The sequence below is a fragment of the Pantoea coffeiphila genome (assembly GCF_016909495.1).
GTDB classification, from domain to species: Bacteria; Pseudomonadota; Gammaproteobacteria; order Enterobacterales; family Enterobacteriaceae; genus Erwinia; species Erwinia coffeiphila.
The window spans coordinates 631976-745723 of record NZ_JAFBFW010000002.1 but is presented as its reverse complement, the minus strand read 5'-3'; the positions used below and the strand labels follow the sequence as shown (position 1 = coordinate 745723).

106 protein-coding genes, 1 other RNA gene and 1 other annotated feature (2 of these 108 only partly in view) are annotated in these 113748 nt (G+C 55.0%); of the genes, 54 read left to right on the top strand and 53 right to left on the bottom strand.

The genetic code is table 11. The features are described from left to right. The 3 genes in view from dxs to xseB are tightly spaced (at most 16 nt apart) and all read right to left on the bottom strand, a layout consistent with a single transcriptional unit that may run on beyond the window. Positions 1-4, bottom strand: partial view of a 1-deoxy-D-xylulose-5-phosphate synthase gene (gene dxs / locus JOE09_RS09155; protein WP_205065541.1) — the beginning only. 1862 nt of this gene lie to the left of the window's left edge; the window shows 4 of its 1866 coding nt (coding positions 1-4); it begins with the start codon at positions 2-4; its stop codon lies beyond the left edge, outside the window. Positions 5-20: 16 nt separating this feature from the next. Beyond that, positions 21-920 (bottom strand): (2E,6E)-farnesyl diphosphate synthase, encoded by a 900-nt coding sequence (ispA, locus tag JOE09_RS09150; RefSeq protein ID WP_205065540.1) that lies wholly within the window; start codon positions 918-920, stop codon positions 21-23. Then, entirely contained in the window at positions 920-1162 is a 243-nt protein-coding gene (gene xseB / locus JOE09_RS09145; protein WP_105590784.1) for an exodeoxyribonuclease VII small subunit, read from the bottom strand. The genes ispA and xseB overlap by 1 nt, the downstream gene beginning before the upstream one ends. 299 nt (positions 1163-1461) lie before the next feature. Here xseB and thiI point away from each other — a divergent pair, with 299 nt between their 5' ends. Continuing rightward, positions 1462-2910, top strand: a complete 1449-nt coding sequence (gene thiI, locus JOE09_RS09140) for a tRNA uracil 4-sulfurtransferase ThiI (RefSeq protein WP_205065539.1) — start codon at positions 1462-1464, stop codon at positions 2908-2910. A gap of 184 nt (positions 2911-3094) precedes the next feature. Here thiI and yajL read toward each other — a convergent pair whose 3' ends face one another. Both yajL and panE read right to left on the bottom strand, forming a co-directional pair. Continuing rightward, positions 3095-3691, bottom strand: coding sequence for a protein deglycase YajL (gene yajL / locus JOE09_RS09135; RefSeq protein ID WP_205065538.1), 597 nt, complete (start codon positions 3689-3691; stop codon positions 3095-3097). Further along, complete coding sequence (gene panE / locus JOE09_RS09130) at positions 3645-4565, bottom strand: 2-dehydropantoate 2-reductase (protein ID WP_200560028.1); 921 nt, start codon at positions 4563-4565, stop codon at positions 3645-3647. Before panE ends, yajL begins: the two co-directional genes overlap by 47 nt. Before the next feature lie 138 nt (positions 4566-4703). Here panE and JOE09_RS09125 point away from each other — a divergent pair, with 138 nt between their 5' ends. Next, entirely contained in the window at positions 4704-5195 is a 492-nt protein-coding gene (locus JOE09_RS09125; RefSeq protein WP_105590788.1) for a YajQ family cyclic di-GMP-binding protein, read from the top strand. A gap of 212 nt (positions 5196-5407) precedes the next feature. Here JOE09_RS09125 and JOE09_RS09120 read toward each other — a convergent pair whose 3' ends face one another. The 8 genes from JOE09_RS09120 to JOE09_RS09085 form a co-directional block, all read right to left on the bottom strand. Further along, complete coding sequence (locus JOE09_RS09120) at positions 5408-6775, bottom strand: MFS transporter (RefSeq protein ID WP_205065537.1); 1368 nt, start codon at positions 6773-6775, stop codon at positions 5408-5410. A 128-nt stretch (positions 6776-6903) separates the two neighbouring features. Beyond that, positions 6904-7791 (bottom strand): heme o synthase, encoded by an 888-nt coding sequence (gene cyoE, locus JOE09_RS09115; RefSeq protein WP_123335681.1) that lies wholly within the window; start codon positions 7789-7791, stop codon positions 6904-6906. Positions 7792-7804: 13 nt separating this feature from the next. Then, the gene (locus tag JOE09_RS09110; RefSeq protein WP_105590791.1) at positions 7805-8137 is read right to left on the bottom strand and encodes a cytochrome o ubiquinol oxidase subunit IV; all 333 of its coding nucleotides are present in this window, start codon (positions 8135-8137) and stop codon (positions 7805-7807) included. Then, entirely contained in the window at positions 8137-8754 is a 618-nt protein-coding gene (locus JOE09_RS09105) for a cytochrome o ubiquinol oxidase subunit III (RefSeq protein ID WP_123335683.1), read from the bottom strand. The genes JOE09_RS09110 and JOE09_RS09105 overlap by 1 nt, the downstream gene beginning before the upstream one ends. Beyond that, positions 8744-10735 carry a cytochrome o ubiquinol oxidase subunit I gene (cyoB, locus tag JOE09_RS09100; protein WP_205065536.1) on the bottom strand — a complete coding sequence of 664 codons (1992 nt, stop codon included), beginning with the start codon at positions 10733-10735 and terminating at the stop codon, positions 8744-8746. The genes JOE09_RS09105 and cyoB overlap by 11 nt, the downstream gene beginning before the upstream one ends. A gap of 4 nt (positions 10736-10739) precedes the next feature. After that, positions 10740-11669, bottom strand: a complete 930-nt coding sequence (cyoA, locus tag JOE09_RS09095) for a cytochrome o ubiquinol oxidase subunit II (RefSeq protein WP_205065535.1) — start codon at positions 11667-11669, stop codon at positions 10740-10742. Positions 11670-12202: 533 nt separating this feature from the next. Beyond that, on the bottom strand, positions 12203-13687 hold the full coding sequence (gene ampG / locus JOE09_RS09090; RefSeq protein WP_205065534.1) for a muropeptide MFS transporter AmpG: 1485 nt from the start codon (positions 13685-13687) through the stop codon (positions 12203-12205). 45 nt (positions 13688-13732) lie between these two features. Continuing rightward, the gene (locus JOE09_RS09085; protein WP_105590796.1) at positions 13733-14311 is read right to left on the bottom strand and encodes a lipoprotein; all 579 of its coding nucleotides are present in this window, start codon (positions 14309-14311) and stop codon (positions 13733-13735) included. Positions 14312-14599: 288 nt separating this feature from the next. On the opposite strand from JOE09_RS09085, the gene bolA reads away from it, so the two are divergent. The 4 genes from bolA to clpX (JOE09_RS09065) all read left to right on the top strand — a co-directional run bounded on the left by bolA (position 14600) and on the right by clpX (JOE09_RS09065) (position 18918). Beyond that, the gene (gene bolA / locus JOE09_RS09080) at positions 14600-14914 is read left to right on the top strand and encodes a transcriptional regulator BolA (protein WP_105590797.1); all 315 of its coding nucleotides are present in this window, start codon (positions 14600-14602) and stop codon (positions 14912-14914) included. A 339-nt stretch (positions 14915-15253) separates the two neighbouring features. Beyond that, complete coding sequence (tig, locus tag JOE09_RS09075; protein WP_205065533.1) at positions 15254-16558, top strand: trigger factor; 1305 nt, start codon at positions 15254-15256, stop codon at positions 16556-16558. 361 nt (positions 16559-16919) lie between these two features. Further along, complete coding sequence (gene clpP, locus JOE09_RS09070) at positions 16920-17543, top strand: ATP-dependent Clp endopeptidase proteolytic subunit ClpP (RefSeq protein ID WP_105590799.1); 624 nt, start codon at positions 16920-16922, stop codon at positions 17541-17543. Between the two features lie 100 nt (positions 17544-17643). After that, complete coding sequence (gene clpX / locus JOE09_RS09065) at positions 17644-18918, top strand: ATP-dependent protease ATP-binding subunit ClpX (protein ID WP_105590800.1); 1275 nt, start codon at positions 17644-17646, stop codon at positions 18916-18918. 84 nt (positions 18919-19002) lie between these two features. Here clpX (JOE09_RS09065) and JOE09_RS09060 read toward each other — a convergent pair whose 3' ends face one another. Beyond that, entirely contained in the window at positions 19003-19596 is a 594-nt protein-coding gene (locus tag JOE09_RS09060; protein ID WP_205065532.1) for an ATP-dependent Clp protease proteolytic subunit, read from the bottom strand. 308 nt (positions 19597-19904) lie between these two features. Here JOE09_RS09060 and clpX (JOE09_RS09055) point away from each other — a divergent pair, with 308 nt between their 5' ends. From clpX (JOE09_RS09055) to JOE09_RS09030, 6 genes are all read left to right on the top strand, one after another. After that, entirely contained in the window at positions 19905-21179 is a 1275-nt protein-coding gene (clpX, locus tag JOE09_RS09055; RefSeq protein ID WP_123335702.1) for an ATP-dependent protease ATP-binding subunit ClpX, read from the top strand. Between the two features lie 188 nt (positions 21180-21367). After that, positions 21368-23722 (top strand): endopeptidase La, encoded by a 2355-nt coding sequence (gene lon / locus JOE09_RS09050; protein WP_205065531.1) that lies wholly within the window; start codon positions 21368-21370, stop codon positions 23720-23722. Positions 23723-23944: 222 nt separating this feature from the next. Further along, complete coding sequence (gene hupB / locus JOE09_RS09045; RefSeq protein WP_105590803.1) at positions 23945-24217, top strand: nucleoid-associated protein HU-beta; 273 nt, start codon at positions 23945-23947, stop codon at positions 24215-24217. A 259-nt stretch (positions 24218-24476) separates the two neighbouring features. Further along, the gene (gene ppiD, locus JOE09_RS09040) at positions 24477-26348 is read left to right on the top strand and encodes a peptidylprolyl isomerase (RefSeq protein ID WP_205065530.1); all 1872 of its coding nucleotides are present in this window, start codon (positions 24477-24479) and stop codon (positions 26346-26348) included. A 139-nt stretch (positions 26349-26487) separates the two neighbouring features. Further along, on the top strand, positions 26488-26853 hold the full coding sequence (locus tag JOE09_RS09035) for a helix-hairpin-helix domain-containing protein (protein WP_205065529.1): 366 nt from the start codon (positions 26488-26490) through the stop codon (positions 26851-26853). A gap of 108 nt (positions 26854-26961) precedes the next feature. Beyond that, positions 26962-27369 (top strand): acyl-CoA thioesterase, encoded by a 408-nt coding sequence (locus JOE09_RS09030; protein ID WP_205065528.1) that lies wholly within the window; start codon positions 26962-26964, stop codon positions 27367-27369. A gap of 118 nt (positions 27370-27487) precedes the next feature. On the opposite strand, the gene queC is transcribed toward JOE09_RS09030, so the two are convergent. Both queC and JOE09_RS09020 read right to left on the bottom strand, forming a co-directional pair. Continuing rightward, positions 27488-28183 carry a 7-cyano-7-deazaguanine synthase QueC gene (gene queC / locus JOE09_RS09025; RefSeq protein WP_205065527.1) on the bottom strand — a complete coding sequence of 232 codons (696 nt, stop codon included), beginning with the start codon at positions 28181-28183 and terminating at the stop codon, positions 27488-27490. A 67-nt stretch (positions 28184-28250) separates the two neighbouring features. Then, positions 28251-29951 carry an SgrR family transcriptional regulator gene (locus JOE09_RS09020; RefSeq protein ID WP_205065526.1) on the bottom strand — a complete coding sequence of 567 codons (1701 nt, stop codon included), beginning with the start codon at positions 29949-29951 and terminating at the stop codon, positions 28251-28253. Positions 29952-30051: 100 nt separating this feature from the next. On the opposite strand from JOE09_RS09020, the gene cof reads away from it, so the two are divergent. Beyond that, entirely contained in the window at positions 30052-30873 is an 822-nt protein-coding gene (gene cof, locus JOE09_RS09015) for an HMP-PP phosphatase (protein WP_205065525.1), read from the top strand. A 50-nt stretch (positions 30874-30923) separates the two neighbouring features. Here the strand turns inward: cof and JOE09_RS09010 are convergent, their stop codons facing one another. Beyond that, positions 30924-31850 carry a DMT family transporter gene (locus tag JOE09_RS09010; protein ID WP_205065524.1) on the bottom strand — a complete coding sequence of 309 codons (927 nt, stop codon included), beginning with the start codon at positions 31848-31850 and terminating at the stop codon, positions 30924-30926. A gap of 103 nt (positions 31851-31953) precedes the next feature. Between JOE09_RS09010 and JOE09_RS09005 the strand changes: the two genes are divergently transcribed. The 5 genes from JOE09_RS09005 (at position 31954) to amtB (ending at position 37927) form a co-directional block, all read left to right on the top strand. Next, positions 31954-32427, top strand: a complete 474-nt coding sequence (locus JOE09_RS09005) for an Lrp/AsnC family transcriptional regulator (protein WP_200545374.1) — start codon at positions 31954-31956, stop codon at positions 32425-32427. A gap of 41 nt (positions 32428-32468) precedes the next feature. Beyond that, positions 32469-34241, top strand: a complete 1773-nt coding sequence (locus JOE09_RS09000; protein WP_205065523.1) for a SmdA family multidrug ABC transporter permease/ATP-binding protein — start codon at positions 32469-32471, stop codon at positions 34239-34241. After that, entirely contained in the window at positions 34231-35994 is a 1764-nt protein-coding gene (locus tag JOE09_RS08995) for a SmdB family multidrug efflux ABC transporter permease/ATP-binding protein (RefSeq protein WP_205065522.1), read from the top strand. The genes JOE09_RS09000 and JOE09_RS08995 overlap by 11 nt, the downstream gene beginning before the upstream one ends. Before the next feature lie 273 nt (positions 35995-36267). Then, complete coding sequence (glnK, locus tag JOE09_RS08990; protein ID WP_105590813.1) at positions 36268-36606, top strand: P-II family nitrogen regulator; 339 nt, start codon at positions 36268-36270, stop codon at positions 36604-36606. 19 nt (positions 36607-36625) lie between these two features. Next, entirely contained in the window at positions 36626-37927 is a 1302-nt protein-coding gene (amtB, locus tag JOE09_RS08985; RefSeq protein WP_200545519.1) for an ammonium transporter AmtB, read from the top strand. Positions 37928-38105: 178 nt separating this feature from the next. Here amtB and tesB read toward each other — a convergent pair whose 3' ends face one another. Continuing rightward, on the bottom strand, positions 38106-38966 hold the full coding sequence (gene tesB, locus JOE09_RS08980; protein WP_105590814.1) for an acyl-CoA thioesterase II: 861 nt from the start codon (positions 38964-38966) through the stop codon (positions 38106-38108). Between the two features lie 223 nt (positions 38967-39189). On the opposite strand from tesB, the gene JOE09_RS08975 reads away from it, so the two are divergent. After that, positions 39190-39747: a YbaY family lipoprotein gene (locus JOE09_RS08975; protein WP_205065521.1), complete on the top strand. Its 558-nt coding sequence runs from the start codon at positions 39190-39192 to the stop codon at positions 39745-39747. A gap of 37 nt (positions 39748-39784) precedes the next feature. On the opposite strand, the gene JOE09_RS08970 is transcribed toward JOE09_RS08975, so the two are convergent. Then, positions 39785-40099: an MGMT family protein gene (locus JOE09_RS08970; protein ID WP_200545379.1), complete on the bottom strand. Its 315-nt coding sequence runs from the start codon at positions 40097-40099 to the stop codon at positions 39785-39787. Between the two features lie 242 nt (positions 40100-40341). On the opposite strand from JOE09_RS08970, the gene ffs reads away from it, so the two are divergent. After that, an RNA gene (gene ffs / locus JOE09_RS08965) (signal recognition particle sRNA small type) lies at positions 40342-40438 on the top strand. A gap of 585 nt (positions 40439-41023) precedes the next feature. Here ffs and JOE09_RS08960 read toward each other — a convergent pair. The 3 genes from JOE09_RS08960 to JOE09_RS08950 form a co-directional block, all read right to left on the bottom strand. After that, positions 41024-41242 (bottom strand): HHA domain-containing protein, encoded by a 219-nt coding sequence (locus tag JOE09_RS08960; protein ID WP_105591157.1) that lies wholly within the window; start codon positions 41240-41242, stop codon positions 41024-41026. 27 nt (positions 41243-41269) lie between these two features. Then, the gene (tomB, locus tag JOE09_RS08955; protein ID WP_200545380.1) at positions 41270-41650 is read right to left on the bottom strand and encodes an Hha toxicity modulator TomB; all 381 of its coding nucleotides are present in this window, start codon (positions 41648-41650) and stop codon (positions 41270-41272) included. Between the two features lie 146 nt (positions 41651-41796). Next, the gene (locus JOE09_RS08950) at positions 41797-42150 is read right to left on the bottom strand and encodes a hypothetical protein (protein WP_205065520.1); all 354 of its coding nucleotides are present in this window, start codon (positions 42148-42150) and stop codon (positions 41797-41799) included. Between the two features lie 413 nt (positions 42151-42563). Here JOE09_RS08950 and JOE09_RS08945 point away from each other — a divergent pair, with 413 nt between their 5' ends. The 3 genes from JOE09_RS08945 to JOE09_RS08935 are packed head-to-tail and all read left to right on the top strand — an operon-like array spanning position 42564 to position 44996. Beyond that, positions 42564-43253: a metal ABC transporter ATP-binding protein gene (locus JOE09_RS08945; protein ID WP_200545382.1), complete on the top strand. Its 690-nt coding sequence runs from the start codon at positions 42564-42566 to the stop codon at positions 43251-43253. Next, positions 43250-44113 (top strand): metal ABC transporter permease, encoded by an 864-nt coding sequence (locus JOE09_RS08940; protein ID WP_105590820.1) that lies wholly within the window; start codon positions 43250-43252, stop codon positions 44111-44113. The genes JOE09_RS08945 and JOE09_RS08940 overlap by 4 nt, the downstream gene beginning before the upstream one ends. A 4-nt stretch (positions 44114-44117) precedes the next feature. Then, positions 44118-44996, top strand: a complete 879-nt coding sequence (locus JOE09_RS08935) for a metal ABC transporter substrate-binding protein (RefSeq protein ID WP_205065519.1) — start codon at positions 44118-44120, stop codon at positions 44994-44996. Between the two features lie 42 nt (positions 44997-45038). On the opposite strand, the gene JOE09_RS08930 is transcribed toward JOE09_RS08935, so the two are convergent. From JOE09_RS08930 to JOE09_RS08910, 5 genes are all read right to left on the bottom strand, one after another. Continuing rightward, positions 45039-46019, bottom strand: coding sequence for an LA_2272 family surface repeat-containing protein (locus JOE09_RS08930; protein ID WP_239552997.1), 981 nt, complete (start codon positions 46017-46019; stop codon positions 45039-45041). A gap of 412 nt (positions 46020-46431) precedes the next feature. After that, on the bottom strand, positions 46432-46572 hold the full coding sequence (ykgO, locus tag JOE09_RS08925; RefSeq protein WP_071997379.1) for a type B 50S ribosomal protein L36: 141 nt from the start codon (positions 46570-46572) through the stop codon (positions 46432-46434). A 10-nt stretch (positions 46573-46582) separates the two neighbouring features. Continuing rightward, positions 46583-46843, bottom strand: coding sequence for a type B 50S ribosomal protein L31 (locus tag JOE09_RS08920; protein WP_205065641.1), 261 nt, complete (start codon positions 46841-46843; stop codon positions 46583-46585). Positions 46844-46964: 121 nt separating this feature from the next. Further along, entirely contained in the window at positions 46965-50114 is a 3150-nt protein-coding gene (gene acrB, locus JOE09_RS08915) for a multidrug efflux RND transporter permease subunit AcrB (RefSeq protein ID WP_205065517.1), read from the bottom strand. 16 nt (positions 50115-50130) lie between these two features. Beyond that, the gene (locus tag JOE09_RS08910; RefSeq protein WP_205065516.1) at positions 50131-51330 is read right to left on the bottom strand and encodes an efflux RND transporter periplasmic adaptor subunit; all 1200 of its coding nucleotides are present in this window, start codon (positions 51328-51330) and stop codon (positions 50131-50133) included. A gap of 140 nt (positions 51331-51470) precedes the next feature. Here JOE09_RS08910 and acrR point away from each other — a divergent pair, with 140 nt between their 5' ends. Further along, positions 51471-52112: a multidrug efflux transporter transcriptional repressor AcrR gene (gene acrR, locus JOE09_RS08905; protein ID WP_205065515.1), complete on the top strand. Its 642-nt coding sequence runs from the start codon at positions 51471-51473 to the stop codon at positions 52110-52112. Here acrR and rsmS read toward each other — a convergent pair. The 3 genes from rsmS to priC are packed head-to-tail and all read right to left on the bottom strand — an operon-like array spanning position 52109 to position 53131. Further along, positions 52109-52258, bottom strand: a complete 150-nt coding sequence (gene rsmS, locus JOE09_RS08900; RefSeq protein WP_200545388.1) for a pleiotropic regulatory protein RsmS — start codon at positions 52256-52258, stop codon at positions 52109-52111. The genes acrR and rsmS overlap by 4 nt on opposite strands. Before the next feature lie 42 nt (positions 52259-52300). Beyond that, the gene (locus JOE09_RS08895) at positions 52301-52546 is read right to left on the bottom strand and encodes a GlsB/YeaQ/YmgE family stress response membrane protein (RefSeq protein ID WP_105590828.1); all 246 of its coding nucleotides are present in this window, start codon (positions 52544-52546) and stop codon (positions 52301-52303) included. 48 nt (positions 52547-52594) lie between these two features. Next, positions 52595-53131, bottom strand: coding sequence for a primosomal replication protein PriC (gene priC / locus JOE09_RS08890; RefSeq protein ID WP_105590829.1), 537 nt, complete (start codon positions 53129-53131; stop codon positions 52595-52597). 65 nt (positions 53132-53196) lie between these two features. Between priC and JOE09_RS08885 the strand changes: the two genes are divergently transcribed. Both JOE09_RS08885 and apt read left to right on the top strand, forming a co-directional pair. Then, positions 53197-53574, top strand: coding sequence for a DUF454 family protein (locus JOE09_RS08885; RefSeq protein ID WP_105590830.1), 378 nt, complete (start codon positions 53197-53199; stop codon positions 53572-53574). 156 nt (positions 53575-53730) lie between these two features. Then, positions 53731-54282, top strand: coding sequence for an adenine phosphoribosyltransferase (apt, locus tag JOE09_RS08880; protein WP_105590831.1), 552 nt, complete (start codon positions 53731-53733; stop codon positions 54280-54282). Positions 54283-54387: 105 nt separating this feature from the next. Here apt and JOE09_RS08875 read toward each other — a convergent pair whose 3' ends face one another. Both JOE09_RS08875 and bamA read right to left on the bottom strand, forming a co-directional pair. After that, entirely contained in the window at positions 54388-55113 is a 726-nt protein-coding gene (locus JOE09_RS08875; protein WP_205065514.1) for an OmpH family outer membrane protein, read from the bottom strand. 474 nt (positions 55114-55587) lie between these two features. Further along, the gene (bamA, locus tag JOE09_RS08870; protein ID WP_205065513.1) at positions 55588-58005 is read right to left on the bottom strand and encodes an outer membrane protein assembly factor BamA; all 2418 of its coding nucleotides are present in this window, start codon (positions 58003-58005) and stop codon (positions 55588-55590) included. 431 nt (positions 58006-58436) lie between these two features. On the opposite strand from bamA, the gene dnaX reads away from it, so the two are divergent. From dnaX to JOE09_RS08820, 10 genes are all read left to right on the top strand, one after another. Continuing rightward, positions 58437-60377 (top strand): DNA polymerase III subunit gamma/tau, encoded by a 1941-nt coding sequence (gene dnaX, locus JOE09_RS08865; protein ID WP_200545395.1) that lies wholly within the window; start codon positions 58437-58439, stop codon positions 60375-60377. Then, positions 59713-59774: a sequence feature (DnaX frameshifting element), on the top strand. (Overlaps the previous gene by 62 nt.) Positions 60378-60429: 52 nt before the next feature. Next, positions 60430-60759: a YbaB/EbfC family nucleoid-associated protein gene (locus JOE09_RS08860; protein ID WP_105590835.1), complete on the top strand. Its 330-nt coding sequence runs from the start codon at positions 60430-60432 to the stop codon at positions 60757-60759. Beyond that, positions 60759-61364, top strand: coding sequence for a recombination mediator RecR (gene recR, locus JOE09_RS08855; RefSeq protein ID WP_105590836.1), 606 nt, complete (start codon positions 60759-60761; stop codon positions 61362-61364). Before JOE09_RS08860 ends, recR begins: the two co-directional genes overlap by 1 nt. Positions 61365-61470: 106 nt before the next feature. Further along, positions 61471-63339, top strand: coding sequence for a molecular chaperone HtpG (gene htpG, locus JOE09_RS08850; protein ID WP_205065512.1), 1869 nt, complete (start codon positions 61471-61473; stop codon positions 63337-63339). A gap of 190 nt (positions 63340-63529) precedes the next feature. After that, positions 63530-64525: a helix-turn-helix domain-containing protein gene (locus JOE09_RS08845; protein ID WP_205065511.1), complete on the top strand. Its 996-nt coding sequence runs from the start codon at positions 63530-63532 to the stop codon at positions 64523-64525. Continuing rightward, positions 64506-65321 carry a helix-turn-helix domain-containing protein gene (locus JOE09_RS08840; RefSeq protein WP_205065510.1) on the top strand — a complete coding sequence of 272 codons (816 nt, stop codon included), beginning with the start codon at positions 64506-64508 and terminating at the stop codon, positions 65319-65321. The genes JOE09_RS08845 and JOE09_RS08840 overlap by 20 nt, the downstream gene beginning before the upstream one ends. Before the next feature lie 166 nt (positions 65322-65487). Beyond that, positions 65488-67620: a TonB-dependent receptor gene (locus JOE09_RS08835; protein WP_205065509.1), complete on the top strand. Its 2133-nt coding sequence runs from the start codon at positions 65488-65490 to the stop codon at positions 67618-67620. Then, on the top strand, positions 67620-69407 hold the full coding sequence (locus JOE09_RS08830; protein ID WP_205065508.1) for an ABC transporter ATP-binding protein: 1788 nt from the start codon (positions 67620-67622) through the stop codon (positions 69405-69407). Before JOE09_RS08835 ends, JOE09_RS08830 begins: the two co-directional genes overlap by 1 nt. Beyond that, complete coding sequence (locus tag JOE09_RS08825; RefSeq protein ID WP_205065507.1) at positions 69361-71169, top strand: ABC transporter ATP-binding protein; 1809 nt, start codon at positions 69361-69363, stop codon at positions 71167-71169. The genes JOE09_RS08830 and JOE09_RS08825 overlap by 47 nt, the downstream gene beginning before the upstream one ends. Beyond that, positions 71156-72352, top strand: a complete 1197-nt coding sequence (locus JOE09_RS08820; RefSeq protein WP_205065506.1) for an MFS transporter — start codon at positions 71156-71158, stop codon at positions 72350-72352. The genes JOE09_RS08825 and JOE09_RS08820 overlap by 14 nt, the downstream gene beginning before the upstream one ends. Before the next feature lie 28 nt (positions 72353-72380). Here JOE09_RS08820 and JOE09_RS08815 read toward each other — a convergent pair whose 3' ends face one another. Beyond that, positions 72381-73256 carry a LysR substrate-binding domain-containing protein gene (locus JOE09_RS08815; protein ID WP_105590838.1) on the bottom strand — a complete coding sequence of 292 codons (876 nt, stop codon included), beginning with the start codon at positions 73254-73256 and terminating at the stop codon, positions 72381-72383. Positions 73257-73461: 205 nt separating this feature from the next. Here JOE09_RS08815 and JOE09_RS08810 point away from each other — a divergent pair, with 205 nt between their 5' ends. The 7 genes from JOE09_RS08810 (at position 73462) to JOE09_RS08780 (ending at position 79606) form a co-directional block, all read left to right on the top strand. Continuing rightward, positions 73462-74166 carry a hypothetical protein gene (locus tag JOE09_RS08810; protein ID WP_205065505.1) on the top strand — a complete coding sequence of 235 codons (705 nt, stop codon included), beginning with the start codon at positions 73462-73464 and terminating at the stop codon, positions 74164-74166. A 53-nt stretch (positions 74167-74219) separates the two neighbouring features. Then, a complete protein-coding gene (locus JOE09_RS08805) occupies positions 74220-74618 on the top strand; it encodes an NUDIX hydrolase (RefSeq protein WP_105590840.1) in 399 nt (132 codons plus the stop codon). After that, positions 74618-75493: a DUF6024 family protein gene (locus JOE09_RS08800; RefSeq protein WP_200559999.1), complete on the top strand. Its 876-nt coding sequence runs from the start codon at positions 74618-74620 to the stop codon at positions 75491-75493. The genes JOE09_RS08805 and JOE09_RS08800 overlap by 1 nt, the downstream gene beginning before the upstream one ends. Continuing rightward, positions 75490-76392 carry a DMT family transporter gene (locus JOE09_RS08795; protein WP_205065504.1) on the top strand — a complete coding sequence of 301 codons (903 nt, stop codon included), beginning with the start codon at positions 75490-75492 and terminating at the stop codon, positions 76390-76392. Before JOE09_RS08800 ends, JOE09_RS08795 begins: the two co-directional genes overlap by 4 nt. A gap of 94 nt (positions 76393-76486) precedes the next feature. Then, positions 76487-77131, top strand: a complete 645-nt coding sequence (gene adk / locus JOE09_RS08790) for an adenylate kinase (RefSeq protein ID WP_205065503.1) — start codon at positions 76487-76489, stop codon at positions 77129-77131. A 117-nt stretch (positions 77132-77248) separates the two neighbouring features. Beyond that, positions 77249-78208, top strand: a complete 960-nt coding sequence (hemH, locus tag JOE09_RS08785; protein ID WP_200559997.1) for a ferrochelatase — start codon at positions 77249-77251, stop codon at positions 78206-78208. Between the two features lie 93 nt (positions 78209-78301). Next, a complete protein-coding gene (locus tag JOE09_RS08780) occupies positions 78302-79606 on the top strand; it encodes an inosine/guanosine kinase (protein WP_205065502.1) in 1305 nt (434 codons plus the stop codon). A 94-nt stretch (positions 79607-79700) separates the two neighbouring features. On the opposite strand, the gene ybaL is transcribed toward JOE09_RS08780, so the two are convergent. Then, entirely contained in the window at positions 79701-81383 is a 1683-nt protein-coding gene (gene ybaL, locus JOE09_RS08775; RefSeq protein WP_105590846.1) for a YbaL family putative K(+) efflux transporter, read from the bottom strand. Positions 81384-81718: 335 nt separating this feature from the next. Beyond that, on the bottom strand, positions 81719-82918 hold the full coding sequence (locus tag JOE09_RS08770; RefSeq protein WP_205065501.1) for an MFS transporter: 1200 nt from the start codon (positions 82916-82918) through the stop codon (positions 81719-81721). Between the two features lie 289 nt (positions 82919-83207). Between JOE09_RS08770 and ushA the strand changes: the two genes are divergently transcribed. Next, the gene (gene ushA / locus JOE09_RS08765) at positions 83208-84806 is read left to right on the top strand and encodes a bifunctional UDP-sugar hydrolase/5'-nucleotidase UshA (RefSeq protein WP_239553024.1); all 1599 of its coding nucleotides are present in this window, start codon (positions 83208-83210) and stop codon (positions 84804-84806) included. Between the two features lie 52 nt (positions 84807-84858). Here the strand turns inward: ushA and JOE09_RS08760 are convergent, their stop codons facing one another. Next, positions 84859-85311: a multidrug/biocide efflux PACE transporter gene (locus JOE09_RS08760; RefSeq protein WP_105590849.1), complete on the bottom strand. Its 453-nt coding sequence runs from the start codon at positions 85309-85311 to the stop codon at positions 84859-84861. 91 nt (positions 85312-85402) lie between these two features. Between JOE09_RS08760 and JOE09_RS08755 the strand changes: the two genes are divergently transcribed. After that, positions 85403-86269, top strand: a complete 867-nt coding sequence (locus tag JOE09_RS08755; RefSeq protein WP_205065499.1) for a LysR family transcriptional regulator — start codon at positions 85403-85405, stop codon at positions 86267-86269. Here JOE09_RS08755 and ybaK read toward each other — a convergent pair. The 3 genes from ybaK to copA all read right to left on the bottom strand — a co-directional run bounded on the left by ybaK (position 86266) and on the right by copA (position 90341). Further along, entirely contained in the window at positions 86266-86745 is a 480-nt protein-coding gene (gene ybaK, locus JOE09_RS08750; RefSeq protein WP_205065498.1) for a Cys-tRNA(Pro)/Cys-tRNA(Cys) deacylase YbaK, read from the bottom strand. The genes JOE09_RS08755 and ybaK overlap by 4 nt on opposite strands. A gap of 180 nt (positions 86746-86925) precedes the next feature. Further along, entirely contained in the window at positions 86926-87726 is an 801-nt protein-coding gene (locus tag JOE09_RS08745; protein ID WP_205065497.1) for a TraB/GumN family protein, read from the bottom strand. Positions 87727-87827: 101 nt separating this feature from the next. After that, positions 87828-90341: a copper-exporting P-type ATPase CopA gene (gene copA, locus JOE09_RS08740; RefSeq protein ID WP_205065496.1), complete on the bottom strand. Its 2514-nt coding sequence runs from the start codon at positions 90339-90341 to the stop codon at positions 87828-87830. A 94-nt stretch (positions 90342-90435) separates the two neighbouring features. On the opposite strand from copA, the gene cueR reads away from it, so the two are divergent. After that, entirely contained in the window at positions 90436-90846 is a 411-nt protein-coding gene (cueR, locus tag JOE09_RS08735; protein WP_200545409.1) for a Cu(I)-responsive transcriptional regulator, read from the top strand. On the opposite strand, the gene JOE09_RS08730 is transcribed toward cueR, so the two are convergent. The 7 genes from JOE09_RS08730 to allD form a co-directional block, all read right to left on the bottom strand. Continuing rightward, a complete protein-coding gene (locus JOE09_RS08730) occupies positions 90843-91295 on the bottom strand; it encodes an NfeD family protein (RefSeq protein WP_105590855.1) in 453 nt (150 codons plus the stop codon). The genes cueR and JOE09_RS08730 overlap by 4 nt on opposite strands. Further along, on the bottom strand, positions 91295-92209 hold the full coding sequence (locus JOE09_RS08725; protein WP_105590856.1) for an SPFH domain-containing protein: 915 nt from the start codon (positions 92207-92209) through the stop codon (positions 91295-91297). Before JOE09_RS08725 ends, JOE09_RS08730 begins: the two co-directional genes overlap by 1 nt. 131 nt (positions 92210-92340) lie before the next feature. Beyond that, a complete protein-coding gene (allS, locus tag JOE09_RS08720) occupies positions 92341-93261 on the bottom strand; it encodes an HTH-type transcriptional activator AllS (protein ID WP_205065495.1) in 921 nt (306 codons plus the stop codon). 181 nt (positions 93262-93442) lie between these two features. Continuing rightward, on the bottom strand, positions 93443-94228 hold the full coding sequence (gene allE, locus JOE09_RS08715) for a (S)-ureidoglycine aminohydrolase (protein WP_205065494.1): 786 nt from the start codon (positions 94226-94228) through the stop codon (positions 93443-93445). A 52-nt stretch (positions 94229-94280) separates the two neighbouring features. Then, positions 94281-95564, bottom strand: a complete 1284-nt coding sequence (locus JOE09_RS08710; RefSeq protein ID WP_338049317.1) for an MFS transporter — start codon at positions 95562-95564, stop codon at positions 94281-94283. Further along, positions 95561-96808 carry an allantoate deiminase gene (gene allC / locus JOE09_RS08705; RefSeq protein ID WP_205065493.1) on the bottom strand — a complete coding sequence of 416 codons (1248 nt, stop codon included), beginning with the start codon at positions 96806-96808 and terminating at the stop codon, positions 95561-95563. Before allC ends, JOE09_RS08710 begins: the two co-directional genes overlap by 4 nt. A 155-nt stretch (positions 96809-96963) precedes the next feature. Then, entirely contained in the window at positions 96964-98013 is a 1050-nt protein-coding gene (gene allD, locus JOE09_RS08700) for an ureidoglycolate dehydrogenase (protein WP_105590860.1), read from the bottom strand. 365 nt (positions 98014-98378) lie between these two features. On the opposite strand from allD, the gene JOE09_RS08695 reads away from it, so the two are divergent. From JOE09_RS08695 to JOE09_RS08675, 5 genes are all read left to right on the top strand, one after another. Further along, on the top strand, positions 98379-100046 hold the full coding sequence (locus JOE09_RS08695) for an acyl-CoA synthetase FdrA (protein ID WP_205065492.1): 1668 nt from the start codon (positions 98379-98381) through the stop codon (positions 100044-100046). A gap of 9 nt (positions 100047-100055) precedes the next feature. Further along, entirely contained in the window at positions 100056-101321 is a 1266-nt protein-coding gene (locus JOE09_RS08690; RefSeq protein WP_105590862.1) for a YlbE family protein, read from the top strand. 34 nt (positions 101322-101355) lie between these two features. Beyond that, the gene (locus JOE09_RS08685) at positions 101356-102174 is read left to right on the top strand and encodes an oxamate carbamoyltransferase subunit AllH family protein (protein WP_205065491.1); all 819 of its coding nucleotides are present in this window, start codon (positions 101356-101358) and stop codon (positions 102172-102174) included. A gap of 78 nt (positions 102175-102252) precedes the next feature. Beyond that, a complete protein-coding gene (locus tag JOE09_RS08680) occupies positions 102253-103155 on the top strand; it encodes a carbamate kinase (RefSeq protein WP_205065490.1) in 903 nt (300 codons plus the stop codon). Between the two features lie 58 nt (positions 103156-103213). Further along, positions 103214-104431, top strand: a complete 1218-nt coding sequence (locus JOE09_RS08675) for an MFS transporter (RefSeq protein ID WP_205065489.1) — start codon at positions 103214-103216, stop codon at positions 104429-104431. Positions 104432-104564: 133 nt separating this feature from the next. On the opposite strand, the gene JOE09_RS08670 is transcribed toward JOE09_RS08675, so the two are convergent. The 3 genes from JOE09_RS08670 to tesA all read right to left on the bottom strand — a co-directional run bounded on the left by JOE09_RS08670 (position 104565) and on the right by tesA (position 106922). Next, positions 104565-105422 (bottom strand): co-chaperone YbbN, encoded by an 858-nt coding sequence (locus JOE09_RS08670; protein WP_205065488.1) that lies wholly within the window; start codon positions 105420-105422, stop codon positions 104565-104567. 71 nt (positions 105423-105493) lie between these two features. Beyond that, positions 105494-106267 carry an SDR family oxidoreductase gene (locus JOE09_RS08665; protein WP_275584420.1) on the bottom strand — a complete coding sequence of 258 codons (774 nt, stop codon included), beginning with the start codon at positions 106265-106267 and terminating at the stop codon, positions 105494-105496. Between the two features lie 31 nt (positions 106268-106298). Continuing rightward, positions 106299-106922: a multifunctional acyl-CoA thioesterase I/protease I/lysophospholipase L1 gene (tesA, locus tag JOE09_RS08660; protein WP_146114103.1), complete on the bottom strand. Its 624-nt coding sequence runs from the start codon at positions 106920-106922 to the stop codon at positions 106299-106301. On the opposite strand from tesA, the gene ybbA reads away from it, so the two are divergent. Further along, positions 106893-107579 (top strand): putative ABC transporter ATP-binding protein YbbA, encoded by a 687-nt coding sequence (ybbA, locus tag JOE09_RS08655; protein WP_205065486.1) that lies wholly within the window; start codon positions 106893-106895, stop codon positions 107577-107579. The genes tesA and ybbA overlap by 30 nt on opposite strands. Beyond that, positions 107576-109993, top strand: coding sequence for a putative ABC transporter permease subunit YbbP (gene ybbP / locus JOE09_RS08650; protein WP_205065485.1), 2418 nt, complete (start codon positions 107576-107578; stop codon positions 109991-109993). Before ybbA ends, ybbP begins: the two co-directional genes overlap by 4 nt. 534 nt (positions 109994-110527) lie before the next feature. Here the strand turns inward: ybbP and purK are convergent. From purK to ppiB, 4 genes are all read right to left on the bottom strand, one after another. Beyond that, entirely contained in the window at positions 110528-111595 is a 1068-nt protein-coding gene (gene purK / locus JOE09_RS08645; RefSeq protein ID WP_205065484.1) for a 5-(carboxyamino)imidazole ribonucleotide synthase, read from the bottom strand. Next, on the bottom strand, positions 111592-112101 hold the full coding sequence (gene purE / locus JOE09_RS08640; RefSeq protein ID WP_205065483.1) for a 5-(carboxyamino)imidazole ribonucleotide mutase: 510 nt from the start codon (positions 112099-112101) through the stop codon (positions 111592-111594). Before purE ends, purK begins: the two co-directional genes overlap by 4 nt. 146 nt (positions 112102-112247) lie before the next feature. Beyond that, on the bottom strand, positions 112248-112964 hold the full coding sequence (gene lpxH, locus JOE09_RS08635) for a UDP-2,3-diacylglucosamine diphosphatase (protein WP_205065482.1): 717 nt from the start codon (positions 112962-112964) through the stop codon (positions 112248-112250). A 2-nt stretch (positions 112965-112966) separates the two neighbouring features. Next, positions 112967-113461 carry a peptidylprolyl isomerase B gene (ppiB, locus tag JOE09_RS08630; RefSeq protein ID WP_105590887.1) on the bottom strand — a complete coding sequence of 165 codons (495 nt, stop codon included), beginning with the start codon at positions 113459-113461 and terminating at the stop codon, positions 112967-112969. Positions 113462-113698: 237 nt separating this feature from the next. Between ppiB and cysS the strand changes: the two genes are divergently transcribed. Next, a protein-coding gene (gene cysS / locus JOE09_RS08625) for a cysteine--tRNA ligase (protein ID WP_205065481.1) crosses the window boundary here: on the top strand, positions 113699-113748 show its 5' portion. Its footprint extends 1336 nt past the window's final position; only the first 50 of its 1386 coding nucleotides appear in the window; it begins with the start codon at positions 113699-113701; its stop codon lies beyond the right edge, outside the window.

Below are 113748 nucleotides of genomic sequence, written 5' to 3'. Positions count from 1 at the left end.
TCATCAGTGACTCATTATGGCTATTTATCGCGTTCAATTATGAAGCCGGCCAGCGCCCGCAACGGGGTGGTATTATAGGATTGTGCGGCCAGCGTTTCTAATGCGCTGAGAGACTCCTGATAGAGATCCCATGCTTTTGTCCGTGCTCCCTCCAGCCCCAACAGCGCCGGGTAAGTGCTTTTGCCCAGTTGCTGATCGGCTCCCTGCTGTTTGCCGAGCACGGCGGTATCACCTATCACATCCAGAATATCGTCCTGAACCTGGAATGCCAGTCCAATAGCACTGGCGTAACGATCGAGTGCAGGCAGGGCGTTACGGCCTCTTTCTCCTGCGGCCAGTGCGCCAAGGCGCACGGCAGAGCGGATCAGCGCACCGGTTTTATGGCGGTGAATCTTTTCCAGTGCGGTTAAATCAACCTGCTGACCTTCTGCCGCCAAATCCAGGGCCTGGCCGCCACACATTCCCGCAACACCGCTGGCCTGCGCCAGTTCTGAAAGCATGGCAATGCGGAACTCCGCCGCAACGCCGGGCATTGGGGCATCGGCCAGGATCGAGAAGGCCAGCGTTTGCAGGGCATCGCCTGCCAGGATTGCCGTGTCTTCACCGAATTTAATATGGCAGGTTGGCTGCCCACGGCGCAGGCTGTCGTCATCCATGGCAGGTAAATCGTCGTGAATCAGGGAATAGGCATGAATGCATTCAACGGCCGCCGCAGGCGCATCCAGAGCACTGTCATCGGCGTGCAGCATCTGACCGGTGGCATAAACCAGAAAAGGACGCAGCCTTTTCCCTCCTAATAATGCGCCATATTCTATGGCATTTACTAGCGGAGTGCTCTGAAAAGGTAGCTCGGCAATGTAACGCTGCAATGCGGCATTCACGCGCTGATAATGCGCATGCTGTAATGCGATGAAATCCATCAGTCGTTTTCCGGAGTAAAAGGCGTCAGATCGGCGTTTTTATCGTCATTCAAAAGGATCTGCACCCGCTGTTCGGCCTGCTGTAGCGTTTGCTGCCCGGTACGCGCCAGCTGCACGCCGCGCTCGAACTCGCTCAGCGCCTCTTCCAGCGGAAGGTTGCCGCTTTCGAGGCGGGTGACGATCTGTTCCAGCTGCTGCAGTGAGCTTTCAAAACTGGCAGGCTGTTCGGATTTTTTCGGCATGTTTGATCCTGACTTGTTATCTTTATCAGCGGATAATGACTTATGGTATCCGACTCGAAATGATTCGCAAAATATACCCGTCATCTTTCCACTGACAATGACGTGATATGTGCACTGGTACAGAACAATCTTACGGATGAGCGGCTGACTGACAGCAGATGAAGAAGCACCCATCGGGCAAATGATGATATACTGCTGCGCCTGAATGCAAAGGCTATGAGCCATTTTGCAAGACCCTGATTTTACCAGCTAAGTGCCTTTCGTTTCAGCACTTAATTGCCTAGCGAACCCATGCCACCATGAAGTTTATCATTAAGTTATTCCCAGAAATCACCATTAAAAGCCAGTCCGTGCGCCTGCGTTTTATCAAAATCCTCACCGGAAACATTCGCAATGTGCTTAAACACTACGATGAAAATCTTGCCGTGGTACGCCACTGGGACCATATCGAAGTGCGTGCGCGCGATGAGAGCCAGCGGCCAACGATTATCGCTGAGCTGACGCGTATTCCGGGTATTCACCATATTCTGGAAGTTGAAGACCGTCCTTACACCGATGTGCACAACATCTTCGAGCAGACGCTGGAACTGACCCGCGAGCGCATCGAAGGGAAATCCTTCTGTGTACGCGTCAAGCGTCGCGGCAAGCATGAGTTCAGCTCGCAGGACGTTGAGCGTTACGTTGGCGGCGGCCTGAACCAGCACGTGGCTTCTGCCCGCGTGCAGCTCAATCGCCCGGACGTGACGGTTAACCTGGAAATTGAAGACGACCGCCTGCTGCTGGTAACCGGCCGCTTTGAAGGTATCGGTGGCTTCCCGATTGGCACGCAGGAAGACGTGCTGTCACTGATCTCCGGTGGGTTTGACTCCGGCGTTTCCAGCTATATGCTGATGCGTCGCGGCTGTCGTGTTCACTACTGCTTCTTCAATCTGGGCGGTGCCGCTCATGAGATTGGCGTACGGCAGGTGGCCCACTATCTGTGGAAGCGCTACGGCAGCTCGCATCGCGTTCGCTTTGTTGCTATCAACTTTGAGCCGGTGGTCGGTGAGATCCTGGAAAAAGTGGATGATGGCCAGATGGGCGTGGTACTGAAGCGCATGATGGTGCGTGCGGCGTCGAAAGTGGCCGAACGCTACGGCGTGCAGGCGCTGGTTACCGGCGAAGCGCTGGGCCAGGTTTCCAGCCAGACGCTGACCAATCTGCGTTTAATTGATAACGCCAGCGATACCCTGATCCTGCGTCCGCTGATTTCGCACGATAAAGAGCACATCATTAATCTGGCACGTGAAATCGGGACGGAAGACTTTGCCCGCACCATGCCGGAGTACTGTGGCGTGATCTCGAAAAGCCCGACGGTGAAAGCCGTGAAGGCGAAAATTGAAGCGGAAGAGCAGAACTTCGATTTCACCATCCTCGACCGCATGGTGGAAGAGGCGACCAACGTCGATATCCGCCAGATTGCCGAAAAAACTCAGGAAGAAGTGGTGGAAGTGGAAACCGTGGCCTCGTTCGGCGTGAATGACGCGGTGCTGGATATTCGCTCCAACGACGAACAGGATGCCCGCCCGCTTGAGGTTGACGGCGTTGAAGTGAAATCCCTGCCGTTTTACAAGCTGGGCACTCAGTTTGGCGATCTCGACCAGTCGAAAACCTGGCTGCTTTACTGCGAGCGCGGCGTGATGAGCCGTTTGCAGGCGCTGTATCTGCACGAGCAGGGCTTTACCAACGTTAAGATCTATCGCCCTTAACATACGGAATGGCAGCACATTCACTGTTGCCATCCCCCATCAGCCCAGCTGCGGATATCCAGATTTCTAAGAAGAAGCCCGGATATCCGCGCTGAAATAAATCACGCTCGTTAGCGTTAATCACGCTTGATGGGCGTACGTTCCCAGCCTTATCTTCAGCGACTCAGTAATAAGTTGCCGCTGCTCAATCCTTATAGTCGTAAATCCCTGCCGCCAGTACCATCTGCTCGCCAACTTCACGCGCTTTGTCTTTACCCACCAGTAAATCAATCAGTTTGAGGGCGAAATCAATGGTGGTACCCGGTGCCTGGCTGGTCAGCAGATTCACGCGACGATCCCAGACTACGCGGCGATCCATCCACTTACCTTCGGGAATGGTATCTTTCAGCCCCGGGAAGCCGGTCATATTCCCCACCGGGAACAGGTCGTGTGGGATCAGTACGGTGCCCGGGGTGGCGCACATAGCTGCCACGATGCGGCCGGAAAGGTGAAACTGCCGCACGGTCTCGACCAGCAGCGGGCTGTCGCGAAAACACTCGGCACCCTTCAAGCCGCCCGGCAGGACGATGGCATCGAACTCGTCATCGGCCACCTGCACCAGCGGCGCATCCGCCAGCAGCCGCACTCCGCGTGAACAGACAATTTCACGATCGCCGTTTTCGGCCACGCTCGCGGTGACGACGCGAATGCCCGCGCGCACCAGCAGATCGATGGTGGTAACGGCTTCGGTTTCTTCACTCCCAGGTGCCAGGCAAACCAGCACCGATGCGTTCGCGGTCATAATCTTGTTCCTTACGCTTAATAAATTCAAAAAGACGGTTGTTCTCCGGCGTTACCAGGCCCTGAGCGCGGGCACGACGGATCACGTAGCCGTTGATATAGTCAATTTCCGTACGGCGCTGGGCACGGATATCCTGCAGCATGGAAGAGGTATTGCCCGCCGTGCTGCGGATCACATCCATCACGTAGTCGATCAGCCATTCGCGCGAGATATGCTGGCCTTCTCGTTCCATGACGGCGGCCACTTCATTGCTGAGCGCGTCAATTTCCTCACGGTGCTCCACCAGCTCGCCGTTGGTGCAGTCGTAAAATACGGTGAGCGGATTAATCACGCAGTTCACCGCCAGCTTTTGCCAGGCCGCAGAGGCGACATTGTTGTGCCACGCGACATCAGGTAGTGCGGCATGCAGCGTTTCCGCCAGCTCGCTCATTGCTTCAGCAGCTGGAGAAATGGGGCCGACATGCGTGATCCCGGAGGCAACGTGGACGATCACCGTGCCATCGTGCCTGGCCGCATGCGTCGTAACGCCGCGCAGCAATGGCTGACGCAGCGTTTTCAGTTCATCAAGTGTGCCCATGCCGTTGTGCAGCAGCAGCACCGGACAGTTTTCCGGCAGGATAAACTGCAGGTTCTTCACGGCCTCAGATACCTGCCAGGCTTTGAGCGTGACCAGCAGCAGATCGCTTTTCGCGAGAAAGGTCGGATCGTTAGCGATCAGCGTTTTATTGATCGGGGAGCCGTGTAAATCGATCACGTTTACCGAGCAGTAGGGTTGTGGAACCCTTAACCAGCCCTGAACTTCATGCCCCTGTTGTTCAAGAGCAGCAAGCCAGATCTGCCCTAAAGCTCCGCATCCAAGTACGGTAATTTTCATTGTTCCTCCCCGCGGCGGGGTGAGTTAAACAGTTTACCCGCGCATCTGTTGATTATTATAGCTTTCAGCGTCCGCAGTTTTATTTACCCGTGGCAAGCAGGTATTATGCCTGTCACTTTAGTCTCAGGAGAATAGATCATGCCATCTTTCGATATCGTTTCCGAAATTGACATGCAGGAAGTGCGTAATGCCGTTGAAAACGCCAACCGCGAAATCGCCACCCGCTTTGATTTCCGTAACGTGCAGGCCAGCTTCGAGCTGAACGAAAAAAACGAATCAATTAAGGTTGCCAGCGAGTCAGATTTCCAGGTGAAACAGCTGCTGGATATCCTGCGTGAAAAACTGCTGAAGCGCGGCATTGAAAATGCGGCGCTGGACGTGCCCGAAGAGATCGAGCACAGCGGTAAAAACTGGAGCGTCGATGCCAAAATGAAAAAAGGCATTGAGAGCGATGTAGCGAAGAAGCTGGTTAAGCTGATCAAAGACAGCAAGCTGAAAGTACAGACCCAGATTCAGGGCGATGAAGTGCGCGTTACCGGCAAATCTCGCGATGACCTGCAGGGCGCAATGGCGCTGGTGCGTAAGGGCGAACTGGGCCAGCCGTTCCAGTTCAAAAACTTCCGCGACTAAGCCTCACATCGCTTCTTCGTTTTGGCGTTTCGGACCGTGATGTAAGGCCCGAGTGCTGAAGCGCAGGTGATATGAGGTTAGCTGGCTGGCCCCTGTTCAGGGGCCGGCTGGCACATATTCATTTCAACGCGAATGGGTCTGCAATGACGTGCGGATCTGAAGCGTTGCACCGACCACGGCAGGGCGGTGCCTGTCTCTGTTTAAGTGCGAGTTTATGCCGCTGAAGCAATCAGCTTTTCCAGCGTGGCGCGGCTGGTGACCTTGCTGTCGATTTTGACGTAGGCACTCTGCTCTTCCGGCACGATAAATACCGCCGTTACGCCAGGTTCCGTTTTCAGCTTCTGCTCCAGTGCATTTTTATCTAAGGTACAGGCTTCCAGCGTTATCCGCAGGCTGCTGACGTAAGGCGGTTCCTGCATGGTGATGCTGACCAGCAGCCAGACTGCGGCGATGACTGCGCCAACCACAAACACGCTCTGCGCATCGAAGTGACCGAACACCCATCCGCCCATGCTGCCACCGATTGCCACGCCGATAAACTGACTGGTTGAGTACAGCCCCATAGCGGTGCCTTTGAAGCCGGGAGGGGACTCTTTGCTGACCAGCGAGGGCAGAATGGCTTCCATCAGATTAAAGCCGACAAAGAACAGCTGCACGCCAATAACCAGCGTCCAGAAATGTCCACCAGCCAGCCAGAGGACGACTTCTGCCACCAGCATCAGCGCCACGCAGAAGATAAATACGCGCTTCATCCGGCGCTTCACTTCGGCGTAAATAATAAAGGGCACCACGCTGACGAAGGCGATAAGCATGGTCACCAGGTACACTTTCCAGTGTTCGGCGGCCGGTAAGCCCGCGCGTTCAAACTGGCCCGGCAGCGCGACAAAGCTCGACATCAGCAAAATGTGCAGGCAGAGAATGCCGAAATTCAGTTTCACCAGGCGGCTGTTTGCCAGCACATCGCGGAAGCTGCCTTTCACCATGCCCGACTCGCGGTTGAGTACGTGATTAGACGCGGAGGGCACCACCAGCAGGGTAATAACAATGCCTGCCGTTGCCAGTACGGCGATCATCCAGAACAGCGCGTGCAGGCCAAACGCATTGGTCACGATCGGCCCCAGTACCATCGCGATAGCGAAGGTAATACCAAAGCTGATGCCGATAAACGCCATCGCCTTGGTGCGGTTCTGCTCGCGTGTTAAATCGGAGAGCAGTGCCATTACCGCTGCGGCTATCGCACCGGAACCCTGTAGCGCTCGGCCAAGGATTACCCCCCAAATCGAGGTGGTTAATGCGGCAATCACGCTACCAAGAACAAAAATAATCAGTCCGCCGACGATAAGCGGCTTGCGGCCAATACGATCGGAAAGCAGTCCAAAGGGGATCTGGAATACGGCCTGGGCTAAACCGTAAATGCCGATGGCCAGCCCGATCAATGCTTCGCTGGCTCCCTGTAAAGCCATGCCATAAGTGGTGAGGACCGGTAACACCATAAACATGCCCAGCATACGCAGGGAAAAAACCGTCCCCAGGCCCCAGGTAGCACGAAGCTCGACCGGGGTCATTTTATTATCGTTCATTACTACCTCATGCATTTAGTGCGCATAGTTTATGTGCGAGGGGAGGGCGGGTACAACATTACTTGCGAAGAAGTCGTAACAAAAAGAAAGGGCGCGAAATCGCGCCCTTTATCGTGATGCAGCTTTGCTTACCGGACGTAAGTCAGCAGATCTTTAGAAGCGGGGGTCATAAAATCGACAGACATCATCACGCTCAGCGCGGTGATAGCAACGATTGAAAACACGAACAGTTTACGCGCCCAAACTCGGTCGTTTGAGGTTTTGTAACCTGACAGTGCCATACCCAGCCACCAGACGCTAACCGCTGCGGCCACCACCAGATATTTATATCCGGCATAACCACCCAGCGTCAGCATCAGCGTGGCAATCATAAACGCCAGGATATACAGCGTAATATGATTTTTCGCGACCGAAATGCCTTTCACCACCGGCAGAACCGGAATGTTGGCTGCCTGGTAATCTTTAAAGCGGAAGATAGCAATCGCATAGGAATGCGGCATCTGCCACAGGCTAAAGATAGCCAGCAGGATCAACGCACCGGCGTCAAACTGATTGGAAACCGCACAGTAGCCGATCACCGGAGGTGCTGCGCCAGAGAGACTACCAATCAGGGTGCCGTAGACGGAGTTGCGCTTCATGTACAGGCTGTAAACGCCGACATAAACCACGAAACCCATCACCGCCAGCCACATGGCCAGCGGATTTGCTCCGAAATACAGCATCGCAAAGCCAGCAATACCTAAAACGGTCGCATAAACCAGGCTCAGTTTCGGAGAGATGAGGCCTTTGACCATCACCCGATTCTTGGTTCTCTCCATCTTTTTGTCGATGTCGCGGTCGATGTAGTTGTTATAAACACAACCCGATGCCACCACCAGCGAAACGCCGACAAGGGTGAAGAGAAACAGGGAGTAATCGATGCTGCCTTTAGAAGCCAGCAGGAATCCCCCGATAACAGAAATTAAATTCCCGAAAATAATCCCTGGTTTTGTTACTTGCAGGTATCGCTTAATCATCACAGTAGCTCTGTTAGTGGGTCATCATGTTGTAGTTGAGGTTCCACATGATCCAGAGAGAGCCGACAACAACAATCAGGATGATGATCGCCGCGAAGACGATAGCAACCATATTCCAGCCGCCCTCGGACTTGCTGTCCAGGTGCAGGAAGTACACCAGGTGAACCAGCAGCTGAACAACCGCACACACCAGAACCACAGTCAGCGTAACCGCTTTAGAAGCTCCGCCGTCCATGACCATCCAGAACGGGATACCTGTCAGAATGATCGACAGGATAAAGCCGATCATATATGACTTCACGCTACCGTGAGACGCGCCGCCATGTTCGTTTACAGAATGACTCATTACATGGCTCCCATCAGGTAAACAATGGTGAATACGCAGATCCAAACCACATCGAGGAAGTGCCAGAACAGGCTCAGGCACATAATACGCGCGCGGTTAGTATCGTTCAGGCCACGTTTGGAAACCTGGAACATCAGTACCAGCATCCAGATCAGGCCAGAGGTCACGTGCAGACCGTGGGTACCAACCAACGTGAAGAACGCGGAGAGGAAGCCACTACGATCCGGACCGAAGCCCTCTTTGATCAGGTGATGGAATTCATAGATTTCCATCCCGATGAAGCCCACACCAAACAGGAAGGTCATGAACAGCCAGCCGAGTACGGCGCCTTTCTGACCTTTGTTCATGTTGATAACTGCAAAACCGTAGGTAATGGAGCTCAACAGAAGCAGTGCGGTTTCAACCAGTACGAACGGCAGTTCAAAGATATCTTTGCCTGCCGGGCCACCGGCGGTGTTGTTAACCATCACACCATACGTCGCAAACAGGGTTGCGAAGATGATGCAGTCGCTCATCAGATAGATCCAGAAGCCAAAGATCTTGTTGGCGCCCGCATCGTGATGCCCATGGTCCCCATGGGCGTCGTCGTGGTGTTTAGCCAGAGTTTCAGTTGACATTTTTCAGACCTGCTTTGCTAATTTCGTCAAAGTGCTGATTCTCGATTTTTTCGATTTCGGCAACAGGAACGTAGTAATCCACGTCTTCGTCAAAGCTCTTCACGATCCAGGTCACGATCATGCCCAGGAAGGACAGACCTACCAGCCACCAGATGTGCCAGATTGCTGCGAAACCGAAGATGGTAGCGAACAGAGCAATGATGATACCGGCGCCGCTGTTTTTCGGCATATGAATTTCTTCATAGTGCGTCGGCTGTTTATAAGCTTCACCTTTTTCCTTCATTTCCCAGAACGCATCGCGCTCGTGAACGTGAGGAACAACGGCAAAGTTATAGAACGGTGGTGGTGAAGAGGTTGCCCACTCCAGCGTACGTGCACCCCATGGGTCACCGGTCAGGTCACGGTTCTGTTCACGGTCGCGAACGGAAACGTAGAACTGAGTCAGCTGACAGATTACACCACAGGCAATCAGTGCAGCACCGAATGCAGCTACAACCAGCAGCGAGTGGAACTGAGGATCGATGTCCTGGCTAATACGACGGGTCATACCCATGAAGCCCAGTGCGTACAGCGGCATAAAGGCAACAAAGAAGCCGATAATCCAGAACCAGAACGCACGGATACCCCAGGTTTCATTCAGCGTAAAGCCGAACGCTTTAGGGAACCAGTAGGTCACACCTGCGAAGCAACCGAATACTACACCACCGATAATGACGTTATGGAAGTGAGCAATCAGGAACAGACTGTTGTGCAGAACGAAGTCAGCACCCGGCACGGCCAGCAGAACCCCGGTCATACCACCTACAGAGAAGGTGACCAGGAAGCCAACGGTCCACAGCATTGCAGAGTGCATCTGAATGCGACCCTGATACATGGTGAACAGCCAGTTGAAGATTTTAACACCGGTCGGGATGGCGATGATCATCGTCATGATACCGAAGAAGGCGTTAACGTTCGCACCCGCACCCATGGTGAAGAAGTGGTGCAGCCAAACGATGAAGGACAGGATGGTAATAACTACCGTTGCCCACACCAGAGAGGTATAACCAAACAGACGCTTTTTAGAGAAGGTTGCAACGATTTCGGAGAACACACCAAATACTGGCAGAACCAGGATGTATACTTCCGGATGACCCCAAACCCAAATCAGGTTGACGTACATCATCATGTTGCCGCCCATATCATTGGTAAAGAAGTGGAAACCAAGATAGCGGTCAAGCGTCAGCAGCGCTAAGGTCACGGTCAGAACCGGGAACGCAGCGATGATCAATACGTTAGTACACAGTGAAGCCCAGGTGAACACCGGCATTTTGAACATAGTCATGCCAGGCGCACGCATTTTCAGGATAGTAACGAAGAAGTTAATACCTGTTAATGTCGTACCAATACCGGATAACTGCAGACTCCATATCCAGTAGTCAACCCCGACCCCCGGACTGTACTCCGCACCGGAAAGTGGTGGGTAAGCCAGCCAGCCGGTCTGAGCAAATTCGCCCACGCCCAGTGACAGGTTAACCAGAACCACACCGACAACGGTGAACCAGAAGCTCAGGTTGTTCAGGAACGGGAAGGCCACGTCGCGTGCGCCGATCTGTAGAGGAACAGCAATGTTCATCAGACCAACAACAAACGGCATCGCTACGAAGAAGATCATGATCACGCCGTGGGCGGTGAAGATCTGGTCGTAGTGGTGCGGTGGCAGGAATCCGGCCTCACCGGCAGAGGCAAGCACCTGCTGGCTACGCATCATCACCGCATCGGCAAAGCCACGCAGCAGCATGACGAAGGCCAGGATGATGTACATGATACCGAGTTTTTTGTGATCGACAGAAGTCAGCCACTCGCTCCAAAGATAGTTCCACTTACCGAAGTAAGTGATTGCAGCCACAAGCGCCAGACCACCAAGAATGATGGCTGCTACCGTAACAACGATAATCGGCTCGTGAAGGGGCACTGCATCCAGTGTTAATTTACCTAACATTGTATTATTCCTCGGCTCCCGCGTGAGCGGAATGGCTCATATCCATACCTTCATGCGATGACATGTCCATGCTTCCGCCGTGGTTCATCTGGAACTGATTGATAACATCCAAGAACAGACCAGGTTTCACACTTGAGAAGAATTCAACAGGGTGATTTTCGCTAGGCGCTGCCAGCTTGTTAAAATCATCCATAGTCGCGAGTGTAGAGGTTGACTCTTTCGCTTTTGCTACCCACTGCTCGAAGGTTGCTTCGTCAGGAGTGGCAATCGCTTTAAACTTCATACCAGAGAAACCACGACCACTGAAGTTCGAGGAGATACCGTTAAAGGTGCCAGGTTCGTTCGCAATCAGGTGAAGCTTCGTCTGCATTCCGGCCATTGAGTAGATCTGGCTACCAAGAGTAGGAATAAAGAAGGAGTTCATCACTGAGTTAGACGTGATCTTGAAGTTAACTGGGCGATTAGCGGGGAACGCAATCTGGTTGACGGTTGCAATACCCTGTTCCGGGTAAATGAACAGCCATTTCCAGTCGAGCGAAACAACCTCAATCTCAACAGGCTTCTTGTCAGAAACCAGCGGCTTGCTTGGTTCCAGAGCGTGGGTAGATTTCCACGTCAGAATACCAAGGAAAACAATGATTAAGATTGGTACAGTCCAGACAACGGCTTCAACTTTGTTAGAGTGTGACCAGTTTGGGCTGTATTTCGCGTTGGTGTTTGATGCCCGATATTTCCAGGCGAACACCACGGCCATTAAGACGGCGGGGATAACGACGATCATCATCAGGCCAAAAGCCGTCAGTATCAGCGAACGTTGCTCCAACGCAATCTGTCCTTTGGGATTTAACAATGCACTATCACAACCACTTAACAAAATGGCGCCTGCGATTAATGACAAAATCCCCAAACTTTTATTGTATTTACTGAGTCTCATTTAACGACCTCAATGACAAGGGCTCTATTGTCGTTTAAGTGTGGCGGCATTTTACGGGAAGGTTTCAGTACTGTAAACCTGCAACAGGTTGTGTCAGCGAGGTGTTGACACCTTTTGCCAAGGCTGTCACATATGTTGCTGGCGGTGACAAAATATTAATGGCAGCAATGGGTTGGAGGCAATATAACAAAATTCTATGAAAAAAAGTCAGGTCAAAATCCAGACGCTATAACCAGACGGTTATTGATCCAATTATTTAACAAGTCCTTATCAATTGTGTGATAATAAACGGCATAAAACTAATTACTCACCGGGTTTTAATACTCTTTATTTAAAAATATTTTTCGCGTAAAACTTTTCCAATCCCGCTCAAAAAGCCAAAAAATTTTATTTTTATTCAACTGGCAGTTGTAGCTGTAATCTGCTACGCAAAAATAATCCAGGCAGGTGTTACAATTGCCTGGAATATTGTTATTAAATTGTTATGAAAATAATTTCCTTAACAAATCGAATTTATCAGCTTAAGCGGCGATTTAATCGGCACTTTCAGATAATTTTCGGCCTGCCAAAAAATCGAGTAACGTTCCTGCGGCTATGCCTGCCAACATCAGTGAAACAGCTGTTTTTAACAATCCGGAAACAATAACATCAGGCACGGTTAAATCCGATGCATTTAGTGCCAGGACGATCAGCCAGAGAATCAACAGTAGCGATCCGAGTACCAAACTGCGCAGGGCCCAGCGGTATGCATTGGGAAATGCAGTGCGCGGTGGAAAGTCTGGATGTTTCTGCGCATATTCAAGCGTTGATCGGCAGCCCGCCAACAGCAGCAGCCCGGGCAGCGCAGCAACGACCGAGAAAGCATAAAAGGTTGGCCAGCCCCAGCCATCTACAAACCAGCCGGCTACCGGCCCAACATACACCCGTCCAACGGCAGACAGGGCAGAGAGCAAAGCGAACTGGGTTGCCGAAAACGAGCGGTTGCACAGTGTCATCAGCAGTGCGACAAATGCCGCCGTGCCCATTCCACCGCAGAGGTTTTCCACGGTTACCGCCGCCGCCATGCTGTAAAGGTGCTTGTCAGTTACTGACAGTATCCAGTAACCCAGATTGGAAACGGCCTGCAGGATGCCGAACAGCATCAACGCACGGAACAGGCTCAGACGCTGCATCAGTACTCCGCCGACCAGCGCGCCAACAATGGTCGCTATCAATCCCAGCGTTTTATTGACCAGGCCGACATCCCCCGCGTCAAAGCCCACGCCGCGGATCAGAAAAATGGTGGTCAGGCTGGCGGCAAAGGCATCGCCCAGCTTGTAGAGCACAATCAGTGACAGAATCAGCCACGCATTGTTGCGATTAAAGAAATCGCGCAGCGGAGCAACGACCGCCTGTTCCAGAGAACGCGGGACTTCGGAGGTTAGCGCGGGTTCTTTAGCCAGTAGCGTTGCGATAACACCCGGGACCATCATCAGCGCCATCAGCCACCAGATGGCCTGCCAGCCGAGGTAACGGTCGGCCAGCCATAGCGCCAGGCCGCCGGAAACCAGCATCGCCAGTCGGTAACCCAGCACGCTGATGGCGGCACCGTTACCGCGTTCGGCCGCGCTCAGTACATCGGTTTTCCACGCATCAAAAACAATATCCTGCGAGGCGGAACAGAAGGCGATCAGCACAGCCAGCGCTGCCAGCAATGTCAGGTCGCGCGAAGGCTGTAAAAAGCCCATCATGGCGATGCCGACGATAAGCAGTAGTTGGGTAATCAGTAGCCAGCCGCGTCGACGGCCAAGAAATGGCGGCGTATAGCGATCCATCAGCGGTGACCAGAGAAACTTAAACACGTAAGCCTGGCCGACCAGTGAGAAGAAACCGATGGTTTTGATATCGACATTTTCCACCGCCATCCACGCCTGCAGAGTGCCGGAGGTTAATGCCAGGGGAAGGCCGGATGCGAAACCAAGTAATAAAAGGAGGGCGGAGTTGCGCCGAGTGAAAATGTGCAAATAGTGATTGGGCATACGGACCTTAAAGTCAGGCCCGCTATCCCGGCGGGCCTGCAATGATTAACGAGAGTTTTGCTTGATGAACTCGCTGACCGACGTGTCCTGAGCCATATCGGCAATCACGTCACCCAGTGTTGCGTTAACCGCATTGGTAATTTTTTCGTTGCTGGCGTTGAAAGCACCTTCCACGCTGTAGACCTGGCGATAGTTTTTCACCTGCTTATTGCCGTTTTTAGCGGTAGCAATAATCGAAATATCGGCCTTGGTGGTAATGCTGTAGCGGACGTTGCCCTGAGTCACGTCGGCATAAAGATTATTCACCACGATTTGCAGGTCGACTGCACCGCTTGGACCAACCATATAGCCACGGGCCGTCATTTGTTTCTCCAGGCTTTCCTGTAGCAGGAAGCGCAGATCGCGGGAAGGCGTCAGCGTGATCAGCTGGCCGTCACGGTTCACTTTCGCCAGTGCCTGGTCGGTACGCTGATCGGCTCCGTTGATACTAATGGTGACGCCCATCAGGCCTGGGTCCTGCTGGGGCAGCTTGATTTTAGGTGAAATATCAAGCGTGTTGCTGCTTGTCGCACAGCCAGCCAGCATAAACATGGCCAGCAGAGGGAACAGTAATTTTTTTAACATGCTTATTTTCTCGGTAACGTGAGTTGTATTGCTGAAAAAACTCCGGCCATCATAACATCGCCTGAAGTCAGGGGAAGCCCCGATAGCGCGTAAATTCATCGCGTTGTCGTATTTTCGGACGACTGAACGCTTGAGGCTTGGACTGCAATCAGGCCTGAGTGTTTCACGTTCGATAAGTAAAAATGTTGGCTGATTTGAAAATTTCGTTAAAGTGCATCGGGTTTGCATAAAAAACGACTAACATTTAAAGAGATGGGGCGCAGTTCTCTGCTGGAGAGGAGTTCGGTTATGATCCGTGAACAAATAGAAGAAAAGTTACGTACGGCATTTTCACCGGTGCACCTTGAGGTCCATGACGAAAGCTATCGTCACAACGTTCCTGCGGGGGCGGAAAGTCACTTCAAGGTGGTGATCGTCAGTGACAGTTTTATCGACCAGCGTTTCCTGGTGCGGCACCGTGCGATTTACGGCGTGCTGGCTGATGAACTGGCAGGAAGCGTCCATGCGCTGGCGTTGCACAGCTACACGGTCAAAGAGTGGGAAAGCCTGCAGGATACCGTGCCCGCCTCGCCTAACTGTCGGGGAGCCGGAACGCTGGCATAACTATTAATCATCTTCCAATACCAAACGGCCTCTGGGCCGTTTTTTCGTTTATAGCCGCTGAAAAGCCTCTGCTCTCATCAAATTCTTGCGGTTTCATCGCAAAAATGTAAAAAGTAGCGTGCGTCGGGGGAGTGTGCAGCCTCGACTCGCTTAGACGTTGCCGCTATAATGCGGCGTCTATTTTTTCACAGAATGTCTTCGGGACGCTTCTGTTAACAGGGAATGCGGTTCTGGCATCAGAAGCCGTCCCGGTTCTTAGATTCATTCAGTTATCGGTGTTTCCACCGTAGCAGGGTGCATCTGAAGTTGACCGAGCACGTGATTTTTTGAGGTAATAAGATGCAAGCTTCAGTAGAAACAACTCAGGGCCTGGGCCGTCGCGTAACGATTACCGTTCCTAAAGACGTGATCGAAACTGCAGTTAAAAACGAGCTGGTTAGCGTAGCTAAGAAAGTACGTATCGACGGTTTCCGTAAAGGTAAAGTGCCGATGACCGTCGTTGCACAGCGTTACGGTGCCTCCGTTCGTCAGGACGTGCTGGGCGATTTGATGCAGCGCAACTTTGTTGATGCGATCATCAAAGAAAAAATCAATCCAGCCGGTTCGCCAAACTATGTACCGGGCGAATACAAAATCGGTGAAGACTTCACTTTCTCTGCTGAGTTTGAAGTGTATCCGGAAGTTGAGCTGCAGGGTCTGGAAGCAATCGAAGTTGAAAAACCGGTTGTAGAAGTCACTGACGAAGACGTTGATGCCATGCTGGATACCCTGCGTAAGCAGCAGGCGACCTGGAAAGAAACCGACGCGGCTGCTGGCGCGGAAGATCGTGCAACCATCGATTTCACCGGTTCTGTAGACGGCGAAGAGTTCGAAGGCGGCAAAGCGTCTGATTTCGTACTGGCAATGGGCCAGGGTCGTATGATCCCAGGCTTCGAAGAAGGCGTTGTTGGCCATAAAGCCGGTGAAACCTTCACTATCGACGTTAACTTCCCGGAAGATTACCACGCTGAAAACCTGAAAGGGAAAGCAGCGAAGTTTGAAATCGTGCTGAAGAAAGTTGAAGAGCGTGAGCTGCCAGAATTCACCGAAGAGTTCATCAAGCGTTTCGGCGTGGCTGATGGTTCTCTGGCTGGTCTGCGTACCGAAGTACGTAAGAACATGCAGCGTGAACTGAAAGGCGCCGTGCGTAACCGCGTGAAGTCTCAGGCTATCGACGGCCTGGTTGCAGCTAACGACATCGACGTCCCTGCTGCCCTGATCGACGGCGAAATCGACGTGCTGAAGCGTCAGGCTGCACAGCGCTTTGGCGGTAACGAGAAGCAGGCTCTGGAACTGCCTCGTGAACTGTTCGAAGAGCAGGCAAAACGCCGCGTAGTGGTTGGTCTGCTGCTGGGTGAAGTGATTCGTACCCACGAGCTGAAAGCTGACGAAGACCGCGTTAAAGCGCTGATCGAAGAAATGGCTTCTGCGTACGAAGATCCATCAGAAGTTATTGAGTTCTACAGCAAAAACACCGAGCTGATGAACAACATGCGTAACGTTGCGCTGGAAGAGCAGGCTGTTGAAGCCGTGCTGGAAAAAGCGAAAGTGACTGAGAAAGCCACTAACTTCCAGGAACTGATGAACCAGACCGCTCAGGCCTGATTTAACTTTACTGGTTGTTCAACGAAAGCCCGCAGCCATTGGCTGCGGGCTTTTGCTATTTAATGAACTGGAATCGACTGCTTTTGCTGACAATTTGTCTATTTATTCCGCAAATTGTCGCCTGAGCCAATATTCCTGGTTAGCAGTTGATAAAAACGTTGTTATGCTTGAAATAGCGGGGCAATATCCCCAGATTGTTATCACTGGCATACGAGTTCATCAGAGTATGCAACGATGCTATCAGGCCTGGTTGAGCGCCCGGGTAGCTTCGGCGGAAAGGACCGGAATCATAGTGTTCCCGATCGCTCTCAAGTAGAATCGCTGCGGAGTGTGGCCAAATGAAATGTATCAGGAGACGATAATGTCATACAGTGGCGAACGTGAATTAACTGCACCTCAGATGGCTTTAGTGCCAATGGTTGTTGAACAGACCTCTCGTGGAGAGCGCTCTTACGACATCTACTCGCGCCTGCTCAAAGAACGCATCATTTTCCTGACCGGTCAGGTTGAAGACCATATGGCTAATCTGATCGTGGCCCAGATGCTGTTCCTGGAAGCAGAGAATCCGGAAAAAGACATTCACCTGTACATTAACTCTCCTGGTGGCGTTATCACTGCCGGGATGTCGATTTATGACACCATGCAGTTTATCAAACCTGACGTCAGCACAATCTGTATGGGACAGGCCTGTTCAATGGGCGCATTCTTGCTGACCGCTGGCGCAAAAGGCAAACGTTACTGCCTGCCAAACTCACGCGTGATGATTCACCAGCCGCTGGGCGGCTTCCAGGGGCAGGCTTCTGACATCGATATTCATGCGCGTGAAATTATCAAAACGAAACAGATGATGAATGAACTTATGGCGAAGCACACCGGCCAGAGCGTGGAAACGATTGAACGTGACACTAACCGCGATCGTTTCCTGTCGGCGGCTGAAGCCGTAGAGTATGGATTAGTTGATTCCGTACTGGCTCAGCGCAACTGATCTGTTTTGCCATGTATCCGTCGCTTCGCAGGCCAGACTTCGTGCTGGCCTGCGGTCGCTGACCCGGTGGGGCAGTGAGTGCGACAATGAGGGGGAGTGAATGACCGATAAACGCAAAGACGGTTCGGGAAAACTGCTGTATTGCTCTTTTTGCGGCAAAAGCCAGCATGAAGTACGTAAGCTGATTGCCGGCCCGTCAGTGTATATCTGCGATGAGTGCGTTGATCTGTGCAACGACATCATTCGCGAAGAGATTAAAGAGGTTGCGCCGCACCGTGAGCGTAACTCGCTGCCCACGCCGCACGAGATCCGCCATCACCTGGACGACTACGTTATCGGTCAGGAGCGGGCGAAGAAAGTGCTGTCGGTGGCGGTTTATAACCACTACAAACGCCTGCGCAACGGCGACACCAGCAACGGCATCGAGCTGGGTAAAAGTAACATTCTGCTGATCGGCCCGACCGGCAGCGGTAAAACCCTGCTGGCCGAAACGCTGGCGCGCCTGCTGGATGTGCCGTTCACCATGGCGGATGCCACCACGCTGACCGAAGCCGGTTACGTAGGTGAGGATGTGGAAAACATCATCCAGAAGCTGCTGCAGAAATGCGATTACGATGTGCAGAAAGCGCAGCGCGGGATCGTCTATATCGATGAAATCGACAAGATCTCCCGCAAATCGGACAACCCGTCGATTACCCGTGACGTGTCCGGTGAAGGCGTGCAGCAGGCACTGCTGAAGCTGATTGAAGGCACGGTTGCCGCCGTACCGCCGCAGGGTGGCCGTAAGCATCCGCAGCAGGAGTTCCTGCAGGTTGATACTTCGAAGATCCTGTTTATCTGCGGCGGCGCGTTCGCCGGCCTGGATAAGGTGATTTCCCAGCGCGTGGATACCGGCTCGGGGATTGGTTTTGGTGCCACGGTAAAAGGTAAAGCGGAAAAAGCGACCGAAGGCCAGCTGCTGGCGCAGGTGGAGCCGGAAGATCTGATTAAGTTCGGTCTGATCCCGGAATTCATCGGTCGTCTGCCGGTGGTGGCAACGCTGACCGAGCTGAGCGAAGATGCGCTGATCCAGATCCTGTGCGAGCCGAAAAACGCGCTGACCAAGCAGTATCAGGCGCTGTTTAACCTCGAAGGTGTGGATCTGGAGTTCCGTGATGAGGCGCTGACGGCGATTGCCAAAAAGGCCCTGTCGCGTAAAACCGGCGCGCGCGGCCTGCGCTCTATCGTTGAAGGCGTGCTGCTGGATACCATGTACGATCTGCCTTCAATGGAAGACGTGGAGAAGGTGGTGGTTGACGCTTCGGTGATCGAGAACAACGGCGAGCCTAAACTGATTTACGGTAAACCGGAAGCACAGCAGGCTTCTGGCGAGTAGTATCAACGCTCGTACGATGGCATAAAAAAATGGCCCGCAGCGAAAACTGTGGGCCATTTTCAATTCAACTCTTCAGCTGCGAAATCAGGCTTTTAGCTCATCCCACTGGCTGATCACGTGCGTGGCAATACCGTAGTCGATAGCCTGTTCCGGGCTCATCCAGTAATTGCTGTCGGTGTCTTTTTCAACTTTCTCCAGCGGCTGCCCGGTCGCTTTGCTGATCAGCTTATTAATACGCTCACGCGCACGCAGCAGTTCTTTCGCTTCAATTTCAATATCTGAAACTTTACCGCGCACGCCGCCAAGCGGCTGATGGATCATAAAGCGGGTATTTGGCAGCGAGTAGCGGTTATCTTTGTCGGCTGCCAGGAAGATGGTGATCCCGGCGCTGGCTACCCAGCCGGTACCGATTACCACAACTTTAGGCTTCACGAATTTAATCATGTCATGGATGGTGTCGCCTGCTTCCACGTGGCCACCCTGGCTGTTGATAAACAGCTTGATTGGCTCGTCGCCCATCTCCTGCAGGATCAGCAGCTGAGCCGTCACTTTCTCGGCCAGTTCCTGATTAATCTCGCCGGAAATGATAATAGAGCGTGACTGCAGCAGCTTGTTCACTGCCAGCGCTGAATTCTTCTCTTCCTGGCCTTTTTCTTCTTTCTTTGGCTCTTGAGGCATGCTTTACACTCCATCGGGATCTGATAAGTCACGAGAGTTTAGCATAATCAAACAGGTAGCTAAATCAACAGTCATTGGGATGAATATTCAGATTTCAAAACAGAGGGATAGTGAATATCAATAACCCAAAATAGCATGCCGGATGTTTTTATGAACAATCCTGGACCAATTCACAATTCCACTGTGGGGCTTGCGCCGTTGCGGAGTTTTACTCCCATTTTAAAGGGGAAATGGGCTATATTAATTGCTGGTACGCGTAAATTTAGACAGCCCACTTCAGGTCTGTTTAGCAAGACATGAGGTTACTGATGACAGACAAACGCAAAGACGGTTCAGGAAAACTGCTGTACTGCTCTTTTTGCGGCAAAAGCCAGCATGAAGTACGCAAGCTGATTGCCGGCCCGTCAGTGTATATCTGCGATGAGTGCGTTGATCTGTGCAACGACATCATTCGCGAAGAGATTAAAGAGGTTGCGCCGCACCGCGAGCGTAACTCGCTGCCCACGCCGCACGAGATCCGCCATCACCTGGACGACTATGTTATCGGTCAGGAGCGGGCGAAGAAAGTGCTGTCGGTGGCGGTGTACAACCACTACAAACGCCTGCGCAACGGCGACACCAGCAACGGCATCGAGCTGGGTAAAAGTAACATTCTGCTGATCGGCCCGACCGGCAGCGGTAAAACCCTGCTGGCCGAAACGCTGGCGCGCCTGCTGGATGTGCCGTTCACCATGGCGGATGCCACCACGCTGACCGAAGCCGGTTACGTAGGTGAGGATGTGGAAAACATCATCCAGAAGCTGCTGCAGAAATGCGATTACGACGTGCAGAAAGCGCAGCGCGGGATCGTCTACATCGATGAAATCGACAAGATCTCCCGCAAATCGGACAACCCGTCGATTACCCGTGACGTGTCCGGTGAAGGCGTGCAGCAGGCACTGCTGAAGCTGATTGAAGGCACGGTTGCCGCCGTACCGCCGCAGGGTGGCCGTAAGCATCCGCAGCAGGAGTTCCTGCAGGTTGATACCTCAAAAATCCTGTTTATCTGCGGCGGCGCGTTCGCCGGCCTGGATAAGGTGATTTCGCAGCGTGTGGATACCGGCACCGGCATCGGTTTTGGTGCCACGGTAAAAGGTAAAGCGGAAAAAGCGACCGAAGGCCAGCTGCTGGCGCAGGTGGAGCCGGAAGATCTGATTAAGTTCGGTCTGATCCCGGAATTCATCGGTCGTCTGCCGGTGGTGGCAACGCTGACCGAGCTGAGCGAAGATGCGCTGATCCAGATCCTGTGCGAGCCGAAAAACGCGCTGACCAAGCAGTATCAGGCGCTGTTTAACCTCGAAGGTGTGGATCTGGAGTTCCGTGATGAGGCGCTGACGGCGATTGCCAAAAAGGCCCTGTCGCGTAAAACCGGCGCGCGCGGCCTGCGCTCTATCGTTGAAGGCGTACTGCTGGATACCATGTACGATCTGCCTTCAATGGAAGACGTGGAGAAGGTGGTGGTTGACGCTTCGGTGATCGAGAACAACGGTGAACCTAAACTGATTTACGGTAAACCGGAAGCACAGCAGGCTTCTGGCGAATAAATAACCAAATCTTTCCAGTCAGTTAACCGAAAAGGGGGAAAATCTTCCCCCTTCAACATTTCTGGTAACCCCAACGTTGAATCTATTCCATTCATCCCCATATACTCAAATACCTGTGGGTAAACCGCTTCTGTTAAGGATGATGCGGTTCCCCTTACCTGGCGGAAATTAAACTAAGAGAGAGCTCTATGAATCCTGAGCGTTCTGAACGCATTGAAATCCCTGTGTTGCCGTTGCGTGACGTAGTGGTTTATCCGCACATGGTCATTCCGTTGTTTGTTGGTCGTGAAAAATCGATTCGCTGCCTTGAAGCCGCCATGGATCATGACAAAAAGATCATGCTGGTCGCTCAGAAAGAAGCTTCAACGGATGAACCAGGCATTAACGATCTCTTCTCTGTCGGGACCGTCGCCTCCATTTTACAGATGCTGAAACTGCCGGACGGCACGGTGAAAGTGCTGGTGGAGGGTTTACAGCGTGCTCATATCACGACTTTATCCGACAACGGCGACCATTTTGCCGCGCAGGCAGAATACCTTGAGTCTCCGGAGATTGAAGAGCGCGAACAGGAAGTGCTGGTACGCACGGCGATCAATCAGTTTGAAGGCTACATCAAGCTGAATAAAAAGATCCCGCCGGAAGTGCTGACCTCGCTGAACAGTATTGATGATGCTGCGCGCCTGGCCGATACCGTCGCGGCGCACATGCCGCTGAAGCTGGCTGACAAACAGTCCGTGCTGGAAATGTCCGACGTGAATGAGCGTCTGGAATATCTGATGGCGATGATGGAGTCGGAAATCGACCTGCTGCAGGTTGAGAAACGCATCCGTAACCGCGTGAAAAAACAGATGGAAAAAAGCCAGCGTGAGTACTATCTGAATGAGCAGATGAAGGCCATTCAGAAAGAGCTGGGCGAGATGGACGATGCGCCTGACGAAAATGAAGCGCTGAAGCGTAAAATTGACGCGGCCAAAATGCCGAAAGAGGCAAAAGACAAAACCGAAGCTGAATTGCAGAAGCTGAAGATGATGTCGCCGATGTCGGCTGAAGCCACCGTCGTTCGTGGCTACATTGACTGGATGGTTCAGGTTCCGTGGAATGCGCGCAGCAAAGTGAAGAAAGATCTGCGCAAAGCGCAGGAAACGCTGGATACCGACCATTTCGGCCTTGAGCGAGTGAAAGACCGCATCCTTGAGTATTTAGCCGTACAGAGCCGCGTCAGCAAAATCAAAGGCCCGATTCTGTGCCTGGTTGGGCCTCCGGGCGTGGGTAAAACCTCGCTGGGGCAGTCAATCGCCAAAGCCACCGGGCGTAAATACGTACGTATGGCTCTGGGCGGCGTGCGTGACGAAGCGGAAATTCGCGGTCACCGTCGTACCTATATCGGTTCGATGCCGGGCAAACTTATCCAGAAAATGGCCAAAGTGGGGGTGAAAAACCCGCTGTTCCTGTTGGATGAGATCGATAAGATGTCCTCGGACATGCGTGGCGATCCGGCCTCTGCGCTGCTGGAAGTGCTCGATCCCGAGCAGAACATTGCCTTTAACGATCACTATCTGGAAGTCGACTACGATCTCTCCGATGTGATGTTTGTGGCAACGTCTAACTCGATGAACATTCCGGCTCCGCTGCTGGATCGTATGGAAGTGATCCGTCTTTCTGGCTACACCGAAGACGAAAAACTGAACATCGCCAAACAGCACCTGCTGCCGAAGCAGATCGAGCGTAACGCGCTGAAGAAAAATGAAATTTCAGTCGATGATAGTGCGATTGTTGGCATCATCCGCTACTACACGCGTGAAGCGGGTGTGCGTAGCCTTGAGCGCGAACTGTCCAAGCTGTGCCGGAAAGCGGTGAAATCGCTGCTGATGGATAAGTCGCTGAAGCGTATTGATATCAATGGCGACAACCTGAAAGATTTCCTCGGCGTACAGCGCTTTGACTACGGCCGTGCCGACAGTGAAAACCGTGTCGGTCAGGTGACCGGTCTGGCGTGGACGGAAGTGGGTGGCGATCTGCTGACCATTGAAACCGCCTGCGTACCGGGTAAAGGCAAGCTGACCTACACCGGTTCTCTCGGTGAAGTGATGCAGGAGTCCATCCAGGCTGCGCTGACCGTGGTGCGCGCGCGTGCCGACAAACTGGGCATTAACGGTGACTTCTACGAGAAGCGTGATATCCACGTTCACGTTCCTGAAGGGGCAACGCCGAAAGATGGCCCAAGTGCGGGTATCGCCATGTGCACCGCGCTGGTCTCCTGCCTGACGGGTAATCCGGTGCGTGCCGATGTGGCGATGACCGGTGAGATCACGCTGCGTGGCCAGGTGCTGCCGATCGGTGGTCTGAAAGAGAAACTGCTGGCAGCGCACCGCGGCGGGATCAAAACGGTACTTATTCCGGACGAAAACAAGCGCGATCTGGAAGAGATTCCGGATAACGTGATTGCCGATCTTAAGATCTATCCGGTGAAGCGGATCGAAGAAGTTCTTGAGCTGGCCCTGCAAAATGCCCCTTCCGGCGTGCAGGTTGTCACCGAAAAATAGTGATTTAAGATAAATCGCCGTAAAACGAGGGCTGGCAGGTGAATTGTTACTTGCCAGCCTTTTTTTGTCCGGCTAATTTAGGATGCTGTTAAGCCAGTCATAGCAACGATTGCCGATGGTAATGGCTCAACAAGTTAGGTTCGCGGTCATAATAAACGACTGCACATACGTTGCTGGCAGGGTGCCAGTCACGGTGTGAAAAATAAAAGAGGGGATGATTAGGTGAACAAGTCACAGTTGATCGACAAAATTGCTGCAAATGCAGATATTTCCAAAGCTGCAGCCGGACGTGTACTGGATGCGTTTATTGCCTCTGTTACTGATTCTCTGCAGTCTGGTGACGAAGTGGCGCTGGTAGGATTCGGCACCTTCTCCGTGCGTGAGCGTTCAGAGCGTACGGGTCGTAACCCACAGACGGGTAAAGAAATTACTATCCCTGCGGGCAAAGTACCGGGCTTCCGTGCCGGTAAAGCGCTGAAAGACGCCGTTAACTAAGCAATATGCTGCCGTTGAAACAGATTTCTTCGGCGGAGTGAGGATCGCCAGGGCGTTCTCATGTAACATACAGGCACATCATCAGACTGATGTGCCTTTTTTTTATGATTCAGTGACATTCGCATAATGCGGTTGTCTACAGGATGTAACTCCCTGGAGTCACTGGAGTTGCAGCAATGCATGGCGTTGCACGTCCTCGGGAACGCGGGACGATAGCGCAAGGTTTTACATTCACACTACAGCGGAGTGTTGTCACACCATGATGGACAATTTACGCGCGGCCTCGAACCATGTCGTGCTCAAAATTATACTGGGTTTGATCATCCTGTCCTTTGTTCTTACCGGCGTGGGCGGATATCTGACGGGCGGCAGTGGTGATTATGCGGCCAAGGTAAATGGTCAGGAAATCAGCCGTGCTCAGCTTGAGCGAGCTTTCAGCAACGAGCGTGCGCGTCAGCAGCAGATGCTGGGCGAACAATTCTCCGCACTGGCAGGTAACGAAGGTTACATGCAGCAGATACGTCAGCAGGCACTCTCCCAGCTGACCGACGAAATCCTGCTAGACCAGTATGCGAAAAATATTGGCCTGGCAATTAGCGACGATCAGATTAAGCAGGCGATCTTCACCCAGCCCGCCTTCCAGACCGACGGCAAGTTTGATAACGCCAAGTATCTGGGCCTGATTGGCAACATGGGCTTTACGGCCGATCAGTATGCGGAAGCGCTGCGCAAGCAGCTTACCACCCAGCAGCTGATTAAGTCCGTGACCGGTACCGACTTTGTTCTGGGCAGTGAAAGCGATGCGCTGGCCGCGTTAATTTCCCAGCAGCGTCTGGTGCGTGAAGTGACGATTAACGTTGGTGAACTGGCGGCAAAACAGACCGTCACCCCTGACGAAATCAATAACTACTACCAGCAGAATAAAAACAGCTTCATGTCTCCTGAGCAGTTCCGCGTAAGCTACATCAAGTTGGATGCGGCAAGCATGCAGGAGCCGGTCAGCGAGAGTGAAATCCAGGGCTGGTATGATGAACACCAGCAGGATTACACCCAGCCGCAGCGCAATCGCTACAGCATCATTCAGACCAAAACCGAAGCGGAAGCGCAGTCGATTCTGGATGCACTGAAGAACGGCGGTGATTTTGCCGCGCTGGCAAAAGAAAAATCAGCTGACCCGATCTCAGCACGCCAGGGCGGCGATATGGGCTGGCTGGAGCCGGACACTACCCCTGATGAGTTGAAAAACTCAGGCCTGAAAGACAAAGGGCAGCTGTCAGGGATCATCAAATCGTCGGTTGGCTTTATTGTCGCTCGCCTGGATGATATCCAGCCTCAGCAGATTAAAGCCCTGGCCGACGTTCGTGATGATATTGCGGCAAAAGTGAAGCAGGAAAAAGCCGTCGATGCTTACTATAAGCTACAGCAGAAAGTCAGCGATGCGGCAAGCAACGACACTGAGTCACTGGCGGGAGCTGAAGAAGCGGCCGGCGTTAAAGCGGTGGAAACGGGCTGGTTCAGCCATGATAATCTGCCCGCTGAGCTGAACTTTAAACCGGTTCAGGAAGCGATCTTCAACGGCGGCCTTGCCGGTGATAATGGTGCTCCGGGCCGAAATTCAGACATCATCACTGTTGATGGCGATCGTGCTTTTGTCCTGCGTATCAGCGAGCACAAGCCTGAAGCCGTTAAGCCGTTGCCAGAGGTGACCGCGCAGATCACCGATACCCTGAAGCAGCAGAAAGCGCAGGCGGCAGCGAAGTCGCAGGCGGATAAACTGTTGGCGAATCTGAAAGCCGGTAAAGGTGATGAGGCGCTGAAAGCGGCGGGTCTGAGCTTTGGTCAAACCCAGACGCTGACGCGTACCGGGCAGGACCCTCTGACGCAGTCAGCCTTTGCGCTGCCGCTGCCGGCAGCAGGCAAAGCCTCTTACGGTGTGGGTGAAGATATGCAGGGCAACGTAGTGCTCCTGTCGCTGGATAAGGTACAGACGGGTGAAATGCCGGCTGCACAGAAAACCGCGCTGGTTCAGGGCGTAACGCAGAATAACGCACAGATTGCCTTTGAAGCGCTGATGACTAACCTGCGTAAAGAAGCCAAAATCAAGTACGGTGCGGCTGCACAGGCGCAGTAAGCCTCGCAAAATCACTGCAACTGATTGCAACACGAAAGGCCGCTTATGCGGCCTTTTCCATTTCTGAAATCTGCCGTTTGCCGCCTGAAAAGCGCTGACGTAGGTTAGTCATGCTGTCAAACACATGGAGGAAAACAGCATGTTTAAATCAACGCTTCAGGCTCTTTCACTGGCATTCGGCATGGCGCTTATTACACCCGCACTGGCAACCGGCAGCGTGGAGGCACCAAAAGACGTGAAGGCCGAAACCAGAACGGGAGTGAAAACGCCGGTGCCGCAGGGGGCTGGCAAGAGCGATGAGGATGCGGGTAGTCAGGTGAGCATTAACAGTGCGACCGCGCAGGAGCTGGCGGCCACGCTGAACGGCGTGGGTCTTAAAAAAGCGGAATCTATCGTCAGCTATCGTGACAAGTATGGCCCCTTCAGCCAGATCGATCAGCTGACCGAGGTTCCGGGGATCGGCAAGGCGCTGGTCGAACGTAATTTGACACGAATTAAACTGTGATCCGTTTCGCGAGTCGGGCACGTTGTCTGCAACGCAAATGCTCCGGCTGCTAACCTCTTAGAGGTCATACCAGTTGGTGTGACCTTTTTCACTCGGAGATCGGAAGCAATGCAGACCACCATCAAAGTTCGTGGCTATCATCTTGATGTTTATCAACACGTCAATAACGCGCGCTATCTGGAGTTTCTTGAAGAGGCCCGCTGGGCCTGGCTTGAGGAAACCGAATCCTTTCACTGGATGACGACCAATCATCTGGCGTTTATTGTGGTGAATATCAATATTAACTATCGTCGGCCCGCTGTACTTGGCGATGTCCTGCTGGTCAGCAGCAAGGTGCAGCAGTTGAACGGCAAAAGCGGCGTGATTGCTCAAACGGTAACGCTACAGCCCGGCGGCGAGGTAGTGGCGGATGCACTGTTAACCTTCGTCTGTATTGACCTGCGCACTCAGAAAGCGCAGCCGATGGAAGGGGAACTGCGTCAGAGGCTGGAGGCGATGCTGGAACCGAGTGAATAGAGCACGATGCTTTTTTACTCATTCAGCCAAACGGGAAACGGCTTAATGCCATCAACGCTCATTTTTTCGGGTCGCCACGGATGACCGGGACGGTGCCCGGTCATCATCACCCCGGGGCTTAAACCAGGCCGGTTTTCGTTTTCATCGCCTGCATCACGGCGGTGGCATTATGTTGGTATTCCTGCAGACCATTAGCCCGTAAATGGCAGGCCGCGCACTCGCCGCAGCCATCACCCTGAATACCGTTGTAGCAGGTCAGCGTCTGTTCACGAACCAGTTTAAGCTGCTGCCAGTAGTCGGCCAGCGCCCAGGTTTCCGCCTTGTTCAGCCACATCAGCGGTGTTTCAAAGCGGATATCGCGCGCCATGCCCAGTGATACGGCATGGTTAAGGGCTTTTACAAACTCATCGCGACAGTCAGGATAGCCCGAGAAATCGGTTTCACACACGCCGGTAATTACCGCTTCGGCTTCCACCTGATAGGCATAAATAGCCGCCAGCGTGAGGAAGAGAATATTGCGCCCTGGTACAAAGGTGCTCGGCAGACCGCTACTGGCGGGGTCCCAGTTAGGGACCGGGATGTTATCGCGGGTCAGGCTGCTGACCGCCAGTTCGTTAAGCAGGGTGACATCCAGAACCTTGTGCGCACGGGCACCCAGCGACAGCGACAGCCGCTGAGCAACGTCAATTTCTGCCCGATGCCGCTGGCCATAATCAAAGGTCACGCAGTGGACTTCGTCGTACTGCTTAAGGGCCTGGATCAGGCAGGTTGTTGAATCCTGACCACCGCTGAATACTACCACTGCACGTTTCATACTTACTCTTCCTGATAATGTTCTGCCCGCTATGGTACTGCCTGAATCGATAGAAAGGTAGTTTCACTCAGTCAATGGCTACCGGTGGCGGGAGCCATGCGCGGGAAAAATCAAACCAGCCCCACGCATTAAGCCGTATCCCCTCGACGTCCGGCGGTGCACTAACCTGATAGCGATAGTTAAACAGCGGCGTAATGGCAGCCTGGTGCATCAGTTTTTTAAACACGTCGTGCATTGCATCGTTTCGTCCGGCCCCGTCAGCGTGCTGTTGAAGTTCGTTCAGTGATTTCAATAGCTTCTGCCATTCCGCTTTGCCGATAATCACCGGCCATAGCGGGTCCAGCCTTAGCCAGCTTTCAAGGGTGAATACCGGTGCTTCACCGATCAGGCGATCGCCCATCACCAGGTCAGCCTCCGCCAGCGACGGATAATCCTGCCAGTTTTTCGCCGGGTGAAAGTGCAGAGTAAGGCGGCAGCCTTGCGCTGCCAGCAGTTGCTGAAGCCGGATAGCCATTGCGTGCAGTTCTACCGGCAGATGGTAATGCAGGCTTAACGTCGCGGGGAGTGCCGTTTGCCGATCGGGTTTCCACTGCGGAATATGCCAGCCCGGAAGCATCTCATTACTGGGGGAAATCAACCCTTCTTCCAGCGGCAACTGTTCGACCAGTCCCGACTGGTGTACCAGCGCCATAATGTGCTGCGCCTGTGCGGCGTTGAGCCCGGCGCGTTGTCCAATAGCCAGGTAACAGAACCCCAGGCTGATACGCTGGCTCACGGGCTGTAACTGCGCGAGGTCCTGCTGTGCCCCTATCGCTATCTGCACCGGATGGCGGCAGCTGGTTCCAAGTTCGCGGTCAAAAAGCTGCGGCGCGATCCAGTATTCAACCGCCTGCATGAGAGGATGGACGCCGTGATACCAGCCGTGGCTTTCCAGCCTGACCAGCATTGTCGAGTTGGCGACCAGCCGCCACGGGCCTGTACCGATATCCGGATTGTCGGGATGAGGTAACAGGCAGCATACGCTGGCCAGCCGGTGAGCAAGCCAGTAGTCGGCCTGATGCAGATCGATGCGCAGGCAGAGCGCATGGGCTTGAGAAACGCGTTTCACGCTGGCGAGCATCCGCTCTCCGGTCGGGCTGGCGAGAATATTTTGCAGCGTCTGCTGCAGCTGTTGTGCGGTTACCGCTTCGCCGTGGTGCCAGCGTAGCTGGGGGCGCAGGAAGAAAAACCAGCTCAGGCCATCGTCGCTAATCTGCCAGTGGTGAGCGAGGTCGGGGATAGCGTCATCGCCGGCCAGTCGGCTCAGCCCCGAGAACACCTGCTGGGCGAGATGCTGTTCTGCACGCCCGGCCAGCACCAGGGGCCGCAGCGGGTCCAGCTTGCGGTAGTAAGGTATACGCAGCGTCGGCTGATTATTCTGCCACTGGCCGCCAAGAAACGGCTGGAGAAGCTGGCTGAGCTGCTCGGTGGCGAGCGGCACCAGCTGCAGGGCATGCTGCGGCTGCCCTCTGTCCAGCTGTTGCAGCATCATTTCGCTACGCAGTGCTTCAGGCGAGCGTAAAAAGGTCACGGTTCCACGCTTGCCGCGCCCCGAGCGCGCCTCCCAGCCCAGCCATCCCGCCTCCTGCCACTGATTAAGCAGGGTGCGAACGTGGCGTTCGCTACAAAAACAGCAATTGGCTATTTCGCTCACGCTGGACGATAGCGGCTGGCCTTCGCTGCGCTGCCAAAGCCGCTGATATTGATTTAACCGGTTAATTTCACGCATCAGCCTAAACCCGGAACAGTTTTGTGAAAGTATTCACTATTTGTTCCGCAAATACCAGGTGATACTTGCTGACAGATTAACCACCGTTGCCGGAGTGATTATGGTTCGCCTTGCTGCATTTGATATGGATGGAACGCTGCTGTTACCGACTCATCAGTTTGGGGAGCAAACTTTGTCGAGCCTGAGATCGCTGCAGGCGCACCCGGTACAGCTTGCTTTTGCTACCGGCCGGCACTTCCTGGAAATGCAGCCGCTGATGCAGCAGCACAATCTGCCTGCCTGGTTAATCAGCGGCAACGGGACCCGTGTTCACGATGCCGAGGGCGGACTGCTGTTTGGCTCCGATCTGCCACCGTCGGTTGCCCGTCAGGTGATCCACTGCCACTGGCAGACTAAAGCGAGTCTGCACGTTTTCAACGATGACGGCTGGTTTACCCAATTTGATGAGCCTGAAATTTTAGATGCGCATCAGTTGAGCGGCTTTAGCTACCATATTGCCGATCCTCGTACGTTGGCGGAGCATCAGGTCACTAAAATTTGTTTTCTCGGCGAGCATGATGATCTGTGCCAGCTGCTGATTCAGCTGCGTGAGGTGCTGGGAGACAGCGCTCATCTCTGCTTCTCGGCTAGCCACTGCCTGGAGGTGTTACCACTGGGTTGTAATAAGGGATCGGCGCTGACTCAGCTTACAAAGCATCTGGAGATAGAAATGGCAACCTGCATGGCCTTTGGCGATGCGATGAACGATCTGGAAATGCTGAATCAGGTTGGGTATGGCTTTGTCATGCAAAATGCCATGGCGCAGCTGAAAGCGCAGCTACCGCATTTACCGGTTATTGGAAATTGCGCGACGCAGGGAGTGTCGCATTATCTCAACCACTGGCTTAACACACCACATCTCGACTATTCCCCCGAATACTGAGACCCGTTTTCCAGTGTGCCGGACAAGATGTCCGGCTTTTTTATTTGTATTCAGCGTTGTATTGCTGCGGGCACAACCACTTTGCGTTTCTGTGCCGCGCCGCGATACAGCGTCAGTAAAATCCCCAACAGGAACGGCAGCAGCAGCAGTAAGGATTCTCGACTGATACTGCTGCCGTTAAGCCCGTTTTCCAGTGCGATGGCGATCAGCGGAAAGACCAGAAATACCAGCGAGGCCTGGAAAGGTCGCGCGACCTGTTGCAGCGCGAAGTAGCACAGTATCCCGCCGACACCCGCGACGAATCCCAGATAAGCAATTGCCATCAGCGCCTCGGGAGCAAACGCGTGAAAATCCGGTGATTCGCCAAGGCCGGTCAGCGTTAACAGCACCCCGGCGCCCAGGCAGGGAAGGGCGTTGTAACTCAGAACGGAAATCCCGGCGCAGCGTTTTTTACACTGTACATACATCAGTGCGTGGATCAGCACCGCCGCCACCAGCGCCAGGATACCTTTCAGCTGGCTTACCCCATTGGCCTGGGTTTCATGCCACAGAATGGTACTGAGTGCACCAAGACTGATTGCCAGCCCCAGCAGCTGCTGAAGTGATGTTTTTTCCCGCAGAAACAGCAGCGATGCTGCCAGCACCGCCGCAGGCATGGTGGCGAAAATAATCGCCGCCAGGCTGGAAGAGGTGTAACGCTCACCGTAGATCATCAGCGTAAAGGGGATGGCAAAGTAGAACAGCATAACGCAGAGCTGGAAACCGCGCTGACCTGCGGGGAACAGCAGCGGGGCGCGGCGATAGCGTGCCAGCAGCAGGAGTAGCGGTGCGGCACACAAAAAACGCAAACCGGTAGCGAAAATCGGAGGAACCGTGGCCACGGCGATTTTCATCGCCATCCATGTCGTCCCCCATGTCAGGGCAACGGCGCTAAAAAGCCCGGCAATAAGCAGGTTACGGTAAATATTCTTGTTCATCGTCATCATCCCTGAAATGGTCTGGAGTGGATTCAGATTAACTAAACCATCGGGGAAAAGGTTGCTATAATCATGCTGCTCACCAGACCAATGAGAGAAAATTTTGCTACAAAACCCGCTTGATAAAAAAGACCGCATGCTGCTGAACCTGCTACAGCAGGACTGCATGCTCTCGCTTCAGGCCCTGGCCGATGCGGTCAGCCTGACCACGACGCCCTGTTGGAAGCGCTTGAAAAGGCTTGAGGATGAGGGCTATATTCGCGGCCGGGTGGCGCTACTTGACGGTGAAAAGCTGGGCCTGGGGCTGACGGCGTTTGTGCTGATAAAAACCCAGCAGCACAGCAGCAGCTGGTTTCAGCAGTTTGTAACGTTAGTGCAGGCGATGCCTGAAGTGATGGGTTTTTATCGTATGGCAGGAGAATATGATTACCTGTTGAAGGTGCAGGTAGCCGATATGAAAAGCTACGATGGTTTTTACAAACGGCTGGTCAACGGTATTCCAGGCCTGATCGATGTCACTTCGAGTTTTGCCATGGAAGAGATAAAATACACCACCGCTTTGCCGGTTGCCCCCTGAACGGCAGCCGTCTTCTTTTCGGTCGATAATCAGGATATTTTGTGCGACTTTTCAGCCAGCTAAGTTGGTATTTCCTTCGTGAATGGCGGCGCTACGTGGGCGCCGTTCTGTTGCTCATCGTCATTGCGCTGCTGCAGCTGCTGCCGCCCCATATCGTTGGCACCATTGTTGACGGCGTTAGCCAGCAGCAGATGAGCCATCAGCGGCTGCTGGTGTGGGTGGGTGTCATGTTGCTTACTGCCGTGGTGGTCTACCTGCTGCGTTACGTCTGGCGCGTGCTGCTGTTTGGTGCCTCCTATCAGCTGGCGGTGGAGCTGCGTGAAGATTTCTATCGTCAGCTCAGTCGTCAGCATCCTGAATTCTATTTACGCCATCGCACCGGTGATCTGATTGCCCGCGCCACTAACGATGTTGACCGCGTGGTCTTTGCTGCCGGTGAGGGCGTGTTGACCCTGGTGGATTCGCTGGTAATGGGCTGTGCCGTGCTGATTGTGATGAGCACGCAGATCAGCTGGGAGCTGACGCTACTGGCGCTGCTGCCGATGCCGGTGATGGCGCTGGTGATTAAACGCTACGGCGATCAGCTGCATAACCGCTTTAAGCTGGCGCAGGCGGCCTTCTCCTCGTTAAACGATCAGACCCAGGAAAGCCTGACCAGCATTCGGATGATCAAAGCTTTTGGCCTGGAAGATCGCCAGTCGGCGCAGTTTGCCGACATTGCCCGTGATACCGGAGAAAAAAATCTGCGCGTTGCCCGGGTTGATGCCCGCTTTGATCCGACAATTTACGTGGCGATTGGCCTGTCGAATCTGCTGGCGATCGGCGGCGGTAGCTGGATGGTCTGGCACGGCGAGATAAGCCTCGGCCAGCTGACCAGCTTTGTGATGTACCTCGGCCTGATGATCTGGCCAATGCTGGCGCTGGCGTGGATGTTTAACATTGTTGAACGCGGTAGCGCCGCATGGAGCCGCATCAAAGCGATGCTGTCAGAAGCACCGACAGTCACCGACGGAACAACAGTTCTGCCGGAAGGGCGCGCGGAGTTGCGGGTAGCAATCGACGAGTTCCGCTATCCGGCCGCCGCTCAGCCCGCGTTGTCGGAAATTCATCTTAGCCTGGCTCCGGGACAGATGCTGGGGCTGTGTGGCCCGACTGGTTCCGGTAAAAGCACGGTGCTCGGCCTGATCCAGCGTCATTTTGATATCGATCGCGGGGATATCCGCTACCACGGTATTCCACTGACGGAGCTGCAGCTGGACAGCTGGCGCAGTCGCCTGGCGGTGGTCAGCCAGACGCCGTTCCTGTTTTCTGACACCATCGCCAATAATATTGCCCTCGGCAATCCGGGAGCGACTCAGGATGAGATCGAGCGGGCGGCAATGCTGGCCTCGGTTCACGATGATATTATACGCCTGCCAGCAGGCTATGAGACTGAAGTCGGGGAGCGCGGGGTAATGCTGTCCGGCGGGCAAAAGCAGCGCATTTCTATTGCCCGCGCACTGCTGCTCAATGCCGAAATTTTGGTACTGGATGACGCTCTGTCGGCTGTCGATGGTCGTACTGAACATCAGATCCTGCACAATCTGCGCAGCTGGGGTGAAGGGCGTACCATCATCATCAGTGCACACCGACTCTCCGCACTGACCGAAGCCAGTGAGATTCTGGTATTACAGCATGGCAAAATCGCCCAGCGCGGCAGCCATGAACAGCTGGCCGCTGCCAGCGGATGGTATCGTGATATGTATCGCTATCAGCAGCTGGAAGCCGCGCTGGACGAAGATGAATCAGAGCAGGAGGTGCCGCATGGCGAATGAAAACCGGCGGCTGTGGCCAACGCTTAAACGGCTTCTTTCCTATGGATCGCCGTGGCGCAAATCGCTAAGTCTGGCGGTGCTGATGCTGTGGGTGGCCGCAGCGGCGGAAGTGCTGGGACCGGTGCTGATTAGTTACTTTATTGACAATATGGTGGCGAAACATCATATGCCGCTGGGCCTGGCAGCAGGTCTGGTAACCAGCTTCCTGCTGCTGCAGCTACTGGCGGCGGCGCTGCATTACTGGCAGTCACTGCTGTTTAACCAGGCTGCGGTTGGCGTGGTGCAGCGCCTGCGTACCGACGTCATGGACGCCGCGCTGCGTCAGCCGCTCAGCGCGTTTGATACCCAGCCGGTCGGGCAAATCATATCCCGTGTCACTAACGATACCGAAGTCGTACGCGACTTGTACGTTACCGTGGTGGCGACCGTTTTGCGCAGCGCGGCGCTGGTGGGGGCAATGCTGGTGGCGATGTTCAGCCTCGACTGGCGCATGGCGCTGATTGCAATCGCAATTTTCCCGGCTGTGTTAATCGTTATGCTGATTTATCAACGCTACAGCACGCCAATTGTTCGCCGGGTGCGCAGCTATCTGGCAGACATCAACAACGGTTTTAATGAAGCGATCAACGGCATGAGCGTTATCCAGCAGTTCCGTCAGCAGGCGCGGTTTGGTGAGCGTATGGGGGCCGCCAGCCGCTCGCATTATCTGGCGAGGATGCAGACGCTGAGGCTGGATGGCTTTCTGCTGCGGCCATTGCTCAGCCTGTTTTCCGCGATGATCCTGTGTGGCCTGATGCTGCTGTTTGGCTTTTCGTCGGTGGGGGCAATTGAGGTCGGGGTACTTTACGCCTTTATTAATTACCTTGGTCGCCTTAATGAACCGCTTATCGAGCTGACGACTCAACAGTCGATGCTGCAGCAGGCAGTGGTGGCCGGTGAGCGCATCTTCGAACTGATGGATGCGCCGCGTCAGCCCTATGGCGACGATCCGCAGCCGCTGTCCAGCGGCAGCATTGCTATTCGCGACCTGACTTTTTCCTACCGTACCGGTAAGCCGGTGCTGACCGATATCAACCTGGAAGTCGCCCCGCGTGATTTCGTTGCGCTGGTTGGCCATACGGGGAGCGGTAAAAGTACGCTGGCTAATTTACTGATGGGCTACTATCCGCTCAGTAAAGGTGAAATCCTGCTGGATGGCCGCCCGCTGGAGTCACTCAGTCATGCGTCGCTGCGGCAGAGTGTGGCGATGGTACAACAGGACCCGGTCGTGCTGGCGGACACCTTCTTTGCTAACGTTACTCTGGGGCGGGATATCAGCGAACAGGCGGTCTGGCAGGCGCTGGAAACCGTGCAGCTGGCCTCACTGGCGCGAAGTATGAGCGACGGGATTTACACCCGACTGGGCGAGCAGGGGAACAATCTTTCCGTTGGGCAAAAACAGCTGTTGGCGATGGCGCGGGTACTGGTGGCAACGCCGAAGATCCTGATCCTGGATGAAGCCACCGCTAATATTGACTCGGGTACAGAGCAGGCGATTCAAAAGGCACTGCGTGCTATACGCCAGCAGACCACGCTGGTGGTGATTGCTCATCGCCTTTCCACTATCACCGAGGCGGATACGATCCTTGTACTGCACCGTGGGCAGGCAGTTGAACGCGGTAATCATCAACAGCTGCTGGCTGCCCAGGGACGCTACTGGCAAATGTACCAGCTACAGCTGGCGGGCGAAGAGCTGGCTGCCGCAGAGAGCTGATCTTTATGCAGCATCCTATGCACCAAATTCAGGCGAAAAAATAACCATTGCCCTGACTTAATGCACCGAACTTACGCAAAACGCACCGTTAAGGTGCGTTTTTTCTATACTCCTCTTACAGGCTTTCTGTTCGCGGTATCCCATCCCAGGCTGCGCTTCAGATCCGCACTGACTAATCACCTGAAAACTGCCTGTTTTTCATTTCTGGCACAGCCTTTGCTTTAGTAAATCCGTGTTCGTGAAACAACCGTATTCAATACTGGAGGGGATCGTATGAAGCTGGTTACCGTGGTAATCAAACCGTTCAAACTGGAAGACGTGCGTGAAGCACTGTCATCTATCGGCATTCAGGGTCTGACCGTGACGGAAGTTAAAGGTTTTGGCAGACAAAAAGGGCATGCAGAACTTTATCGCGGAGCTGAGTACAGCGTTAACTTCCTGCCAAAAGTAAAAATTGATATTGCGATTGCAGATGACCAGATCGATGAAGTGGTTGATGTAATTAGCAAAGCCGCCTACACCGGCAAAATTGGTGACGGGAAAATCTTTGTTGCAGAACTGCAGCGGGTGATCCGTATTCGCACCGGCGAAACTGACGAAGCAGCACTGTAATTCGGGGCTAAGAATTGTGATGGGATGGGATAAAATGAAGAAACTCGCTAAGTTTGGCCTTGCCAGCATTGCTCTGTTACCGTCGCTTGCCATGGCTGCCGCACCGGCGGTAGCGGATAAAGCCGACAACGCATTTATGATGATCTGCACCGCGCTGGTGCTGTTTATGACAATTCCGGGCATTGCGCTGTTTTACGGCGGTCTGATTCGCGGTAAAAACGTGCTGTCCATGCTGACCCAGGTGGCCATGACCTTCGCTATGGTCTGCGTTGTGTGGATGGTTTACGGATATTCTCTGGCCTTCAGCGAAGGCAACGCGTTCTTCGGCAGCTTTGACTGGGCGATGCTGAAAGGGATTGCGCCAACCACGCTGATGGGTTCCTTCTACCAGTACATCCACGTCGCGTTCCAGGCTTCCTTTGCCTGTATCACCGTGGGTCTGATTGTGGGTGCTATTGCTGAGCGTATCCGCTTTGCAGCCGTGCTGATTTTCGTACTGATCTGGCTGACCTTTGCTTACCTGCCAATTGCACACATGGTCTGGGCGGGCGGTTTCCTGGCTCAGGATGGCGCGCTGGACTTCGCGGGCGGCACTGTTGTACACATCAACGCTGCGGTAGCGGGTCTGGTCGGTGCTTACCTGCTGGGCAAACGTGCGGGCTTTGGTAAAGAAGCCTTTAAACCGCACAACCTGCCAATGGTGTTCACCGGTACTGCAATCCTGTACTTCGGCTGGTTTGGCTTCAACGCCGGTTCTGCAGGTACTGCGAACGAAATCGCCGGTCTGGCATTCCTTAACACCGTTGTAGCAACGGCGGGTGCAATGCTGACCTGGACCTTCGGAGAGTGGGCACTGCGCGGTAAACCTTCGCTGCTGGGCGTCAGTTCCGGTGCGATTGCGGGTCTGGTAGCGATTACCCCGGCCTGTGGTTACGTTGGCGTCGGTGGTGCTCTGATTATCGGTCTGGTCGGTGGTCTGGCTGGCCTGTGGGGTGTGACCACCCTGAAGAAATGGCTGCGTGTTGATGACCCATGTGATGTGTTCGGTGTTCACGGCGTCTGCGGTATTGTTGGCTGTATCCTGACCGGTGTGTTCGCATCTTCTTCACTGGGCGGCGTGGGTTATGCAGAAGGCGTGACTATGGGGCATCAGGTTTGGGTGCAGTTGGAAAGCGTTGCGCTGACCGTTGTCTGGACCGCTGTTGTCGCGTTTATCGGTTTCAAAGTGGCGGATATGATTGTTGGCCTGCGTGTTCCTGAAGACCAGGAGCGTGAAGGTCTGGACGTCAACAGCCACGGCGAGAATGCTTACAACCAGTAATCTGGTCGGGTAAGCAAAAAAAGGAAAGTAGTGCGCTAAAAATAAAAAATCTTGCGGGCCATTATGGCCCGCTTTTTTTGTGATACATCCCAGTAACACCGCAAACCCTCAAACCGTAAGTCCAGCGGCACGTCCGTGTTTTCGCTGATTCCCGTTGTCATTAGCGTCTGAGGTTGCCTTACTCGCGCTGGCGGATAACGCCTTCCTGCACCGTCGAAGCAACCAGCGTCCCCTGCTGGGTGTAGAACTCGCCGCGAACAAAACCACGGGCGCTGGAAGCCGAAGTGCTCTCCACGCTGTACAGCAGCCACTCATTGAGGTCAAACGGACGGTGGAACCACATGGAGTGGTCGATGGTCGCGACCTGCATACCCGGCTCAAGGAAGCCTTTACCGTGCGGTTGCAGCGATACCGGCAGGAAATTGAAATCGGACACATAGCCGAGCAGATACTGATGAATACGCTTATCTTCCGGCATCGTGCCGTTTGCGCGTATCCACAGGTGACGATAGGGTTCGTCCACGTGTCCTCTTAGCGGGTTATGAAATTTCACCGGGCGGATTTCAAACGGTTTTTCCGACAGGAATTTGTCGCGATAGGGGGCCGGGATATGTGGAGCAAGTTTGTGCGCGATTTCGTGCTCGGATGGCAAATCATCAGGTCCGGGGACCACCGGCATCGTTTTCTGATGCTCAAAGCCGCTTTCCGGGCCCTGGAATGAGGCGGTCATGTAAAAAATCGGTTTGCCATTTTGAACCGCCTTCACCCGGCGGGCGCTAAAGCTGTTGCCGTCCCTCAGGTTTTCCACATCGTAAATAATCGCCTTCTGACTGTCGCCAGGGCGTAGAAAGTAACTGTGAAAAGAGTGGATGATACGCTCGCTGGGAACAGTCTGTTTGGCGGCATAAAGCGCCTGGCCGACAACCTGGCCACCAAAGACCTGGCGCAGACCAAGATCTTCACTTTGCCCGCGGAATAAGCCCTCTTCCAGGCTTTCCAGATCGAGCAGATTTAATAAATTTTGCAGCGCCTGGCTCATATGCGGCTTCCTCTTAAAAATTTCAGTGCTCAGTTTGCGAGATCCGACCAGTTAGCGTCAACGCCTGTTTATGGGATCTGCGCAGTTCGTACGGAAAGAATGAAAATCGCTGGTAACAGGAAAAATCCAGCAACATGTGCCAGAATTAAAGCCTTACGGGCAGTAAAGCTCTGCCCCTGAACGGCATTATCGCGCCGTAGGGATCAAAAAGGAGAAGACATCCATGAAACTCTGGTTTGTATTGAGCAGTGCCGCCCTTGCTGTGGCAATCTCTGGCTGTGCGGACAAGAGCAAAGATGTGCCGACACCAACTTTGGGTTCGCAGGTACAGGGACAGCAGGCCGTTATCCAGCAGCCAAACGTGAGTGGTACGGTGTGGATACGTCAGCGGATCGCGCTGCCGCCTGATGCAGTGCTGACGGTCACGCTGTCAGATGCGTCACTGGCCGATGCACCGTCGAAGGTGCTCTCGCAGCGAGTTACGCGTACCGAAGGCAAGCAGGCACCGTTCCAGTTCGTGCTGCCGTTTAATCCGGCGGATGTGCAGCCGGGAGCTCGCATTCTGCTTAGCGCGGCGGTAACCCTGAATGGTAAAATGCTGTTTATTACCGATACCGTGAAGCAGGTGGTCACTACGGGCGGCACGCGACAGGATCTGACGCTGGTGCCGGTACCGTCAATGCCACTTCAGGCACAGGACGGGGCGGCCACCTCGGTGCCTTCAACGTCGCCTACACAGGTTACGCCTTCCTCGGCGGTTCCTGCACCAACCTCATACTGATTTAGCCGTTGACTCAAGCGCCCCTGCGGGGGCGTTACTAAGGCTTCCAGCGATAGCGCTTCAGATCGACTTTACCCTCTGGTGAGACCTCAATGCCTTCGGCTTCCAGCGCCAATCGCTGTCGGCTCAAATCATCACCCGTAAGCGAAATTTCCCCCATGCGGTTAATCACCCGATGCCAGGGGAGTTTGCTACCTTCCGGCAGGCGTTTCAGTACGCCGCCAACCTGACGTGCAGCTCTGGGTGAACCTGCCAGATGGGCAATCTCTCCGTAAGTGGTGACGGAACCGTAAGGGATAGCCGCAAGGATTTGAAAGATACGCTGGCGAAAGTTATCGTGTTCTGTGTCCAAATTCACTCCCTGGCCATAGCAGTAAACAGCAACTAATCGCGAAGCCGTTCAGAAAGGGATCAGTATAAAGGACAGATGCTGGTATTTGAGCTGATTAATCAGCGTGATTTGGTAAGTAATGAGGGAATATCACCCGTATTGTGCAAGAAACAAACGGTCATCGGAGGCTGGCTTGCAATTGCCCTGGGGTTCATTGATAATGCGCCTGCGCTTCGGTTATCCGAGGCCGTCAATGGGGGCCCTGTTGGTTCTCCCGCAATGCTAATTTGTGAATTCGGTCAGGTCCGGAAGGAAGCAGCCGTAACAAGTGACGCGTGTGCCGGGATGTAGCTGGCAGGGCCCCCACCCATTTCTGCTTTCGTAACTCTCTCCTTAGCTCTCGCCTTACCCTAATCACATTGAGACTCTCCTGAGATAAAAGCGGCATATCCGCGCATAACTTCATAATTTCTTATGTTTAACATGCTTGCCGGGTTTGAGAACGGTGTTATCAGCCACAGCACTGGCTGAGGATCATGACTGTACAGCATAAGAAATTGAACTACAGAATGGGCATTACTAACGTGGGGAATTAACGAGCATCGATTAAAGGCGACGATGTTGATTTAAACGAGCGAGAATCAGTGACGATTGCTGTTGAACGGTCTGTAAGTTGAATTTAATCATCTGCTCAACGTCTTACAAGCGATTGAACTCTACAAACTATGTTAAGAGTACAACCCTCATAGATTATTTGTGAAATGCTGGGATTAATTATAGTTCAGCTTGATGTCATACTCCTGGCAGACATCCTTTCTGCACATCAGCGGTTGATTTTAATGAATTCTGGGACAATCTTTGCGGTGTACTGCTGGTTGGACGTCGCCCGTTACGCCCTGGCCAGCTCTGCCCACGCTACTCTATTAAATCAAAATCATTTAAATGTTAGCGTACAAATTTCCACACGGAAACGGGGACTTTGTCATAAAGTTTATTCATGGTTAGTTCAGCAAGGCGATGATCGGCTGCTGAATAAAATATAGCCAATTCGTCATCAGATAATTCGTACTTGTTCTTTTCAATCACGCGCTCGAGGGTGTCAATAGAACGACAGCGTCTGAGGCGCATCAGATAATCAGTTTTAGTTAAAAGTTTGTCAGTCATCATTAAACCGTAAGGAGTAGTGGGTTACTAAAATGAATGGCTGGCCTGGATTTGGCCGGGCGCACACTCTTCTGCAAAAATGCTGAACAGGCGTTTTGCTGATTTTTGCCAACGCTGAAGGTCCTGTGCATTAATGCCGTAGTTGCTGAATAACATAAAAGTATCATCGAGATAATCGTCAATCTGTCCAATCAGATCGGTATCATCGACGTGCTTGATTTTGTAATTCATAGTAAAAGCAGCAATGTGCTCAATCAGATCATTAAGCTGCAGGTTGATGGCAGAAGTAGGATCGTTAACCCAGCCGTGGTGGCTGTCACCTAACGTTGCCATACTTTCATCATACAGGTTTTCACACAAGAATTTCAGCTGTGCAATATCATGCCTTCTCGGTGAGTATTCGTCCATCTTTTTCCCCTCCATCGCTAGAAAAACATGCTTATTAACAGCACTTTTATACTCGGTTGGCCAGGAAGTGATAATTACTCTTCAAATGAAACATCTATTTAAAATATAACTTAGTTTCATTTTTTTGTTAACTAATTGACTGATTATTACAATTCTTCTGACATAGAGTCCGGCTCGTTGTCTATGAAATCAAACCGCAATGCACCATCTGAAAGCACAAAGTTGACTGAACTATAAGTGGTTTCGTCTGAATCAATATCAAGACAGGCATTGAAGACGTTCCAAAGGAAACTATAGTTCATTTTATAACGCGATTGCCCCAAGTCTTCCAGAGAAATAACATTCAGACTATTCGGAACATAACGAGCATTAGGGGAATACCAAGTCAAATTTCCGACCAGCTCATCCTCTATTTTAGGAATGTTCTGTTTAATTTCCTCTATTAACTCTAGTGGAGTAATGACATTTTGACGATTTTTTAATGGTAAAGTTCTGTGCATTTTTCACCCTGAAGTTAATTGTTGCTAATAAAGATGACGCATTTTTACAGCTAAAGCCAATCAGTTGTCATTCTGGTTTAGCCTATCATTATGATTTGTCAATTGATTGTTATTTCTTGTTGACCCGTTTTTTTTCGAGTGGCTTCACGCTTGTTGAATTTTCTTTATATAAATCACTGCGAAACACGTTACGGCATAATGTAATACTTAGATACATTTTAATCTTATCAATTCGCCAATTTTAGCAGTAGATTTACGTTATGTTATAACATATTGAATGATGCTATGCGCTACCCATCCTCTCCTTTTTATCGATTCGGCACCCTGTTCAGTAGTCCTGCCTGGCTAAGAGCGATGCTATCCATCGTAGTGGTCCTGCTGCTTTTGTTGATGACAAAATGGGCGATCGCTTGATGATTACACTGAACAAACTCGTCGTTGGTTATCAACAGCGTGCTGTCACCCCTGAGCTGGTGGGTGAGTTTACCCAGGGAAGCATGACAGCACTGGTCGGCGATAACGGCAGCGGTAAATCGACGTTGTTAAAAACGCTGTGTGGCATGATCCCGCCGGTGAGTGGCAGTATCAGCCTGCCAACTCCGCGCCCAACGATTGCGTGGCTACCGCAGCATGCAGAACTTGAAAAAACGTTTCCCCTCACCGTGTTCGATCTGGTCGCGATGGGCTTCTGGCGGCAGTGCGGCTGGTTCGGCGCTATTAATCGTCAGCAAAGGAAACAGATTTTTGAGGCCCTGGAACGGGTCCGTATGTTGCCGTTTGTCGATGCATCGCCGGGTACGCTTTCTGGTGGGCAGCTGCAGCGTGTACTGTTTGCCCGCCTGCTGATCCAGGATGCTGAACTGTTGCTGTTAGATGAGCCGTTTAGCGGCGTAGACAGCGATACGATTGCTCTGCTTATCGAGCTGCTGGCGGAGCGCCATCGAGCCGGCTGCACGTTAATTGTCGTTCTGCACGATATGGCGACGGTCGCTAATCATTTCCCTCAGGTCCTGCGTTTAAAACCGAATCATAGCGAATGGTCCTGCCGTAGCTGCGGCGTGACGGGGCTGAAGTTTTCACGCAGCGCGGGGGAGCGAGCATGATACTTATTGAGCCTTTTATCGAATTTGGTTTCATGCGCCGTGCGCTGGTGGCCTGTGTCGCTCTTTCGATTAGTGCAACGCCACTCGGCGTTTTTTTACTGCTTCGACGTATGAGCCTGGTAGGGGATGCATTGTCCCACGCGGTGCTCCCCGGTGCGGCTATTGGCTATTTGATCTCGGGACTGTCTCTGGTGGCAATGGGTATCGGTGGTGCGATTGCCGGGCTGACGGTAGCACTGCTGTCCGGCGCGGTCAGCCGCTATACACCGCTGCGGGAAGATGCCAGTTTTGCCGGTTTCTATCTTGGTTCGCTGGCGCTAGGGGTTACGCTGGTTTCCCTGCGCGGTTCCAGTGTCGATCTGCTTCATGTTCTATTTGGTTCGCTGCTGGCCGTTGATGCGCCATCAATTTTGCTGGTCAGCAGTATCAGCGGCATTACGTTACTGGTGCTGGCATTCATCTATCGTCCATTAGTGATCGATGCTTTCGATCCTACGTTTCTTGCTGCGCAGAATCGCTGGACCTCGCCGCTGGTACACGGAATCTTTTTGATACTGGTGGTGATCAATCTGGTTGCGGGCTTCCAGGTGCTGGGAACGTTAATGAGCGTAGGTCTGATGATGCTGCCTGCTGCCAGTGCCCGCTTCTGGAGTCGCCATCTCTCCGGCACTCTCGCCGCCGCGATGCTGCTGGCAATAATTTCCAGTTTTAGCGGTCTTTGCGCCTCATTTTATCTCTCTCTGCCTGCCGGACCCGCCGTGGTACTGAGCGCGGCAGTACTGTTCTTTATCTCAATTTTATTTGGACCCTGCGGCGGTATTTTTTCCGTACGCAGAACATTGTCTATGGCGAAGGAGTAAAAATATGAAGAAGTTACCTTTGGCGCTGGCACTGTCAGCCCTGTTGGCCGCTCCGGCGGTGATGGCAAACACGGTACAGGCCGTGGCCAGTTTTAGCGTACTGGCTGATATCGTACAAAACGTCGGCGGTGAGCATGTGGTGGTCAAAAGTCTGGTCGGGCCAAATGGCGATCCGCACAGCTTTGAACCGACACCAAAGGACAGTCAGTCACTGGCTCATGCCGATTTAGTGTTTGTCAGCGGCCTTGGGATGGAGGGGTGGATGGATCGCCTGATTACTTCTTCTGGTTATAAAGGGCAGACCATTGTAGCTTCCAGCGGTATTAATACGCGAAAAATGGAAGAGGATGGCAAAACAATTACCGATCCTCATGCATGGAACAGCATGCAGAATGGTGTGATCTATGCGACTAATGTGATGAATGCGCTTATCGCCGCCGATCCAACGGATGCAGCCTACTTCCGCCAGCAGGGTAATGCCTATATTGAGCAGCTGAAAAAGCTGGATAGCTGGGCACAGCAGCAGTTCGCGCAGATCCCTCAATCGAAGCGCAAGGTATTAACCAGCCATGACGCGTTTGGCTATTTCGGCCAGCGATATGGCGTCAGCTTCCTGTCACCGGTCGGGTTTTCGACGGAATCTGAAGCCAGTGCATCAGATGTAGCCAGCCTGATTAACCAGCTTAAGAAAGAGAAGATTAACGCGTGGTTTATTGAGAATCAGACCGATCCTCGCCTGGTCAAACAGATTGCCTCTGCCACCGGCGCGAAACAGGGTGGAGAACTCTATCCGGAAGCCTTAACGGAAAAGGGCGGGGAAGCAGATAGCTACGTGGCCGCGTTTAAACATAACGTCACCGCGATGGTTGCCAGTATGAAATAAACTCAACAAGGCGGAGCGCCTGGCGATCCGCCTTGCCGTCAATCAGAATGAGCGATGGTAGTTGACCAGCGGCAGTACCGGAACGGTGGCATTGGTTGCAATATTAATGATGCCAATCTGCAATCCTTCGAGATTTTTGGTGGCGTTGACCAGACCAAACTGGAAGGACGTACTGTCGGAATAGTTAAACGCACCAATATCGGCGTTGGTGGTCCCTGAAGAGGCGTTCACTGCGCCAAAGTTGAAACCGTTGACGTTATGGGCCACGTTGACCACGCCAATGTTTCCTCCCTGCACATCGTTTGTCATATTGACCAGGCCAATGTTGGCCCCCTGCACGTTGTGCGACATGTTAACCGCACTGAAGTTGGCTCCCACGGTATCCTGCGACAGATTATACAGTGGCGAAATGTTCAAACCGGTAACGTTACCCGAAACGTTGACCAGGCCGAGGTTCAGACCTTCAATATTACCCTCGCTCCAGTTACCAAGAGCACCAATGTTGACGCCTGTGGCGTTACCGGTATGGTTAAGAAGACTGACGTTAACCCCGGTGCTATCACGCTGGGTCCAGTTAAACGGCGCAACGTTTATCCCCTGCATGTTGCCCGTGGTGTAGTTTCCAATCGCACCAAAGTTAATACCGCTCATATCGGCAGTTTGCGTTGCAATGCCCAGGTTAACCCCGGTGAACCGCTCTGCGCCACTGTACAAACCCAGGTTGAAACCGGTCATATCACCAACTTTGTTGGCAAGCCCGATGTTCACGCCATTGTCAGTACCGCCGTGCCAGTTAAACAGACCAATTGCAACACCGTTCATACCGTTTCGAATATGTGAACCGGCAACGGCACCGATCTGCAACCCGTTGAGCTGATCCAGTTCGCCGTAACCAAGGATTGGCAGGTCAAAACCATTTACGGTTCCGGTATTGCTGTACAGGAAGCTGCCGTGAAAACCATTCACTTCGTTATCATCTGGCAGGTTATTGAATGAGGAGAGTTGAATCGGAGTTGAAGCCATACTGGCAGCGGAAAACATAACGCATGACAAGGCTAATGCTAATGTTGAACGTTTCATTTTGATATCCCTATTTAATTATGATGCGTAACATTATTGAATGACAGGGGGTCATATAATGTAGTGCCACTACACTTCAGCAATCGCCAAATATCGGAGTAATCAATGTGATACTGCGATGGTGGGATGATGATGCTTCATATAAATTACTGATTTAACGATGATTTCTTTGACAAAAAATGCGCATAAACGCACCGTCAACGGAGGGCGTATTCGCATGGTAATCAGCTTAAATAGATGGATTTTCGAGAAAAAAATATTATTCAATGTGGAGGAGGCTGGTGATTGAAAATAAAAAGACACAAAAAAGGCGAACCCTTTGAAGATTCGCCTGGCACATTAAGTTCATTTTAACCTAGCGTTTTTTCTTTCTTCCCTGCACCGCTTTAAAGCGAGGGTTACTTTTACAGATCACAAATACCCGGCCGTGGCGGCGTACGATTTTGCAATCCTTGTGGCGTTTTTTGGCTGATGCCAGCGAGCTTAATACCTGCATCGTAATTCCTTTATTTCTTCATGACGTTAAGAATGCCACCAAAGCGCTGGCTGAAGCGCGCTGCGCTGCCTTCTTTAGCAAAGTCTTTCTGTTTGCCGGTGTAGTAAACGTGTGAGGCGGAAGAGACATCCAACGTTACGTAAGGCATAACTTTGCCATTATGTTCGATGGTGCGGTCGGTTTTAATGGTCGATCCCACCACAAAGTAAGCATCGGCCGTGGTGTCATGGAACACCACCTGACGGTAGGCAGGATGAATACCCTGTTTCATCATTCACTCCATTTGTTATGTTATACTATAACAATAGTATGCGCCGACGTTTTTGAAATTGCAACCGCAAAAAAAAAGAGGCCGCACAGGGCGGCCTCTAAAGGATTTCGACAAAGGTCGATTATTTGTGATGCTCAACCGGATGACTGTGCTCCAGTTCCTCTTTGTTCTTGCTAAAGCGACGGCGAACCACCACGAAGAACACGGGAACGAAGAAGATAGCCAGAACGGTTGCGGTAACCATACCACCCATTACGCCGGTACCTACGGCGTTCTGCGCGCCGGAACCGGCACCGGAACTGATCGCCAGCGGCAGTACGCCGAGGATAAATGCCAGTGAAGTCATCAGAATTGGACGCAGGCGCATACGTACCGCTTCCAGAGTTGACTCAACCAGCCCTTTTCCTTCCTTCTCCATCAGGTCCTTAGCGAACTCAACGATCAGGATGGCGTTTTTCGCCGATAGCCCTATGGTGGTCAACAGTCCCACCACAAAGTAAACGTCGTTACTCAGCCCACGCAGTGTGGTAAAGAGCAGTGCCCCGACAACACCCAGTGGAACGACCAGCATTACCGAGAACGGAATCGACCAGCTCTCGTACAGTGCTGCCAGACAGAGGAACACGACGATCAGTGAGATGGCGTACAGGGCAGGGGCCTGGTTTCCAGACAGACGTTCCTGATAGGACATGCCGGTCCACTCATAGCCGATACCCGTTGGCAGTTTAGCCGCCAGCTCTTCCATCAGGTTCATAGCATCACCCGAGCTTTTGCCCGGTGCGGGTTGGCCCAACAGCTCCATCGAAGGCAAGCCGTTGTAGCGTTCCAGACGCGGCGAACCGTAGATCCACTTACCGGTGGTAAAGGTGCTGAATGGCACCATTTCACCGCTGGTTGAGCGCACATACCAGTTACCGATATCGCTCGGTAACATACGGTAAGGGGCTTCACCCATCACGTACACTTTTTTCACGCGGCCGCGGTCAATGAAGTCATTAACGTAGGAACCGCCCCAGGTTGCGGCCAGCGTGGTGTTGATATCAGAGAGCGATACCCCCATTGCGCGGGCTTTTTCCTGGTCGATAGTCAGTTTGTACTGAGGGGTATCTTCCAGGCCGTTAGGGCGCACGCCAACCAGCGTATCCGGGTGCTGTCCAATCATGCCCAGCAGCTGGTTACGAGCTTCGGTCAGTTTTTCATGACCCAGGCCGGCTTTATCGGTCAGCTGGAAGTCGAAGCCGGTAGCGGTACCCAGCTCAACGATTGCTGGCAGGTTAAATGGAATCACCATGGCATCTTTAATTGATGACAAGGCTCCCATCGCTCTGGCGGCAATGGCCGGTACTTTATTGTCTGAGCTGCTTCGTTCATCCCAGTCCTTAAGACTGATAAACGCGATACCGGTGTTCTGCCCACGTCCTGCGAAGCCAAAGCCGTTAACGGTAAACACGGAGTTCACGTTAGCTTTTTCTTTGGTCAGATAGTAGTCAGTCACCTGGTCCAGCACTTTCTGGGTTCGTTCCTGAGTGGCACCAGCAGGGAGCTGAGCCATCGTCAGCAACACGCCCTGATCTTCTTCAGGAAGGAAGGAGGTAGGCAGACGCAGGAACAGGAAAGCCATGCCGACGACGATCAACAGATAGATAACCAAATAACGTCCGGTACTGCGAACGATATGGCCTACGCTATCCGTATAGTGCTGAGTACTCTTATCAAACAGACGGTTGAACCAGCCAAAGAACCCGGTGGTTTTACCGTGATCGCCTTTAGCGATCGGTTTCAGCATCGTGGCGCAAAGCGCTGGAGTCAGGATCAGTGCAACAATCACCGACAGCACCATCGCGGAAACGATGGTTATCGAGAACTGACGGTAGATAACCCCCGTTGACCCGCCAAAGAAGGCCATTGGGATAAATACCGCAGACAGCACCAGGGCGATACCCACCAGGGCACCCTGTATCTGGTCCATCGATTTTCGCGTGGCTTCCTTCGGCGGCAGGCCGTCTTCAACCATCACGCGTTCAACGTTCTCGACCACAACGATGGCGTCATCTACCAGCAGGCCTATCGCCAGCACCATACCAAACATCGTCAGGGTGTTTATCGAGTAGCCGAAGGCGCTGATAATGGCAAACGTACCCAGCAGTACTACCGGTACCGCGATGGTTGGAATCAACGTAGCGCGGAAGTTCTGCAGGAACAGATACATCACCAGGAACACCAGCACGATCGCTTCAACGAGCGTTTTAACCACTTCATTAATCGAAATTTTAACGAAAGGCGTGGTGTCGTACGGATAAACCACTTTCAGGCCGGACGGGAAGAACGGTTCCAGCTTGGCCAGTTCAGCTTTAACGGCAGAAGCCGTGTCCAGTGCGTTTGCACCGGTCGCCAGCTTAATCCCCAGACCAGAAGCGGGTTTACCGTTGAAGCGGGCGATGATTTCATAGTTTTCCCCGCCCAGTTCGATCTGCGCAACATCTTTCAGACGAACCTGCGAACCATCGGTATTCACCTTCAGCAAAATATTGCCGAACTCTTCAGCCGAAGTCAGACGCGTCTGCGCAATGATTGAGGCGTTAAGCTGTTGCCCCTTCACCGGCGGTGACCCACCAAGCTGACCTGCCGCGACCTGGGAGTTCTGCGTATTGATTGCGCTGATCACATCCACGGGTGTTAGCTGGAAGTTATTCAGTTTATGCGGGTCCATCCAGACGCGCATCGCGTACTGTGCACCGAACAGCTGCGTATCGCCGACGCCCGGCACACGACTGATCGGGTCTTTAACGTTTGACCCGATGTAGTCGGAGATGTCGTTCTGCGTCATGGTGCCGTCTTCGTTAATGAAGCCGGCAACCATCAGGAAGCTGCTGGAGGATTTCTGAACGCGAATACCCTGCTGCTGTACTTCCTGCGGCAGCAGTGGCATAGCCAACTGCAGCTTATTCTGTACCTGAACCTGAGCGATATCGGCATTGGTACCGGACTCAAAGGTCAGCGTCAGCTGCAACGTACCCGTTGAGTCACTGCTTGAGCCCATATACATCAGGCCGTCAATGCCGTTCATATTTTGTTCGATAACCTGCGTGACGGAGTCCTGCAAGGTTTTCGCGTCAGCACCTGGGTAGGTTGCAGAGATCTCAATTGCCGGCGGTGCAACGTTAGGATATTGCTCAATCGGCAGTTTCAGGATCGACAGTGCGCCCGCCAGCATAATAATGATGGCGATAACCCAGGCGAAGATCGGGCGATCGATAAAAAACTTAGCCATGAATCAGTGGCTCCTGTTAAGACTTGCTTTGTTCAGACTGCGCCTGAGGCTGAGCTGCGGCTTTGGAGCTGTCTTCGCTAACTTCCTGTGGCGTTACGGCCGCACCTGGTCTTACACGCTGCAGTCCGGTTACAATCACTTTGTCACCGTCTTTCAGTCCACCGGTAACCAGCCACTTGTCGCCAATGGCCTGATCGGCAGTCAGATTACGCACTTCAACCTTGTTGTCCGCACCCACTACCATTGCCGTAGCCTGACCGGTTGGTGTACGGGTCACGCCCTGCTGTGGAACCAGCAGCGCATTCGGGTTGGTGCCTTCATCCAGACGTGCACGAACAAACATGCCCGGCAGCAGACTGTGGTCCGGGTTAGGGAACACGGCACGCAGCGTGATAGAACCGGTGGTTTCATCGACGGTGACATCAGAGAATTCTAATGTACCGTTCTGCCCGTACTCGCTACCATTCTGCATCAACAGCTTGACTTCAGCTTTACCGTTTGCCTGTTGCAGCGTGCCGGCATTCAGTTCATTGCGCAGACGGATAAAGTCTTCGCTTGACTGAGTAACATCGACATAAATTGGGTCCAGCTGCTGAACGGTAGCCAGAGCGGTCGTCTGACCACTGGTCACCAGCGCACCTTCGGTAACGGATGATTTACCAATACGACCGCTGATAGGTGAAGTGACCTTGGTGTAAGCAAGGTTAATGCGAGCGCTTTCCACAGCGGCCTGCGCGGCCTGTACCGCTGCAGCGGTCTGGCTCTGCGTGGCAATCGCCTGATCATAGTCCTGCTGGCTGATGTACTTAGTACCCAGCAGAGGCTTGTAGCGTTTTACAGTCAGGCTGGCGATTTGTGCATTAGCCTGGGCCTGAGCAAGATCGCCCTTCGCGCTGTCCCATGCGGCTTTGTAGGTCGCTGGGTCAATTTGATAGAGGGATTCACCCGCCTTAATGTCGCTACCTTCAACAAAATTGCGTTTCAGAATAATGCCAGAAACCTGCGGGCGAACTTCTGCGATACGGAAAGATGAGGTACGACCTGGCAGGTCGGTAGTAATTTTTAGTGGGGCACTTTTCAGCGTGACGATACCCACTTCAGGTGCCTGTTGTTGCCCAGCCTGTTGTTGCTCTTTGTTGTCGCATCCTGTCAGAACCAGGGTGCCTGAAAGCATCAGAACGGCTGCCAGAGGCGTTAGCCCTCTGTTTTTGTTCATAAATAAACCTCGAATGTCCGGTATCGATTGTTCAATGGATCACAAACCCATAAACCCATTGCTGCGTTTAAATTATGGTCGTGCTATGGTACATACATTCGGAAATGTATGTAAATCTACCATTTTGTAAAAACCCCACTATGGCACGAAATACCAAACAGCAGGCGCAGGAAACGCGCAATCACATTATCAATGCAGCGATCGAACGCTTTTCAGAAGTCGGCGTTTCCAAAACGTCGCTGGCTGATATTGCCGCTGCCGCTGGCGTGACACGGGGGGCAATCTACTGGCATTTTAAAAATAAAACTGATTTGCTAAACGAAATCTGGGCACAGTCCGACTCCGTTATGGCGGATCTGGAAATTGAGTATCAATCAAAATACCCGGCGAATCCACTGTCTGTTATGCGAGCAATGATACTGTATGTCTTTGACGCGACAACCAGCGATCCGAGAAGACGGGCATTGATGGAAATTATTTATCACAAATGCGAATTTGTGGGTGAAATGGCCACGCTGCAACTGATGCAGCAAAATCTCTATCTGGAATGCTATGAAAAGATAGAGGATGTATTAAAACAGTGTATACAGGCAAAACAGCTGCCGGAAAATCTCAATACTCCGCGCGCTGCCATCGTCATTCGTGGCTACATCAGCGGAATTATCGAAAACTGGCTGTTTATGCCGGAGAGCTTCAACCTTGCCGAAGATGCGCCGCAGCTGGTCGATACGCTGGTGGAGATGCTGGTACATTGTCCAACGTTGCGCCATTCTGGCCGCTAAGCTTTTTCGGCAATCTTTCGCTCAAAGTCCCGCTGAACGATAGCCAGCGCAGCCAGAACCGTTTCCGCATCCAGCTGATTTTCCTCCAGTAGCATAATAAGATCAACGGCCAGTTTGACCTCTTTGGGGGCGTTTTCCAGCGACATGATGACTCCTTATTTTCGACTCTGGGACGATAACAATACGGTTCAGATACGCAAAATTTTAATGACCACACCCATCACCAACGCCCCTGCCAGCGCCATCAGCTCGGAGCGGACATCCATCAGTGCCAGCGTACCAAAACCAAAATAGCTGCTGATATAGCCGCCGATCAGTGCACCAATCGTGCTCAAAACCAGCGTTGCGGCTCGTCCACCGGGGCGGCCGGGAAAGTAGCGCCTGATAAAAATACCGACCAGTAACCCAATGATAATCCAGGAAAGCAGCCCCATTTTACCTCTCCAGCCAGATTGTGCTGTTAGTATAGTTCGCCTTAACGGCTAGCGATCGCGTTCGCGATTTTCAATACTGCGTTCAATGCGTTTTAGTGCCTGCATACATCGCTGCAGGCGACCTTCCAGTGCGGCAAGTTCGCGCTGAAGCTGCTGTTGTTGCGCCAGCGTCTCCTGAATTGCCAGCAGGCTTTCGCGATCGGCAATCATCGCCCGGAGGCGGCGCTCGAAATCCTGATGCTGGGAGAGTTTCTCATACAGATTTTCTTTTTCCACCACAGGTTCGGCTTCGCGGCTGCGCAGTGTCTGGGTGGCCAGTTCACGCTGTAATGCCCCCATCTGCAATACAACGCGCTCGGCCATCCAGGCAACGCGCTCGGCGCGATTGTCCTGCACGCTTTGCTTTAACTGCATCATAGTCTGCTGCACTTCCACCAGATAATCCCCCAGTCGGGTGGAATGGCCGTGAAACAGCTGATGATCGAAACGCGCCTTTGCCGTGCGCTGATTGGCGTGTGGCTCCACGGCGCGAGCCAGCTGTGCCAGCTGAGTATCCAGCTGCTGCAATAAACCTGCACTTTTCATGTTCTTCTCCGTGGCCACGATCGCGATATGATAACCTGTTTACGACATTTTTTTACGGGTGCACGATGCAACGTTATATTTTATTGATTCTTGGCTGGCTTGCGATGGTGCTGGCGACGCTTGGTGCCGTTTTGCCGCTGCTGCCGACAACGCCGTTCCTGTTACTGGCCGCCTGGTGTTTTGCCCGATCGTCGCCGCGCTTCCATCACTGGTTGCTTTATCGTTCCGTATTTGGCCGCTACCTGCGTCACTGGCAGCAGCATCGTGCCATGCCGCCCGGCGCAAAAAGTAGGGCGATAGTTTTTATCCTGCTGACCTTTGCTTTTTCACTGTGGATGGTAAAAATTCTTTGGGTTCGCCTGATGTTACTAACGATCCTGTGCTGTTTGTTGGTGTTTATGGCCCGGCTTCCGGTCGTTGAGGAAGAGCAAGAAAATCGCTGATTTTCTTAAACGCGGTTGCAATTGTTCGGCGGTTTGCATAGATTTGGTCGTTTTCGTGCGTGGCTTCCCTCCTTCGTTAGAATTTCACCCGACCGTTTCGCGGCTGGGGGAGATGAAGCTGCGCGAGTCAGATTTGTATTTACCAGGCATAACATTATGACCGCGACTGCGCAGCAGCTAGATTTTCTTAAAAACAGTATCAAAAGCATCCAGGACTATCCAAAACCGGGCATCCTGTTTCGTGATGTCACCAGCCTGCTGGAAGACCCGAAAGCGTACGCGCTGAGCATTGAGCTGTTAGTTGAACGCTACCGTAACGCGGGTATCACCAAAGTTGTGGGTACGGAAGCACGTGGCTTCCTGTTTGGTGCACCCGTTGCACTGGGTCTGGGGGTGGGCTTTATTCCCGTGCGTAAGCCGGGCAAACTGCCGCGCCAGACTTTCTCGGAAAGCTATGAGCTGGAATACGGTACCGACCGTTTAGAACTGCACTGTGATGCCATCCAGCCGGGTGATGTTGTCCTCGTCGTGGACGATCTGCTGGCGACCGGTGGCACAATTGAAGCGACCGTTAAACTGATCCAGCGCGCGGGCGGCACGGTGAAAGATGCGGCCTTCATCATCAATCTGTTTGACCTGGCCGGTGAAGCACGCCTGAAGGCGCTGGGGCTGAACGTTTACAGCCTGGTGAACTTCCCGGGGCACTGATGCTGTTTCGGTGGGCAGCGGCGTTGCTGCTCACCGTCATCCCTTCTGCAATATTTCGCTATTCTTGATGGCGTTTCTGACTAAATATCATCCTTTCTTACCCCGTCAATTCGCCGCTGGAGCACCGGAAAAGGCAAGCCCGGCCGTCTGCGATTCAGGATTCGTCGTAACTGGAACGGTAAGCTTGCCCGTCTGCGATTTCGTCTCGGGTGCCGTCGGTGCCGGGCGTTCCTGATCCTGACTATCGCTATCTTGAGGTTTGGTGACTTCAGGGGCGCTGGGTTTCGCTTCCGCTTTTTTCTTAGCAAGCGGAGATACGGGGGTCATTGCCGGAGGTTGATTGATCTGCAGAACGGGGAATTCTGCAAAGGTAATCTGCCGCTGGTCAACCGCTGCCAGGATGTCATCGGTACAATCCACCTGCTTATCGCTACTGACCAGCGCCAGCTGAGCCGGGAAGATGACGCCAACGTTATGTTGCTTACGCCACTTCTCTGCTTCTTCATAAATAATTTTTTTCAACGAATCACTGACGCCACGCTCCTCCACGCTGAACTGTCTGACCAGCGTTTCCTCGGCGTTACTGAAGACCCGCTGCTGTTCCTCTTCAGGCGCGTTCTGGTAACTTCTGTGTAAATCATCCATGCCCTTCTGAAAGCGCCGATCGATAATGCTGAGATGCTCACGCCCGGCCTTTCCTGGGGCTGACTGAGCAATAATTTTCTCTACATCCAGCAAAGCGATTCTTTCCGGAACGGCCTGATGCTGATGAAAAATATAGCCCACGGCCACAATCAACAGGACGCTCAGTACCGCGCAAAGTATTTTCATTCGGTGTTCTCACTTAATCTGTAAATGACCAGCGGCAGCGCTGGCAGGGGTAAACGGCAGACAACAGTCAAACCCGGTGCAGGATGCTGTACCAGGGGAACGGTGAAATTGATGCTCAGGTGGGGCAGGTCATAGTCAATTTCCTTTTGACGTTATTGGCAGGACCACATCTTTAAGATATTACCCAATCCATTTTCGAGAAGTTGTCTCCCCAATAGCTGGCGCTATGTTGCATATTCTATGCGGTTTTTTTTGGCTTTTAGTGTGTTAATAATTAAATTCAGCTTATTTTAAGTAAAAATAAAGGCCACCGGCGAAGGTGACCTTTGATTTACTTTATAACAACGATGGTGAGGAGTTTGCTCAGAACTTTCCCACCAGGAGATAATACCATTCTGTTAAGTAATGAATCTGTCAACGATAAATACGATCGGGTAATATTTTTGTAATTTTCTACAATTTAAATATCGCCGATCACCATGTTTTACCAATATTGAACTGGAACTGCTCCGATTTATCACCGTCATACTTTTTCAGCGGTAGCGCGTAAGAGAAGACCAGTGGGCCAAGCGGTGACTGCCACTGGACGGCCAGACCCGATGAGACACGAACCTGCGAAGGATCGCCGTAGTCTTTAATCCCGGCGGCTTCGGTCTGCTCGGTGTTTTGCCACTGGGTATCCCAGACCGTTCCGGCGTCAACGAACAGTGAAGACCGCAGCGAGCTGGCATAGCGATCGCCGACAAACGGAGTGGGCAGGATCAACTCGGCGCTGACGATAGCCATCGCATCGCCGCCCACCGCGTCGGTCGATTTCTCCACCGGGCACGCGCCGTAGCTGCTTTCACTGCCGTTGCAGCGGTAATACGCCGCTTTTGGACCAATGGTATTCGACGAGAAGCCGCGGACGGTGCTGGAGCCGCCGGCGTAGAAATTATCATAGAAGGGCACGTCGCTGCCGCCCAGACCGCCCGCGTAGCCCAGCTTGGTACGGGTCAGCAATACCCAGCTGTGGCTGTCGCTCAGCGGCAGATAGGCGCTGGCGTTCAGGGTATTTTTAAAGTAGCTGTTGCTGGAGCCTGGCAGGGTGATTTTGCTGGTAAAGCTGGCGCTGACGCCGGAGGTCGGGAAGAAGCCGCGGTCCAGCGAGTTATAGCTCCAGCCGATGCTGGCGAAAACATCGTTGGCGACAAAATCAGAATTGCTGTCACCGTCCTTGGTGACCACCGCCGGATCGATCCCGCGTGAAGCCAGGTAGCGCCAGGTGGCCAGCTGCGGTTCCATATCGGTCAGGCTGTTATAAACATAGTCCAGCCCCAGGTTCATCATGCTGTGTTCGCTGACCGGCAGGCCAAGGTTGCTGCCGAAGCCGAAGCTTTTTAGGTTATATTCCGCCAGCGAGTTATCTTCAGCGCTGTAATCATTATAGAAAAACTTGCCGCCGAGACTGACGCCGTCCACGGTGAAGTAAGGGTCGGTAGCGGAGACTTCAACATAGGTCTGATAGTCGTTTTTGGTGCCGCTAAAGCTGACGCTGTTGCCGGTGCCCAGCCAGTTATCCTGGGTTACGCCGACCTGGAAGCTGATGCCGCTGTCGGTGCCATAGCCGATACCGAAGTTCAGGGTGCCGGTATTACGCTCCTTCACCTTGTACACCACATCAACCTGGTCGCTGCTGCCGGGAATACGCTGCGTTTCGGTTTCCACGCTTTCAAAATAGCCCAGCCGGTTAAGCCGCTCTTTACCCTGTTCCACCAGATCGCTGCCCAGCCAGGCACCTTCCATCTGGCGCATTTCCCGCCGCAGTACCGCATCGCGCGAGGTGTCATTACCGTTAAAGATAATATGACGCACGGTAAAGCGATTGCCGGCATCGACGTTAATGTGCAGTTTGACGGTTTTCGTCGCGTCGTCGATCTCCGGCTGAGTCTGCACCCGGGGCCATGCGTAGCCGTAGCGGCCCAGCAGTTTTTTGATATCGTTTTCAATGCGCGTGGCCTGGGCTGCGCTGTAGGTTTCTCCCGGCTTGATGCGAGCCAGCTCTTCGATCTGCGCGGAATACCCCGCAAGATTACCGCTGACTTCCGCTGACGACAGGGCATAGCGCTGGCCTTCGGTAAGGTTGACGGTAATGAATAAGCTCTTTTTATCCGGCGTCATGCTGATTTGTGTGGAGTCGACGGAAAAACGGGCGTAGCCGCGATCGAGGTAGAAGCTGCGCAGCGTTTCGATATCGCCCGCCAGTTTTTGCTTTTGATATTTCCGGTCGCCGACCAGATTCCACCAGGGTACTTCATCGCGCAGCTGGAAGTGGGAAAGCAGTTCGTCGGTGCTGATGGCGTGGTTACCGATCAGGTTAATCTGCTGAATTTTGGCGGAAACGCCTTCCGTAAAGACCAGCTTTAAATCGACGCGGTTGCGCGGCAGCGGCGTGACGACGGCTTTAACATTAGCGCTGTATTTACCCACGCTGAAGTAGAAATCCTCCAGCCCTTTTTCAATTGAGGTGATGGTGGTGCGATCCAGCGCTTCCCCCACGCGTACCCCGGATGCCTCCAGGTTTTGCGTCAGCATGTCATCTTTGATCGCTTTATTACCGGCGAAGGTGATGCTGGCGATGGTCGGCCGCTCTTTTACCTGAACGATTAACGTTGTGCCGTCGCGAAGTACCTGCACATCCTCAAAGTTACCGCTGGCAAAAAGGGCGCGAACCGTCTCGTTGAGATCCTGCGCGGAAACCGTATCGCCGGTTCGTACCGGCATATTCAGCAAGACGGCACCGGGCGTAACGCGCTGCAGGCCACTAAAGGTAATATTATTTACCTTAAAGTCATCTGCACCATAGGCAGCCAGGCTACTTAATAAAAGCAATCCAGGAAAATTCTTTTTCATCGGGTTTCAGTCAGGAACCTGTATTGAAATAGGGGGAACACAATAAAATGAAATCGTGTCAGTAAGTGGCGGTTGCGTTTGCCAAGCCGACTCTGTTGATAACTGACTGTATTTTATTTTTTTGATTCCCCTGTGTTTGGCTATTTTCAAAAAAATTACATCTTGCTGGGGCTTCTTTAACAGAAGGATAGCGTGGTGTTTTATTTTATTTTTTACAGGTTGGGAAATTAACTCTGTGAGTTTTTTATCATTAAAACGTAAATAAATTGCCTGATTATTTTTGAGTAAAAAAACATCTCTTTCCCGACAGCCACTGCGTCAGGTTTTGTGAGCGTACTCGGTATAGGGAACTATCCGACAGGAACCGCGACGGGCAGGAGAGGATTCTGTTATAGTATCTTCTTTTGATTCAGAACAATGATGAAGTCCGAATGAGCTATCAGGTACTGGCCCGTAAGTGGCGTCCACAAGCGTTTACTGAAGTCGTTGGTCAGGAGCATGTCCTGACCGCGCTGGCTAACGGTCTTTCGCTGGGCCGTATCCATCACGCTTATCTGTTTTCCGGCACCCGCGGCGTTGGGAAGACGACGATTGCCCGTTTGCTGGCCAAAGGGCTGAACTGCGAAACCGGCATCACCGCTACGCCGTGCGGCCAGTGCGATAACTGCCGTGAAATCGAACAGGGGCGCTTTGTTGACCTGATCGAGATCGATGCCGCATCGCGCACTAAAGTCGAAGACACCCGTGACCTGCTGGATAATGTACAGTACGCACCGGCGCGCGGGCGCTTTAAAGTCTATCTGATCGACGAAGTTCATATGCTTTCGCGTCACAGCTTCAATGCGCTGTTGAAGACGCTGGAAGAGCCGCCTGAACACGTCAAATTCCTGTTAGCCACCACCGATCCGCAGAAGCTGCCGGTGACCATCCTTTCGCGCTGCCTGCAATTCCATCTGAAAGCCTTAGATCAGGATCAGATCCGCGGTCAGCTTGAGCATATCCTGCAGGTTGAGCAGATTTCCGCTGAAACGCGTGCACTGCAGCTTCTGGCACGCGCCGCCGATGGCAGTATGCGCGATGCGCTCAGCCTGACCGATCAGGCTATCGCCATGGGGCAGGGCGCGGTCACTACGGTGACGGTGAACGATATGCTCGGCACGCTGGACGACGAACAGCCGCTGGCGCTGATCGAAGCGCTGGTCAGTGCGGACGGCGCGCAGGTGATGGCGCTGCTCAACCAGGCGGCCTCGCGCGGCGTGGAGTGGGAAGCGCTGCTGGTTGAAATGCTGACCCTGCTGCACCGCATTGCTATGGTCCAGCTGCTGCCTTCGGCGCTGGGCGAAGATATGGCTACGATTGAACAGCGTCTGCGCGAGCTGGCACGAGTGCTGCCGCCAGCAGACGTGCAGCTTTATTACCAGACGCTGCTGGTGGGGCGCAAGGAGCTGCCGCTGGCGCCGGATCGCCGCATGGGTGTTGAAATGACGCTGCTGCGTGCGCTGGCCTTTCATCCTAAAGCGGTGATTGCTGAACCCGTTGCCCGGCCGGCTATTATCGCCCAGGCCGTACCCCAGACTGCACCTCAGGCTCCGCTGACGCCACCATCCCAGCCGGCAGTCGCGCATACTATTCCAGATGCGCCGCCGCCTCAGGGATTGCCTGACACCACCAGCCAGCTGCTGCAGGCGCGTACTCAACTGATGCGCCAGCAGGGAGCAACCAAACCAAAAAAGAGTGAGCCGGCGGCGCAGGGTGCGCGGCCGGCCAGCTCTGCACTGGAGCGTCTGGCAGCCGCAACCGAACGTGGGCAGAAGCGCCCGCGACAGGATGCTGCACCCGCCGCACCGGTAAAAGAGGAAGCGTACCGCTGGAAGGCGCAGACGCCGAAGGAAGAGGTGAAAGCGGAGCCGGTTGCCACGCCGAAAGCGCTGCGCAGCGCGCTGGAGCATGAAAAAACGCCGGAGCTGATCGTCAAACTGACGGAGGAATCACTGGAACGTGATGCCTGGGCGGCCGAAATAGCCACCCTGACCATGCCGCGGCTGGTGCAGCAGCTGGCGCTGAATGCGTGGAAAGAGGTGACGGACGGCGGCGTTTGTCTGCATCTGCGGTCCAGCCAGCGGCATCTGAATTCCCCGTCGGCGCAGAAGGCGCTGAATGATGCCCTCAACAACGCGGCTGGTCATCCCATTGAATTAACCGTGGTGGAAGATGATAATCCGGCGGTGCTGACGCCGCTGGAGTGGCGGCAAAAAATTTATGAAGAGAAGCTGGCGCAGGCGCGCCAGTCGATTATCGCGGATAATAATATTCAGACGCTGCGACGCTTTTTTGACGCAGACGTTGATGAAGAGAGTATCCGCCCTGTGTAACCCGCCGCATCACCGTTTTGTTGGTGTGGCCTGAGCGAAAGAGAGAGAACTTATGTTTGGTAAAGCCGGATTGGGTAACCTGATGAAGCAGGCCCAGCAAATGCAGGACAAAATGGCGCAGGTTCAGGAAGAGATCGCCAAAATGGAAGTGACCGGTGAATCCGGTGCCGGCCTGGTGAAAGTGACCATCAACGGCGCGCACAACTGCCGTCGTGTGGAAGTGGACCCAAGCCTGCTGGAAGATGACAAAGACATGCTGGAAGATCTGGTTGCTGCGGCATTTAACGATGCGGCTCGCCGCGTTGCTGAAGCGCAGAAAGAGAAAATGGCCGCCGTGTCATCCGGTATGCAGCTGCCACCTGGCTTCAAGATGCCGTTCTGATGCAGACCAGCCCGCTCCTTGAAGCACTAATGGAGTCGCTGCGTTGCCTGCCGGGCGTTGGGCCTAAATCGGCCCAGCGCATGGCTTTTCAGCTGCTGCAACGCGACCGCAGCGGTGGTATGCGCCTCGCACAGGCTCTGACTCGTGCGATGTCTGAGATTGGCCACTGTGCGGACTGCCGGACCTTTACCGAGCAGGAGATCTGTACCATCTGCGCGAACCCTCGTCGCCAGCAGAACGGTCAAATCTGTGTCGTTGAAAGCCCGGCGGATATTCATGCCATTGAACAGACCGGGCAGTTTTCCGGCCGTTACTTTGTGCTGATGGGCCATCTTTCCCCGCTGGACGGCATCGGACCGGGAGATATTGGCCTGGATCGTCTGGAGCAGCGGCTGGAAAAAGAAACCATTCAGGAAGTGATCCTCGCGACCAACCCGACGGTAGAAGGTGAGGCAACCGCCAACTACATCGCCAGCCTGTGTGAACAGTATGGCGTGGAAGCCAGCCGCATCGCGCACGGCGTCCCGGTCGGCGGCGAGCTGGAAATGGTTGACGGCACGACGCTGTCCCATTCACTGGCCGGGCGCCACAAGATTAAATTCTGACCATTCAAACGGCACGAGTTTTCGTGCCGCCTTGAAAATCCAGCGCTTCTCCCCCATCTCTACCCTCAACGTTCATCAACCTGTTTTAGTTGAGGTAGCAATGACCATGAAAGGACAAGAGACGCGTGGCTTCCAGTCAGAGGTGAAACAGCTTCTGCACCTGATGATCCACTCACTCTATTCAAACAAAGAAATCTTCCTGCGCGAACTGATCTCCAACGCCTCGGACGCTGCGGATAAACTGCGCTTCCGTGCATTATCCACCCCCGATCTTTACGAGGGTGACGGCGAGCTGCGCGTACGTGTTTCTGTCGACAAGGAAAACCGTACCCTGACGCTGAGCGATAACGGTATCGGTATGCGTCGTGACGAAGTCATTGAAAACCTGGGCACCATTGCCAAATCCGGTACTAAATCCTTCCTCGAGTCCTTAGGCTCCGATCAGGCGAAAGACAGCCAGCTGATCGGCCAGTTCGGCGTGGGCTTCTACTCGGCGTTTATCGTTGCGGATAAAGTTTCCGTGCGCACCCGTGCTGCCGGTGCTGCCGCCGATGAGGGCGTATTCTGGGAATCCGCAGGCGAAGGTGAATACACTATCGCGGATATCACCAAAGAAGATCGCGGCACCGAGATTACGCTGCACCTGCGCGAAGGCGAAGACGAGTTCCTCGATGCATGGCGCGTGCGCAGCATCATCAGCAAATACTCTGATCATATCGCCCTGCCGGTTGAAATTGAATCCCGTAACGAAGAAGACGACACCACCAGCTGGGAAAAAATCAACAAGGCCCAGGCGCTGTGGACCCGCAGCAAGTCTGAAATCAGCGAAGACGAATACAAAGAGTTTTATAAGCACATTGCTCACGACTTCACCGACCCGCTGACCTGGAGCCACAACCGCGTGGAAGGTAAGCAGGAGTACACCAGCCTGCTCTACATTCCGGCTCAGGCACCGTGGGATATGTGGAACCGCGATCACAAACACGGCCTGAAGCTGTACGTGCAGCGCGTGTTTATCATGGATGACGCAGAGCAGTTTATGCCGAACTATCTGCGCTTCGTGAAGGGGCTGATCGACTCGAACGATCTGCCGCTGAACGTCTCCCGTGAGATCCTGCAGGACAGCCGCATCACTCAGACCCTGCGCAGTGCGCTGACCAAGCGTTCTCTGCAGATGCTGGAAAAAGTGGCGAAGGATGACGAAGAGAAATATCAGACATTCTGGCAGCAGTTCGGCCTGGCACTGAAAGAAGGCCCGGCGGAAGACAGCGCGAACATCGAAACCATCGCCAAACTGCTACGCTTTGCCTCAACCAGCAGCGAAGGCCCGGCACAGACCGTGTCGCTGGAAGACTACATCAGCCGCATGGTGGAAGGTCAGGAGAAGATTTACTTCATTACTGCCGATAGCTATGCCGCGGCGAAGAGCAGCCCGCATCTGGAGCTGTTCCGCAAAAAAGGTATCGAAGTTCTGCTGCTCTCCGATCGCATCGACGAATGGATGATGAGCTACCTGACCGAGTTCGACGGCAAGCCGTTCCAGTCCGTCAGCAAAGCCGACGATGCGCTGAGCAAGCTGGCCGACGAAGAAACCGAAGAGCAGAAGGAAGCTGAGAAGGCGCTGGAGCCGTTCGTTGAGCGCGTGAAAACGCTGCTGGGCGAGCGTGTGAAAGAAGTGCGTCTGACTCACCGTCTGACCGATACCCCGGCCATCGTCACCACCGACGCGAACGAAATGAGCACCCAGATGGCCAAGCTGTTTGCCGCTGCGGGCCAGGACGTGCCGGACGTGAAGTACCTGTTCGAGCTGAACCCGGATCACGCGCTGGTTAAACGCGCTGCCGATACCCAGGACGAAGCGCGCTTTGCCGAGTGGATCGAGCTGCTGCTGGATCAGGCGCTGCTGGCCGAGAAGGGCTCGCTGGACGATCCAAACCAGTTTATTCGCCGCATGAACCAGCTGCTGTTGGGCTAATCATCGAGCACGTGAACTGAAAGGGGCCGGATTATCCGGCCCCTTTTTTTGTGCCTGCTAACCGGCTTCCCTACGCGGCGGGTTTGACAACAAGGTAACAATATGTAAATTTAAGCCGCACCTAACTGTAATGATATTTATTATCATTTGTCGTCTTCTGCGGCTCATTCCCGGGCGACGTGAGGAAACCATGCGTATTCAGGTTGTCTGGAATGATTTGGTTGAAGTCTCAATGGAGAATGCCCTGCAATCTGCCCGCCCGCCGTCAGCGGCCGACGACTGCCGGTTCCTCTGGCCCGATCGGTTTGGCAACGGCTATACGCAGTTTCACCTCAGTGAAGACAGCCAGTCGACGCTCGGAATTACTCACGGCGCGCTGCGGCAGAATGTCCGCGTCAGGGCTGGCATGCCTTTTACCACCGTAGGCCTGTGTTTTATTCTCTCTGGCCACTATCAGGTTAACTACTCCGCGCGCGGCAACTGGCACGATCGCCGTGGCGAATGTACCGCGTGGTATTTGCCGGATGCCTTGCCCGATGGCCTGCTGGGCGGCAACGCCTCTCTGAGCATCGTGGAGCTATCCATCTCGCTGGCGCTGTTGACGCAATGGTTTGCCGAGGAACCGGATCGGTTTCCTCGCAGCTGGCATCCGTTTCTTGAAGGCCGACACCCGACGCTACTGGAACGTTCGGCGATTCCCCCCTCGCTGTGGCGACCGCTGTACCAGCTGCTGCAGTGGCAGCCCGACTCCGCGCTCGGCATGCTGTATATGGAAAGCAAAATCCACGAATGCATCGCCCTGTATGTCGCTTTCCTGCTGGGCCAGCAGCAGCGGGCGCCGCAGCGTCTGGACCTCTCTGCCGCCGACCGGCGCCGCGTACTGGAGGCCGCGCTGTTAATTGGATCAACGCTGGCGGAAGCAACCACCCAGTCAGCCGTGGCACAGCAGGTGGGCCTGAGTGAAAGCAAACTGAAACGCGGTTTTCAGCAGATGTTTGGCACCGGGGTTCACGGCTACCAGCAGCACCTGCGGATGGAAGAGGCGCGTTACCTGATGGACCAGCACAGCCTCCCGGTGAAACAGGTGGCCGCCCGCATCGGGCACAGTAAGCAGGGCCATTTCAGCAGGCTGTTCCGCGAACACTTTGGTGTAAACCCGAAAGACTATGTCAAATCTCCCTTCTAGCCCCGCCGCGGCCACGCTTTCCCTTTCCCTGACCGGCGGGGGAGAGGGACTGCTATTTAGCCAGCCCGGGCCCGGGCTGGATGACGCTCTCTCCCGGCCCGGAAAGAAACTGTTGTTGCTGTTTGCCGGGGAAATTCTGCTGACCGACGAGCACGCTGACACCGTGCTGCGGGCCGGTGAGATGCTGCGCTGCGACTCGCCGCACCGGCTGAAAGGCGGGCCAGCCAGCCAGGGGATCCTGCTCTCCAGCGAGCTATTGAATGGATCCGCGTTGGCGATGGAGAGCGTTACACCTCAGCCCGCCGGGCTGCAGATCCTGCTGCGGGAACTGTTCCCTGCAGCAGACCAGGGCGCACTTTCCCTGAGCCGGTTCTACCTGCGCGCCAAGTGCCACGAGTTGCTGGTCTGCGTGCAGACGCAACGGCAGGCAGAGCGGACTGTCAGCGGCCATCAACAGGATGTGGAGCGGATCCGCCTGGTGCTGGCGATCCTGCAACAGGATCTGGCTTCTCCGCCCGCGCTGCCCGAACTGGCGCGGCAGGTGGGGATCAGTGAGACGCGGCTCAAGCGGCTTTTTCGTGAACTGCATGGCTCGCCGGTGTTTGCCTGCCTGCGTGAACTGCGGCTGCTGCAGGCCAGGCATCTTATCGAGTCCGGCGATCTGCCGTTGGCGGAGATCGCCCTGCAGGTAGGCATGCGCAGCGGCGGCTATTTTGCCCGCGCCTATCGCGCCCGCTTTGGCCTGCTACCGCACGAAGCGCGTACCGGCAGGGAAGATGCGTTCCCTACGCGGTGACCTCGAACCAGCTGATTGTCCTTAGATTTCATAATGGTAAAACCATCGGCTGAACCAGATGGGGCTGAAAAAAGCCGTCCAGTCACAGTGCATCCCTGTTCGCTGCAGCTTCCCTCTTTAAGATGTGTGACCGGCTTTTCTATTCGTTTTTCTGATAAGGATCATTATGAAATACCTCTCCCCGCTGTCACCCGTTGCCAGCATGATTTTCGTCGTCCTGTATTCGTCACCGACTCTGGCGGAAGGCAGCCACACTGAGGCGGCTGCCGTCACCGAACAAATGACCGTGGTCGAGAAAAAAGAGAAACGTCAGCAGGATGTGCAGGCTGCAACCAGCGTGCTGTCCCGCGGAGATCTGCAGGATGCGGGCGTAGCGATGCTGGAAGACCTCAACACCCGCACTCCTAATATGCATATCCAAAAAGCCGGTGGTGCCAGCGAGAACTTTATCAGCATTCGCGGCATCGTCGGCCAGCGTCAGGTAGCAACTCCGGCCGGGATCGGCGTGTATATCGACGGGGTTAACTACCTCGATCCTCTCAGCACCCTCACTTATACCGATCTGGAAGATGTCGAACGCATCGAAATTCTGCGCGGGCCGCAGGGCACGTTGTATGGCCGTAACGCCGAAGCCGGGGTGATCAACATTCTGACCCGCAAGCCGGATGGATCCCGTCGGCTGTACGGCGAGATCACCAGCGGCAATAAAAACCTGCAGAAATACCAGCTGGGCGGCGAAACGGGGCTGATTGAGGATACGCTGGCGGTCAGCGGCAGCGCGATGTGGATGCAGCGCGACGGCATGACGCGCAACACCTATGTGAACCGCGACCTGACCGATCTGGAGCAGTACTTCCTGCGCGGTCGCGTGCGTTGGACGCCGTCAGAAAGTACCGAAGTGCTGCTTAACCTCGACGGGCACAATTCTACCGATGGCCCGCAGGATATGGCTTTCATTCCTGACGGCGACCGGTCCCAGGCTACCGCGCACGAAAACAGCTACAACTTCTTCGGTGAGCAGACCCATAAAGCAAAAGGCGCATCGGTACAGTGGAACCAGCAGCTGGACGGGTTGAGATTCACCTCGATTACTGCCGTACGCGATGCCCACGAACGCACGCTGGGTGAATCTGACTTTACGCAATATGACCTCTATGTCGGCGACTTTTTCTCCGATCAGCGGCAATACACCCAGGAACTGCGGCTGGCTTCAGATAACGACTCGCCCTGGCAGTGGATGGTCGGGACTTACTGGTTCCGCCTCAACAATGATTTTGGCCTGATTAACTATATCGGCGAAGACGCGGTGGACGAGGTCAGCATTCCAGCCACCATGGATATCGACAGCCGCGGGCGCTTTGTGAACTCGGGGACTTCGGTGTTCGGTGAAACCAGCTGGACCTTCGATAACGGCATCTCAGTAACCGGCGGCCTGCGCTGGGAGACCGAAACCGCCAAAAGCGATGAAAATGCCTCGATGCATATGCTGGGGATGACCCTGCTGTATGGCGAGTTCCACGGCGAGAAAACCTTCACCAATCTGCTGCCGAAACTGGCTGTTGGCTGGCAGGCCAGCCCTGACCTGAATTTCTACACCAGCGTGGCGAAAGGCGCACGCTCCGGCGGCTTCAACTCGGTGGCGCAGGTACCGGAAGGCAACAGCTACGATCCTGAAATCAGCATCAACTACGAAATCGGCGTGAAGTCCCTGTGGCTCGACAAACGGGTGATGCTCAACGCCGCCATTTTCCAGACCGATATTAAAGATCTGCAAATCGGGCGCCGCATCTCCGACGGCACGGTGATCACCACCAACGCCGGTAAAGCCCGTAACCGCGGCGCGGAAGTGGAGCTGCTGACCAAACCCTTTGAAAGCGACCTGCAGATTGGTGCGTCGCTGGGCTACGTAGAAGCGAAATATACCGACTATGACGATCCGCTGGCGGGAGCCAATTACAACGGCAAGCGCGTGCCGCTGGTTCCGCAGTACACCGCAGGCGTCTCCGCGCAGTATCGCATGCCGCTAACCAGTACGCTGGACGGATTTATCCGCGGGGAATGGCAGCACGTGGATAAAACCTACTGGAACGACAGCAACCAGTATTACGAACCGGCCTACGACCTCGCCAACCTGCGCCTGGGGGTGGAAGCCAGCGACTGGCAGCTCTATTTCTGGGCAAAAAACCTGTTTGATGCCAACTATGTGCGCAATGGGGCCGGGTCCAGCATCGCGCCGGGGATGATTGCTTCCTGGGGCGAGCAGCGCACTTACGGCGCCACGCTGCGATTTGAATTCTGATGATGGCAGAAAACTCCACGTCTGCTCAGCAGGGCGGGCGTGAGCTGTGGCGCTTACTCAAAGAATCACCGGGCAGCCTGTCTCTGAGCCTGGCACTGGGCCTGGCGGCTTCGGCGCTGTCACTCAGCCCGTGGCTCGGCGGTTTCTGGCTGCTGATGACCCTCGCCGAGCCTGCAGCGGCAGGCGGCAGCTGGCTGCGGATCCTGTTAGGGATCGCCGCCGGTACCGTCGCCGGGCGCGTGCTGCACTGCCTGTCGCTGTGGTTTTCTCACCGGCTGGCGTTTCGCCTGCAGGAGGGGCTACGGCTGCGCTGCGGGGCGCTGTTGCTGGCGTTGCCGCTGGCTTTTTTCTCGCGGAGCGATACTGCCCTGCTGCGCGATCTGATCCAGGAAGATATCGAAACCCTGGAGGATGGCATCGCGCATCTGGTGCCGGAAGTGGCCCAGGCCTGGGGCACACCGCTGTTTCTGCTGGCCGCGATGTTCTGGCTGGACTGGCGGATGGCGCTGGCCAGCATCAGCACGCTTGTCGTCGGCGGGTTGTTGCTGTTGGCGCTTTTCGGTAAGGGGGCCGCCACCATCCGCCGTTTTCATCAACGCAAACGCGAGATGTCTGGCGCTTTTAGCGAAGTGGTCGCCAGTCTGCCGACGGTCAGACTGTACAACCAGAGCGATCGCGCGCTGGCGAGGGCCAAACAGGCCAGTCAGCAGTATTACGACGATGCCGCAGTATGGATGCGACGCATGGCGGTGCCGGAAGGGATATTTCAGGTGCTACTCGGCACCAGCCTGGTGGTGGTGATGCCGTTGGGCCTGGGGCTGTACCACCAGGGATCGCTGGAGCTGAGTACGCTGATCTTCTTCCTGCTGTTTTCGCTGGGGTTAAGCAGCGTGCTGAGCAAAACCGTCGGTATTGCGCAGCGGGCGGCGCTACAGATGCAGCTGCTGGAGCGGATCTTTTCCCTGCTTTCCGAGCCGCAGCAGACCTGGCCCGACTGTCCGGCACCGCCGCCACTGGACTACTGCGTCACCTTTGATAACGTCAGTTTTGCCTGGTCGGCGCGGCAGGTGTTGAACGGGATCAATCTGCAGGTGCCGGCAGGGCAAAGTCTGGCCCTGGTCGGGGTCAGCGGGGCAGGGAAGTCAACGTTGGTACGCCTGGTGCCCCGTTTTGCAGATGTTACCAGCGGCGCGGTGCGTATCGGCGGGGTGGATGTGCGGCAGATGACAGCGCCACAGCTCAGTGCGCTGGTGTCGTGCGTGTTTCAGGATAGCTGGCTGTTCAGTACCTCGATCAGCGATAACCTGCGGATGGCCCGGCCCGAGGCCAGTCAGCATGACATTGAACAGGCGGCAAGGGCGGCGCAGGCCCATGAATTTATCCTCGCACTGCCGCAGGGCTATCAAACCCGGGTCGGGGCCAGCGGGGAACCCCTTTCCGGCGGCCAGCAGCAGCGGCTGGCGATTGCGCGGGCGATGCTGAAGGATGCACCGATATTAATTCTTGATGAAGCCACGGCCTGGGCGGATGGGGAAAATGAGCTGGCTATCCAGCAGGCGATAGGCCGCCTGAGCGCGGGCAGAACCGTACTGGTGGTCGCCCATCGCCTGCATACGCTGCAGCAGATCGATCAGATTGTGGTGCTGCATCAGGGCGCGGTGATAGAGAGCGGTACCCATCAGCAACTGATTGCGCGCCCCGGGCGCTATCAACGCTGGTGGCAGTTACAGCAAAATATTGATGCCGAAGAAAATCGGCAAGAAAGGGGCGTGGATGGCTATCGGTGAACTGATTCGTACTTGCCTCAGCGGTCTGAGCGCCCGCGAGCGGCGTGATTTCCAGCGGGCCTACCTGCTGCTGGCGCTGGATACGTTCCTGCAGGTGCTACCGGCGACGCTGGTTGGTTGGGTGGCGGCGATACTCTTGCAACGGGCGTTAAGCCTGCCGGAGATGCTGTTCTACGGCGCGCTGCCGCTACTGATCCTGCTGATACGTATTCCATTAACGCTGCAGATTCAGGAGCTGGGTTTCCGCAGCGGTTATCAGGCCGGTAAGGCGCTGCGCAATGCGGTACTGGACCGGCTTTGCACCTTGCCGTTAGGGGCGCTCCGGCAGTTCCGGCCGGGTGCAACGGCCGCGGTGCTGACGGAGGAGGTTGGGCTGCTGGAGAATTTTCTCGCCTGGCACGCAGCGATTCTCTATGGCTACCTGGTTAATGCCTGCCTGTTACTGCTGCTGCTCGCGGTTCTCGATTATCGTCTGGGTCTGCTGGCCCTGATGCTGGCCGTGGCCATGTTGCCGCTGCTGCGGCTGGCCGGGCGCTACGTGGGGGAGGTGCATCATCAGCGGCGGAACAGGCTGGATAGCCACAGTGAGACGATCGGCGAATTTGTTCAGGGGATGGCGGTGCTGCGGGTGTTTAATGCAGCGCAGAGCTTTAGTCAGCGCTATAACGCGGCTGTCACTGAACTGCGCGGTTTTGCCGACCGCACCGTCAGCCGGGTGATCCCGTGGCTGGGTGCCGGGCGGCTCTGGCTGGAACTGTCGCTGGTCGCGGTGATGGCGGCGGCCTTTGCGCTCTGGCTCGGCGGCGAGCTGGCAGAACGCCAACTGATTCTGGTGCTGATAGTGGCGATGATGCTGGCTGGCCCGCTGGATCTGCTGCTGGCGAATGCGGTGTTTTTCAGTATGGCGCAACAGGCACAGCAAAAGCTGCAGCCGTTGCTGAACAGCCAGCCGCTCAGTGAACCTGACCGGCCGCAGCGCCCGGTGGGTAACGCGATTCACTTTCAGGGCGTCAGCTTTGCATTTCATCGCGACAGACCGCTGCTGCAGGAGATTGAGCTGTGCATTCCCGGCGGTGAAACCGTGGCGATTGTCGGCCCCAGCGGCGCGGGGAAAAGCACATTGTTGAATCTGCTGGTACGTGCGTGGGATGTCGATAGCGGCGCTATTTGTATCGGCGGGGTTGATTTGCGGCAGATGTCACTGCACCAGCTGTTTGCCCTGGTGGCGCTGGTCAGCCAGCAGCCGGTATGGCTGCAGGACAGTATCATCAACAGCATCCGTATGGGCCGCCCCGGTGCGACGGATGAGGAGGTGATTGCCGCGGCGGTGGCGGCTCGCGCCGACGGATTTATCCGCGCGTTGCCGGAGGGTTACGCAACCCGACTGGAAAATGCACAGGGCAGCCTGTCCGGCGGCGAGTTGCAACGCCTGTCGATTGCGCGCGCGATGCTGAAGGATGCGCCCCTGGTGCTGCTGGATGAGATCACCGCGGCGCTGGATGCCGAAAACGAATCCGCCATTCATCAGGCACTGGCGCAGCTGGGTAAAGGCAAAACGGTACTGATGGTGGCGCACCGGTTGCACACTGTCATCAGGGCCGATCGCATCCTGGTGATGGATCAGGGCAGGCTGGTGGCCCAGGGCACGCACAGTCAGTTGCTGGCGGAATGTTCATTATATCAACGCCTGTGGGCCTGCCAGCAGCAGGCTGCACGTTGGCAGCCTCCCTTATCTACAGGTTATAACAATGAAAAAGCATAATATTTCCATGTGGGGCGCTATTTTCCTGCTTGGTGCGTTGTATGGCATCTGCATCGGTTTCACCGCCAGCGGCCTGCCGGTGATTGGACGCCAGCAGGGATGGTCGTTGGAAGCGATCGGGCTGCTGGCGTTGCCGTTTCTACCCATGGGGCTGGTGTTTTTGTGGGCCCCTAAGCTGGATAAACCCTGCGAAAAGTACGATCGGCGTCGGCGCTGGATGCAGCGCGGGATGATGGGCGTGCTGGCTGGGCTGTTGCTGGCCAGTCAGTGTGCTGGCCACCTGGTCGGTTTGGCCATGGCGCTGTTGCTGATTTCAACCTCGGTTGCCACGTTGACGCTGTCGTTTAATGCCTTGCTGATTGAGCGGCTGGCAAATCACCAGCTGCCGCGGGCTAAGAGTCTGCAGATGAGCGGATACTTTCTCGGTGAGGCTACCGGCGGCGGATTGCTGCTGATTTTCTATCCGCTGCTCGGCTGGGAACGGATGTTTTTCCTGATTATGCTGCTTTTCAGTGGCGGTTTTTTGCTGGTCTGTCTGTTGCCGTCCCCGCAACAGAAAAAACACCTGCCGTCTACACCCCGCATTCGCCACTTTTTCCGCCATCCGATGGCGTGGCGCCGGCTGGGATGGGTGCTGATGCTGGCACTGTCGTGCAGCATCGGGAATAACATGTTGCGGCCGTTTATGATTGACTACGGTTTCAGCATCACGGCTGTCGGGGCGATTATGGGCATTGTGGCCTCGGTGGCCGGTGCACTGGGGGCCTTGCTGATCGGCCTGCTGCTGTCGTTGTGGGGCCTGCGCCGGACGATGTGCATCATTTTGCTGCTGATGGTGGCAGACGGCGCGCTGCTGGGCACCGTGGTGAGCTATGGCGAGCACGCGTTTGCCATTACTGCCGTGCTGGCGATCGTCGGTAACGTGCTGTTCAGCGCGTTTTTTGTCACGCTAACGGTGCAGGCCATGCGCTGGGCTGGAGGCGACCAGCCAGGCACGGACTACAGCCTGTTTGAGTGCATGGCGTTTATTGCCGGGATCGTCGGCTCCGGGGTGGCCGGGGCGCTGGCGGGGGCAGCAGGCTTTGGTCATTTCTTTCTGTTGTGGGCGCTGCTGCTTTTTCTGGCACTGTTGTTGGCGGTGCCGCTCCACCGGCGGATCCAAAATGCGGAGGCGGCGATCTAACCCAAACCAGACCGACACTGTGGGGCGTTCAACCGCCCCCCGATGCCTCTTCCAGCAGCCAGCGACGGAACAGGGCAATCTCCTGTTCTTCACGCCGGGTTTCTTTCACCATCATCCACGTTGCGCGATCCACTTCGGCGAAGCCCAGGGGAGCGATCAGTGAGCCCTCCTGGATCTCTTTTTTCACCAAAATCTGCGGTGTCATAATAATGCCCATGCCGCTGCGCGCCGCCTGAATAGCCAGCGTCAGATTATCGAAGTGGCGTCCGGCCCAGAAATCGCCCCGAGCTCCGGTTTTTTTTGCCCATTCAGCCCAGGCGTGCAGCTTGGTATCGGCATGCAGCAGCGGAAGGGTGGCGAAATCGGTTTCATAGGTAAAGCGATTAGCGAACTCTGGCGAACAGACCGGACCAATATAATCGACGGTGATCAGCGTGGCCGCGATATCCTCTCCGACAGACTGTTCATGACTGACGATCAGCACATCGCAATACTCGTTACGTACGCGCTCAATGTCGACATGAGTTTGAAAAGTCAGGGCGATCTCCGCGTGGCGGCTGGTAAAACGGCTGATCCGCGGGATCAGCCACTGGGCAAGAAAGCTGGGGGCGCAGGAAATGGTCAGGCTGTGCAGGTTACGCGCGCGGATCTTTTCGCAGGTCGCTTCAATTTCGCCAAAGGTTTGTATACAGCAAACCTTCAGCCGCTCGCCGTCCGAGGTCAGCTGAACCCGGCCACCTACCCGCAGAAACAACGGTTTATCTAACCACTCTTCCAGCAGTTTGATTTGATGGCTGACCGCACTATGAGTTACGTGCAGTGATTGTGCAGCAAGGCTAAAGCTTTGATGCAGTGCAGCCTGATGAAAATAGCGCAGAGCGCGCAGCGAAGGAAGTCCGGACATAGCCCTATCCGTTAGAAAATCTCACATCCAGTGTCTGTTTATATCATTTTAAAGTCCAGCCGATTTTACCTACTCTGACCCCGGAGTTATCAGCAGCCCAATTGCCTGATAAAGAGTATTTTTTCTTTTAACTCCATATGCATACAGCGATATTTTTTCTTGTCAGCCGACGATTACGCACAACAGCTATGTGAAGGAAAGGAAAATGACAAATCAGTATTCCGTAAAACCACAGCTCGTCATGTTCACCGGTGGTCGCGATAGTACGCTGGCAGCGTGTTATCTGATGTTACAGGGTATTCCTGTACACCTCTGGTCAGGAAACAGCGGATGTTCACTGCATCGTGGCATTTTAGCGCATCGCGTTGATGAATTAAGAGGTCGTTTCGGTGATTTGGTCGTCGATCATACCGTCGCTGATATCAGCGGAGCGTTTCGCTCAATCGCTATTGAAAACCTGGAAAGTGACATCCTTAAGTACCGGAAAAATCTGGTTCTTTTAGGTGAAAAATTGGCTATTCATGCACATCTCGTTGATTTCTGCCATCGAAACGGTATTAACACCATTAATGACGGCATCACCCACTACCAGATGGAATTCCCGGAGCAGCGTCAGGTGGCGAAGGCATTTCTGGTGGAGATGATGGCTCAGTACGACATCAACTATCAATCACCCATCTATGAATTCGCCCAGTCGGCGGACGACGTGAAATACCGCCTGCTGCAATTGGGAATTTCCACTAAGTCGCTGGAAGGGATCAGTATTTTCGCCGACAGCTTCTCCACGCCTTCGGACGACGTGATCCTCGCCTATCTGCGTGAAAAAGCCCCGCTGGCGCAGAACATCGTCCGTTTCCTGTCTGGTGAAACCCTGCTGACCCCGGTGCTGAAAGCCAGCGCCGTTGCCTGACTCAAACCGCTAATCGTGGCGTAACCATCGGGTTACGCCACGCGGAGTTTGCTATGAAAGTTATCGTTAAATGCGCAGCCATCATCATCAACCAGCGCTCACTTTTGCTGACGCGTAAACGCGGTACCGAGATCTTTATTTCCCCGGGTGGTAAGCCGCTTGCCGGTGAAGATCATCTCAGCTGCCTGAAGCGCGAGCTTCAGGAAGAGCTGGGTGTACAGGTCAAAACCTTTCGTCCATTTGGCCTGTTCCACGGCCTGGCCGAATTTGAACAAACGGCGATTGAAAATCATGTCTATCACGTGGAAATCAGCGGCCAGCCGCGTGCGGGGTCTGAGATAGAAGAAATTGCCTGGGTGAACTATCGCCTGCCTCCCTGCGAGATCGCCGTGGGGTCGATATTCCGCGATAACGTGATGCCGCTTCTTTTCCAGCAAGAGTTAATAAATTGATGGATACCTCCTCACTTTCCCTTCAGTTACAGCAGGTCCACGGCGACCAGTTTTATAAGCGAGCGCGTATGCTGAGAGATGAACTCCGTGAAGAACTGACCCGTGTTTACCGCCTGGAAAAGTATGAGCTGTTCCTGGTCCAGTCGGTGCGGGTTGGATTGGTCATTCTTTCCCACCTGCTTCATAAACAGGAAACGACGCTGTGCCTTGCCAGGCATGCCCACTATCAACCGGTCAGCGAGCTGTTTAACTTTCCTAATACGCACTGTACCGGGCCGGGAACCGTGCCGATTATTACTCACGTCAATCCCTACACTGCTGAAGTCAACAGTCTGAAAGGAACGAAGGGCAAAGGGGTTGTTGATGCTTCCCACAGTTTCGCCACCTGCCGTCATGGCGAACTGATTGCTGACAGTTCCGTTTTTGTTGCGCCGCTGCATAAACATGCCTCACTGACTATCGGGCTGGCGATTATCGCCCTGCGCCCGGAAGACTTCAGTACCCTGATGCGCAGCGAACTGCTGCTGTTTGAGGAGTCTACCGCCTCTGATAAGCCGCTGATTGAAGCGCTGAACAATCTCCGTAGTCCCGACTGGCAGCCGTTCAATATGTCCAGTGTGGGAGCTATCAGCCTGAAAGACGTGGGCGGAATGGATTTTGATTCGCTTGGTAACGCGGGTGGCCCATTCGGCTGCTTTAACGTTCCCCCGCTCAGTGAAACATTGAAGAAAAAGGTGAAGGCGGCCGGGGCGAGCTATTTCGAACAAACCGGTACGCTGCGGCTTTCCTCCTGGGCTCGTGGAGACGGAAGTCAGCGAATTGATACAACGGCAGAAATACAACAACAGCTACAGGCCCTGTGGGAGGGGAAATGAAAAACGCACTGCCGGTGAATGGCAATCTGATTGGTATTATGGGTGGCATTATTCTCAGCACCGATTCGGTGTTTATCCGCATGATGGGAATTGAAAATTCGTGGCTGATCGTGGTGCTGCGCGGCATCTTTATGTGGGGCATGTGCCTGCTCGTATGGCTGCTGTGGCGGAAAAGTCGTTCAACGTTAGGCACACCCTGGCTGACCCAGGAAAATGCGCTGTCGACGCTGTTTTTCTGCATTTCCTCGGCCTGCTTCGTCAATGCGCTGAATCGCGGTAGTGTGGCGACCGTGCTGGTGATTATCTCCTCAACGCCGTTTATTTCGGCGCTGATTTCGCGGCTGTTCTTTAAGATGAACATTGACCGCAGCGTACTGATGGCATCGCTGGCGGGGATACTCGGCGTAGCGGTGGTTATGTCCGGTCGCGACGTGGGCCACAGCGGTATTGCCAACCTCTATGCATTGGGTACGGCGTTCTCCATGGCTCTGGCTTTTATCTTCACTTCCCGCGTCAGCGGTGGGACGGCCGGTCTGCCTTCGCTGGGGGCAATCCTGGCTTCGGTGGTGATTGTGCTGTGGTCCGGCAGCGATCTCCTCGAAAGTCTGAAAATGCTGACGCCGGCGCAGTATGGCTGGTCGATCGCAGAAGGCGCGCTGATTATGCCGCTGGCGATGGGATTGATCACATTATCGACGCGTTTTGTTTCTCCGGCCAATGCCGGGCTGTTTTTGCTGCTTGAGACGGCGCTGGCTCCGCTATGGATGTATCTGTTCCTGGATGAAATCCCTACTATTCATGCAGTTATTGGTGGGGCGATTATTATTCTGGCGGTGATTTCACAAACGGTTTATGCCCGTCGCCGAGTGGATGTGCAACGCTACGCGGATGCAGGATAGCCGCGCGCTTCCTTGTGGTGAGCGGCCCATTAATGTTATGTTCATACACTTGGATAAAGTACACATATAAGCAATTCGCAAGGGGATTTACGCAATGCGTATTATTCTGCTCGGGGCTCCGGGTGCAGGTAAGGGGACTCAGGCTCAGTTTATTATGGAGAAATACGGTATTCCGCAAATCTCCACGGGTGACATGCTGCGTGCCGCGGTTAAAGCGGGAACGGAGTTAGGTCTGAAAGCCAAAGAGATTATGGATGCTGGTAAACTGGTCACCGACGAACTGGTTATCGCGCTGGTCAAAGAGCGTATCGCTCAGGAAGACTGCCGTAACGGTTTCCTGCTGGACGGTTTCCCGCGCACTATCCCTCAGGCTGATGCCATGAAGGAAGCGGGCATTAAAGTCGACAACGTGCTGGAGTTCGCTGTACCAGACGAACTGATCGTTGAGCGTATTATTGGCCGTCGCGTTCATGCGCCATCCGGCCGCGTTTACCACGTGACTTTCAATCCGCCGAAGGTGGAAGGGAAGGATGACGTGACCGGCGAAGAGCTGACAACGCGCAAAGATGACCAGGAAGAGACCGTTCGTAAGCGTCTGGTTGAATATCATCAGATGACCGCTCCGCTGATTGCTTACTACAGCAAAGAAGCCGAAGCGGGCAACACCGCGTACAACAAGATCGACGGCACACGTAAAGTGGCCGAAGTCAGCGCTGAGCTGGCAAAAATCCTCGGTTAAGTTTGAAGGGGGCCGGTTAAATCCGGTCCCTTTTACAGCAATTGGTTTTTCCCCCGCAATTTTCCGTTAGAATGAGTCTCGTTTTCATCTCCGCTGATGCCATCAAAAGGAATAACAATGAGGCAAGATAAGCCAGGCGTACTGCTGGTCAATTTAGGCACACCAGATGCTCCGACCACCTCCGCAGTAAAACGCTATCTAAAGCAGTTTCTCAGTGATAAACGCGTGGTCGACACGCCGCGCTGGCTGTGGTGGCCGATTCTGAATATTGGTATTCTGCCGATTCGTTCACCGCGCGTAGCCAAGCTGTATGCTTCCGTCTGGACCGATGAAGGTTCGCCGCTGCTGGTGTTCAGCAAGCGTCAGCGCGATGCGCTGGCGGCGAAACTGGATATACCGGTTGCGCTGGGCATGAGCTACGGCAATCCCAGCCTGAAAAGCGCCGTGGATGATCTGATGGCTCAGGGCGTGAATAAGCTCATCGTCCTGCCGCTCTATCCGCAGTTTTCCTGCTCAACCGTCGCATCGGTGTGGGACGGTCTCAGCAGCGTGTTTGCCGGCTACCGCAGCCTGCCAACAGTGCATTTTATTCGCGACTACGCCGACCATCCGGCCTATATCGCCGCGCTGAAAGCGTCGGTCGAGCGCTCTTTTGCGCAGCACGGCAAACCGGATCTGCTGCTGGCCTCGTTCCACGGTATTCCGCAGCGCTTTGCCAATGAGGGCGACGATTATCCGCAACGCTGCCATGACACCTTTGATGCGTTAAAAACCGCACTGGGGCTGAGCGACAGCGAAGCGATGCTGACCTTCCAGTCACGTTTTGGCCGTGAACCCTGGCTGACGCCGTACACCGATGAAACCATGCAGGGCCTGCCCGCCAAGGGCGTGAAGCATGTGCAGGTGATGAGCCCGGGCTTCGCGTCAGACTGCCTGGAAACGCTGGAAGAGATCAACGAGCAGAACCGCGAATTCTTCCTGCACGCGGGCGGCACCCGGTTTGAGTACATTCCGGCGCTGAACGACGATGAAGCGCATATCGATATGATGCTGGAACTGGTTAATCAGTATCGCTAACTGACGAAGCGATCGGTCGTTTTTCACCGCCGATCGCCTCGTTGCGCAAATATGTTATGATTGCGGCCTGCTTCCCCTTCTGGTCCTGCAAAGATGAAATTCCCCGGTAAACGTAAATCCAAACACTATTTCCCCGTCAGCGCGCGCGATCCGCTGTTACAGGTCGCTCAGCCGGAAAACGAGGCTGCTAATAGCTGGATTGTGGGCATCGACCAGATCCTTGTTGATATTGAAGCCAAAGTGGATGATGACTTTGTGCGTCGCTATGGCCTCAGTGTGGGCCATTCGCTGGTGATTGAAGATGATGTGGCGCAGGCGCTGTATGAAGAGCTGATGGCTGAGAATCTTATTACCCATCAGTTTGCCGGTGGCACCATCGGCAATACGCTGCACAACTACTCGGTGCTGGCCGACGACCGCTCGGTGCTGCTGGGGGTGATGTGCAACCACATCCAGATTGGCAGCTATGCCTACCGCTACCTGTGCCATACCTCCAGCCGTACCGATCTGAACTACCTGCAGGGCGTTGACGGCGCAATTGGCCGCTGTTTTACGCTGGTGGGCGATAACGGCGAGCGTACCTTCGCCATAAGCCCGGGGATGATGAATCAGCTGCGCGCTGAAAGCGTGCCGGAAGAGGTGATTGCCGGCGCATCGGCACTGGTACTCACCTCCTATCTGGTGCGCTGCAAACCGGGTGAACCGATGCCGGAAGCGACCATGCAGGCTATCCACTATGCCAAAAAGCATAACGTGCCGGTGGTGCTGACGCTGGGTACCAAATACGTGATCGCCGATAATCCGCAGTTCTGGCGCGACTTTATGCGTGACCACGTATCGATTGTGGCGATGAATGAAGACGAGGCTTTCGAGCTGACCGGTGAAAGCGACCCGCTACAGGCATCGAATATCGCCCTCGACTGGGTGGATCTGGTGCTGTGTACCGCCGGGCCGAACGGCCTGTATATGGCGGGATTCACGGAAGAAGAGGGCAAACGCACCACGCGCCATCCGCTGCTGCCTGGTGCGATCCCGGAATTCAACCAGTACGAATTCAGCCGTGCGATGCGTCATCAGGACTGCACCGTACCACTGCGGATTTTCTCCCATATCGCGCCCTATATGGGCGGTCCGGAGAAAATTATGAATACTAACGGGGCCGGTGACGGCGCGCTGGCGGCGCTGCTGCACGATATTACTGCCAACAATTTCCACCGCAGCAACGTCCCCAACTCCAGTAAGCACGCACGCAGCTATCTGACCTACTCCTCGCTGGCGCAGGTCTGCAAATACGCCAACCGCGTCAGCTATCAGGTGCTGAACCAGCATTCACCGCGCCTGTCGCGCGGCCTGCCGGAGCGGGAAGACAGTCTGGAAGAGTCTTACTGGGAACGATGATACGAGGAGAGGGCAGGCAGGCCGTCTGCCGTCTCTGGCATTAAGCCGGTGTGATAAAAAAGGGACGACGCGAAGTCGTCCCTTTTTGCTGACATCAGATCGGGCACTCTGCCGGTGCTTCAACCGGGTTGAGCAGGATAAGATTGAGCATACTGTTGGCAATCTCACGCTCGCCCATCACCACGCGGTCGGCACCGCGCTCCATAATGTAATCCACTTCGTCGTCATAATGGGCACGGGCGATAATCTCAATGTTCGGGCGCTTTTCGCGAGCGGCGGTAACGATCTCCCCGGCCTCATAGCCGTTAGGGATGGTCAGCAGCATCCAGCGCGCGCAGTCGAGCCGCGCCAGGTCCATAATATCGCCCCGGGCGGCATTGCCTAATACGGCTTTAATTCCCTGCTCGCGCAGCGCTTCAACGCGCGGGCGGCTGTTCTCGACGACTACAATTGGAATACCCGCTTCCATCAGGCGGCTGCCAAGCAGGCTGCCAACGCGGCCAAAACCGACCACCACCGCGTGATTACACAGGTCCACCGGGATCTGCTTCTCTTCTTCGATGGCTTCTTCCATGGTCTGCTCTTCGATGGTTTCGGTTTTTTGCAGATAGCGCTCCAGCAGAGCGAACAGGATCGGATTCAGCATAATCGACAGAATGGCGCTGGCCAGGACCAGATTGCGGCCGGTTTCCGGCAGCAGATTCAGGGTAACGCCCAAACCGGCCAGGATAAAGGCGAACTCACCGATCTGCGCCAGGCTGACTGAAATGGTCAACGCCGTGCGCTTGGAGTGGCCAAATAGCCGCACCAGGAACAGTGCGGCCAGGGATTTACCGAAGACGATAATTGCCAGCGCGCCCAGCACCGCCAGCGGCTGCTGTATCAGGATCATCGGATCGAACAGCATGCCGACCGAGACAAAGAACAGGACCGCAAAGGCATCGCGCAGCGGCAGCGTATCGTGTGCAGCACGGTGGCTCAGTTCAGACTCGTTAAGCACCATACCGGCAAAGAAAGCACCCAGAGCAAAGGAGACATCAAAGAACTCTACTGCACCAAAAGCAATACCGAGCGCCAGTGCCAGCACCGCCAGGGTAAACAGCTCGCGCGAGCCGGTTGCGGCGCTGCGGGCGAGTATCCACGGTACGACGCGGCGGCCAACCACCATCATCAGCACCATAAAGGCCACCACTTTACCGATAGTCAGCACCAGATCGAACAGCAGAAGGCCGATGCTGGCATTACCTTCTTCAAACATACCGGCAATAGCAGGCAGCAACACCAGCGCCAGCACCATCACCAGGTCTTCAACAATCAGCCAGCCAATCGCAATTTGCCCGCGCTGGCTGTCAATCAACTGACGCTCTTCCAGCGCACGGAGCAGCACCACCGTACTCGCCGTGGAAAGGCACAGCCCGAACACCAATCCGGTGAGCATCGACCAGCCCATCGCCCATGAAAGCCCCATTCCCAGCAGTGTCGCCACGGCTATCTGTGCGATAGCGCCGGGAATGGCGATCGACTTTACCGCCATCAGGTCTTTTAAAGAGAAATGCAGACCCACGCCGAACATCAGCAGGATCACGCCAAGTTCAGCCAGTTCGGGAGCAAGATTGGTATCAGCAACAAAGCCTGGGGTGAAAGGACCGGCAAGAACGCCAGCCAGCAGGTAACCAACAAGGGGAGAAATGCGCAGGCGATTAGCCAGCATACCAAGGAGGAAGGCGAGAACCAGGCCTCCTACAATGGTGGTGATAAGCGGTGTGGTGTGGTGCATGCCTGTCTCCTTATGTATGCCTGCTCGTCATACTTCAAGTGGCAGATGCCCTGATTTTTTGCCCTGGTCACTGTGCGATCCGTGCGCCGGGCTGGGGGGCCTCCCGCTGTACTGCAACTCGAATTAATTAGAGTATAAATGTGTCCAGTTGTAAGTTTTCAGTGTATGGCATAATCCGTCGCGGCGCTTGTGTTTATTGAGACTAATGGAAAAAAATATGAGCCATACGGTGAAATGTGTCAGTAAGTGCGATTTTAGACACTTATCAGATTACAGTGCTGGTGTTACCGGAGCGTGAACCGGTGCAAAAATCAGACAATTGCACCGGTAAGGGACTATTTACGCCGGTTATCAGGCAGGAAAGCCGTGAGAATACCGAGAAGCGGCAGATAAGCGCAGATTTGGTAGACCAGTTCGATACTGGTGTGGTCCGCCAGCAGACCTAACAGGGCGGCACCCAGCCCACCCATGCCGAAGGCAAAACCAAAAAACAGCCCGGAAACCATACCGATACGCCCCGGCATCAGCTCCTGGGCATAGACCAGAATGGCGGAAAATGCCGAGGCCAGCACGAAGCCGATAATCACTGACAGCACGCCCGTCCACAATAAGTTCATATGCGGCAGCAGCAGCGTAAAGGGGGCAACGCCGAGAATAGAGGCCCAAATCACCCGCTTACGGCCAATTTTATCGCCAATCGGCCCGCCGATCACCGTCCCTGCCGCCACGGCAAACAGGAAAATAAACAGGTGCAGCTGCGCGCTCTGTACCGACAGGCCAAATTTCTGCATCAGGTAGAAGGTGTAGTAGCTGCTCAGGCTGGTGAGGTAGAAGTACTTGGAGAAAATCAGCACCAGCAGAATGCTAATCGCGAAGGCCACCTGGCGGCGCGGCAGTGGGCTGACGGCGGCCACGGTGCTTTTCTTCGCCATGCGATTCTGCGTCTGATACCAGCGGCTGATTTGTAGCAGCACCACAATTGCCAGCAGCGCCGCCAGCGAGAACCACGCAACGTTGCCGCGGCCATAGGGGGCAATCACCAGCGCGGCCAGCAGCGGGCCAAGCGAGCTGCCAAAGTTACCGCCGACCTGGAAAAGCGACTGCGCAAGGCCGTGGCGCCCACCTGAAGCCATCCGCGCCACGCGCGAGGATTCCGGGTGAAACACCGAGGAACCGGTGCCCACCAGCGCGGCGGCCAGCAGGACGGTAGTAAAGTTTCCGGCCAGCGCCAGCAGAATCAGGCCGGAAAGCGTGAAGCCCATGCCGACGGGCAATGACCACGGCTGCGGATGCTTATCGGTGTAGTGCCCAATCAGCGGCTGTAACAACGACGCGGTGAGCTGATAGGTCAGCGTGATCATGCCGATTTGTACAAAGCTTAATGAGAAATCTGCACGCAGCAGCGGGTAGATCGCCAGAATCAGCGACTGGATCATATCGTTAAGCAGATGGGCAATGCTGATGGCACCGAGGATACCAAAAGCGGTACGCCGAGCGGGCGATGAGGGAGAAGAGAGGGGGGATTCACTTGCCATTAAGTTAACCTGTCATCAATTTATGTTTTTATGAGCGCAGAGAAGCAAATTCGCTGCAAAGCCCTCTTTTATAACTAACAACCTCCGCGCGAGTAATTACCATTTTGAGCTATTTCAGCGCTGTGGTTGCGGGGCTGTCACAAAAAGTGAATACTTTTGCTGATTATTTTGCCAAAGCCGCATTTGTGCGGGTTGGTTTGCGGTTGATGAAACAAGGAGAAGCGCAGTGCTGGTATTTAATAAACGTATCCTGAGTCTGTTGACCGTTGGGTTGCTTAGCGCACCGCTGATGGCGCAGGCCTGGGTAAAAGACCGTACCTATAAATTCACCGTGCTGCATACCAACGATCATCACGGTCGGTTCTGGAACAATGAACGCGGTGAGTACGGGCTGGCGGCGCAGAAAACCATGATGGATAAGATCCGTCTGGACGTGCAGTCGCACGGTGGGGCAGTGCTGATCCTCTCCGGCGGCGATATCAATACCGGCGTACCGGAATCCGACCTACAGGATGCCGAGCCTGATTTCCGCGGGATGAACTTGATTGGCTACGATGCCATGGCGATAGGTAACCACGAGTTTGATAATCCGCTATCGGTGCTTCGCCAGCAGCAAAAGTGGGCGAAGTTCCCGCTGCTCTCCGCCAATATCTATCAAAAAAGTACCGGCCAGCGCCTGTTCCAGCCGTACGCGCTGTTTAACCGTAAAGGACTGAAGATCGCCGTGATCGGCCTGACCACTGACGACACGGCCAAAATCGGCAATCCGGAAAACTTCACCGATATCGTGTTCCACAAACCGGCAACCGAAGCGAAAGCGGTGGTGGAAGAGCTGCGTGCCAAAGAAAAACCGGATGTGATTATTGCCGCTACCCATATGGGGCATTATGACAACGGTAATCATGGTTCGAATGCGCCGGGCGATGTGGAAATGGCCCGCGAACTGCCCGCAGGCTACCTGGATATGATCGTGGGTGGCCATTCACAGGACCCGGTGTGTATGGCGCAGGAAAACGTCAAACAGGCAGACTACGTGCCGGGCACTCCCTGTACGCCGGATCGCCAGAACGGCACCTGGATCGTGCAGGCCCATGAGTGGGGCAAATATATTGGCCGCGCCGATTTCACTTTCCGCAACGGCAAGCTGAAGCTGGAACACTACGAACTTGTACCGATCAATCTCAAGCATAAAGTCACTAACGCTGACGGCGGCACCAGCTGGGTGAACTACACGGCGGAAATCGATAAAAACCCGGCGATGATGAAACTGCTGACGCCGTTCCAGAAAAAAGGCGAGGCGCAGCTTGGCGTGAAAATAGGCAGCGTTAACGGCCATCTTGAGGGCGACCGCAGCAAAGTGCGCTTCGTGCAGACCAATATGGCGCGGTTAATCCTTGAAGGGCAGATTGAACGAACCAAGGCCGATTTTGCGGTGATGAGCGGCGGCGGCGTGCGCGACTCTATTGAGGCCGGAGATATCACCTATAAAGACGTGCTTAAGGTGCAGCCGTTCGGTAATACACTGGTTTATGTCGATATGAAAGGCAGCGAAGTGCGTGATTATCTGGCGGTCGTCGCGAATAAGCAGGTGGATTCCGGTGCCTATGCGCAGTTTGCCCGCGTCAGCCTGATTGCCGACGGTAGCGGAGTCAGCGACGTGAAGATTAACGGCGAACCATTGCAGGACGATAAGGTGTACCGCATGGCTACCCTGAGCTTCAACGCCACCGGGGGCGACGGCTATCCGGAAGTGGATAAGCAGGCCAGCTATGTCAACACCGGCTTTGTTGATGCGGAAGTGCTGAAGCAGTACATACAGGCGCACTCCCCGCTGGATGCGGCAAAGTACCAGCCTGCCGGTGAAATTGTGTATAAGAAAGCGGAGTAAAGTCTGCTTCGGCTGTGAATATGGAGCACGCGAGTGCTCCATATCCGCGTCGTCAGGAAGAAGTAGGAGCCTGACGGCGCTGTTCACGTGAACGCATCAGGCGGTCACGAAGCTTATCGTAGACCCAGTTGTACACCACCGTGTAGGGCAGGAAGAACAGGAAAAAGCCCAGCTCAACCAGAAATGCCTGCCAGAGCGTCACACCCAGCATCCAGGCCGCCAGCGGCAGACCAATCAGAATAAATCCACCTTCAAAGCCCAGAGCATGCATCACGCGCAGCGCCAGACCGCGTTTTACACGTTCGCGCGGGAACAGGCGATCGAACCCGGCGTTATAAATCATGTTCCAGATCATCGCGACGGTGGAAAGCATAATGGCCAGTGCGCCCATCTGAAATAGCGGTTTGTTCATAAGCCAGGCGGCGACAGGGGAAATGATTGCAATCGCCACCAGTTCAAAGCCTGCAGCATGATAAAAACGTTCTTTCAGCGTACGAGTGGACATATGTCCTCCTGAGTGATTTAGGAAGCGTATTTTCTATCCTTTTGCTGCTAAGATAAAATGATTATCCATCGATAAAAGCGATACATCTGCGATGCGTTATTCACCGGAATCCCTGGAAGCGTTTGTACAGACCGTAGAAAGCGGCTCGTTCTCCGCAGCGGCGCGAGCGCTGCGCAAAAGCCAGTCAACGGTCAGCACCGCTGTGGCCAACCTGGAAAGCGATCTCGGGCTGACTTTATTTAACCGCGAAGCTCGTACCCCGGTACTGACCGAAAATGGTCAGCGAGTACTGACGCAGGTTAACGTGATTCTCAATGCCGCCGCGCAGCTGGATGAGCTGGCTATGCGTCTGGCGGGCGACGTCGAGCCCTGTTTACGGCTGGCGATCTCCGATTTCTGGCAGGCCGATCATCACGAACATTTGCTTAAACGCTTTGCCAGCCGCTATCCGGATATTGAGTTTGAATGCATGATTGCCGAAGACGGCGATGTTATCGATCTGCTGCAAAGCGGCAGGGCGCATATCGGCGTGATCCGCGTGCAGGACCGTTATCCGGCAAATATCAGCCTGCGGCGTCTGCAGGTGGAAGCGAAAATGGCGATTTACCTGCATAAGGATCATCCTCTGGCGCAGCAGGATAGCGTAACGGAGGTCGAGCTGCAGGGCATCCGCCAGCTGCGGCTGAATACCTGGACGGAACAGGAACCGGTGCCGGGAGGTAAAATCTGGCTGGCACCGTCGTACTTGCTGCTGCTGGAGATGGCGGAGCAGGGATTTGGCTGGAGTGTGCTGCCGCGCTGGCTGACCGAACAGTTTGGCCACCGGCTGCTGCGTGAGCTGCCGGTGGCGGGCTGGCCGCAAAATATCCAGGTGGATGTCGCCTGGTCGCGGCTCTCACCGCCCGGCCCGGCGGGGCGCTGGATGATCGATCAGTTGGTCAGTCAGCGACCGGATTAATCGCGCTTGGCGATATCGGCAAAACCGGCGCTCAGCAGTTTTGCCAGGTCACCCGGAGCCAGTTCGAGATCCAGCCCGCGCTTGCCGCCGGAAACATAAATGGTATCAAAGTGCTGGGCCAGATGATCGATGACCGTCGGCAAGCGCTTTTTCTGCCCCAGCGGGCTGATGCCGCCCAGCAGATAGCCGGTGCTGCGCTGGGCGAACTGCGGATCGGCCATCTCGACTTTTTTGGCACCCAGCGCTTTCGCCACTTTTTTCAAATCGAGCTGGCCCGCAACCGGCGTAACGGCAACGGCGAGGGTTTTATTGTCGCCGTTAAGTGCCACCAGCAGCGTTTTATATACCCGCTCGGCGTCAAGATTGAGCTTACGCACCGCCTCATCGCCAAAGTTAGTTTCGTTGCTGTCGTGCTCGTAAGGATGCAGCGTAAAGTTTACTTTTTGTTTTTCTAATAGTTTTACCGCCGGAGTCATCGCTTTAATCCTTCCTGTTCCATTCGCGTGCTTGCCGCTTAAAATTGGTGAATAAAAGTACTGGAGAAAAAGTGCGCATTGAGCGACAATCTGCCCCGCGTCAGCACCCGTGCTGATAGATAACCAAAATCATAAAAACTTCATTATTGACTGGCCGATAGAGATATCGGCCATTTTTTTTTAACGGCCCAGCAGGTCCGGGAGATTTCCCTCACCGTAAAGATGCAGTGCGCCGACCGCTAAAATATAGCGCCCCGCCGGCAGTGCGTGCAGCTGCTGGCACCATCGCTCATTACGCTGATGCATCAGTAAATCGCTCAGGCTGCTGCTGAAGGTATCCGGTAGTACCGTTTTCCCACTGCTGCCCGGTGGGGCTTCCAGCCACCAGCTGACCATCGTTTGCAGCAGCCGGGCATTAACGTGCCAGTGCTGCAACGTATCTTCCAGTAGCGTCATGCCTTGATCCGGCAGCGATTTAAGTAGCGCCAGCTGGGTTTCCGGCCCTTCCAGCTCAATGATTTTAATCTGCCGTTCTTTCGCCGCCTGCAACAGCTGATAATCAATGCCGCAGTCGGCGCGTAGCCCGAGCCGCTGCGCCTGCTGTGCCTGGAGCATCAGCGCAACTTGCCATGCGGGCAGGGTATCAATACGTTGCAAATCAACACTCAGTTCGCTGCACAGCTTTTCCAGCAGCTGGAAACGTTCGGCAGACAGCCGCTCAGCCAGTGGAGGGCAGACCTCACTATCGCTGAAGGGTGATCCACCGGTGGTGATATCCGCCTCTACAATCAGGGCATCAACATACTGCAGCTGATTGATCAGTTGCCCCGGTAGCGGAGACATATTGCGTGTGCCCATATGGATACTGCCGACCAGATGCAGGTGTCGCTGGCCCAGGGAGATATCCAAAGCCGGATAACGATACTCTACCGGCCAGAACCGGCGCGACAGCTGCCGCAGTGCGTGAAAGACTTTGCCCATTGTTCCCCCGGCGGATCGCGTTATTAGCTCTCATGCTAACGCGATAAGTCGCTGAGCGACAGGGCAAAACGCAGCACACCGACAGTCCGCGCCCTGAAGCATTAATCCTGCGGCGGACGGTAGCGGATCAGGCGGTTTGCGTTACTCACCACGGTGATGGAAGAGAGCGCCATTGCTGCCCCGGCCACGACCGGATTCAGCAACGTACCGGTCAGCGGAAAGAGTATTCCAGCCGCAATCGGAATGCCGCAGGCGTTGTAAATAAACGCGCCCAGCAGGTTCTGTTTCATATTGCGCAGCGTGGCTTTGGCAATCGCCAGTGCGTCCGCGACGGCATTCAGATCCTGACGCATTAAGGTAATCGCCGCCGTTTCAATGGCCACATCGCTGCCGCCGCCCATCGCAATGCCGACATCGGCCTGTGCCAGCGCCGGGGCATCATTAATACCGTCACCGATCATCGCTACCTGCTGGCCCTGCTGCTGAAGCTGGCTAATCGCCTGAGCTTTGCCTTCAGGCAACACTCCCGCTATTACTCGATCGATACCCGCTTCACGGGCGATGGCATTGGCGGTAATTTCATTATCCCCGGTCAGCATCACCAGCTGATAGCCACGACGATGCAGGCGCTGCAATGCACTGACGCTTTCCTGGCGCAGCGGATCGCGGATGGCAAACAGCGCGACGATTTTCCCGTCCGCCGCCAGCAGCACCGGCGTGGAGCCATTGGCGGCATGCTCAGCCAGCGCTCCCGTAATCTCGCTGGTATCGATCTTTTGCTGCTCCATTAGCGCCAGGTTACCCAGCAGCAGCGGCTTGCCGTCAAGTATGCCGCTAACCCCCAGGCCCGGTATTGTACGAAATTGCGCAACGTCCGGCAGTGACGCTATCGCCGCGTGGTCGATAATCGCTCGCGCCAGCGGATGGCTGGAACCCTGCTCGAGAGCCGCAGCCTGGCGCTCCACGTTCGCTGCCTCTGCGCCATTGAACAAGACAACCTCGACCACGCGCGGTGCACCTTCGGTTAGCGTACCGGTTTTATCGAAGACCAGCGTAGTCAGCGTGCTGGCACGCTGTAATGCATCGGCATCGCGCACCAGTACGCCAAACTCCGCCGCGCGGCCCACGCCAGAAATAATCGACATCGGCGTTGCCAGCCCCAACGCACAGGGGCAGGCAATAATCAGTACGGTGGTGGCAATCACCAGCGTGTAGACAATCTGCGGCGCGGGGCCAGCGAAATACCAGATCGCCGCGCTCAGCAGCGCAATCAGCACTACGGCGGGAACAAAAATTGAGGAGATCTTATCGGCCAGCTGACCGATTTCCGGCTTGCTGCTTTGCGCCTGCCGTACCAGTTGGATAATGCGTGAAAGCGTGGTGTTTTTACCGATCGCCTGCGCGCTGAACAGCACGCTGCCGTCCTGAAGGACCGTTCCTGCGTGGATCGTATCACCCGGTGATTTTTGCTGCGGGATAGCTTCTCCGGTCAGCATCGCCTCATCCAGCCAGGCTTCACCCTGTACAATGGTGCCATCAACCGGCACGCGATCGCCGGTCGTCACGCGCAGCGTCATGCCCAGCTGAACTTCGCTCAGCGGCAGCACACGATCGCCGGTCTCGGTTACAACCCGAGCGGTGGGCGGCGTCAAATCTAACAGTTTTTCCAGCGCCTGCGAGGAACGCTGGCGGGCACGTTGTTCCAGCATATGGCCGAGATTAATCAGGCCAATAATCATTGCACTGGCTTCGTAATAGAGATGGCGGGCTTCCATCGGGAACCATTCAGGCCACAGATTCACGCTGATGGAGTAAAGCCATGCCGCACCGGTGCCGAGTGCTACCAGGGTATCCATGGTGGCGGTGCGATTAAGCAGGCTGCGCCAGGCGCTGCGGTAGAAATGCCCTCCGGCGATAATCATCACCAGCAGGGTAAGTGCGCCAATGACAAGCCAGGCGCTGCGGTTCTCAGCGGTGAGCATCATATTGTCGCCGATCATTCCCCAGCCCATCAGCGGGATGCCGAGAGCAAGGGCCAGCGCGGCCTGCCAGCGGAAGCGACGGGTGGCGATCTGCGCACTCTGCTGCTGCTTCTCGCGGCGTTCGGTCTCATCTTCAATAATTTCGGCAGCGTATCCCGCATTGCTGACCGCATCAATCAGCGTTTGCGGCGAGGCGGTGCCGAGTACCAGCGCGCTGCGCTCGGCGAGGTTAACCCGTGCCTGGCTGACGCCCGGCACGTTTTGTAAGGCATTCTGTACTCGTCCAACGCAGCTGGCGCAGCTCATGCCGTCAATTAACAGCTGATAGCTGTCGCCAGCATCGGATGCCGGAAGCTGGGAAACGGCCGCTGTCAGCGCTTCCGGCTGAGGTTCTGATTCTGTCAGCGGATCAGGCTTTGGGTGGCTGTCGTCCGCTGACAGGGTGGCGTGATAGCCTGCGCCTTCCACGGCGGCAATCAGCGCTTCTGCGCTGGCGCTACCGGTGACGCGTGCTTCATTCACTGTCACGTCGGCCTGTTCAACATTATCGAGTTTGGCCAGCGTTTCCTGAACCCGTTTAACGCAGTGGCCACAGGTCAGGCCATCCAGCGCCAGTAGTGTGGTATGTGACATAGAAAACTCCTTGTTGCCCGGTTTGACCCGGTGCGTTATTTGCAGTAGTTATGAAGGTTAAACCTTCCATCAAGGTGAAGGTCAAGGAGCAAATATGAATATCAGTGAGGTCGCCAGAAAAACCGGTCTGACCAGCAAAGCAATTCGCTTCTATGAAGAAAAAGGGCTGGTAACGCCGCCGCTGCGTAGTGATAACGGCTATCGCACCTACTCGGCGAAGCAGCTGGAAGAGCTGACGCTGCTGCGCCAGGCACGGCAGGTCGGATTTAATCTTGATGAGTGCCGGGAAATGGTCAGCCTTCTCAACGACCCACAGCGGCACAGCGCCGATGTCAAAGCGCGCACGCTGGAAAAAGTGAAGGAGATTGAGGAGCACATCGAACAGCTGACGCAGATGCGCCTGCGGCTGCTTGATATGGCAGCCAGCTGCCCCGGCGATGACAGCGCGGACTGCCCGATTATCAATCACCTGGCGGGCTGTTGTTCAACGAAAAAACCGGCTTAATTTTCCCGGCGCGCAACCTGTAGGGTAATCCCCTCAACGGCGACCACGATGATGTTGCAGCCCGCGGGGAGGTCTTCTTCTGCCTGCACCCGCCAGTTGCCGTCACCGATTTTCACGTGGCCAAAACCGTTAACCAGCGCGCTATCCAGCGTCAGCCGGCGGCCAATAAGCTGCTGACCGCGTTGATTAAGCGAGGAGGGCGGCAGGCGACGATTGCGGCGCTGTAGCCAGCGATGCCACCACAGTGCGGCAAGTACGGTGAGTACCGCAAAGCTTAATCCCTGCCACTCCCACGGCATCGGCACCAGCCACACCAGCAGCGCAACCAGTACGGCAGCAATGCCGCTCCACAGCAGATATCCGCTGGTGCCCAGCATCTCGGCAGCCAGCAGCAGCCCACCCAGCGTCAGCCACAGCCACCAGGGATTTGCCAGCAGTTCAACAATCATCAGCGATTCCGCTCAGGTTTACGCTCGCCGAGCAGTTCGCTGATACCGGCAATGGAGCCCAGCAGGCTGCTGGCATCCAGCGGCATCATTACTACCTTGCTGTTGTTAGCGGCCCCGATATTTTGCAGGGCATCGGTATATTTTTGTGCCACGAAGTAGTTAATTGCCTGAATATCCCCGGCGGCGATGGCTTCTGAAACCATCTTTGTGGCCCGCGCCTCGGCTTCTGCACCTCGTTCACGCGCTTCAGCGGCCAGGAATGCGGACTGGCGTTCACCTTCAGCTTTCAGGATTTGCGACTGCTTTTCCCCTTCCGCACGCAGGATTGCTGCCTGGCGCACGCCTTCAGCTTCAAGAATATCGGCACGCTTGGTACGCTCGGCTTTCATCTGGGCGTTCATCGAGGCGATCAGTTCTGCCGGTGGCCGCACGTCGCGGATCTCAATGCGGGTGATCTTCACCCCCCACGGGTTGGTGGCTTCATCGACGATTTGTAACAGGCGGGTGTTGATATTATCGCGCTGCGACAGCATCTCATCCAGCTCCATTGAGCCGAGCACCGTACGCATATTGGTCATGGTCAGGTTGATGATCGCCAGCTCAAGATTACTGACCTCATAGGCCGCGCGCGCCGGATCGACCACCTGAATAAAGCAGACTGCGTCAATAGTCACGCTGGCGTTATCCTTCGAAATAATTTCCTGAGAAGGGATATCCACCACCTGTTCCATCATATTAATTTTGCGGCCAATGCGATCCATAAAGGGAATCACCAAATTTAAGCCGGGCTGTAATGTGTTGGTATAGCGGCCAAAGCGTTCGACGGTCCACTGATAGCCCTGCGGGACAATTTTGATACCGGACCAGACAATGATCAGAGCCAGAACGATAATGACGGGAATAACAGCAAGCATTAATAACCTCCGGATTGTTATTATCAGGGCCGATTCACTTTTGCCCAGCCGCTATCAGTTTGCTGTATTTATGCGCGCTAGCATAGCTGCGCGGGGATTTTTTTGCCCATCCTGCGCTTATTTGCGCGACGTTACGCAGAAAGGTCGATATTTTGCAGAAAATCGCCGATGGCTTCGTCCCGCTGCTGGAAAAGAGCCACAATCTCTTCCACCGCTTTTCCCGCCTCATTTTTCCAGGCAAGTGAAAGTGGGGAAGGCTGTCGCTGATTGGCCACTTCACAGCTGACCAGTTGCCCACTGCTGATATAGCGCTGACAGAGTTCCGCAGGCAGGAAACCGACGCCCAGCCCCTGTAGATGGCACTCCAGCTTGCTGCTTAAATCCGGAACGATAATCTCTTTTTGCCCCGGCAGTAGCCAGGCCACCCGTTTGGTCAGATTCCGCGAGGTATCTTCGATATTAATCGCCGGCCATCCGCGCAGTTTGTCCTCGTGTACCGGGCCTTCGCATTCGGCGAGGGGATGATCTGCGGCCACGACAAACAGCCAGCTGACGCCGCCCAGTTCCAGCATACTGACGTTGTTAGCCAGCGCTTCCGAACCGGTCACGCCAATCGCCAGCTGAAAGTCATCGTGCAGCAGGGAATCCCACACGCCCATATACACCTGGCGGGAGATAAGAAACTGAGTCAGCGGGAATTTCTGATGCAGGTGCGCCAGCAGTTTTGCCACCGCCTGCGGCGAGTAGAGCAGGTTATTAATTACGATGTTCACCTGGCGCTCAACGCCGTGATTAATCTGCTGCAGCTCACCCGGCATAGCATCCAACCACGCCAGCCACTGGCGGCAGCGTTCCAGCAGGTGATCGCCTGCTGGCGTCAGCTGAACGATACGCGTGGTGCGCATAAACAGCTGGGTACCGACATCCTCCTCCAGCATTTTAATCCGGTAGCTGATGGCCGCAGGGGTTTTGAACAGCGCTTCGGCCGTTTTAGAAAAGCTGTGGCTTTCCGCCACGTGGATAAAGGTACGGATAGTTTCCTGGTCAAGCACAGAGAATAGGCTCCTGATAAACACGCCCAATAACAGGACGCAAACGCTAAGCCTAACAGGATAACAGCTGATGAATGATGATGCAGAGCCAGAAAAGAGTTGATGAATGTTGCAGAAAGTTGAAAGGGACTACCGGGTACGACAGGCCATGCAGTAAACAGCATGGCCTGTCCGGTTTACATCAGCAGTCTACGTCGCGATTACAGTCTTTTGAGTAGATGTAGCTGAACTCATCTTTACCCACCGCGTATCCCGCCTGCGGTACATACGCGCCCATAAAGATGTAATCCCCTTTTTTCACCGGTATCCATTCGTTATCAAGGTTATATACACCTGCGCCGGAAAGCACATAGGCACCGTGCTCCTGCACGTGGGTTTCCACGTAGCCGTGGCTGGCACCGGGTTTGAAGGAGAGAATATGCATGTTCATATCAAAACCCAGCTCTTTCGGCAGCAGGTCCTGCAGGGTGACGTCGCTCATTCCCTCATAGTGAATTTTTTCGAGGTTTTTCACATTGTCGCTGACTACGTGGGCCTCATAGCCTTTAATGCGCTGATAGGTTCGTTTATAGAGGAACAGCTGGCTTGCCTGGCCGCCGTTGGTGTTCTCGAGGCGCAGCGTCACGCCCGCCGGGCAATACAGGTAGCCACCGCTTGTCAGGGGATAGTCGGTACTGTCGGCGGAGGCGGTAACCTTACCGTCAATCACATAAACGAAGGTTTCAACATTTTCTCCGCCAAATCCCTGCTGGTTGCGCCCGCCGTCGTGCAGGGTGACCAGATAATCCACGAAAGTCGCACCGAGCTTTGGCGTGGCCAGAATAGTAACATCGCAGTTTTCAAAACCGGGAATGACGTTTCTTACCAGCCCTTCCGGTGGGATCAGCGCATAATTTTTACGTTTAATAATGGAGCGCGATGCCAGAAGGTCTTTTGGATAGCCGATCTGATTCGTAAAGTATCCCATAATAATTCTCCTTAAAAATTTAGCGGCCACTCACCCGTGGCCGGATACAGCGTTATGCCTGTGCCGCAGTCTGACGCTTACTTTTCTGCTTCATCAGTACGTTCACGATGAAGAAGACAAGGGTTCCCACTACCAGAATGCCGGCCGAAATATAGAAGCCCATCACCTTGGAACCGGTGTTGTCGGAAATCACCCCGGTCAGGAAGGGGGCAATCACCGAAGAGGACATACCGAAGAAGTTAAAGACGCCAAAACTGGTGCCGTAGCCTTTCTTCGGTGCGTTATCGGCAACGAATGAGATCATGATCGGGTCAACGGCCAGCTTGCCCAACAGTCCGTACAGGATCAGGCTGATCAGCAGCGTGGTGGAATCCGGGGAGATCACCGTACAGACCAGCATCACCGCCGCACACAGCTCAAGGAAGATGATCAACTGGACTTTTTTGTTGCGGAAGCGATCCGACATACGGCTGAAGAACAGCGCACCGGGAACGGAAGCAAAGGCCACCAGCGCGGAGGAGAAGCCGATCGCGACACCTTCAAATCCACGTTCCTGTTGCAGGAACGACGGCAGCCAGGTGACGATCATGTAGTAGCCGTAACAGGTAGCGAAATACATCACATACGCTGAAATCATGCGCATGCTGAACAGTCCGCTGGACTCATTGGTTTCTTCCGGTGCGGCAGCAGCAGCAGTGGTGCTGGTCGGCTGGCTGGCCAGATGACTGCTGTAGGAACCGCCTTTAATCACTACGGCAAAGACGAGGGTCATGATCACCAGCAGGGCGGTGATCATAAAGATCGTCAGCTGCCAGTCCATCCCCATACTTTTCACCAGCAGGCTGGAGGCAATCAGGCCGATGGCCATCCCCAGCGCTGAGCCGCTGTTAATAATTGCCGTAGCGAGGCCACGACGCTCCAGCGGAATGTTTTCTGATGACAATGAATAGGCCGAACCGTAGTAAGAACCGCAACCCATACCTGCCAGCAGGCTGCCTGCATAAACCATGGTCAGGCTGGTGGCGTTACCGATCAGCAACGTGGCGATAATAAACAGGCAGAAGCCCGGTATCAGCACCACTTTTTTGCCGAACTTATCGACCAGAATCCCTGAAGGGATCTGCATACCGGTGTAGGCAAAGAAATAGAAGCTGGCGATCAGCCCCATTTCCGCGTTGGAATGCGCGCCGATGGTGGCCTGAATTTCAGGGAAGATAGGCGTCAGAATGGTGCGATAAATCCAGATCACCGCCCAGCCAAGACAGAGGACAACAACGATTTTCTTCCAGTACAGCGGATCGAACCCGCTGCTGGATGCCACTTTACTATTGCTCACAGGCTGCCTCCCTCTTCGGTCCAGGCGAGTTGATAAAGCGTATGGGCCAGCACTTTCACCCCTTCCGCCAGGTCGTCAAGATGGGTTTTTTCCGCCGGGTTGTGGCTGATGCCGTCGATGCTTGGCACGAAGATCATCACCGTTGGTACATGCGGAGAGAAAATCTGCGAATCGTGGCCTGCGCCGCTGTGGATCAGGCGGTAATTGACTTTGTGTTTTTCACACAGATGGCTGACGCACTCAACCAGCTGCTTATTCATTGGAATGGGCTTCTCGTCCATCCAGCGGTCGATCTCAATTTCAATGCCCATTTCAGCAGCGATGCGGCGCATATCCGCTTCAATTTCCAGCGTGAAACGATCTAACGCGGCGGCATCGGTATGGCGGCAGTCCATGGTGAAATGCGTAAAGCCGGGAACCACGTTGACCGTATTGGGTTTCGGTTCCACCTTGCCGAAGGTCAGCACCAGCGGATCGCCTTCTGCACGGGCTTTGGCAATAGATTCGGTACAGATGCGGCTGAAGGCATAGACCGTATCGCGGCGATAGCCCATTGGCGTAGTACCGGCGTGATTTGATTCACCTTTCAGGCGGATATCGTAGCGGCGCTGGCCAACGATACTGGTCACCACACCGATGGTTTTTCCTTCGGTTTCCAGCACTTTGCCCTGCTCAATATGGATTTCAACGAAGGCGGCGATATCTTTGCGTACAGGCTGCCCTTCGGGACGGAAATCGAAGCCTGCGCTGTGCATCGCATCGACAAAGTTGACGCCTTTGGCATCAGCAATATTTTCCACGTCCTGGCGTCGCGCCTGGCCAAAAATGTTTTTACTGCCCCAGAAGACGTATGGGAAGCGGCTGCCTTCCTCTTCGGCCAGCGCAATCACTTCCAGTGAACGCAGCGGTGGGCCATAGGTGTCTTTCAGAAAGTTTGCGGCGAGGAAAGAGGCTTCAATACCGAACTGGCCGTCGAGATTACCGCCGTTGACCACGGTATCAATATGAGAACCGGTAAGAATGGTCTGTTCGGGATATTTCGATCCGGTCAGCCGGGCTGACAGGTTGCCGGTGGCATCGTGCGAGGCAGCAAATCCGGCGGTATCGAAAATCTGCTTCAGGGCTTTCTGCGCCTCTACCCACTCTTTGGTGTACAGCAGGCGCGTCATGCCGCCGGTTGGATCGGCACCGATTTTAGATATTTTGCCGGAAATATCGGTAATGTCTTGTCGGAAATCTTTCATCTTTATCTTCCCGCTTGCAATTCCCTGAGTAAAGTAAAGGGCGTTAAACGTACATTTAATCAGCAGCCCTGCTTTGCCCGGATTATTTATAAGACGTTACGGCGGTGGCGTTTATTTAAACGATGCCAGCGCCGCGGTGATTTATTGCCACGACGTTAGCTGGCAAACGGATCTTTATGATCGTACGATTTTTGATAAATATCGTCAGAAATCAGGTACTGATATATTTCATCTACAATGTCGATGCCGTCACGATCGCTTTCAATTTCGCGAAGATGGCTACCCTGACCGGGATAAAGCACTTTTTCCACGCCCGGTGCCGGTTTCACTTCATTCAGTTCTTTCATCACCTGGCTGATATTTTTACGGAAGCTGCTTTCATTGGTGAAATAGCTCGGATTTAACACAATATGCAGCTGCCCCAGTTCGCGACCTGCGCTGAGATCGTGATACATCGAACTCACATGTTTGCCGAAAGGCAGGCCCAGCAGAATGCCGGAAAGGATATCGACCATCATCATCAGGCCATAGCCTTTAGGCCCGGCGATCGGCAGCAGACCGCTGACGGCAAATGGATCGGTGGTGTTTTTGCCTTCAGCATCGACGGCCCAGGTATCCGGGATAGGCACGTTGCGTGAACGGGCGTCCAGTACTTTGCCCCACGCCTGCACGGTGGTGGCCATATCAAAGGTGATATTTTCGTCGCCTTCCGCCGGTGCGGAGAAAGCAATCGGGTTGGTGCCGTAGTAAACATCCGCACCGCCGTAGGGAACAACCATCGGATCGGACTGGCAGACGGAGATCCCAATCATACCGGCTTTCGATGCCTGCTGGACAAAGTAGGAAAGTGCGCCGCTGTGGCCGATGCGGCGAACGCCGACCACCGCCACGCCGTTTTCTTTCGCCATGTCGATGGCGCGATCCATGGCCAGCTTCGCGGCGACGTGACCGGCACCGTTGTCACCGTCAAAAATGGCGCTGCACGGACCGGTCTTTTCAAAGGTGAAGTGGGGCTGATTGTTGGTGCCTCCCTTGCTGATGCGCTCTGAGTAGTATTCAACCCTTACCGCTCCGTGAGAATGGATGCCGCGTGCATCAGCATGAACCAGAACATCCGCGACGATACCCGCATGTTCCTGGCTTAATCCTGCGGAATGAATTTTATTCCGAATAAGTTGATATAATTCTTGTTTAGAGACTTTCATAAATAGTCCTTTGGTTACTGCGGTTTAATTAATCCACCTCTGCGGCCTAATGTATAAAGCTGGGAGTTAAATAATGTGATCCAGACAGGCATTATTCCATTGGCTCAAATTTTCTTTGAATGCTCAGGGGATTATTAGAATATTTCTAACAAATAAGCCCTTCCTTTCTCAGTGAATTTATTAATCAGACGGGTATTCGACGATTTTTTCTAACAATGGGTAAAGTGTGATAGCACTCACCTTTATCAACCCTTTTTATTTGTAGTTTTTCGGGCAGCAATAATGGCTCGGAAATATACAGGTTATGAAAATATTTAGCCGCCGTTAATGATTGTGATGTTCACAAGATGTTTAAGGATATTACTATGGTCCATGCTTTTCTTAAAAAAGGGAGTTTTCAGGACTCAGTCAGCCTGATGCTAATTTCCCGCAAGCTCAGCGATTCCCCACGCGTTGATGAAATATCGGTGATGATGGGGACACCTGCGAATAAATCCCTGCTGGAGGCCACCGGTTTCTGGCACCCGGAATTCAATGAGGCAACCCCTAACGATATCTGCGTGGCGATCAAAGCAGAATCCGCCGACGAATCAATCACAGCAGAGATTGCCGATGAGCTGGATGCGGCATTGAAGGCGATTGCTCAGGGCCAGCAGGGCGGCAAACGCCTGCTCAAGGCCCGCAGCTGGCGTACCGCACGGCAGAAACTGCCGGATGCCAACCTGGTACTGATTTCAATTGCCGGTGAATATGCCGGGCAGCTGGCCGATCAGGCGCTGGACGACGACTGCAACGTGATGATGTTTTCCGACAACGTCAGCGTGGAACAGGAACGCGCACTGAAGACCAAAGCCAGCGAAAAAGGACTGATCGTGATGGGGCCGGACTGCGGCACCGCCAATATCGCCGGTGCACCGCTGGCCTTTGCCAACGTAGCCCCGAAAGGCTGCATCGGGATTATCGGCGCATCGGGCACCGGTATTCAGGAACTGACCTCGCAAATTACCCTCGCAGGGCAGGGTGTTTCTCACGCTATCGGCCTGGGCGGCCGTGACTTAACCGCCGACGTGGGCGGCATCAGCGCCCTCAGCGCGCTGCGTATGCTGGCTGCCGATCCGCAGAGCAAAGTGCTGGCGTTCGTATCCAAACCTCCTGCGGAAGCGGTGCGCACCCGGGTGATTGCCGAAATGAAAACCCTCGGCAAGCCGGTAGTAGCGCTGTTCCTCGGCGCGAAAGCCGCGCAGAAGCAGGATGGCAATATTACCTTCGCCGCCACGCTGGATGAGGCCGCGCGCCTTGCCGCGATGCTGGGGCACGTGCAGCAGATGGCCGAACAGCAGCCTGCTGTCTGCGGGGGAAAAATCTCCGGTCTGTACGCAGGCGGCACGCTGGCCGCAGAGTGCGCGATGCTGCTGGCGGATCGCCTGGGCGTTGAAGCCGACAGCAGCCACCACCACGGCTCAATGCTGAACGCCGACGGTCATCGCATCATTGATATGGGTGACGACTTCTACACCCAGGGTAAACCACACCCGATGATTGACCCGTCAACCCGCAATCAGGAAATCGCCCGGCTGAGCCAGCAGACGCAGGTTGGCGTACTGCTGCTGGATGTGGTCATCGGCTACGGCGCGCAGGAGGACCCGGCAACCTCGCTGGCGACCGAAGTAAAACGCCTGCGTGAAAAACGTGGTACGGCCCATCCGCTGGCAGTGATTGCCACCGTCACCGGGACCGAGCAGGACCCGCAGCAGCGCTCAGCGCAGATCGCCATCTTAAATGAGGCGGGGATCGCGGTGATGAATTCGCTGCCGGAAGCGGTCGCGCTGGCCGGCTATCTGACCGATCCGCAGCCTGCCCCGTCAACCGAACCGGTTCCGGCGCTGCTGAACGGTGTGTCGGTCATAAATGCAGGCCTGCGCAGCTTTGCCGAGGATCTGCAAGCCAACGAAATTTCAGTGGTTCACTACCAGTGGGCTCCGGTTGCCGGCGGCAACCAACGTTTAGCTAACATACTGAAAAAATTAAAGTAAGGGATTGATATGTACGATTCTATTGAACAAGCCAACGCCGCGGTTATCGCCCGCATTCGTGAAGCCCGTCCACACTGGATTGACGTTGATTTAGCAAAAAAACTGGTTCCTGAACTGAATCAGGGCAGAAAGCTGCTGCATGCGGGTCCTCCCGTCACCTGGCAGGAAATGAGCGGCCCGGTTCGCGGTGCCTGTATCGGTGCCTGCCTGTTTGAAGAGTGGGCCAGCGATGAACAGCAGGCGCTGGCGCTGCTGGAAAAGGGTGAAATCGAGTTTATCCCCTGCCATAACGTCAGTGCCGTGGGTCCGATGGGCGGCATCACTTCCGCCCACATGCCGATGGTGGTGGTGAAAAACCACACGCACGGCAACTTCGCCTACTGCAACCTGAACGAAGGCATCGGTAAAGTGATGCGTTTCGGTGCCTACGGCCCGGACGTGCAGGAACGCCACCGTTGGATGCGCGACTCGCTGACCCCGATTCTGAAAGACGTGCTGGCAACCTTTGCTGACGGTATCGACCTGACCGCCCTGATGGCGCAGGCCATTACCATGGGTGACGAATTCCACCAGCGTAATATTGCTGCTTCCGCGCTGCTGATGCGCCAGCTGGCACCAAAAATCACTCTGCTGGATCGTGATAAGGCCGAGCTTGGCCGCGCGATGCACTTCCTCAGCATCACCGATCAGTTCTTCCTCAACCTGGCGATGGCCTACTGCAAGGCGGCGATGGACGCCGGAGCGGAGATTAAACAGGGAACCATCGTGACGGTGATGACCCGTAACGGCAAAAACTTCGGCGTTAAAATCAGCGGCATGGGCGATCGCTGGTTCACCGCGCCGGTGAATACCCCGGAAGGGCTGTTCTTCTCCGGCTACAGCCAGGCCGATGCGAACCCGGATATCGGCGACAGTGCGATCACTGAAACCTTCGGTATCGGCGGCGCGGCGATGGTTGCAGCACCTGGCGTAACCCGCTTTGTCGGTGCGGCAGGCGGTATGACGGCGGCCACTGAAATTTCGGAAGAGATGGCGGAAATCTTCCTTGAGCGCAACATGATGCTGCAAATCCCAACCTGGGATTTCCAGGGCGCCTGCCTGGGCCTTGACGCGCGCCGCGTAGTGGAAACCGGCATCACCCCATTGATCAACACCGGTATCGCCCACCGCGAAGCTGGCGTCGGTCAGATCGGTGCGGGTACAGTGCGTGCCCCACTGGGCTGTTTTGAAAAAGCCATCGAAGCGCTGGCCGAAGAGCTGGGCATCACCGGTTAAGTCAGTACTAACCGGGGAGTCCGGGGGAGGAGAGATGGAAAGTATTGCGCTCGCCGTCAGCCGTCATGCCACAGAGGACTTCGGTCCACTGCGCTGCGTCGGGCATTTTCGCAACGCGATCAATCTCCTTACCCCGGGTCAGCATTTGCTGACGCTGCACCGTGAAGGGCGCGGGTTAAGTCCGATGGGCTGGGAAATCGCCGATGAAGACTTTGACGATTTCTCCGACGAACTGGCCGGGTCCCCGGCGTGTGAACTGCTACCAGAGGGGATCGTGCTGGCGGATATCTGCCTCTGCCCGTCGGAACATCGTACCGATCTGTCTCTGTCACGAACCGGGCAGATCGCCGTCGATCCGCTGGAGGCGGTGCTGGCTGCCACAACGGCTGAAACCGGGCTGTTCGGCCGCCTCGATCGCATTGTTAGCCAGTCTTTAAACGCGGAGATTCTGCAGATGCAGCAGCAGTTCCGCACCTGGCTGCTGGGCGAAATCGTGGACTGGAGCAGCGTGCTGGGAAAAGGCCCGGGCCTGACGCCGGGCAACGATGACACGGTGCTGGGGATGCTGTTTTGTGCCTGGTTCGATCGGCGTATTGATGTTACCCGGCTACCCGCATTCTTTGCCGCCAGCCGCCCGCTGGATGAGCTGACGACGCTGATCAGCGTCAACTATCTACGGTTTGCCGCGCAGGGGGTTTTCTCCTCGCCGATGCAGCAGTTTGCAGCGGCGCTGTCCGGTGACCGTTCGCTGCCCGCTGCCGTTGGCGATCTGCTGGAAATCGGGCACTCCTCCGGCGTGGATACGCTGCTGGGCATCTGGTCCGGGGCCAGAGTGATCAACAGTCTTTATTAAATTTGCAGGAAAAATCGCTGCCGGACCCGCTCCGGCAGGGATTCCTGTTACCTGAATTCAGAGAAAACAGAGGTTCGAATGGAAACGTTAGTGATTGCTCTGGGGGGCAACGCCCTGTTACAGCGTGGTGAAGTGCTGTCCGCGGAGAACCAGTACCGCAGTATTTCTCTTATCGCCGATGCGGTTGGCAAGCTGGCGAAGAAATACCGCATCGCTATTGTGCACGGCAACGGCCCACAGGTCGGGCTGCTGGCCTTGCAGAATCTGGCCTACCGCGACGTACCGCCTTACCCGCTGGATATTCTGGTGGCGGAAAGCCAGGGGATGATCGGTTACATGCTGGCACAGCAGCTGTCGGCGTATCATCCGTCGCAGCCGGTTTCCACGCTGCTGACCCGCGTGCTGGTGGACAGCAATGACCCTGCCTACCAGCAGCCGAGCAAATTTATTGGTCCGGTTTACCAGCCGTCGCAGCAGCAGGAGCTGGAACAGAAATACGGCTGGAATATGAAGCTGGACGGCAGCTACCTGCGCCGCGTGGTTCCTTCGCCGGAACCGAAGAAAATCATTGATATCGAAGCGATCAATCTGCTGATGGCGAAAAATCATATCGTCATCTGCAACGGCGGTGGCGGTGTACCGATGGTTGCTGAGGGCGACAGTCTGGTGGGCAGTGAAGCGGTGATCGATAAAGATCTGGCCTCGGCGCTGCTGGCGGAAGCGCTGGATGCCGATCATCTGGTGATCCTCACCGATGCGGATGCGGTCTACGAACACTGGGGAACGCCGAAGCAGCGCGCGATCCGCTCTGCCACCACGGGCGAACTGGCACCGCTGGCGGTCAACGACGGTGCGATGGGGCCCAAAATCATGGCGGTCAGCCGCTTCGTACAGCGCAGTGGTAAAGTTGCGCACATTGGCGCACTGAAGGACATTGATGCTGTGCTGGCCGGTACGGCGGGAACACTAGTGACACCGTAAAATAGTATCAGGAATCACGATGGGCCTTCGCGCCCGTCATACCAGGGAGTATGGCTTTATGCAAACAACAAAAAATGAGCGGGTCCCGTACTGGATTAAAACCGTTATTATCTTTTTCCTCGGCTGGGTGGTGATTTACGCCGCGCGTTCGGTGCTCAGCCCGGTAATGCCGCAGATCGAAACCGAATTCGGCCTGTCTAAAAGTCAGCTGGGTTTGATCAGCAGTCTGTTCTTTCTGGCCTATACCCTGCTGCAGGTTCCCGCCGGACTGCTCGGCGACCGCTTAGGCAGAAAGCGCATTCTGGTCAGCGGCTTTATGCTGTTTACGCTGTTTATGGCCGCTATCAGCATTTCACCCACCTTCCTGATTTTTATGCTGTTGTGGATGCTGACCGGTGCATCGCAGGGCGTCTACTACGGCCCGCAGTACGCACTCTCATCAGAAGCTATTCCGAAAAAGTGGATCACCCTCGGCAGCGCGGTAATCGGCAGCGGCATGTCGTTTGGTATCGCGCTGGGTTATTACCTCTCCAGCTTTATGATTGAGCACTACCACACAACGTGGAAGATGCCGTTCCTGGCGATGGCGCTGCCGGTATTAATCGTAGCGCTGCTGATGCTGGTATTTATCCGTGAAAAAGCACCGTCTACGGATGCTAACCCTGCTGCCGGGACAGAAACCAAAGGCGACTTCAAATTCGGCGATCTGTTTAAAAATCGCAATCTGCTGATGGCCTACATCACCATCTTCTGCTCGATTTACGGCTTCTTTGTCATCATCACCTGGCTGCCGTACTACCTGCAAAAAGAGCGCGGGATGGACATTGTGCACGCGGCGGGCATCGCCTCGATCGTGCCGTGGATCTCGGTGCTGGGTACGCTGATTTGCAGCTATATTTCCGACAAGCTGGGCCGTCGGAAACCCGTTGTGCTGTGCATGCTGCCGTTCTCGCTGCTGGCGATTTTCGGCATTGTTTACTCCTCAAGCGAAGCGGCGCTGATTGGCGTGCTGGTGCTGTACGGCTTTATCGGCAAAATCAGCCTTAACCCGGTACTGATTGCGCTGGTGGCGGATAACGCACCGCGCGCTGCGCTGAGTACTGCTTTCGGCCTGTACAACTTCTTCGGCATGGCGGCATCAATTTTTGCCCCATACGTAACCGGATTTATCGCCGACAGTACCGGCTCGCTGAACGCGGGCTTCTACTTTGCCGCGATGATCACCGTGGTGGGATTTGTGGCGATGCTGTTTGTGAAGGAAGGTAAGCGGATTTAGCCCGTTATGGAGAGGCTCATCGCCGGATGAGCCTCTTATGTACGTATGGTGCTGAACGATCAACGCCCGCAACTGGCTACACGTTCTTTTTCGATTTCCGCAACGGACGGGATGCGCAATTATCGATGAACGATCAGTAAAGCAGGGAGTAAAGCTGGCGGCGGTACTTGCTGGCCAGCGCATCGCCGGTACCCAGCGCGGCAAGAATTTCCTGCAGGATTTTACGCGCCTGGCCATCCGCAGCGCCAAGATCTTTCTTCAGATGAACGAACAGCAGCTCCAGCGCCTCTTCGTTGCGGCCAACCTGATGGAGCTGGATCGCCAGCTGGGTTGCCAGTGACGCGTCTTCCGGGTTCTCGGCGATCTGCTGCTGCAGCTGTTGGATCTCCGGAGTGTCCGCCGCCTGTTTCAGCAGATCGATTTGCGCAATCAGCCCCTGATAGCGGCTATCCTGATCCTGCAACGGCACCGCTTTCAGCACCGCTTCCGCTTCATCGCTGCGGTTCAGTTCGATCAGCACTTCAGCCAGCAGGAAGCCGATGTCACTTCTCTGATTGCTCAGCTGCCAGGCATCTTTCAGCAGCGGGAGGGCCTCCAGCGCTTTGCCTTCGTCCATCAGCTGCATCGCCTGCTGCGCCTTCAGCTCTTCTTCCTTCGGCAGGACTTTTTCCAGCAGGGCGCGGATCGCCTCTTCCGGCTGCGGCCCCTGGAAGCCGTCGACCGGCTGACCGTTCTGGAACAGATACACGGTCGGGATTGAGCGCAGGCCAAACTGCTGTGCGACGGCAGGTTCTGCATCACAGTCCAGCGTTGCCAGAATAAACTGACCGGCATACTCCTGCGCCAGGCGCTCCAGCAGCGGCGTCAGTTGCAGGCAGTGCTGGCTGCGCCCGGACCAGAAATAAAACAGTACGGGAACCTGCATTGACTGTTCCAGCGTCTGGTGCAGGTTGGTTTCATTAATTTCAACAATCGCAGCGTGTGGTGCCATGAATTCGTCTCTTTTCACGTGAGTGTTTCATACTGTATTGGGGCAGACCGGCGGGCTTCAAGGCCCGTGGACTAATTCTGCCGTAAAAACCAGTCCAGCGCGCGCCCCGGCAGCAGCCTGCGCAGCAGCGTCATGGTCCAGGTGACCAGCGTCACCGGATAACGCAGGCGCGGATGCTTGCTTTCCAGCGCGTGGTGTAGCTTCGGCAAAATCGCCTCCGGCGGCAGGGTAAAGCGGGCGGCGATGCCCGGGTTTTTCACCGGTTTATCCTGCTGCGCCTGGCTGACATTATCGGTAAACCGCGTACTGATTGGCCCCGGTTCGATCAGGCTGACGCGCACGCCGCTGGTATGAAGCTCCATACGCAGCGCATCGGACCAGGCTTCCAGCGCATATTTGCTGGCGGCATAGGCACCGCGGCCCGGCGTAGAGATCAGCCCCAGTACCGAGCTGGTGTTAATAATGCGCCCGGCACCGCTGGCGATCAGCGCCGGCAGCAGCAGAATAGTCAGCTGGTGGGCGCCGAACAGGTTGGTGGAAAACTGCCGCTCCAGCTGGGCACGGGTAACCGATTGCAGCGGTCCATACTGGCCAAAACCGCCATTGTTAAACAGTCCGAACAGGCGGCCCTCGCACAGCGTGAGGATCTCTGCCGCACCGCGCTCAACGCTTTCTGCATCATCCAGATCGAGCAACACGCCGCTGAAGCCCAGCTCATTCATCCGCTCCACGTCCTGGGGCTTGCGGCAGGCGGCAATCACATGATAGCCCCGGCGCAGCAAATCGCTGGCCGCCACCAGGCCAATTCCGCTGGAACTGCCGGTTATTACGATAGATTTTTGCATAACTTTACCTGTTACAGCGTTCGTGGCCGGGTTACTCATGGTTAACTAAAGGAGCCAGCTGTTTCGCCATCACATCGGCAATAAACGACTGTGCGGCAGGGGCCGGATGAATACCGTCATCCTGCATCCACTCCGGTTTCAGATACACCTGCTCCATAAAGAACGGCACCAGCGGAATGCTATTGCGCTCCGCCAGCTGCGGATAAATGGCGGCGAAGGATTCGGTATAGCGGCGGCCATAGTTGGCGGGCAGGCGAACCTGCATCAGCAGCGGCTGCGCCCCGGCGGCTTTAACCTGTTTAATGGCGCTGTCCAGATCCTGCTCCAGCTGTTTGGGCGGGAAGCCGCGCAGGCCGTCATTGCCACCCAGTTCAATCAGCACCCAGCGGGGCTGATGCTTTTTCAGCAGAGCGGGCAGACGTGCAACCCCCTGGGCTGCGGTGTCGCCGCTTATGCTACCGTTAATAATAGCGGGTGATTTTTGCCACTTATCATTGAGTAACGCAGGCCATGCGGCACTGGCGGACATGCGGTAACCGGCGCTGAGGCTGTCGCCCAGCACCAGCAGCGTATCCGCCGCCGTCGCGCGCATCGTCATCAAAGCTAACAGCAACAGGAAAGGGTAATGCCAGCGGAAAACATTCTTGAAGTTCATCGTCTTAGTAAGTCCGTCGGTCAGGGTGAGCATCAGCTTTCCATCCTTACCGGAGTTGAGCTGGTTGTCAAACCGGCTGAAACTATCGCCCTGATCGGCGAGTCGGGTTCAGGGAAATCGACGCTGCTCGGCATTCTTGCCGGTCTGGACGACGGCAGCGAAGGGGAAGTGATGATGCTGGGGCAGCCGCTGTATAAAATGGATGAAGAGCAGCGGGCGGAGCTACGGGCGAAAAATGTCGGCTTCGTTTTTCAGGCATTTATGCTGGTGCCCACGCTGAACGCGGTGGAAAACGTACAGCTCCCGGCGCTGCTGCGCGGGGAGAGTGACCGCCAGAGCCGGGAACAGGCGGCGCAGCTGCTCGCCCAGCTCGGGCTTGGTGAGCGGTTGAGCCATCTGCCGGCCCAGCTTTCCGGCGGGGAGCAGCAGCGCGTGGCGCTGGCCCGCGCGTTCAATGGCCGCCCGGCGCTGCTGTTTGCCGATGAACCGACCGGTAACCTCGACCGCAAAACCGGCGATCGTATCGCCGATCTGCTGTTTTCCATGAATCGTGACCTTGGCACCACGCTGGTTCTGGTCACCCACGATGAACAGCTGGCGGCGCGTTGCGATCGTCGCCTGCGGCTGCGCGACGGCAAGCTATGGGAGGAATCATGATCTGGCGCTGGTTCTGGCGTGAGTGGAAATCCCCCTCGCTGCTGATTGTCTGGCTGGCGCTGACGCTGGCGGTGGCCTGCGTGCTGGCGCTGGGATCGCTCAGCGACCGCATGGAGAAAGGCTTAACTCAGCAAAGCCGTGATTTCATGGCGGGCGACCGCACGCTGCGCAGCTCGCGCGAGGTGCCTGCCGAATGGCTTGAGCAGGCGCGCAGCGACGGGCTACAGGTTGGGCGCCAGCTGACCTTTATGACTATGACCTTCGCCGGTGATACCCCGCAGCTGGCGTCTGTGAAAGCGGTGGATGATGCCTATCCGATGTTCGGCCAGCTGGCGACCGAGCCTGCCGGGTTAAAACCGGCGGCGGGAACCGTGCTGGCCGCGCCCCGGCTGCTGGCGCTGCTCGAGCGTAAAAGCGGCGACAATCTTGACGTTGGCGATACCACGCTGCGTATTGCGGGCGAGGTGATTCAGGAACCGGATGCGGGATTCAATCCGTTCCAGACCGCACCGCGCCTGTTAATGAATCTGGCCGACGTGGAAAAAACCGGTGCGGTGCAGCCGGGCAGCCGCCTGAGCTGGCACTATAAATTTGCCGGCAATCCGCAGCAGCTGGCGCGCTTTGACGACTGGATAGCCTCACGCCTGACGCCGGACCAGCGCTGGATCAGCGTGGAAAATTCGGACGATGCGCTGGGTAAATCTATGCAGCGCGCCCAGCAGTTCCTGCTGCTGTCGGCGCTGCTGACGCTGATGCTGGCGATTGCCGCCGTAGCGGTGGCGATGAACCACTACTGCCGTAGCCGCTATGATCTGGTGGCAGTACTGAAAACCCTGGGCGCGAACCGCAAAGCCTTGCGTAAGCTGATTGTCGGGCAGTGGCTGGCCGTACTGCTGCTGGCGGCGATCTGCGGTGGCGTTATCGGTATGGGGTTTGAGGCGCTGCTGCTGCGTATGCTGCGCCCGGTGCTGCCCGGTGAACTCCCGGCTGCCAGCGGCTGGCCGTGGCTGTGGGCGGTAGGCTCGCTATTTGTGATTTCCCTACTGGTTGGACTGCGGCCCTATCGTCTGCTGCTGGCAACCCAGCCGCTGCGCGTGCTGCGGCGCGACGCGGTGGCGAATATCTGGCCGCTGAAAATCTATCTGCCGCTGATGGCGCTGGTGGTGGTGGGGCTGCTGGCGCTTCTGGTTGGCGGCAGCACACTGCTGTGGGCGCTGGTAGCGGGCATTGTGCTGCTGTCGCTGCTATTGGGTGCGATTGGCTGGGGCGGACTGCTGCTGCTCAAGCGCCTGACCCTGCGTAATCTGGCGTTTCGCCTTGCGGTAAATCGTCTGCTGCGGCAGCCGTGGACTACGCTGAGCCAGCTGGCCGCATTTTCGCTGTCGTTTATGCTGCTGGCGCTGCTGCTGGTGATGCGTGGCGATCTGTTGGATCGCTGGCAGCAGCAGCTGCCGCCGGGTAGCCCAAACTATTTCCTGCTGAACCTGACCGAGCAGCAGGTGCCGCAGGTGAAAACCTTCCTTGAACAGCATCAGGTGAAGCCGGAAACCTTCTATCCGGTAGCCCGCGTGCGGCTGACCGGCATCAATCAGCAACCGGTCGATCCGAAGTTGGATGAATCGCTAAACCGCGAGCTGAATCTGACGTGGCAGCGCGATCTGCCGGATCATAATCCGCTCACCGCAGGTACATGGCCTCCAAAAGCGGGTGAAACCTCGATGGAGGAGGAACTGGCGGGAAGGCTGGGCGTGAAGCTGGGCGACACGCTGACCTTTACCGGCGATACCCAGGACTTTACGGCGAAAATTACCAGCCTGCGCAAAGTGGACTGGGAAAGCCTGAAGCCGAACTTCTTCTTTATCTTCCCGCCGGGCGCGTTGGATGCGCAGCCGCAGACCTGGCTGACCAGTTTCCGCCTGGACAATAACAACGCGCTGCTGGTGCAGCTAAACCGCGAGTTTCCGACTCTGAGCCTGCTGGACATCGGCAGCATTCTGCGGCAAATCGGGCAGGTACTGGCGCAGGTGAGCCAGGCGCTGGAAATTATGGTGGTGCTGGTGACCGCCTGCGGCGTGCTGCTGCTGCTGGCACAAATCCAGGTGGGTATGCGCCAGCGGCGTCAGGAGCTGGTGGTCTACCGCACGCTGGGCGCGGGTAAAAAGCTGCTGCGCGGTACGCTGTGGTGCGAATTCGCGCTGCTAGGTGTGGTCTCTGGCGCTGCGGCGGCAATCGGTGCGGAGGCGGCGCTGTGGGGATTACAGCGAAAAGTGTTCGATTTCCCGTGGCAGCCGGATTTCGTGCTGTGGCTGGTGCTGCCGCTGACCGGCGCGCTGCTGCTTTCTCTCTGCGGCGGCTGGTTGGGTATTCGGTTGCTGAAGGGCAGGGCGCTGTTCAGGGGGTATGAGGCGGGGTGAGATCGTTAGGCCAGTAACTGCCAGGCGTGGTGTTCGAGCCTGCCATCTGCCAGGCATGGTGTTCGCGCCGACCGGTGGGTGCCCTGGCCTGGCGGGTCCTCGCGCCGCTGCGCGGTCCCTTCACTTCGCTCGTCAGCTTGTCGGACCAGCGTAGACGGTGCGTCCTGCCCCGGCTACGCTTTTCGGCCGCGTCCATGCGGCCGAATCCTGGCTTCCTCTCTTCGTTCAGCGCTGCGGATGCTGCGGCCCGGACACCCACCGGTCGGCTACCTAAACGTGATGTCGTCTGCATGAAAAGACAGAGACATCTTTCTTATTGTGGGCAGGAGAATTGGATGTACAGGCAGTAACGTTAAACGTCAGCAGCTGCAAGCAGCAACGTTATTAGTCCCGTCCGACACCGATACACCCGACGGCGATCTTCCCGCGGCACAAACCCGACACCGATTAGCCGGATTCAGGGGGTAACAGCCATAAAAAAACGGACCTGAAAAGGTCCGTTTTTTCCAACCAGCAAAGCTCAGCAAAAAGCGATCAGCCCAGCTTCTCAACCGCCCAGGCAATCCCGCTGGCGTACTCTTCCGGCAGCATCGGCACTATCGCATTCAGCGCGTCGCTTAATGCTCCGGTGCTAACGTCAGACAGATTAAGGTGGCCGACCTTACGGCCCGGACGCACTTCTTTATCGTACCAGTGCAGATGCACCAGCGGCTGCTGCAGCCAGTCCAGATTCACGTCAGTACCGATCAGATTCACCATCACCGCCGGGCTGCTGACCACCGGCTTCGGCAGCGGCAGATCGAGGATCGCCCGCAGATGCAGCTCGAACTGGCTAATTGATGCGCCATTCTGCGTCCAGTGGCCGCTGTTGTGTACGCGCGGGGCCAGCTCGTTAATCAGCAGACCTTCCGGCACCACGAAGCACTCCATCGCCATCACGCCGACGTAGTTCAGTTCGTTCATGATGGCTGACAGCATCTGCTCAGCCTGCTGCTGATGGGCAGCATTCACCACCGGCAGCATGACGCTGGTACGCAGAATACCGTCCTGATGCAGGTTATGAGTCAGCGGATAGAATACCGTGCGGCCATCGTGACCGCGTGCGCCTACCAGCGACACTTCGCCGGAGAAGTTAATGCCGCGCTCAACGATGCATTCACCGTAGCACTCTTCCGGCAGTGAGCCGGTTTCGTTCGCGTGCAGGCGCCACTGTCCGCGTCCGTCGTAGCCACCGGTGCGGCGCTTAACGATCGCCAGTTCACCGAGGGTGGTAAACACCTGCGGCCACTGGTCGGCGGAGGAAAGCAACTGCCACGGCGCGGTGGCCAGACCCAGCCGGTCAAGCAGCTGTTTTTGCGTCAGACGGTCAGCCAGCTGGGGGAAAATATCGCGGTTAACAAAGGCGTTATGACCTGCCAGTTCGCGAGTCAGCGCGGTTTCCGGCCAGCGTTCAATTTCAGCGGTAATTACGCTGGCGGCAATCGGCAGCGCTTCCGGTTCCGCATCCAGACCGACCGGATAAACGGCGATCCCCAGCGGTTCTCCCGCCTGGCGCAGCATGCGGCCAAGCTGTCCGTTACCTAATACGCAAACCGGTTTCATGCCTCACCCCGTGGGTCCGGGTTGTTCAGCACTTCATCGGTCTGGGATTGGCGCCATGCCGCCAGACGTGTTGCCAGCTCGGCATCATGCAGGGCAACGATCTGTGCCGCCAGCAGCGCCGAGTTCGCTGCGCCGGCTTTACCAATGGCCAGCGTGCCAACCGGAATACCGCGCGGCATCTGCACGATGGAATAAAGGCTGTCGACGCCGCTCAGTGCCGCGCTCTGTACCGGCACGCCCAGCACCGGAACCAGCGTTTTGGCCGCCAGCATGCCCGGCAGGTGAGCCGCGCCGCCTGCGCCTGCAATGATCACCTGATAACCGTTATCCGCAGCCTGTTCGGCAAAGCTGAACAGCTTGTCCGGGGTACGGTGGGCAGAAACCACTTCACAGTGGAAGGGAACGTCCAGGCTGGTGAGGATTTCCGCTGCAAACTGCATGGTTGCCCAGTCACTTTTGGAACCCATAACAATAGCAATGCGGGCCGGTGCGGCGTTAGATGACATGCGGGGCTGACTCCTGTGATTGTAAAACGTCACCGTAGTAACCCTGGGGCTACCCGATGGGAAGGGCTGAGAGAATAGCATGAGTCAGCGGCAAGGAAAACGGTTGCGTAGCGGATTATCACGCCATCTCAGGGCAAAATTATGATTCAGAACGGGAAGGAAATCAGCGCCGTCTCTTCTGCACTGACTCGGATCATCGATCCCTGCTCGTGCCAGGCACCCAGAACAATTCTTTCGGCCGGGTGACCGTCAACCATCAGCTGATGCACCGCCGGGCGATGGGTGTGGCCGTGGATCAGGATTGGCGCATGATGGCGATGCATTGCTGCTTCAACCGCCTGCTGATTCACGTCCATAATCGCCATATCTTTGCTGCTGTTCGCCTCTTTACTTCCGGCGCGCATTTTCACCGCAATACGCTGACGAATAAATAGCGGCAGGGCGAGGAACAGTTTTTGCAGCCAGGGCTGATGCACTTTGGCTCGGAAACGCAGATAGCCGACATCATCGGTACAGAGCGTATCGCCGTGCATAATCAGCACGCGCTTACCGTAAAGATCCAGCAGTTGCTCTTCCGGCAGCAGAGTCATGCCTGCGGCGTGGGCAAAGCGTTTGCCGACCAGGAAATCGCGGTTACCGTGAATAAAGAAGCAGGGGATGTTGAGCTGGCTCAGAGCCTGAGCGACTTCGGCGTGTAGCGGATTCGGATCGTCGTCGCCGATCCAGGCCTCAAACAAATCGCCAAGAATATAGAGGGCGTCAGCATGCTGCGCTTCCCGGCGTAAAAAATGAAGAAAACCGGCAGTAATTGCCGGTTCCTCAACACACAGATGGATATCTGCGATAAACAGCGTGTGCGACATTATTACTCGCTGACGGTGACTTTCTGGATAATCACGTCGTCTTTTGGCACGTCCTGGTGCATACCGCTGCGGCCGGTAGAAACGGCTTTGATTTTCTCAACCACGTCCATACCTTCAACCACTTCAGCGAACACGCAGTAACCCCAGCCCTGCAGGCTTTCGTCACGGAAGTTCAGGAAGTCGTTGTCGGCAACGTTGATAAAGAACTGTGCGGTAGCAGAGTGCGGTGCCTGAGTACGCGCCATCGCCAGGGTGCCTTTGGTGTTCTTCAGACCGTTGTTCGCTTCGTTGCGGATCTCGTCTTTGGTGTTTTTCTGCTTCATGCCGGGTTCGAAACCGCCGCCCTGAATCATGAAACCGTTAATTACGCGGTGAAAAATGGTGTTGTCGTAGAAACCTTCACGGCAGTACTCCAGGAAGTTTTTTACGGTTGCCGGCGCTTTGTCATCGAAAGTTTTGATTACGATATCGCCGTGGTTAGTCTGGAAAGTGACCATATTTTCATCCTGTCAGGGTTAGAGTATTAAGAATGCGCGTCGGTAGAATGGACAAATGTCCGCTCCGTGCGGCAGACGGGTCTTATATCACAAAATGTGATGGCGAGTCAGCCCTGCTGCATAACATCATCCGCGCTATAGCGATACCTGGCGTAGCGCTGGCATGAAAAATGCGTCAGAATACGGGATTATCATTTTTATCATTAACCCCGCACACGCCTAAAACGGAATGTCTCAATGCTAAAGATTTTCAACACCCTGAGTCGTCAAAAAGAGGAATTTAAACC

Excerpts from the sequence above, each read along its gene's own strand:
- ispA (WP_205065540.1), bottom strand. The coding sequence starts at position 920 with ATGGATTTCATCGCATTACAGCATGCGCATTATCAGCGCGTGAATGCC.
- xseB (WP_105590784.1), bottom strand. The coding sequence starts at position 1,162 with ATGCCGAAAAAATCCGAACAGCCTGCCAGTTTTGAAAGCTCACTGCAG.
- thiI (WP_205065539.1), top strand. The coding sequence starts at position 1,462 with ATGAAGTTTATCATTAAGTTATTCCCAGAAATCACCATTAAAAGCCAG.
- yajL (WP_205065538.1), bottom strand. The coding sequence starts at position 3,691 with ATGACCGCGAACGCATCGGTGCTGGTTTGCCTGGCACCTGGGAGTGAA.
- panE (WP_200560028.1), bottom strand. The coding sequence starts at position 4,565 with ATGAAAATTACCGTACTTGGATGCGGAGCTTTAGGGCAGATCTGGCTT.
- JOE09_RS09125 (WP_105590788.1), top strand. The coding sequence starts at position 4,704 with ATGCCATCTTTCGATATCGTTTCCGAAATTGACATGCAGGAAGTGCGT.
- JOE09_RS09120 (WP_205065537.1), bottom strand. The coding sequence starts at position 6,775 with ATGAACGATAATAAAATGACCCCGGTCGAGCTTCGTGCTACCTGGGGC.
- cyoE (WP_123335681.1), bottom strand. The coding sequence starts at position 7,791 with ATGATTAAGCGATACCTGCAAGTAACAAAACCAGGGATTATTTTCGGG.
- JOE09_RS09110 (WP_105590791.1), bottom strand. The coding sequence starts at position 8,137 with ATGAGTCATTCTGTAAACGAACATGGCGGCGCGTCTCACGGTAGCGTG.
- JOE09_RS09105 (WP_123335683.1), bottom strand. The coding sequence starts at position 8,754 with ATGTCAACTGAAACTCTGGCTAAACACCACGACGACGCCCATGGGGAC.
- cyoB (WP_205065536.1), bottom strand. The coding sequence starts at position 10,735 with ATGTTAGGTAAATTAACACTGGATGCAGTGCCCCTTCACGAGCCGATT.
- cyoA (WP_205065535.1), bottom strand. The coding sequence starts at position 11,669 with ATGAGACTCAGTAAATACAATAAAAGTTTGGGGATTTTGTCATTAATC.
- ampG (WP_205065534.1), bottom strand. The coding sequence starts at position 13,687 with ATGCCCAATCACTATTTGCACATTTTCACTCGGCGCAACTCCGCCCTC.
- JOE09_RS09085 (WP_105590796.1), bottom strand. The coding sequence starts at position 14,311 with ATGTTAAAAAAATTACTGTTCCCTCTGCTGGCCATGTTTATGCTGGCT.
- bolA (WP_105590797.1), top strand. The coding sequence starts at position 14,600 with ATGATCCGTGAACAAATAGAAGAAAAGTTACGTACGGCATTTTCACCG.
- tig (WP_205065533.1), top strand. The coding sequence starts at position 15,254 with ATGCAAGCTTCAGTAGAAACAACTCAGGGCCTGGGCCGTCGCGTAACG.
- clpP (WP_105590799.1), top strand. The coding sequence starts at position 16,920 with ATGTCATACAGTGGCGAACGTGAATTAACTGCACCTCAGATGGCTTTA.
- clpX (WP_105590800.1), top strand. The coding sequence starts at position 17,644 with ATGACCGATAAACGCAAAGACGGTTCGGGAAAACTGCTGTATTGCTCT.
- JOE09_RS09060 (WP_205065532.1), bottom strand. The coding sequence starts at position 19,596 with ATGCCTCAAGAGCCAAAGAAAGAAGAAAAAGGCCAGGAAGAGAAGAAT.
- clpX (WP_123335702.1), top strand. The coding sequence starts at position 19,905 with ATGACAGACAAACGCAAAGACGGTTCAGGAAAACTGCTGTACTGCTCT.
- lon (WP_205065531.1), top strand. The coding sequence starts at position 21,368 with ATGAATCCTGAGCGTTCTGAACGCATTGAAATCCCTGTGTTGCCGTTG.
- ppiD (WP_205065530.1), top strand. The coding sequence starts at position 24,477 with ATGATGGACAATTTACGCGCGGCCTCGAACCATGTCGTGCTCAAAATT.
- JOE09_RS09035 (WP_205065529.1), top strand. The coding sequence starts at position 26,488 with ATGTTTAAATCAACGCTTCAGGCTCTTTCACTGGCATTCGGCATGGCG.
- JOE09_RS09030 (WP_205065528.1), top strand. The coding sequence starts at position 26,962 with ATGCAGACCACCATCAAAGTTCGTGGCTATCATCTTGATGTTTATCAA.
- queC (WP_205065527.1), bottom strand. The coding sequence starts at position 28,183 with ATGAAACGTGCAGTGGTAGTATTCAGCGGTGGTCAGGATTCAACAACC.
- JOE09_RS09020 (WP_205065526.1), bottom strand. The coding sequence starts at position 29,951 with ATGCGTGAAATTAACCGGTTAAATCAATATCAGCGGCTTTGGCAGCGC.
- cof (WP_205065525.1), top strand. The coding sequence starts at position 30,052 with ATGGTTCGCCTTGCTGCATTTGATATGGATGGAACGCTGCTGTTACCG.
- JOE09_RS09010 (WP_205065524.1), bottom strand. The coding sequence starts at position 31,850 with ATGAACAAGAATATTTACCGTAACCTGCTTATTGCCGGGCTTTTTAGC.
- JOE09_RS08995 (WP_205065522.1), top strand. The coding sequence starts at position 34,231 with ATGGCGAATGAAAACCGGCGGCTGTGGCCAACGCTTAAACGGCTTCTT.
- glnK (WP_105590813.1), top strand. The coding sequence starts at position 36,268 with ATGAAGCTGGTTACCGTGGTAATCAAACCGTTCAAACTGGAAGACGTG.
- amtB (WP_200545519.1), top strand. The coding sequence starts at position 36,626 with ATGGGATGGGATAAAATGAAGAAACTCGCTAAGTTTGGCCTTGCCAGC.
- tesB (WP_105590814.1), bottom strand. The coding sequence starts at position 38,966 with ATGAGCCAGGCGCTGCAAAATTTATTAAATCTGCTCGATCTGGAAAGC.
- JOE09_RS08975 (WP_205065521.1), top strand. The coding sequence starts at position 39,190 with ATGAAACTCTGGTTTGTATTGAGCAGTGCCGCCCTTGCTGTGGCAATC.
- JOE09_RS08960 (WP_105591157.1), bottom strand. The coding sequence starts at position 41,242 with ATGACTGACAAACTTTTAACTAAAACTGATTATCTGATGCGCCTCAGA.
- tomB (WP_200545380.1), bottom strand. The coding sequence starts at position 41,650 with ATGGACGAATACTCACCGAGAAGGCATGATATTGCACAGCTGAAATTC.
- JOE09_RS08950 (WP_205065520.1), bottom strand. The coding sequence starts at position 42,150 with ATGCACAGAACTTTACCATTAAAAAATCGTCAAAATGTCATTACTCCA.
- JOE09_RS08945 (WP_200545382.1), top strand. The coding sequence starts at position 42,564 with ATGATTACACTGAACAAACTCGTCGTTGGTTATCAACAGCGTGCTGTC.
- JOE09_RS08940 (WP_105590820.1), top strand. The coding sequence starts at position 43,250 with ATGATACTTATTGAGCCTTTTATCGAATTTGGTTTCATGCGCCGTGCG.
- JOE09_RS08935 (WP_205065519.1), top strand. The coding sequence starts at position 44,118 with ATGAAGAAGTTACCTTTGGCGCTGGCACTGTCAGCCCTGTTGGCCGCT.
- JOE09_RS08930 (WP_239552997.1), bottom strand. The coding sequence starts at position 46,019 with ATGGCTTCAACTCCGATTCAACTCTCCTCATTCAATAACCTGCCAGAT.
- ykgO (WP_071997379.1), bottom strand. The coding sequence starts at position 46,572 with ATGCAGGTATTAAGCTCGCTGGCATCAGCCAAAAAACGCCACAAGGAT.
- JOE09_RS08920 (WP_205065641.1), bottom strand. The coding sequence starts at position 46,843 with ATGAAACAGGGTATTCATCCTGCCTACCGTCAGGTGGTGTTCCATGAC.
- acrB (WP_205065517.1), bottom strand. The coding sequence starts at position 50,114 with ATGGCTAAGTTTTTTATCGATCGCCCGATCTTCGCCTGGGTTATCGCC.
- JOE09_RS08910 (WP_205065516.1), bottom strand. The coding sequence starts at position 51,330 with ATGAACAAAAACAGAGGGCTAACGCCTCTGGCAGCCGTTCTGATGCTT.
- acrR (WP_205065515.1), top strand. The coding sequence starts at position 51,471 with ATGGCACGAAATACCAAACAGCAGGCGCAGGAAACGCGCAATCACATT.
- rsmS (WP_200545388.1), bottom strand. The coding sequence starts at position 52,258 with ATGTCGCTGGAAAACGCCCCCAAAGAGGTCAAACTGGCCGTTGATCTT.
- JOE09_RS08895 (WP_105590828.1), bottom strand. The coding sequence starts at position 52,546 with ATGGGGCTGCTTTCCTGGATTATCATTGGGTTACTGGTCGGTATTTTT.
- priC (WP_105590829.1), bottom strand. The coding sequence starts at position 53,131 with ATGAAAAGTGCAGGTTTATTGCAGCAGCTGGATACTCAGCTGGCACAG.
- JOE09_RS08885 (WP_105590830.1), top strand. The coding sequence starts at position 53,197 with ATGCAACGTTATATTTTATTGATTCTTGGCTGGCTTGCGATGGTGCTG.
- apt (WP_105590831.1), top strand. The coding sequence starts at position 53,731 with ATGACCGCGACTGCGCAGCAGCTAGATTTTCTTAAAAACAGTATCAAA.
- JOE09_RS08875 (WP_205065514.1), bottom strand. The coding sequence starts at position 55,113 with ATGAAAATACTTTGCGCGGTACTGAGCGTCCTGTTGATTGTGGCCGTG.
- bamA (WP_205065513.1), bottom strand. The coding sequence starts at position 58,005 with ATGAAAAAGAATTTTCCTGGATTGCTTTTATTAAGTAGCCTGGCTGCC.
- dnaX (WP_200545395.1), top strand. The coding sequence starts at position 58,437 with ATGAGCTATCAGGTACTGGCCCGTAAGTGGCGTCCACAAGCGTTTACT.
- JOE09_RS08860 (WP_105590835.1), top strand. The coding sequence starts at position 60,430 with ATGTTTGGTAAAGCCGGATTGGGTAACCTGATGAAGCAGGCCCAGCAA.
- recR (WP_105590836.1), top strand. The coding sequence starts at position 60,759 with ATGCAGACCAGCCCGCTCCTTGAAGCACTAATGGAGTCGCTGCGTTGC.
- htpG (WP_205065512.1), top strand. The coding sequence starts at position 61,471 with ATGAAAGGACAAGAGACGCGTGGCTTCCAGTCAGAGGTGAAACAGCTT.
- JOE09_RS08845 (WP_205065511.1), top strand. The coding sequence starts at position 63,530 with ATGCGTATTCAGGTTGTCTGGAATGATTTGGTTGAAGTCTCAATGGAG.
- JOE09_RS08840 (WP_205065510.1), top strand. The coding sequence starts at position 64,506 with ATGTCAAATCTCCCTTCTAGCCCCGCCGCGGCCACGCTTTCCCTTTCC.
- JOE09_RS08835 (WP_205065509.1), top strand. The coding sequence starts at position 65,488 with ATGAAATACCTCTCCCCGCTGTCACCCGTTGCCAGCATGATTTTCGTC.
- JOE09_RS08830 (WP_205065508.1), top strand. The coding sequence starts at position 67,620 with ATGATGGCAGAAAACTCCACGTCTGCTCAGCAGGGCGGGCGTGAGCTG.
- JOE09_RS08825 (WP_205065507.1), top strand. The coding sequence starts at position 69,361 with ATGCCGAAGAAAATCGGCAAGAAAGGGGCGTGGATGGCTATCGGTGAA.
- JOE09_RS08820 (WP_205065506.1), top strand. The coding sequence starts at position 71,156 with ATGAAAAAGCATAATATTTCCATGTGGGGCGCTATTTTCCTGCTTGGT.
- JOE09_RS08815 (WP_105590838.1), bottom strand. The coding sequence starts at position 73,256 with ATGTCCGGACTTCCTTCGCTGCGCGCTCTGCGCTATTTTCATCAGGCT.
- JOE09_RS08810 (WP_205065505.1), top strand. The coding sequence starts at position 73,462 with ATGACAAATCAGTATTCCGTAAAACCACAGCTCGTCATGTTCACCGGT.
- JOE09_RS08805 (WP_105590840.1), top strand. The coding sequence starts at position 74,220 with ATGAAAGTTATCGTTAAATGCGCAGCCATCATCATCAACCAGCGCTCA.
- JOE09_RS08800 (WP_200559999.1), top strand. The coding sequence starts at position 74,618 with ATGGATACCTCCTCACTTTCCCTTCAGTTACAGCAGGTCCACGGCGAC.
- JOE09_RS08795 (WP_205065504.1), top strand. The coding sequence starts at position 75,490 with ATGAAAAACGCACTGCCGGTGAATGGCAATCTGATTGGTATTATGGGT.
- adk (WP_205065503.1), top strand. The coding sequence starts at position 76,487 with ATGCGTATTATTCTGCTCGGGGCTCCGGGTGCAGGTAAGGGGACTCAG.
- hemH (WP_200559997.1), top strand. The coding sequence starts at position 77,249 with ATGAGGCAAGATAAGCCAGGCGTACTGCTGGTCAATTTAGGCACACCA.
- JOE09_RS08780 (WP_205065502.1), top strand. The coding sequence starts at position 78,302 with ATGAAATTCCCCGGTAAACGTAAATCCAAACACTATTTCCCCGTCAGC.
- ybaL (WP_105590846.1), bottom strand. The coding sequence starts at position 81,383 with ATGCACCACACCACACCGCTTATCACCACCATTGTAGGAGGCCTGGTT.
- JOE09_RS08770 (WP_205065501.1), bottom strand. The coding sequence starts at position 82,918 with ATGGCAAGTGAATCCCCCCTCTCTTCTCCCTCATCGCCCGCTCGGCGT.
- ushA (WP_239553024.1), top strand. The coding sequence starts at position 83,208 with ATGGCGCAGGCCTGGGTAAAAGACCGTACCTATAAATTCACCGTGCTG.
- JOE09_RS08760 (WP_105590849.1), bottom strand. The coding sequence starts at position 85,311 with ATGTCCACTCGTACGCTGAAAGAACGTTTTTATCATGCTGCAGGCTTT.
- JOE09_RS08755 (WP_205065499.1), top strand. The coding sequence starts at position 85,403 with ATGCGTTATTCACCGGAATCCCTGGAAGCGTTTGTACAGACCGTAGAA.
- ybaK (WP_205065498.1), bottom strand. The coding sequence starts at position 86,745 with ATGACTCCGGCGGTAAAACTATTAGAAAAACAAAAAGTAAACTTTACG.
- JOE09_RS08745 (WP_205065497.1), bottom strand. The coding sequence starts at position 87,726 with ATGGGCAAAGTCTTTCACGCACTGCGGCAGCTGTCGCGCCGGTTCTGG.
- copA (WP_205065496.1), bottom strand. The coding sequence starts at position 90,341 with ATGTCACATACCACACTACTGGCGCTGGATGGCCTGACCTGTGGCCAC.
- cueR (WP_200545409.1), top strand. The coding sequence starts at position 90,436 with ATGAATATCAGTGAGGTCGCCAGAAAAACCGGTCTGACCAGCAAAGCA.
- JOE09_RS08730 (WP_105590855.1), bottom strand. The coding sequence starts at position 91,295 with ATGATTGTTGAACTGCTGGCAAATCCCTGGTGGCTGTGGCTGACGCTG.
- JOE09_RS08725 (WP_105590856.1), bottom strand. The coding sequence starts at position 92,209 with ATGCTTGCTGTTATTCCCGTCATTATCGTTCTGGCTCTGATCATTGTC.
- allE (WP_205065494.1), bottom strand. The coding sequence starts at position 94,228 with ATGGGATACTTTACGAATCAGATCGGCTATCCAAAAGACCTTCTGGCA.
- allC (WP_205065493.1), bottom strand. The coding sequence starts at position 96,808 with ATGAAAGATTTCCGACAAGACATTACCGATATTTCCGGCAAAATATCT.
- allD (WP_105590860.1), bottom strand. The coding sequence starts at position 98,013 with ATGAAAGTCTCTAAACAAGAATTATATCAACTTATTCGGAATAAAATT.
- JOE09_RS08695 (WP_205065492.1), top strand. The coding sequence starts at position 98,379 with ATGGTCCATGCTTTTCTTAAAAAAGGGAGTTTTCAGGACTCAGTCAGC.
- JOE09_RS08690 (WP_105590862.1), top strand. The coding sequence starts at position 100,056 with ATGTACGATTCTATTGAACAAGCCAACGCCGCGGTTATCGCCCGCATT.
- JOE09_RS08685 (WP_205065491.1), top strand. The coding sequence starts at position 101,356 with ATGGAAAGTATTGCGCTCGCCGTCAGCCGTCATGCCACAGAGGACTTC.
- JOE09_RS08680 (WP_205065490.1), top strand. The coding sequence starts at position 102,253 with ATGGAAACGTTAGTGATTGCTCTGGGGGGCAACGCCCTGTTACAGCGT.
- JOE09_RS08675 (WP_205065489.1), top strand. The coding sequence starts at position 103,214 with ATGCAAACAACAAAAAATGAGCGGGTCCCGTACTGGATTAAAACCGTT.
- JOE09_RS08670 (WP_205065488.1), bottom strand. The coding sequence starts at position 105,422 with ATGGCACCACACGCTGCGATTGTTGAAATTAATGAAACCAACCTGCAC.
- JOE09_RS08665 (WP_275584420.1), bottom strand. The coding sequence starts at position 106,267 with ATGCAAAAATCTATCGTAATAACCGGCAGTTCCAGCGGAATTGGCCTG.
- ybbA (WP_205065486.1), top strand. The coding sequence starts at position 106,893 with ATGCCAGCGGAAAACATTCTTGAAGTTCATCGTCTTAGTAAGTCCGTC.
- tesA (WP_146114103.1), bottom strand. The coding sequence starts at position 106,922 with ATGAACTTCAAGAATGTTTTCCGCTGGCATTACCCTTTCCTGTTGCTG.
- ybbP (WP_205065485.1), top strand. The coding sequence starts at position 107,576 with ATGATCTGGCGCTGGTTCTGGCGTGAGTGGAAATCCCCCTCGCTGCTG.
- purK (WP_205065484.1), bottom strand. The coding sequence starts at position 111,595 with ATGAAACCGGTTTGCGTATTAGGTAACGGACAGCTTGGCCGCATGCTG.
- purE (WP_205065483.1), bottom strand. The coding sequence starts at position 112,101 with ATGTCATCTAACGCCGCACCGGCCCGCATTGCTATTGTTATGGGTTCC.
- lpxH (WP_205065482.1), bottom strand. The coding sequence starts at position 112,964 with ATGTCGCACACGCTGTTTATCGCAGATATCCATCTGTGTGTTGAGGAA.
- ppiB (WP_105590887.1), bottom strand. The coding sequence starts at position 113,461 with ATGGTCACTTTCCAGACTAACCACGGCGATATCGTAATCAAAACTTTC.